The following is an 81,557-nucleotide window of genomic DNA, read 5'->3' on the forward strand; positions in this document are numbered from 1 at the left end:
TCTGCGACTCGGCGCGCGCGAGCTGCACGAACTCGTCGGCAAGCATCAGCGCGCGCTGCGCGTAGCGCTCGATCCGCGCGAGCAGCCCGGGCGCATGATCGGATTCGGCCCGCTGCCGCTCGATCTCGACGAGCGCGAGGATCGACGACTGCGGCGAGCGCATGTCGTGCGACAGCAGATGCAGCGCCTCCTCACGCTGCCGCTCGGCCGCGTGCAGCGCGGTCACGTCGACGAGGCTGGCGATCCAGCCCGTCACGTTGCCCTGCGCGTTCGTGCACGGCGCGTAGCGTAGCAGATGATCGAGCCCGCTCAGGTCGCGAACTTCGACGCCGCGCTCCATCACGTCGTTCTCGTAGTCGCGTGTCGGGTCGAGCGCGGCGGGCCAGTGCGTGCGGATCTCGAGGTCATGCTCGGCATTGCCGTCGACCGTCTTCGTAAACGACAGCTCGCCGAACGCGGCGCGCAGCGGCCGCCCTTCCGGCGCCGGCGCGTTGAGCCGCGCGCAATAGCGCTTCGCCGCGTGGTTCGCGATCAGCACGGTACCCGCGAGATCGGTGACGACGACGGGCTCCGGCATGCTGTCGAGGCTGTCCCAGACGAAGCGCTTCATGTCCTGCACGCGCTGCGCGGCCTGCGCCATCAGCGCCATCTGCCGCTCGAGCACGTCGCCGCCGAATTCGCCGCGCTCGCGCGGCGCCTCGGGCAGCAGATGCGGCTCGTCGGCAAGACGCTGCAGCTCGTGACGCAGGTACGACATCGTCATCTCGAGGCGCCGCCAGTTCCAGATCGGGTAGACCGCGATCAGCCCGAAGATCGCCGGCGCGGGCGACAGCCACAGCCTCGCCTCGTAGAGGAGCGCCGTGCTCGACGCGACCGCGAGCGCCGCGAGGCTCAGCGTGAGGAGCAGCGAGCGCCACGGCGACAGCATCAGGAAGCCGGCGAGCAGCACGACGAGCGGCAGCAGCGACGCGCTGAACACGAGCCAGCCGGACACGGGCGAGATCGCGCGCCCCGTCATCAGCGTATCGAGCACGCTCGCATGGATGTAGACGCCCGGCAGCGGGCCGAACTCGCCCGAGATCGGCGTCGCGAAGCGATCGTAAAGTCCCGACGCGGTCGCGCCGACGATCACGATCTTCCCGCGGAACTGCCCGGGATCCACGCGGCCCGCGAGCACGTCGACGAACGAGATCGCCGGGTAGTTCTGCGACGCGCGGCTGAACGAAATGAAATAGCGGGACTCGCCGTTGTCGTCCCGCGCGATGTCATGCGCGCGCCGCGCGACGGGCGCCGGCTGCGCGAGCTTCAGCTGGCCGTTCTCGAGCGCGTGGAACACGGGCACCATCAGTTGCGGCCAGCGGTGCCGACCGTCGCTCTCGAAGAGCGCGACGCTGCGCACGATCCCGTCCGGGTCGACTTCCAGATTGATGTGGCCCGCGCCCGCGACGTGCTGCGCGAGCACCGGCACGGGCGGATTGACGGTGCGCGTGCCGTCGCCCTCCTCGGGGCTCAGCAGCACGGGCAGGAACGTCGGCACGAGATCGAGCGACTTCGCCAACGCCTTGTCGTCGGCAGACGGCTCGGTGAACAGCACGTCGTAGACGACGGCGGCCGGCTGCGTCTTCGCGAGCGCATCGAGGAATTCCGCATGGACGCTGCGCTGCCACGGCCAGCGGCCGAGCGTGTCGAGGCTGCGGTTGTCGATCTCGACGATCACGATGTTCGGCTCGATCGGCAGCTTGCGCAGCGTCAGCAAGCGGTCGTAGATGATTCGGTCGACGCTCGCCGTCATCCGGCCCGCGACGCCCCCGAGGATCACCGCGATCCCGAGACAGCCGATCGCGATCCACTCGACGAGAAAGCGGCGGCCAAGCAGCCGCCGCCGTTGCGTGCGGTCGAATCTCATCCGCCGCCCATCAACGCGCGATCGTGAACGCGTTGACCGCGCTGGCCTTCTCGTAGAAACGGCCGCCTTCGAAGCGCTCCGCGATCACGGACCAGTAGTAGTCGCCGGGCTTCAGGTTCGATACGGCGATGCGCCCGCCCTGCACGTCGACCTGGTCGACGATCGGGTTGCTCAGATCCTTCGCCCCCGACAGCACGAAGCGAAAGCGCGTCGCGCCGCCCGCGGAGCCGCCGTCCGTCGTCGACCAGCGGAACGCGTACCCGCCGTCGGCGGGCGCCGCGGACGCGTCGATCCCGAAGCGCCGGCGCTCGAACGCGTAGATGCGCGGCTGGCCTTCGAGGCCGTGCGAATCGACGGCCGAGACACGGACGAAATAGGTGCCGTCCGGCACGTCCGTAAACGCGGCGTGCGGCGCATTCACGCGCACTTCCTGGAAGAGATCGTACAGGCCCGCGTCGCGCGCGATCTGCACGTGGTAGTCCTGCGCGCCGCCCAGCGGCACGAGATCGAACGCCACCTGCGGCTCGTCCTGCACCTTCGCCGGATCGGTGAGCTGCGGCGCGCCAAGGAGCGCGATCGGGTTGCCGACCACGCCGTTCGCGCTCGACACGTTGCCGAAGTTCGCATGGACGAGCGTGTCGGTCGTGCGCTTCGCGCCCGGCGCGACGCCGACCGTGCCGTCCAGCACTTCGACCGTCGTCGACGCGCGACCGTCCTTGTCGTAATTCACGCGAAAGCGCGTGCCGCGCACGCCGGCGACGACCGACGGCGAACGGATCTGGAAGCGATCGTCCTTCTTCTTCAGATGGGTGACTTCGCTGTCGACCGAGCCGCGCCGCAGATCGATCACGCGCTCGAGCGTGCCCGTGAGCACCGTACGGCGCAGCGTCGCGAGATCGATCTGGCTGTCGGGCTGCATGCTCAGGTGCGTGCCGTCCGTGAGCTCGAGCGTGACGAACGCGTTCGCGCCCGTGCGCAGGCGGTCGCCTTCCGTCAGCGTCGAGTCGACGGCGACGGGCGTGAACTGCGAGGAGCCGCGCCCCGCGCTCTCGACCGCGCCATGCGCGGCGATCACGCGCACCGACAGCCGCTCCTTGCGCAGCCGCGCCGCGGGGAGCTTCAGCACGATGCCCGGCTGCAGGTGCTTCGGCACCGGCACGTCGTTCAGTTGCGCAACGAACGGCCAGTCGTCCGATCCTTGCAGGTAGCGGGCCGCGACGTCGTACAGCGTGTCGCCGCTGCGCGTCGTGTAATCGACGGTCTGCGCGGCCGGGCGCTTCGCCTGCTGCGCGGCGGCGTGCTGCGCAGCCAGGGCCACTGCCGCGGCGCAACACGCCGTCAGCACGTACTTCGTCACGATGCCGCTTGCGCTCACTCGGCGTCTCCCTGCATCACGCGCTCGAGCCGGTAGCCGTAGCCGTAGATCGGCGCGAGACGGTAGCCGTTCTCCGGACGCAGGCCGAGCTTCGTGCGCAGCATCGAGATGTGCGTGTCCATCGTCCGCGACGGAATGTCGGTGGCCTGCTTCCAGACGAGATCGAGGATGTGCGCGCGCGACAGCGGCCGGTCGAGGTGCTGGAACAGCAGCAGCGCGAGCTCGAACTCCTTCTGCGTGAGGCTCACCGGCTTGTCGCCGACGTACGCCTGCTTCAGGTTCGCATCGAACTTGTAGTTGTCGAACTCGCGGATCGACGACTCCGCGTTGACGGGATACGCGCGGCGCAGCAGCGAGCCGATCCTCGCGCGCAGGATCGGGCCGGACACGGGCTTCACGACGTAGTCGTCGGCGCCCGCGTTCAGGATCTGCGTGATGCCCGCTTCGTCGTCGCGGCTCGTCATGAAGATGATCGGCAGACGATGTTCGACCTGGTTCGCCCGCACCCACTTCAGGACTTCCTCGCCGGACATGTCCGGCACGTTCCAGTCGAGCACCAGCAGATCGAACGTCTCGCGCTGCAGGCGCTTCTTCAGCGCCTTGCCTTCCTTGAACGCATAGCACGTATGGCCTGCGGCCGTCAGCGTCTGACTGACAAAATCCGTTTGGGCCTGATCGTCATCCAGTACAGCAATTCTCATAGCACCCCGCAAAACGAAATCCATTCGGGCTCCCGCGTCCGCCGAGCGGCCATGGGCAAGCCCGCACGAGCCCCGATTCGTAGTAACCCGCCATTATCGGCTGAATGGTGATGATTGTCCGGCGCGCTACGCGCAAACCGGTATTCTATGTGATCGATGCCCCCATATCTCAAAAACGGGGCACGCCTGAGCGGCGTTTTCATGATGGTAGTATGAAAACGTCCTGAGAAATGTGCGTATCGCCGCGTAATTGTGTCAACGGTGATCGAGTCGCACGCCGCGCTGCCAGTTGCTTGCCTGACGAGCGCACCGGGTGCGCTCCGCTAGGCCGGATCGGTTTCGAATGCGTCGCGTGCGATCGCACGCGGTGCGTGTTGCAATGCGTCATGCAGACGGTCGCGCACGTGCTCCCAAGCGGCGCGCGCATAGTCCGGCTGATCGGCCGCCCATGCGTGCGCGAGATCGAACACGCGCTCAACGGTCGCCGCGCAGCGCGTCAAGTCCGGCTGCGGACCGCCGAGCGCTTCGCGCATCCATTCGGCAAGCCAGGGCATCTCGACCGCGCTCGCATCCGCATATGCCTCCAGCGCGGCACGCGCATGGCGGTCATGCTCGGGATCGAGCTCGACGCGCTGCATCGGCCGCATCCGCTCACGCGCCTTGCCGTTCGGCTCGAACGGTATCCGAATCGTTCCCGATCTGAACAGCATGACATTCCCCTATATGCCGCAACGACACGCACGGGGCATGTCCTTCGCGATACGTCCCGTCCGCGTCCGCGGCGCCGCACGGCGTGTTTCTGCAGACGAGATCCGACGGCGCAGTATAAGCAGCGCGCGGCGACAGGTGGTTTAAGGATTGTCAGATGCGACGAGCCGCCTTCGGCCCGGCGACGGCGGCTTGCGGCGCTCGCTCGCCGGCATTCGCTTGCGGCATTCGCGCGGGGAGCGCGCGATGAAAAATGCCGCGTCGGGCACGCCCGCGCGGCATCGGAACGACGCGGCACCGCCGCCTTGCGCGTCAGCGGCGGCGCATCAGGAAAACGAACGTCTTGTCCTGCGTCGTCGACGACTCGACGATCTCGTTGCCCGTCTGCTTTGCGAACGCGGCGAAATCGCGCTGCGAGCCGGGATCGGTGGCGAGCACCTTGAGAATCTGGCCGCTTTCCATGTCGGCCAGCGCTTTCTTTGCGCGCAGGATCGGCAGCGGGCAATTGAGCCCGCGCGCGTCCACTTCCTTGTGAATGAGCATCGGCTTTCGACCTTCGAATGGCGCGCCGTCGCGGCGCTGCCGGAACGCAAGATTCTACCGCATGCGCCCCCAACCGCACCCGCGCACGAGCAAGCGCCGACGCGCGCCGCGCTCGCCGGCACGCGCGCAGCCGGCTGCCCGGCGCGCGCGTCAGAGGGCTACAGTTCCACCGCGCGCCCGGTCTGCAGCGACTCGCGCAGCGCATGGCCGATCCTCGTCGCCTCGAGCGCGTCCGCGAGCGTCGCGCCGCCCGAGCCGCCCTCGCCCCGCACCGCCGCGACGAACGCCTGCGCCTCGATCAGGAACGCCTCCTCGAAGCGATCGAAGAACGTCGGCGTGCAGGCGTTGCGGATGCCTGTCGCGTCGTGGATCTCGACGCGGTTCGCGCGCGGGTTGCGGCCGATCGTGAGCGCCCCGGCGGTGCCGATCACCTCCGAGTGCGTGTCGTTGCCGTGCGCCATCGTGCGCGACGCGTAGAACATCGCGAGCCGGCCGCCCTCGAACTCGCAGATCGCGACGCCGTTGTCGACGTCGCCGCACGCGCGCAGGCCCTCGTGCAGCGCGATCGCGCCCGCCGCGTACACACGCGTCGCGCGCGGCGCGCCGAGCAGCCACCGCGCGACGTCGATGTCGTGCACCGTGCAGTCGAGGAAGATGCCGCCCGAGCTCGGCGCGAAGCGCACGAAGAAGCCCTCCGGATCGTTCCGGTCGCAGGTCTGCGAGCGCACGAGGAACGGCCGGCCGATCGCGCCCGCCGCGACGCGCTCGTATGCGTCGCGGTAGCTCGGATCGAAGCGGCGCATGAAGCCGATCGTCGCGACGAGATGCGGCCGCGCGCGCGCCTCGGCCAGCACCCGCTCGCACTCGGCGAGATCGAGCGACAGCGGCTTCTCGCAGAACACGTGCTTGCCGGCGGCGAGCGCCGCGACGATCTGGTCCGCGTGCAGCGCCGACGGCGTGACGAGCCACAACGCGTCGAGCTCGGGATCGGCGACGAGCGCGTCGAAATGCTCGTAGACGCGCGGCACCTTCAGCGCGTCGCGCGCCCACGCGCATTCGTCCGCGACCGGGCTGCACGCGGCGGCAAGCGCCGCGCCCGCGACGCGGCGCGCGAGGTTCTCCGCATGGCGCCGGCCGAGCCGGCCGAGCCCCGCGATGCCGATCCGCACGGGGGCGGCGCTATCGCTGACTGCCATCGCATCGCGCCTTCAGGCCGCCACTTCGCCGAGCTTCACCGCGCGCCCTTCGCGCCACGACCGCGTCGCCGCCTCGGCGAGCTCGAGCGCCTTCACGCCGTCCGCGACCGTCGTGCGCACCGGCTCGCCGTGCGTCACCGCCGCGAAGAAATGCTCGATCTCGCGCGCGTACGCGGCGCGGTAGCGCTCGAGGAAAAACGCTTCGGGCAGGTCGGTCGACACCGCCCGCGCCGAATAGCCTGTCACCTCGGTCGGCCGCACGTTGCCCGCCTGCAGCATCCCGGCGCTGCCGAGCACTTCGAAGCGCTGGTCGTAGCCATACGCGGCGCGGCGCGTCGTGTTGATCTGGCAGAGCCGGCCGCGCTTCGTGCGGATCGTGACCGCGGTCGAATCGACGTCGCCCGCGTCCGCGATCGCCGGATCGGTGAGGCAACTGCCCGTCGCGTGCAGCGTGTCGGCGTCGTCGCCCAGGATCCAGCGGAAGATGTCGAAGTCGTGGATCAGCATGTCCTTGAAGATCCCGCCCGAGTGCCTGATGTAGTCGACGGGCGGCGCGCCCGGATCGCGGCTCGTCACGACGAGCATCTCCGGCGCGCCGATCTCGCCCGCGTCGATGCGACGCTTCACCGCCTCGAAGGTCGGATCGAAACGCCGCTGGAAGCCGATCATGCAGACGATGCCCGCTTGCGCGACGGCCGCCTCGCACGCGCGCGCCCGCGCGACCGTCAGGTCGACGGGCTTCTCGCAAAACACGTGCTTGCCCGCGCGCGCGGCGCCGGCGATCAGGTCGGCGTGCGTGTCGGTGCTCGAGCAGATCACCGATGCGCCGATCGACGCATCGCCGAGCGCGCCGTCGACGTCGGCGACCTGCGCGCCGTGCTGCTCGGCGAGCGCGGCCGCCGCGTCGCGGTTCACGTCGACCACGTACTTGAGCCGCACGCCGGGCCGGCGCGCGAGATTGCCCGCATGGATGCGGCCGATCCGCCCGGCGCCGAACACGGCGACGTCGATCGTCGGTACTGCGTCAGTCATCGTATCCTCCCGTGTCCTTGGCTTCTTCGACGTTCAATTCCAGCCGGTACGCGAGCGCGATGAAGAGCGCCTGGCACAGGCAGATCGTGCTCGTCAGCGAACGGAACGCGAACGCGCTCCCCTCCTTCACGAGCAAATGGGCGCTCGCGTCGCGCGCGAGCGGCGACAGACGGCCGTCGGTGATGACGAGCGTCTGCGCATGGTTGTGGCGCGCGGCGCGCAGGCAGTACTGCGTCTCCTTGCCGTACGGCGCGAAGCTGATCGCGATCACGACGTCGCCCTTCTTCACGCTGCGGATCTGCTCGCGGTACATGCCGCCGAGCCCCGATACGAGGTGCACGCGCTTCGCCGTATGCTGCAGCGCATACACGATGTAGCTCGCGACCGGAAACGAGCGGCGCACGCCGACCACATAAATGCTTTCGGCCTTCTCGAGCATCGTGACGGCCGCGTCGAACTGGTCGTCGTCGAGGCCCGCCGCGAGCTCGTCGAGCCCCGCGCGCGACGCGTCGATGAACTGCCGCGCCACCGCGCCGCCCGTCATCGGGCCCGATTTGCCGTCGATCAGGCTGCGAATCCGCTGCTGATAGCTCTGCACGGTCGGGTTCTGGCCCGTGTACGCGTCCTTGAACACCGCCTGCAGATCGGAAAACCCGGAAAAGCCGAAGCGCTGCGCAAAGCGCACGACGGCGGACGGATGCACGCCGCAGCGCTCGGCGATGTCGCTCGTGCGGTCCATCATCACGCTCGAGCGGTGCTCGTCGATGTACGACGCGATGTGCTTCAGCTGGCGCGGCAGCGTGTCGTAGGCGTCGGCGATCCGTTGCAGCAGGTCGTCGACGGCGGGCGTCTCCGGTTGTGTCGTGTCGTCCATGTCCGTTGCGGCCGGCGGGCGCCGCGTCGCGCATCGCGCGCGCCGCGGACGAGCATCCGGCTCGTTGTCTTGTCGTGCACCGAGTATAGGCACTCCGGATTCGAAATGGAACAAATTTTCCACAACATTATTAAATAAAATTTTCTTTGCAATCCGAGACGGGTTGACCTAACCTTGCTCGTGAACGCGGCCCGGCCTGCGTTTGCCCGAAAACGACAGACAGAGAAAGGTGGAGACATGAGACTTTGCACTGGCAAGGCCGTCCTGCGCGCGTGCGTCGCCGCGATCGCCGTCGCGGCGGGCGTGGGCGCCGCGGCCCCGGCGGCCCAGGCGGCGGACGCCCGGTTCGCGCTGATCAGCCACGCGCCCGATTCCGATTCGTGGTGGAACACGATCAAGAACGCGATCAAGCAGGCGGACGAGGATTTCAACGTCACGACCGACTACCGCAACCCGCCGAACGGCGACATCGCCGACATGGCGCGCTTGATCGAGCAATCGGCCGCCCGCGACTACGACGGCGTGATCACGACGATCGCCGACTACGACGTGCTGAAGAACGCGCTCAAGAAAGTCGCTGCAAAGAAGATCCCGCTCGTGACGATCAACTCCGGCACCGAGGAACAGAGCGCGCAGCTCGGCGCGATCATGCACGTCGGCCAGCCCGAGTACGTCGCGGGCCACGCGGCGGGCGAGAAGGCGAAGGCGGCGGGCGTGAAGACCTTCGTCTGCGTGAACCACATCGCGACCAACAGCGTGTCGTTCGACCGCTGCCGCGGCTTCGCCGACGCGATCGGCGCCGACTACAAGCGCTCGACGATCGACTCCGGCCAGGACCCGACCGAGATCCAGTCGAAGGTCAGCGCGTACCTGCGCAACCATCCGGACACACAGGCGATCCTGACGCTCGGCCCGGTGCCCGCCGCGGCGACGCTGAAGGCGGTCCGGCAGATGGGCCTGGCGAACAAGCTGTTCTTCGCGACGTTCGATTTCTCGGACGACATCGCGAAGGCGATCCAGAGCGGCGCGATCAAGTTCGCGATCGACCAGCAGCCGTACCTGCAGGGCTACATCCCGGTCGCCGTGCTCGCGATCGCGAAGCAGAACAAGACCGCCGATCCCGCGAAGATCCGCCAGATCCTCGAGGCGAATCCGAAGTTCCAGGCGCGGCTTTCGACTTACGGGCTGCAACCGTCGTACGGGCCGAAGAACATCCGGTCCGGTCCCGGCTTCATCACGAAGGAGAACATCGACAAGGTGCTCAAGTACGCGGGCCAGTACCGCTAACGTCCATCGCATCGATTCGCACGACGCGCGGGCGCTCGCCCGCGCGCTTTACCGGCGACGCGGGCCGAACGCGCCGAGCGCCGGGCATCAAGGAGACATCATGGGTGTAGTCGGCAAGCACATGCCAGCGCATGCGCACGAGAAGCCGCAGCCGGGCGCCGCGTCCGACGAGCGGCTGCGCGGCGAAGCGTGGTTCCAGCGCTTCCTCAACCGTCCCGAGTTCGCCGCGATTTCCGGCGCCGTGCTCGTGTTCGCGGTGTTCGCGTTCGGCGCGGGCGGCTCCGGGATGTTCAATCTCGACGGGATCATGAACTGGTCGCAGGTCGCGGCCTACCTCGGCATCCTCGCGGTCGGCGCGTGCCTGTTGATGGTCGCGGGCGAGTTCGACCTGTCGATCGGCTCGATGATCGGCTTCGCCGGGATGATGGTCGCGATCCCGACCGTCTACTTCCACTGGCCGATCTGGCTCGCGATCCTGTTCGCGTTCGCCGGCTCGATGGCGCTCGGCGCGCTGAACGGCTATCTCGTGATGCGCACGAAGCTGCCGTCGTTCATCGTCACGCTCGCCTTCCTGTTCATCCTGCGCGGGCTCACGCTCGCGCTGTCGATCATGTTCGCCGACCGCACGATCGTGTCGGGCCTGGGCGACTACGCGCACGCCGATCCGATCACGCATGCCCTGTTCCAGGGCGTCGCGTTCCACGACCTGTTCCGCTGGCTCGCACACGTCGGCGTCGGCCAGGTGCTCGACAACGGCGAGCCGCTCGTGCCCGGCGTGCCGAAGGTGCTGCTGTGGTGGTTCGCCGTCACCGCGATCGGCGCGTTCGTGCTCGCGAAGACGCGCTACGGCAACTGGATTCTCGCGTCGGGCGGCGACGCGCACGCGGCGAAGAACGTCGGCGTGCCGGTGCGCCGCGTGAAGATCTCGCTCTTCGTGCTGACCGCGTTCTGCGCGTGCCTGTTCGCCGTGCTGCAAGTGGCCGACATCGGCTCGGCCGCGGCCGACCGCGGGCTGCAGAAGGAATTCGAGGCGATCATCGCCGCGGTGATCGGCGGCACGCTGCTCACGGGCGGCTACGGATCGGTGATCGGCGCGGCGTTCGGCGCGCTCATCTTCGGCGTCGTGCAGATCGGCATCACCTACACGAACATCAGCTCGGACTGGTTCCGCGTGTTTCTCGGCGTGATGCTGCTCGTCGCCGTGCTGTTCAACCACTACGTCCGCCGCCGCGTGTCGCAATCGTAACGGAGCTCAAGCATGTCCACGCCAGCATCCAGCGAGACGATTCTCTCGCTCGAGAACGTCAGCAAGTATTTCGGCAAGGTGATCGCGCTGTCGGGCGTCACGCTGCGCCTGAAGCGCGGCGAAGTGCACTGCCTCCTCGGCGACAACGGCGCCGGCAAGTCGACGCTCATCAAGACGCTCGCGGGCGTTCACCCGCCGTCCGACGGGCAGTACCTGGTCGACGGCAAGCCCGTCCTGTTCGAATCGCCGAAGGACGCGCTCGACCTCGGCATCGCGACCGTCTACCAGGACCTCGCGCTCGTGCCGCTCCTCTCCGTCGCGCGCAACTTCTTCATGGGCCGCGAGCCGCAGAAGAAGCTGTTCGGCTTCGTCAACGTGATGGATCTCGATTCGAGCGCTCGGATCGCCCGCGCGAAGCTCGCCGAGATGGGCATCAACGTGCGCGACGCGCACCAGCCGATCGGCACGATGTCGGGCGGCGAGCGGCAGTGCCTCGCGATCGCGCGCGCGATCCACTTCGGCGCGCGCGTGCTGATCCTCGACGAGCCGACCGCCGCGCTCGGCGTCAAGCAGAGCTTCAACGTGCTGAAGCTGATCCACGCCGCGCGCGCGAAGGGGATCTCGGTGATCTTCATCACGCACAACGTGCATCACGCGTACCCGATCGGCGATTCGTTCACGCTGCTCAACCGCGGCCGCTCGCTCGGCACCTTCACGAAGGAGACGATCGGCAAGAACGAAGTGCTCGACATGATGGCGGGCGGCGCCGAAATGCAGAAGATGATCGCCGAACTCGACGGCGCGACCATTTGATCCAGGACTCGCGATGACTTCCCCTACTCTCTCCTTTGCGCAGCATCGCCCGCTCGACGTGATCTGCATCGGCCGCGTCGCGGTCGATCTCTACGCGCAGCAGATCGGCGCGCGGCTCGAGGACGCGTCGAGCTTCGCGAAGTATCTCGGCGGCTCGTCGGGCAACATCGCGTTCGGCTGCGCGCGGCTCGGCCTCAAATCGGCGATGCTCTCGCGCGTCGGCCACGATCACATGGGCCGCTTCGTGTCCGAGACGCTCGCGCGCGAAGGCTGCGACACGAGCCGCCTGCGCATCGATCCCGAGCGCCTGACCGCGCTCGTGCTGCTCGGCCTGAAAGACCGCGACACGTTCCCGCTCGTCTTCCATCGCGAGAACTGCGCGGACATGGCGCTCGACGAGAACGACTTTGACGAGGCGTTCATCGCGTCGTCGAAGGCGCTCCTCATCACCGGCACGCACTTCTCGACCGAGCAGGTGATGCGCGCGAGCCGGCGCGCGCTCGACTACGCGCGCCGCAACCAGGTGCGCACGGTGCTCGACATCGACTATCGCCCGGTGCTGTGGGGCCTGACCGGCAAGGCCGACGGCGAGACGCGCTTCATCGCGAACGAAGGCGTGACCGCGCACCTGCAGCGCATCCTGCCGCGCTTCGACGTCGTGATCGGCACCGAGGAGGAATTCCGCATCGCGGGCGGCAAGGACGCGCTCCTCGACGCGCTCGCGATGGTGCGCGCGGTGACGAGCGCTGCGCTCGTCGTCAAGCGCGGGCCGCTCGGCTGCTCGATCGTCGACGGCGACGTGCCCGCGACGCTCGACGCGCTGCCGCTCATCGGCGGCGTCGAAGTCGACGTGATGAACGTGCTCGGCGCGGGCGACGCGTTCGCGTCGGGCTTCCTGTCGCAATGGCTGCGCGGCCGCCCGTTCGACGAAGCGGCGCGCGCGGCGAACGCGTGCGGCGCGCTCGTCGTGTCGCGGCACGGCTGCTCGCCCGCGATGCCGACGCCCGGCGAGCTCGCGTATTTCCTCGGCGAGGCGAAGCGCGACCCCATGCGGATGCGCCGCCCCGACCTCGATCCGACGCTCGCGCGGCTGCACCGCGTGACGCCCGCGCGCGCGCCGCGCGACGAAGTGCTCGGCTTCGCGTTCGATCATCGCAACCCGTTCTTCGAGCTCGCGCGGCTGACGGGCGCGAGCGTTGCGCGCGTCGAGAAGCTCAAGCGCCTGTTCGTCGAGGCGGTCGCGCAGACGGAAGCGCAGCTCGGGCTCGCCGGCCGGATCGGCGTGCTGATCGACGACCGCTACGGCCAGGACGCACTCAACGACGCGACGGGCCGCGGCTGGTGGATCGGCCGGCCGGTCGAGCTGCCCGGCTCGCTGCCGCTCGAATTCGATCACGGCCGCTCGATCGGCACGACGCTCGTGTCGTGGCCGCGAGAGCACGTCGCGAAGTGCCTCGTCCAATACCATCCGGACGAGCCCGCCGAGCAGCGGATCGAACAGGAAACGCAGTTGCGCGCGCTGTACGACGCGGTGCAGGCGAGCGGCCACGCGCTGTTGCTCGAAGTGATCCCGCCGCGCCGCGCGGACCTGCCGCAGGCCGCCGACACCGTGTATCGCGCGCTCAAGCGCCTGTACAACATCGGCATCCATCCGGAATGGTGGAAACTCGCGCCGCTCGACGCCGCGCAATGGAAGGCGATTGACGAACTGATCGCCGAGCGCGATCCGTACTGCCGCGGCGTCGTGCTGCTCGGCCTCTCGGCGCCCGTCGACGCGCTCGTCGACGGCTTCAAGGCGGCGGCCGCGTCCGCGACGTGCCGCGGCTTCACGGTCGGCCGCACGATCTTCCACGAGCCGAGCCGCGCGTGGCTCGCGGGCGAGATCGGCGACGCCGAGGTGATCGCCCGCGTGCGGCGGACGTTCGAGACGCTGATCGGCGCATGGCGCGCGGCCCGCGCGAGCGGCGGCGCGCACGGCCGGCGCGCGGCCGCCTAGGAGGCCATGCATGAATCGCCGAGCAATGGACGATGAAACCCTACGAGACCCGAGCGTGAACGACATCATCGACGATCCGGCCGCGAACGCCTCCGGCACGATCCGGCTGACCGCCGCGCAGGCGCTCGTGCGCTATCTGGCCGCGCAGCGCGTCGCGGCCGGCGACGGCGGCAACGGCCATGCCGGCGGCGCCGAGCCCCTCTTCGGCGGCGTGTTCGCGATTTTCGGACACGGCAACGTCGCGGGCCTCGGCGAAGCGCTCTATCAGCACCGCGACACGCTGCCGACCTATCGCGCGCACAACGAGCAGGCGATGGCGCACAGCGCGATCGCGTACGCGAAGGCGCACTTTCGCCGCCGGATGATGGCCGTGACGACGTCGATCGGCCCCGGCGCGACGAACCTCGTCACCGCGGCCGCGCTCGCGCACGTGAACCGGCTGCCGGTGCTGCTCCTGCCGGGCGACGTCTTCGTGTCGCGCGCGCCGGACCCGGTGCTGCAGCAGATCGAGGATTTTCACGACGGCGGGATTTCGGCGAACGACGCGTTCAAGGCCGTGTCGCGCTACTTCGACCGGATCGTGCATCCGGCGCAGCTCCTCACCGCGCTGCCGCGCGCGCTGCGCGTGCTGACCGACGCGGCCCTCTGCGGCCCCGTCACGCTCGCGCTGCCGCAGGACGTGCAGGCGACGGCGTACGACTACCCGGCCGAATTCTTCGCGCCGCGCGTCGTCACGTTCCATGCGCCCGCGCCCGTCGAGGCGGAACTCGAAGCCGCGCTCGCGCAACTGCGCGCGGCGAAGCGGCCGTTCATCGTCGCGGGCGGCGGCGCGCTCTACAGCGAAGGCGGCGCGGCCGCGCTCGCCGCGTTCGCCGAGCGACACGGGATTCCGGTCGGCGAGACGCAAGCGGGCAAGAGCGCGCTGCCGTGGGATCATCCGCTCAACGCGGGCGCCGTCGGCGTCACGGGCTCGCCCGCCGCGAACGCGCTCGCGAACGACGCCGACTGCGTGATCGCGGTCGGCACGCGGCTGCAGGATTTCACAACCGGTTCGAACACGCTGTTCGCGCAGGCGCGCGTCGTCGGCATCAACGCGAACGCATTCGATGCGCTGAAGCACCGCGCGTCGATCGTCGAGGCCGATGCGCGGCTCGCGCTCGACGCACTCGGCGCGCGCCTCGAAGGCTGGCGCGCTCACGCCGCGTGGACCGCGCGCGCGCACGCGCTCGCGGACGATTGGCGCGACGCCGTGACGGCCGTCACGCATGCGCCGCAGCGCGCGGGTGTGCTGCCGTACGATGCCGACGTGATCGGCGCCGTCCAGCGCTCGGCGCCCGGCTCGGCCGCGCGCGACATCGCGGTCTGCGCGGCGGGCACGCTGCCCGCCGAGCTGCACAAGCTGTGGCGCGCGGCGGCGCCGGGCGGCTATCACGTCGAATACGGCTATTCGTGCATGGGCTACGAGATCGCGGGCGGCCTGGGCGCGAAGCTCGCGAAGCCCGATCGCGAAGTGATCGTGATGGTCGGCGACGGCAGCTATCTGATGATGAACAGCGAGATCGCGACGTCGGTGATGCTCGGCGCGAAGCTCATCGTCGTCGTGCTCGACAACCGCGGCTACGGCTGCATCAACCGGCTGCAGCAGGCATGCGGCGGCGCGCCGTTCAACAACCTGTTCGACGATTGCGTGCAAGGCCCGCTCGGCGCGCCGCCGATCGACTTCGCCGCGCACGCGCGCGCGCTCGGCGCGCACGCGGAGCACGTCGCCGACGTCGCCGCGCTCGAAGCGGCGATGGCGCGCGCCCGCGCATCCGATCGCACGTACGTGATCTGCATCGACACCGATCCCGCCCGCACGACGACCGACGGCGGCTGGTGGTGGGAAGTCGCGGTGCCCGAAGTGTCGCCGCGCGACGCGGTGCGCGACGCGCGCGCGAACTACGAGCGGCAGGTCGCCGCCCGCACGGGCGCCGGCTCCGCATCGTCTTGCGCAACCTCTACCCCGGAATCATCGACATGAGCGCATCCGACATCCGTATCGGCGTCAATCCGCTGTCGTGGATGAACGACGACCTGCCGTCGCTCGGCGGCGAGACGCCGCTGTCCGTCGCGCTGGCCGAAGGCCGCGAGATCGGCTATGAAGGCTTCGAGCTCGGCAACAAGTTTCCGCGCGAACCGCAGGCGCTGAAGGCCCTCCTCGCGCAGTACGACCTGTCGCTCGTGTCCGGCTGGTACTCGGGGCGGCTCGCCGCGCGCGGCGTGCAGGAGGAGATCGACGCGGTCGGCCCGCATCTCGAGCTGCTCGCGAAGAACGGCGCGACCGTGATGGTGTACGGCGAAGTCGCGGGCACGATCCAGGGCTCGCCCGCGCCGCTCTACCAGCGCCCGCGCTTCGTCGACGACGCGCAATGGGACGCATACGCCGAGCGCGTCGACGCATTCGCGCGCTACACGCTCTCGCAGGGCGTGCGGCTCGGCTATCACCATCACATGGGCGCGTACGTCGAATCCCCCGCCGACGTCGACCGCCTGATGGCGAGCACCAGCGACGCGGTCGGCCTGCTGTTCGACGCCGGGCACATGGCGTTCGGCGGCGGCGATCCGGTCGCGGCGCTCGCGAAGCACATCGATCGCGTGTGCCACGTCCATTGCAAGGACGTGCGGCCCGCCGTCATCAAGCTCGCGCGCAACCGCAACTGGAGCTTCCTCGACGCGGTGATCGCCGGCGCGTTCACCGTGCCGGGCGACGGTGCGATCGATTTCCCGGCGATCATCGGCATGCTGAAGCGCCACGGCTATCGCGGCTGGCTCGTCGTCGAGGCCGAGCAGGACCCGGCCGTCGCGCCGAGCTACGCGTATGCGCAACAGGGCTACCGGACGCTGCGCGCGCTCGTCGACGCACCGCTTTCGCCCGTCGATCACAAGGAGGCGGCCTAAATGAGTCTGCTCGTCAAGGGCGCGAGCGACGGCACGTCGATCGCGCGCGTCACGCCGGAATCGGCGCACTGGAAACACGTCGGCTTCGCCGCGTATCGATTGAAAGCGGGCGAATCGATCGAGTTCGTCGAGGCCGCGCGGGAGATGTGCATCGTCGTGCTGACGGGCGCCGTCGACGTCGAAGCGGGCGACGGCACGCGCTGGACCGAGCTCGGCTCGCGCGACAGCGTGTTCGACGGCGTCGCGCCGTATGCGCTCTATCTGCCGCCGCAGCGGCGCGTGACCGTGCGCGCGTCGCGCGACGCGGAGCTCGGCGTCGCGAGCGCGCCCGCGACCGGGCGCTATCCGGCGCGGCTCATCAAGCCGTCGCAGATGCGGCGCTCGGTGCGCGGCAGCGGCGCGAACACGCGCTACGTCTGCGACATCCTCCCGCAAACGGAGCCGGCCGAATCGCTGCTCGTCGTCGAGGTGCGCACGCCGTCCGGGCATTCGTCGAGCTACCCGCCGCACAAGCACGATACCGACAACGCGCCCGTCGAAAGCGCGCTCGAAGAGACGTACTACCACCGCGTGCATCCGCCGCAGGGCTTCGTGTTCCAGCGCGTGTACACCGATTCGCGCGACCTCGACGAATCGATGGCCGTGTGCGACCACGACGTCGTGCTCGTGCCGCGCGGCTATCACCCGGTCGTCGTGCCTTACGGGTACGAGTCGTACTACCTGAACGTGATGGCCGGGCCGACCCGTGCGTGGCACTTCAAGAACGATCCCGCGCACGAGTGGATGCTGAGCGGCGGGCGGTGAAATTCGTGCGGCGGCGCGGCGCATACCGCACCGCTTGCCGATAATCCAGGCGATGGAATCGCTGCGCGCGACATCGGTCGATTCGACGCGGGCTGGCGTCCCGAATCCGTTTGACCGGCGCGCCGCCGGACGCCCGATATTGTCGGTCGAAGATGTCCTCGATTCGAAGCCGAACGCCGCAGCGCGTGCGACGCGCGAGCGAGGATGCTCGATGCGACGGCTGCGACGCCGCGACAACCGGTCGGCCGCGCCTCGCGCGACTAGCCGGTCAGGTCTGGCGGATCGCGATCGAACCGTCGAAGCCGTCGTTGCGTTCGGTCGAGTCATAGGTCGAATCATGGGTCGAATCATCGGCCGAATCGTCGGCCGACCGCTCGTGCAATCGCTCGTGCGACGGCGGCGGCACCGGCTCGCCCGGCCGACGCTCAGCCGACGCTGAGCCAACGTGCGACCGTTTGCGCATCGAGCGCATCGGGCGCGCCGTCATGGACGATTCTTCCCCGCCCCATCACCGCGACGCGCGACGCGAGCGCCGGCGCAAGCTGCATCCGCTGCTCGATCACGAGCAGCGCGACGCCTTGCGCCTTTGCGTCGGCAAGACACGCGCGAACCTGCTCGACCGCGAGCGGCGCGAGCCCTTCGGCCGGCTCGTCGACGATCAGCACGCGCGGCGCGCCGATCAACGCGCGCGCGAGCGCGAGCATCTGCTGCTCGCCGCCCGACAGCACGCCCGCCTTCGTTCGCCAGCGCTCGGCGAGCATCGGATAGCGCTCGCGCGCGTCGGCGAGCGCCGCGCGCGCGGCCGAGCGGCGCGCGCCGCGCAAGCCGAGCCGCAGATTGTCCTCGACGCTCAGCAGCGCGAACACGTCGCGGCTCTCGGCGACGTAGCCGACGCGATGCCGCGCGATCGCGAACGGCGGCTCGCCCGCGACGTCGACGCCGTCGATGCGCACCGCACCTGCGACCCGCACCATGCCCATGATCGCCTTCGCGAGCGTCGAGCGGCCCGAGCCGTTGCGGCCGAGCAGCGCGACGGCCTCGCCCGCCGCGATCCGCAGGTCGACGCCGTCGAGCACCGGCAGCGCGCCGTATCCGGCGCGCACGCCGCGCAGTTCGAGCAGCGCGCTCATCGCTCGAACGCCTCGCCGAGATACGCGGCGCGCACCGCCGCGTTCGCGCGGATCGCCGCGGGCGTGCCGGTCGCGACGAGTTCGCCGCGCACGAGGACCGACACGCGATCGGCGAACCCGAACACCGCGTCCATGTCGTGCTCGATCATCAGCACCGTCTTGCCCGCCGTCGCGCGCCGAATCAGTTCGATCGTCCGCCGCGCCTGCTCGCGGCTCATGCCCGCCGTCGGCTCGTCGAACAGAAACACCGATGCGCCGCTCGCGAGCGCGAGGCCGACGTCGAGCGCGCGCTGCTCCGCATAGCTGAGGCTGCCCGCAAGCACGTCGCGGCGCGCGGCGAGGCCGATCGACGCAAGCGCGGCGTCGGCTGCGCGATCGATCGCGGCGGCGCCGGCGAGCCGGTTGCGCCAGCGGCGACGCTGCCCAGGCGCGTGAAGCGCCGCGCAACGCAGGTTGTCATGGACGGTCATCCGCGCGAACACGCTCGTCTGCTGGAAGCTGCGCGCGAGCCCGAGACGCGCGACCGCATGCGGGCCGCGCCGCCCGAGCTCGACGCCGTTCAGCGCGATGCGTCCGCGCGTCGGCGCGAGCGCGCCCGCGATCAGGTCGAAGAGCGTCGATTTGCCCGCGCCGTTCGGGCCGATCAGCGCGTGGCGCTCGCCGTGCCGGATCGTCAGATCGACGCCGACGAGCACCGGCGTCGCGCCGAACGATTTGCCGACGTTCGTCACGCGCAGCGCGGGCGGCGAGGTCGCGGCCCGCACGCTCGCGCGGTCGAGGCTTCCCGCGATGATGCCAGGCTCCGCCGGCGTAACGAACGACGTGGCGTCGTCGGACACGTTCGCGCGATCACGCGCGCTCGCCGAGCTAACCACGTCGCTCGCGTCACGCACATCGGATGCGTCGGCGACATCGACATCCGCCTCATTCGATCGATGTACGCCGCCCCGCCGCCGCGCCGCCTGCGCGAGTCCCGCGCCGATCGCCGCGGCGGCTGCCGCGATGCCCCAACCGAACGGCGCGCCGGCATCGAACCGCCAAAGTCCGATGACCGCGCGCCGCCCTTCGTCCTGCGCGAACCGCAGCGCATACGCGAGCTCGACGACGAACACGATCGCGACGCCCAGCGCGATCGCCGCGCCCGCGCCGAGCAGTTCGCGCCGCCAGTCGACGCGCGCGCCGCCCTGCCGCCGCGCATCGCGCCGCGCGCGCCACCCGCCGCTCACGCCGCCCGGCGCCGCCAGCACGACGGCGACGAACAACACGCCCAGATACAGCAGCCACGCGCGCGACACGCTCGCGACAAACACGCTGAAGAACGTCAGCAGCGCCGCGCCGACGACGGGCCCGAAGAACCCCGTCGCGCCGCCGATCACGGTCGCGAACAGCACGGCGCCCGAGCGCAGCATCCCGACGCTCTCCGACGTTGCGACCTCGACGTCGATCAGCGTGAGCGCGCCCGACACGCCCGCAAAAAACGCCGCCGCGACCGCCATCGCGCAGCGCACGCGGCGCGGATCGGTGCCGAGCGTGGCGACGCGCGCCGGGTTGTCGCGGACCGCGTTCGCGAGCCGCGCGAACGGCGTGCGCGCGAGCGCGCGCATCGCGGCCGCCGCGCCGATGCACCAGAGCGCGATCAGCGCATACGCGTGCATCGGCCGCGCGAAATGCCACGCGCCGAGCGCGGGGCCGCTCGCCCGGTCGATCGACACGCCTCCCGCACCGCCGAACCAGCCGGGCACGCTCCACGCGGCCGCGGCGACGAGTTCGCCAAGCCCGAGCGTGATCATCGCGAACGCGGTGCCCGCGCGCCGCGTCGCGATGAAGCCGAACACCACGCCGAAGCCCGCGCCCGCTACGCCGCCCGCGAGCGGCACGAGCGGCAGCGGCAAGCCATAGCGATTGAACACGTGCGCGGCGGCGAACGCGCCGAGCCCCGCGAACGCCGCGTGCCCGAACGACAGCAGCCCGGTCGTGCCGAGCAGCAGGTTGTACGACAGCGCGAGCACGATCAGCGCGGCCGTCTGCGCGAGATAGCCGAGCATCCAGCCGCGCGGCCACACGAGCGCGGGCACGGCGAGGAGCGCGATCAGCGCGAACCACGGCCACGCGTGCGACAGGCGGCTTCGCACGGTCGCGCTAGACATCGGCTCGCTCGCCGAACAGGCCGCGCGCGCGGCAAGCGAGCACCGCGACGAGCAGCAGATACGGAATCAGCGGCGCGAGCTGCGCGACCGTCAGCGCGCGCCACGCGTCGGGCAGCGCGATGCCGGCCCACTCGGCGGCGGCGCCGAGCGACGCGCTGCTCGCCGTCGCGAACGTCTGCGCACAGCCGACGACGAGCGATGCGGCGAGCGCGCCCGCGAGCGAGCCGAGCCCGCCGATCACGATCACCGCGAACACGACCGAGCCGAGCGTCTCCGCCATTGCGGGCTCGATCACCGCGAGCGGCGCGCCGATCACGCCCGCCAGCGCGGCGAGCGCGGTGCCTGCGGAGAACACGAGCGTCATCACGCGCGGCACGTCGTGGCCGAGCGCCTCGACGGCCGCGCGATGCGTGAGCGCCGCGCGCACGACGAGCCCCGTCTGCGACACGCGCAGCGCCGCCCACGACACGCCGAGCATCGCGACCGACACGGCCATCATGAACACGCGATACCGCGAAAAGGCGGCGCCGTAGATGGTAAACGCGGCGCCGTCGAGCGCGGCCGGCACGGGCGCGGCGAGCGGCGCGAGCCCCCACGCGAGCTTCACGCCTTCGGCGATCAGATACGCGAGCCCGAACGTCAGCAGCAATTCGTCGAGATGGCCGCTCGCCCTCACCCTCACGCGCCGCAGCAGCATGCGCTCGCACAGCGCGCCGAACGCGCCGACGACGAACGGCGCGACGGCGAGCGCGAGCCAGAAATTCGTGTGCGCGGCAATCGCAAAGCCGACGTAGGCGCCCAGCATGTAAAAGCTCGCATGCGCGAAATTCAGCACGCCCAGCATGCTGAAGATCAGCGTGAGCCCCGCGCACAGCATGAACAGCAGCAGCCCGTAGCTCAGGCCGTTCAGCAGATTGATGACGATCGACTGCACCGCGTCAGGCCGCCTCCACGGCGAGCGGCTCGAGCGCGGCGCGCAGCGGTTCAGGCAGCGGCACCGGACGGCGCGTCGCGCGATCGACGTACACGTGCACGAAATGGCCTTGCGCGGCGGCCGACGTCTCGCCGTCCGCGAAGAGGCCGATCGCGTAGCGCACGCTCGACGCGCCGAGCCGCGCGACCCGCAGCCCCGCTTCGACGCGCTGCGGAAACACGAGCGGCGCGAAGTAGTTGCACTGCGTCTCGACGACGAGGCCGATCGTCTCGCCGTGCTCGACGTCGAGCACGCCGCGGCGGATCAGGTATTCGTTGACGACCGTGTCGAAGTAGCTGTAGTAGACGACGTTGTTGACGTGCCCATAGACATCGTTGTCCATCCAGCGCGTCGTGATCGGCAGGAAGTGGCGGTAGGCGCTGCGCGGCAGCGGAACGGGTTTGGCGGCGGACATGTCGGCGCGAGGCGAAAAGGCGGTTGCTCGGTGGTTACTGAATGGTTGCTCGGCGGTTGCTCGGCGGTTGCTCGATGTGGATTGCATGGTCGAATGCCGGCGATGCGTTGCGCGACGAACCGCGCCGCGCCGTCAGAGCGATTCGACGAGCATGCGCCGGTAATCGTCGGCCGACGCGACGCGCGGATTCGTCTTGTGGCAGTGATCGACGAGCGCGCCCTCGATCACGTGATCGAACGCGCTTTCGTCGACGCCCATCTGCCTCAGCCCCGTCGGCAGGCCGAGGCGCGCGGTCATGTCGTGCAGCGCCTGCGGCAGGTCCGCGCCGTCGGGCAGGTTCATCACGCGGCGCATCCGCGCATAGCGGCGCTCGGCGACGACGGTCGGCGCGCGCTCGTTGAAGCGCAGCACGGCGGGCAGCACGACCGCGTTCAGCGTGCCGTGATGCAGCGACGTCCTGCCGTTCACCTTCACGCCGCCCAGCGGATGCGACAGCGAATGCACGCAGCCGAGCCCCTTCTGGAACGCCAGCGCGCCTTGCATCGACGCGCTCATCATCGCGAGACGCGCGGCGCGGTCGCCGCCGTCGTGCGTCGCGCGCGCGATGTGCGCCCATGCGCGTTCGAGGCCGTCAAGCGCGATGCCGTCGGCGGGCGGATTGAACGCCGGCGCGAGGAACGTCTCGATGCAGTGCGCGATCGCGTCCATGCCGGTCGCGGCCGTGAGCCCGGGCGGCAGGCCGAGCGTCAGCGCCGGATCGCAGATCGCCGCCTTCGGCAGCAGATGCCACGAATGAAAGCCGAGCTTGCGGCCGTCTTTCAGGATCAGGATCGCGCCGCGCGCGACCTCGCTGCCCGTGCCCGACGTCGTCGGCACCGCGACGAGCGGCGCGACGGCCGCGGTGATCCTGTCGCTGCCGCCTTCGATCGTCGCATATTGCGTGAGCGGCAGCGGATGCGTCGCCGCGATCGCGACGCCCTTCGCGAGATCGATCGCCGAGCCGCCGCCGACCGCGATGAGCCCGTCGCAACCGTCGTCGCGATAGCGCTGCGCGGCGGCGAGCACGGCCGCCTCGGTCGGATTCGACGGCGTGTCGTCGAATACCGGCAGCGCGCCGAAGCCGAGCGCGTCGAGCGTGCGATCGACGAGCCCCGCCGCCGCGACGCCCTTGTCGGTCACGACGAGCGGGCGCGTGATGCCGCTCCGCGCGCATTCGGCCGAGAGCATCGCGAGCGCGTCGTCGCCGAGATGGATGTGCGTCAGGTAATAGATGTAGGCCACGGGAAGTCTCCTCCGATCGTGCTCGTTCGAATCGTCAGGCGGCGCGCGAACGCGGGGCCGACACGCCGCCCGACGCTGGACAAGCAGCCGCCGTCCGGGCGAACATGCGACGCCGGGCGCGGCGCACGGGTATTTTCACATTGACGAGGAAACATCATGGCAGATCCGCAGCTCATCACGACCGCTTTCGACATTCCGGGCTACCGGATCGAACGCTCGCTCGGCGTCGCGCGCGGCATCGTCGTGCGTTCGCGGTCGATCGTCGGCACGTTCGGCGCATCGATTCAAACGCTGTTCGGCGGCAACATCTCGCTCTACACGTCACTGTGCGAGCGGGCGCGGCAGGATGCTTACGAGCGGATGGTCGAACAGGCGAGGCAGATGGGCGGCAACGCGATCATCGGGATGCGCTACGACGCGACCGAGATCGCATCGGGCGTGACCGAAGTGCTGTGCTACGGCACCGCGGCGCAGGCGGTGCGCGCCGGCTGACGCCGCCGCAGGCGGGCCGCGCCGGCGCGGCCCGCTGCTTCCGTTCCCTACTGACCGGGGAAGTCGACGAATTCGAAGTCTAGGCTGCGTGCGCGCATCCAGTCGGCGAGCGCCTGGCCCGTGCCGGCGCGCCACGGGCGCAGCCTCGGCGGATCGACGAGCCGGTATTCGAGCAGTTCCGGCGAGAGGCGAATCGTCCCGTTCGCGCGGACGTGATACGCGATGATCAATTCGTTCTTGCGGATGAATTCGTAGACGCCGACGAGCTTCACCGATTCGGCGTCGAGCGCCGTCTCCTCGCGCACTTCGCGGGCGATCCCCGCCTCGGGCGTTTCGCCGTGTTCGAGAAAGCCGGTGATGAGCGCGAACACGCCTTCGGGCCACGCGGCGTTGCGCGCGAGGAGGATCTTGCCTTCGTACTCGACGATCGCGGCGACGACGGGGATCGGGTTGTTCCAATGGACGTAGCCGCAGGTTGCGTCGGGGCACGCGCGGCGCGCGCGGCCGCCCTGCTCGGCGGAATCGGCGCGCTCGGCGAGCGCGCGCGCGCAGCGTGGACAGAATTGGTAGTCTGCGGTGGTCATCGTTGGAGAGGTGCGCGATTCTGCTCGGCTTCGTCGGCCTCGACCGAGCCGCGGCCGGCTCGGTGCGGGGAGCTCCCATTCTAGCGACTTTGGGTCGCACCGAGACACCACGCGATCGATGAATGATTCGAATTGCATTGGCCACGCGCCGCGTTCGCCGATTTGGCACGACACGCCTCTCATCCACCCGACATGCCGGTTTTGATTGCCATTCTTATTAAAGCTGGCCTGTATTCGGACCGGCTTTATACAAATGCATTTCATCCGGCAATCGCATCCGTCACGCAATTTCCCGGGCCACCGCGTTTTTTCGTGAGGAACCGCGATTTATCCGATCTTCATTCGACGGCCATCGACAGCGCGCAGCAAACCTTTTGACAGTTCGCCAAGCCGCTTTCTGAAGAATCAAGTGAAGCGTTATTTCAATCGTGTTTCGTGTTTTGCTTCTCGGCAAATACGGCCGCTTCTCGAACCGCCTCAAACGATCTCGATTGTCGGCGATCCGGGCGACGATGTGTTCGGACCGCACGTGGCCGGCAGCCGCATTCCGCCCCACGGGCTTTCAGGATCCGCGCGTCGACTCCCGTTCGTCGCTCCGACGATCCGACTGCGAACCTCACCTCATCTTCACCGAAACAAACCGCCGCTCATTCCCCCGCTGAATCAGCACCGCCACCACCTTCCCCGCCTTCGCCTCCAACGCCGGCACCATGTCCGGCGTCTCGATCAGCGTGTCGTTGAACTCCAGCACGACGTCGCCCGGCTGGATGCCCGCGTTTGCCGCCGGCCCGCGCACCGCGTCGACCACCATGCCGACCGGCAGCCCGGTCGAACGGCGCTCGTCGTCCGTCAGCGGATGCATCGTCAGACCCAGGCGGTCCGCGCCGCCGACTTCGCTCCGACCGACGCTCGCACTCCCCGACGGCGTCCCGGCCGACGTTCCCGTGGCCGCGCCCGGCCCGAGCATCAACGTCATCGGCGCCCGGTTGCGAAGCAGCGTGAGCATCGTGTTCGTCCCGGGCGGCAACGCAGCTACGTCGCCGGCGAGCTCGGCCGAGCGGCCGATCGGCTTGTCGCCGATCCGCACGATCACGTCGCCCGGCTTCAGGCCGATTGCGGCGGCGGGCGATCCCGGCTCGACCGCGTTGACGAGCGCGCCCGCCGACCGCGGCAAACCGAACGCGGCCGCGAGCCCCGGCCCGACATCCTGTACGTCGACGCCCAGCCCGCCCGGCGCCGCCGTGCGCTGCGCCTGTTGCGCCTGTTGCGCCTGTTGCTGCGCTTGCTGCCGCGTTTGTTGTTGTGCCTGCAGCACCTGCGTGCGCACCTTCGCCGCCAGATTGATCGGGATCGCAAAAGTCACGCTCGGATAACGGTCGCCGCCCGCATAGATCTGCACGTCGATGCCGATCACCTCGCCCGCGCGGTTGAATACCGGGCCGCCCGAGTTATCGAGATTGCCGGTTACGTCGGTCTGGAAGAATGCGAAGCTGCCGCCGTCCGGCAGCGTCCGCGATGTCGCGCTGACGATGCCCGTCGTCACCGTGTTCGCCGCGCCGTCGGGCGTGCCGATCGTCAGCACCGGCTCGCCGACGCGCACCCGCGACGAGTCGCCGAGCCTCACCGTCGGCAGCTTCGTCGCATCGACCTGAAGGACGGCGACGTCGCTCTGATCGTCGACCGCCAACACCCGCGCCTTGAACTCGCGTCGATCGATCAGCCGGACCGTCACCTCGGAGGCCTGGCCGACCACGTAGGCGGTGGTCAGGATGAGGCCGTCGGCGCTGACGATGAAACCGGATCCGGCGCCCGCCATCGCGCGCGGCGCGTTGTCCTGTGATGTCGGCGGCTGCGGCACGCCCAGCTTGAAGTACGCGGAGAACGGATCGTCGGGATCGAGGGCCTCGAGACCGGATGCCGACATTTGCGGCTCCGGCGCGGCCACGCTGACGTTCACGACGGCGGGCCCGTATCGCTCGACGAGCGTGGGGAAATCGACCGGCCCTGCCGGACCGATCTGTGCGATTCGCTTCGCCTTCAAAGGCTGCGGCAGGGTGCCTGCCGCGGTCGCCGTCGGCTGCAGGCAAGCATAGCCAGCAAGCACCACCCCGATCGCTACAGCGCGAACCCAGGCGCGGCCAAGTGTTTGACGAGACACAGTGCACCTCCAAGGCAGTCGTTACGCCAGGGGCCCATTGCGCGGCGCGCAAAGGACTAGCAAGCACTGATGAATCGATTATTGCATAGCGGCCGACGGCCGTGAGTCCGTGCTTCCACAAAATCTGCAACGGGCCGCTACTCGCGACGAGCGCTCGTCAGACGCTCGCCGAGCATGCATGAATGCGCGGCGAGCGCGGCGCGAACCTTCGAAAGGAGCCGCGAGTCTGTGCACGCCGGATGACGTGAATCGCGGCGGCGATTTGGCTCGGTCGGCGCTCGCCCGATCGATGCGGAACGCGTGCCGAACGGCAATACGGATTCGCCGTGAACTGGATCCGAATAAGAAAGGGGAAAAGCGGCGGCCAGCGCCGGCGACCGCGCACCCGATGCGGAAAAGAAAATCGGCGGCAGCGCGAGCGAAGCATCGTCTCGCCGGGCGCGGAGCACGACGCGTGCCGGCCGCATCGGCTCGACTCACACGCTCGAAACGCCCGCAACCGCTTCGCCCGGCGCGACCGGTCGAGCGCTCAAGCAACACGGCGGCCGTGTTTCGCCGCACGCGTCGCGTGCAACGCGACGGCCGCGAACCCCGCCGCCCCGACGGCCAACACGGCCGACGCGAGCCACAGCGCCGGCGAAAACGAGCCGGCATGCGCGGCGAGCGGCGCGGCCGCCAGCGGCCCGGCGATCTGGCCGACGCCGTAGGACGCGGTCGCATAGCCCATCAGGCCCGCCGCGCGTTCGCCGCGCAGGCGGCGCGCTTCGCGCATCGCGAACAGCGTGATCGCGGTGAACGGCAAGCCGACGAGCGCGCTGCCGAGCGCAAATCCGGGCGCCGTCGGCCAGACGATGCCGAGCGCGACACCGGCCGCCTGCACCGCGCAGCAGACCGCGAGCAACAGCCGGCTGTCCCAGCGGCTCGGCAGCCTCGCGCCGAGCAGCGCGCCGACGATCAGCGCCGCGCCGAACATCGGCCAGAACAGATCGGGCCACGGCGAGCGCGCGGGCAGCGCGGCGCGGGCGATCACGGGCAGGAACGTCGCCGTGATGATGTAGCCGAAGCCGGGCAGCCCGTAGAGGAGCACGAGCCAGAACGCGTCGCGCCGGGCGGCGGCCGGCGATGCGTTCGGCGTGCTCCCGGTCGATGCCGCAACCGCTTCACGCGGGCGGGCGACGTTCGCGGACGTGAAATTTTTCGCGGATATGGCTGTCGCGGCGTTGGTCGCGTTGGTCGCGTTGGTCGCGTTGGTCGCGTTGGTCGCGTTGGTCGCGTTGGTCGCGTTGGTCGCGTTGGTCGCGTTGGTCGCGTTGGTCGCGTTGGTCGCGTTGGTCGCGCTGGTCGCGCTGGTCGCGCCGGCCAACCCGATCGCGCGCCCCGTCTCGGCCCGGCCGCTCGCATCTGCCGCGCCGGCTCCGTCGCCGCCATTCTCCGTGCCGTTGCAAGAATGTTCGCCGCCCGCGTCGCGCACCGGCTCGCGCGCCGTCATCCCGAACGCGCGCCACACCACCGCCGACAACACCGCCGACGCCGCCGCGAACCCAATCCATCCGAGCGCCGCGCGCTGCCCCGCCAACGCGGAGCCGATCAGCCCGGTCACGACGATCCCGACCCCCGGCCCGGTGAAGATCACGCCGCCCCACGCAAGCGCGCCTCGCTCGGCGACACGCCGCAGCCCCCACTGCGACGCGAACACGAACGTCCATGCGCTGACCGCGCCGCCGACGAAGCGCACGAGCGCCCACACCCAGAACGGGCTCGCGATGCCCATCGCGAGTGTCAGCGCGACCGTCGCCGCGAGCCCGTAGCGCACCATCCGCGCAGGATCGACGGCGATGCGCGCACAGGTCATTGCGCCGACGAAGTAGCCGGCGTAGTTCGCGGATGCGAGCCAGCCGCCGTGCCGGATGTCGAGCTCGCCGCCCGCGAGCATCAGCGGCAGCAGCGGCGTGAATGCGAAGCGCCCGACGCCGAGCGCGACAGCGAGCGCCGCCGCGCACGCGAGCGCCGCATCGCGCGCCGCATGCTCGCCGGACGACACGTAAGGCGGCGCGCCGGCTTCGCCGCGGGAAGAAGAAAGTGAGCTCATCGGATTCAGGGGCGATCGGATTCAGGGGCGAAGCGGCCGACTCGAAGGGTCGGCAGCGTCGCGGCAAAGCCAAAGTCGACTCGATGCTAGCTTGACCAATCATTCTCGAAAAATGAATAATTCAGATTCGATCCATCCCATGGAGAGAATCATGGATCTGGCGGCGCTGGCGATCTTTCGCGCGGTCGTGCGCGAGAACGGCGTGACGCGTGCGGCCGCGAAGCTCAATCGCGTGCAATCGAACGTCACGACCCGCATCAAGCAACTAGAGGAACAGCTCGGCGCACCGCTTTTCGTGCGCGACGGCCGCCGGCTCGTGCTGACGCCCGCCGGCGAGACGCTGTTGCCGTACGCGGAGCGCCTGCTCGCGCTCGCCGACGAGGCGCGCCATGCCGTCCGCGAGAACCGGCCGCGCGGCCGGTTGCGGCTCGGCGCGATGGAGAGCACCGCGGCGAGCCGGCTGCCCGCGCTTCTCGCCCGCTATCACCAGGCGTGGCCCGAAGTCACACTCGAACTCGTCACCGGCACGACCGGCGAGCTGATCCACCGGGTGCGCGAATTCGAGCTCGATGCCGCGCTGGTCGCGACGCCGGCCGGCTCCGAGGCGCTCGGCGAGCCGTTCGAGACCGCGCCCGCATTCACCGAAGAACTCGTGCTGCTGACGCCGCGCGGCCATCCACGCGTGCGCACGCCGCGCGACATACTGCTGCCGACGCTCGTCGCGTTCGAGCGCGGCTGCGCGTATCGCGGCTGCGTCGAGCGCTGGTACGCCGCATACGGGCTGAAGCCCGGGCGCGTGCTCGAGCTCGGCTCGTATCACGCGATCGTCGCGTGCGTCGCGGCGGGCGCGGGCGTCGCGGTCGCACCGCGCTCGGTGCTCGCGGTCCAGCGCGAGCCGGACAGCCTCGGCGTGCACGCGCTCTCGGACTTCGCGCCGATCGACACGATGCTGGTCTGGCGCCAGGGACATTTGTCGGCGGCGCTCGCCGCACTGCGCGATGCGTTGCGAGACGCCGCCGCCGCGGCGAGCGCGACCGACGTCGCGGCAGACGAAGCCGCGAAAGCCTCGCGCCGGCGCACGCGCCGCGGCACGGCGGACGAGACGCTGCCGGCCTGACGAGGTCGACGCACGGGCGCGGCGTGACGCGCCATGGCAAGGCGTGGCGATGCAAAACACTGCCGCCGCGAACATCGTCGCCCCAAAAGAAAACGGTCCAACCGGCGCAAGCCGATTGGACCGTCTCTGTCATTCGATCATCTGGTCTTTGCCGCGGTGATCGCGGACGATAGAGGCGACCGCCCCGGCGACCACCGCAAGCGAGCCGAACATACCGGCCTTCGTGCCGCACGGACGCCGCCACCCACGACACTGTGCGCCGGCCGCGTCACGCACCTCCGCCGCAAAGACAGCGCGCCGAGCCTCGACGCGCCGCCCGGCCGCGCGTTACGGCCGCGTTACAGCCGCGCTTCGACCCAGCCCTTCACGCCCGCCAGCGCCGCCGGCAAGTTCGCCGGCTCGGTGCCGCCCGCCTGCGCCATGTCCGGCCGGCCGCCGCCCTTGCCGCCCACCTGTTGCGCGACGAAGTTGACGAGCTCGCCCGCCTTCACCTTCTTGCTCGCGTCGGCGGTCACGCCGGCGATCAGGCTCACCTTGCCGCCGTCGACCGCCGCGAGCACGATCGCCGCATTCTTCAGCTTGTCCTTCAGCTTGTCGACGGTCTCACGCAACGTCTTCGCGTCCGCGCCGTCGAGCGTCGCCGCGAGCACGTGCACGCCGCCCACTTCGACCGCCTGCAGCGCGAGCTCGTCGCCCTGGCTCGACGCGAGCTTCGATTTCAACGCGGCGAGTTCCTTCTCGAGCGACTTCACCTGGTCCTGCACCTGGCCGATCCGCTGGATCAGCTCGGACGGCTGCGCCTTCAGCGCGGCCGCCGCGGCGTTCACGCGCGCATCGAGCGCCTGCACGTAGCGCACCGCGTTGTCGCCCGTGATCGCCTCGACGCGGCGGATGCCCGCCGCGACGCCGCCTTCCGCGACGATCTTGAAGAGGCCGATGTCGCCCGTGCGATGCACGTGCGTGCCGCCGCACAGCTCGCGCGAAAAGCCGAGATCGAGCACGCGCACTTCGTCGCCGTACTTCTCGCCGAAGAGCGCCATCGCGCCGCCCTTCACCGCTTCGTCGTACGGCATCACGCGCACGATGCCGGGCGCGTTCGCGAGCACCTGCTCGTTGACGATGGCTTCGACGCGGCGGATTTCGTCATCCGTCAGCGGCGCGTTGTGCGCGAAGTCGAAGCGGGTCTTGTCCGCGTCGACGAGCGAACCCTTTTGCTGCACGTGCGAGCCGAGCACGTCGCGCAGCGCCTTGTGCATCAGGTGCGTCGCCGAGTGGTTGCGGGCGGTGCGCGCGCGGCGCTCGGCATCGATTTCCGCGCGGACCACGTCGCCGATCTTGAGCGCGCCCTGCTCGAGCGCGCCGTGGTGGCCGATCACGTCGGCCTGGACCTTCAGCGTGTCGGCGACCGCAAAGCGCGTGACCGCGTTCGCGAGCACGCCCTGGTCGCCGACCTGGCCGCCCGATTCCGCATAGAACGGCGTGTGGTCGAGCACGACGACCGCGCTCCGGCCCGCCTTCACTTCGTTGACTGACGAACCGTCGACGTACAGCGCGACGACCTTCGCGTCGTCGAACGCGATTTCCTCGTAGCCGTGGAACGTCGTCTTCGCGCCCGAGTAGTCGAGGCCCTGCGTCGCCTTGAACTTGCCGGCCGCGCGCGCCTGCTCGCGCTGGCGCGCCATCGCGTCGTCAAACGCCGGCTCGTCGACCGTCACGCCGCGCTCGCGGCACACGTCGGCCGTCAGGTCGAGCGGGAAGCCGTAGGTGTCGTGCAGCTTGAACGCGAGTTCGCCGTCGAGCGTCTTGCCGCCGGTTTTGCCACCTGCGGCGTCGAGCTCGCCGAGCGCGGCCTCGAGGATCGACATCCCGTGCTCGATCGTCTCGAAGAAGCGCTCTTCTTCCTGGCGCAGCACGTCGGTCACGCGCTGCTCGGCTTCCTTCAGCTCCGGATACGCTTCGCCCATTTCCGCGACGAGGTCGGCCACCAGTTTGTGGAAGAACGATTCCTTGCGGCCGAGCTTGTAGCCGTGGCGGATCGCGCGGCGCACGATCCGGCGCAGCACGTAGCCGCGGCCCTCGTTGCCGGGGATCACGCCGTCGACGATCAGGAACGAGCACGCGCGGATGTGATCGGCGATCACCTTCAGCGAGTTGTTCGTCAGGTCGCTGATGCCAGTCTCGCGCGCGGCGGCCTTGATGAGATTCTGGAACAGATCGATCTCGTAGTTGCTGTGCACGTGCTGCAGCACGGCCGCGATCCGCTCGAGGCCCATGCCGGTGTCGACGCAAGGCTTCGGCAGACGCGTCATGTTGCCTTGCGCGTCGCGGTTGAACTGCATGAACACGAGGTTCCAGATCTCGATGTAGCGGTCGCCGTCTTCTTCCGGCGATCCCGGCGGGCCGCCCCACACGTCCGGGCCGTGATCGTAGAAGATTTCCGAGCACGGGCCGCACGGGCCCGTGTCGCCCATCTGCCAGAAGTTGTCCGACGCGTAGCGCGCGCCCTTGTTGTCGCCGATCCGGATGATCCGCTCGGCCGGCACGCCGACTTCCTTCGCCCAGATGTCGTACGCCTCGTCGTCGTCGTGATAGACGGTGACCCAGAGCTTGTCGGCGGGCAGCTGGTAGACGGCCGTCAGCAGTTCCCACGCGTAGTGGATCGCGTCGTGCTTGAAGTAGTCGCCGAACGAGAAGTTGCCGAGCATCTCGAAGAACGTGTGGTGGCGCGCGGTGTAGCCGACGTTCTCGAGGTCGTTGTGCTTGCCGCCCGCGCGCACGCTGCGCTGCGAGGTGGTCGCGCGGGAGTACGGGCGCGTCTCGGCGCCGAGGAACACGTCCTTGAACTGCACCATCCCCGAATTGGTGAAGAGCAGCGTGGGGTCGTTTCCGGGCACGAGGCTCGACGAGCGAACGATCGTGTGGCCCTTCGATTCGAAGAACTTGAGGAATTTCTCGCGGATTTCGGCGGCTTTCATAGCGTGCGGGGACGGTCAGGCCAAAACTGGGTTGAGCGCCGGCCGTTCCGGTGGGCGGACGGCGGCGCGTTTCTGAAACGATCGATTATACGGGATAGATCCCGGCTCGCGGCCGGCGGGCGTTCCGGGCGGACGCGGCGCGGTTTGGGGGAGCGTTCGGCAACGCATTCGGCGGCGCATTCGGGGGATCGTTCGGGGGATCGTTCGGGGGAAGCGTCCGAGGAATACACGAAGAACGTCCGGGCGACAGACTTGTCCGTGGCGCGGCGAACACGGGCGGACTGCGGCGAACGACCGCTCGCGATGTACCCATGCGCCAGCCGATTCACACAGGAAGGAACGCGCCGAAGCCGCGCGGAAACGACGCCCGAGCCGTTCCGGAACCACGACGGAGCCTCTCGGAGCCTATTTGGAGCCTCCTTGGCGCTTCGCTGAAGCCTCGCTGGAGACTCTCGTAGGAGCCTCGTAGGTTGCACGTTAGAGCCTCGTTGGAACCGCACTCGCCCTCCGCCGCGTATCACGCGTCGAGCTCGCCGCATCGCCCGCCATCGCCGCACCCAAGCGCAGCCGAGCCGCCTGCGCTGCCCCGCCTTCGCGACAGCCGTGCACGAATCGCTTTAAGATGCGGCGGGAGACGACCAACCGGCCACGCACCCGCGCGGCCGCGCCACGACCGGCGCGACGCCGCCCGGCGCACGCCGGCCGACAGAGCAGCCAACAGAGGAGACTGATCGAAGATGGGAGCCCTCAGCCATATCCGCGTCCTGGACCTGAGCCGCGTGCTCGCGGGCCCGTGGTGCGCGCAGACGCTCGCCGATCTCGGCGCCGACGTGATCAAGGTCGAGCGCCCGGACGTCGGCGACGACACCCGGCACTGGGGCCCGCCGTACCTGAAGACGCCGGACGGCGCCGACACCCGCGAAGCCGCGTACTACCTCGCCGCGAACCGCAACAAGCGCTCGGTGACGATCGACATCGCGACGCCCGAAGGCCAGCGGATCGTCCGCGAGCTCGCCGCGCAGTGCGACGTCGTGCTCGAGAACTACAAGGTCGGCCAGCTCGCGAAGTACGGGCTCGACCATGCGTCGCTGAAAGCCGTGAAGCCCGACCTCGTCTACTGCTCGGTGACGGGCTTCGGCCAGACGGGCCCGTACGCGCACCGCGCGGGCTACGACTTCATCATCCAGGGGATGGGCGGCTTCATGAGCATCACGGGCGAGCGCGACGGCCTGCCGGGCGGCGGCCCGCAGAAGGCCGGCGTCGCGATCGCCGATCTCGCGACGGGCCTCTATTCGACGATCGCGATCCTCGCCGCGCTCGCGCACCGCGACCGCACGGGCGAAGGCCAGCACATCGACATGGCGCTCCTCGACGTGCAGGTCGCGCTCCTCGCGAACATGAACACGAATTTCCTCGCGAGCGGCAAGCCGCCCGTGCGCTGGGGCAACGCGCATGCGAACATCGTGCCGTACCAGACGTTCGAGACGAGCGACGGGTGGATCATCGTCGCGGTCGGCAACGACGGGCAGTTCCGCAAGTTCGTCGAGGCGGGCGGACGCGCGGCGCTCGCCGACGACGAGCGCTTCGCGACGAACCCGGCGCGCGTGCGCCACCGCGACACGCTCGTGCCGATCATTGCCGAGATGACGAAGACGCGCACGAAGCGCGAATGGCTCGACGCGCTCGAGGCGGTCGGCGTGCCGTGCGGACCGATCAACGACCTCGCCGAGGTGTTCGACGACGAGCAGGTGCGCGCGCGCGGCATGCAGGTCGAACTGCCGCATCCGAGCGGCGCGAACGTGAAGCTCGTGCGCAACCCGATCCGGATGAGCGAGACGCCGCCCGACGCGCGCACTGCGCCGCCTCTCCTCGGCGAGCACACGGACACGGTGCTGCGCGACATGCTCGGCTACGGCGACACGGCGATCGCGGCGCTCCGGGACAAGCGCGTCGTGTGAGCGCGGCTGGCGGGCGCGCGGCGTCGGATCGCGTGCCCGCGTTCTTTCTCGCGAGCGGCCCGTGTGGGCCGCTTCGCTTCTTCGGCTCCACGCCAATTCGAGCTTCCGAACTAGCGAACTTTCGAGACTTCGGAACTTCGGAACTTCGCACTTCGCACTTCGCACTTCGCACTTCGCACTTCGCACTTCGCACTTCGCACTTCGCACTTCGCACTTCGCACTTCGCACTTCGCACTTCGCACTTCGCACTTCGCACTTCGCACTTCGCACTTCGGCACTTCGGCACTTCGGCACTTCGGCACTTCGGCACTTCGGCACTTCGGCACTTCGGCACTCCAGGACCTCGCGACTTCGATCATTCGCCCCTCGCGCGCAGCACGCCGGGCGAGCACGCGACGACATCGCCCCGTCATAACCGAACGGTACAAAGCGGGCTCTCCCGCTTTCTCCGTCGAGGTTCCGCATGTCGTCGCGCCGCAAGTTCCTGCTCTCCACGTCCACCGCCGCCACGCTGCCGCTCGTCAGCGCGGTCCTGAGCGCGTGCAACGACAGCATCGCCGAACCCGCGATCAGCGATGCCGAACTCGCGCGCCAGATGGTCGGCAAGCTGACGGCCGGGCTGAACGACGCGTCGACCGCCGCGACGATCGAGCCGTACCTGATGGACGTCGGCTTCACGTGGGATCTGCCGACGATCGCCGCCGCGCAGATCGACCGCATCGTCGCGTACAGCTTCGGCAACCGCCCGAACGCGGCGAGCGGCAACACGCCGACGAACGGTGCGAACCAGACCGCGCTGCCCGATCCCGGCCCCGTCAACGAGGCGCTCGCGGATGCGATCTTCAGGATCCGTCAATCGAAGTCCGTCAAGGTCTACGCGCAGTGGGAAATCGCGCGCTTTCTCACGTCGAAGTACCAGATGACCGATGTCCATTCGATCGAGCCCGTCGTCGCCGCGGACGGCTCGATCACGTACCTGAGCACCGACGGCGTCGCAGCCGCGATCGCCGCGCTGGAAGGCGGTGGCGCGGCGATGGGCAACGTCGCGGTCGTCGGCCATCGCGATCATGCGAAGCGCTGCATCCAGACGTCACGGGCGCGCGGGATGAAGGCGGCCGCGGTCGCGGAGGTCGCGCTGCCGACGCTGTACGACCCGCAGTCCGGCCAGGCATGGACGCGCCGCCGCGACCTGTACCTCGTCCACGACATGTACGCGCAGCTCGCGGCGCTGCGCGCGAACCTGATCGCGGCCGCCTATCCGAACGGCTGATTCGGCAGCGATCGCACGTTGGACGTTGGACGTTGGACGTTGGACGTTGGACGTTGGACGTTGGACGTTGGACGTTGGACGTTGGACGTTGGACGTTGGACGTTGGACGTTGGACGTTGGACGTTGGACGTTGGCACGAAAACGAGAAAAGGGGAAAGCACGAAAGCGGCACGAATGCTCGATGTACGACATCGACCGTCAACCGCGGCACGAAACGGCAGCGCCACGCCCGCGGACGCCCGGAACGAAGGATCTCAAAGACCGCTCGACGAAGCCGCCGACCGCGAGCCCTCCCGAGCGCGAAGGCCCGACGAAAGCCGGCCCCCAAAACGAAACGGGCGCGCCGATGGCGCGCCCTTTGGCTCGACCGTTGCGGCGAACCTGCGTCAGCATTCCTGCGATCGGAATGACGGGAACGACGGCAACCACGAAAACGGCGAAGCCGACTCGCCGATCCGGCATGCGGCGCCGCCCCCCGGCGGCCGCGTGCGATACCGGCCGTCGGCACGGACGAAACGCCGCGCGTTCGGCCGCCGCGCCGCTTAGCGCACGCCGGCGCCGACGAGGCCGCCGGCCGCCGCGCCCGCGACCGTACCAATCGGGCCGCCCGTGATCAGGTAGCCGAGCGCGCCGCCCGCCGCCGCGCCGATGCCGGCGTTGCGCTGCGTGTGGGTCATCGCGCACGCGCTGAGGCTGGCGAGCACCACGGCGATGACGGTGGTGCGAACGAGAAAGCGGGCCTTCTTCATCATGATGCTGTCTTCGAAAGCGTTGCCGCGCATGGCACGGCGCGGCGGCATGAAACCTAGTGAACGCATCTTATGAAAGCCGAATCCGGCCCGCAAAGCGATTTACCTCCTGTTACAGCGGCAACACATGCGCACAAATGCCGGAAAACGCGTCGCGCCGCCCGCTGCAAGGGGCCGCGCTCCTCACGACGGTCGTCCGTCAGGTAGAATTGACAAGTTCGAGCGACGCAGCACGCGTCCTCTCCCCTTTTCTTCCCTGTCCCGCATGAGCACCGAACGCAACGACGCCACCGCGCCATCCAATTTCATCCGCAACATCATCGACGACGACAACCGCACGAGCAAATGGAGCGGCCGCGTCGAGACGCGCTTTCCGCCCGAGCCGAACGGCTATCTGCACATCGGCCACGCGAAGAGCATCTGCCTGAACTTCAGCGTCGCCCGCGACTACGGCGGCGTGTGCCACCTGCGCTTCGACGACACGAATCCGGAAAAGGAAAGCGTCGAGTACGTGAACTCGATCGTCGACGCGGTGCGCTGGCTCGGCTTCGACTGGCAGAAGGACGGCGTCGACCACCAGTATTTCGCGAGCAACTACTACGACAAGCTCTATGAATTCGCCGAGCTGCTGATCCAGCGCGGCAAGGCGTACGTCGACAGCCAGACCGCCGACGAGATGCGCACGAACCGCGGCTCGCTGACCGAGCCGGGCGCGGCGTCGCCGTTCCGCGACCGCTCGCCCGAGGAGAACCTCGACCTGTTCCGCCGGATGAAGGCGGGCGAGTTCAAGGAAGGCGAGCACGTGCTGCGCGCGAAGATCGACATGAGCTCGCCGAACATGAACATGCGCGACCCGGTGATCTACCGGATCCGCTACGCGCATCACTACCGCACGGGCGATGCGTGGTGCGTGTACCCGATGTACGACTACACGCACTGCATCTCGGACGCGATCGAGAACATCACGCACTCGCTCTGCACGCTCGAGTTCGAGGATCACCGCCCCCTCTACGACTGGGTGCTGAACGAACTCGCGGACGCCGGCGTGTTCACGCGGCCGCTGCCGCAGCAAATCGAATTTTCGCGGCTGAACCTCACGTACGCGATCACGAGCAAGCGCAAGCTGCTGCAGCTCGTGACGGAAGGCCACGTCGACGGCTGGGACGACCCGCGGATGCCGACGATCGTCGGCGTGCGCCGCCGCGGCTTCACGCCCGAAGGCATCCGCCTGTTCTGCGAGCGGATCGGCGTGACGAAGATCGATTCGTGGATCGACATGAGCGTGTTCGAAGGCGCGCTGCGCGACGATCTCGACGACAAGGCGCCGCGCACGGTCGCCGTGCTCGATCCGCTCAAGCTCGTCATCGACAACTACCCGGAAGGCCAGACCGAGGAATGCACGGCGCCCGTGCACCCGCACCATCCGGAGCGCGGCCAGCGCACGTTCCCGATCTCGCGCGAGCTGTGGATCGAGCGCGAGGATTTCAACGAGAATCCGCCGAAGGGCTATTTCCGGCTGTTCCCGGGCAACAAGGTGCGGCTGCGATACGGCTACGTGATCGAATGCACGGGCGCGGACAAGGACGAAAACGGCAACGTGACCGCCGTCCACTGCAACTACTATCCGGACAGCAAGTCAGGCACCGAAGGCGCGAACAACTACAAGGTGAAGGGCAACATCCACTGGGTGAGCGCCCCGCACGCCTGCCCGGCCGAAGTGCGGATCTACGATCGCCTGTTCAAGGAGCCGCATCCGGACGCGGGCGGCCGTAACTTCCTCGAGGCGCTGAATCCGGATTCGAAGAAGGTCGTTCACGCCTATCTCGAGCCGGGCGCGCGCGACGCGACGCCGGAAGCGCGCTATCAGTTCGAGCGCCACGGCTACTTCGTCGCCGACCGCGTCGATTCGAAGCCCGGCCAGCCGGTGTTCAACCGGATCGTCGGCCTGCGCGACAGCTGGGGCAAGCCCGCCTGACGGCGGCTGCGGCGCGCTCGCCGCTTGGTGCCACGCGAAAGGGAAATGCCCGGCCCAGGCCGTAGTGCCGTTTGGTTAAGATCAAAAAGGCCGCTCCGGTATCAATCGAAGCGGCCTTTTTCCTGGGTTCCGCAAGGCCAGGCCACGGCGAACCACGCTTGATTGAATGGCATGACGGCCCAGGCCGGGCATTTTCGTTTGAGCCTCGCGCCGACGTGGCGGCCGCTTCGGCAATCAGCTCCGGCCGCGGCGATTCATGCCGGCTTTCGGTTTCGCATCCGGTCTCGCCCCCGGCCCGGCATCCGCGAACGGCGCGGGACCGCCACCGCGCTTGTCGCGCTTGTCGCGCTTGCCGCGCTCAGCCTGGCAGCGACCGATGCAGATCCGCGAGCGACAACGTCGTCCGGAAAAGCCGCGCAAGGCTGCGGCTCGCGTATGCGTCCACGTCGCCCGGCTCGGTCCAGCGGAACGCGTCCATCTCCGGAATCATCGTCCCGTCGCGGCGGCTCGGAAACATCGACGTGCATTCGCAGCGCGACAGATCCGTCTCGTGCTCGGCCGCGCGCGCGGCGAACAGGTGCAGATCCTTGTCGTGCCGGTACGCGAACAGGCCGAGATCGACGAGCCGCACGGGATCGAGCACGATGCCCGTCTCCTCGACCAGCTCGCGCAGCGCCGCCTGCTGCGCGGTTTCCCCCGGCTCGCCCTGGCCTTTCGGAATGTCCCAGTGTGTCGTGTCGGTTGCATGCGCGAGCAACACGCGGCCGGCGGGATCGAGGAACACCACCCCGCACGACACCGTGCGCGGCCGGCCGCGCGGCTTCATCGCGCTCATCCGCGCGTCACGCCCGCATCAGCGCTTCTGCAACTGCCAGTTGCCGGCCGCGGTCTTGCAATAGAGCGGCTGCAACGTCATCGACTGCCCCTTCGCCTCGATCTCGGTCTTGATCTCGCGGCACGTGCGGCCTTCCTGCTCGGTCGTGCTCGGCGTCAGCTTCGCCGAAAGCTTCGTGCCGCGGCCCTGGTTCAGCCAGTCGACGGTCTCGCCGTCCTTCGCTTCGTCGCGGACCTTCTGCACCGCCTTCGTCAGCGACGCGGTGTCGGCCTTGCTGAAATAGCTGATCGGCGTGTCGTTCAGGAAGCCCAGGTTGTTCTGCGCATGCGCGGCAAACGCGGCCGCCGCGCACACGGCGCCCGCCAGCACGCGCGACAGGATCGAGACACGGGCTCGCATCGTCATGTTGTTCTCCTTTGGAAGCAATCGAATGTCCGGCGCGCGGCTTCGCTCGCGCGCCGGAAGAGCGCTCAAGGATAACTGCAACGAACCGTATTTGAAACCGATCCGGCGGCGCTGCGCCGCTTCGTGAGGGCTTTGCCGCCCGGATTCGGCGGCGAATTCGCGGCAGGCGGCGGGCAAAGCGCGGCGATCGGCCGCGCCGCTGCCCGCCTCCGTCGCGACGCCTTCTCGGCGTTCAGTACTGCAGCCCGAAGCCGCGCGGATAACGCAGCGGCCCCGTCGAGCCATCCGCGTTCAGCGCATGGATCGCGACCGGCAGCCTGCCGACCGGCCGCTCGACGCCCAGCATCGCGTCGACGGCGGCGGGCAGCGACGGGCCGCGCAGCCCGCCTTCGTAGCCGTAGTACGCGTACGTCGCGAGCGTCGCGTCCGCGACGTCGTCGTAGCTGATCACGTCGTATGGCGCGCGCATCGTCACGTGAATCACCGTCTTGCGCCGCGCCTTCGCGTAATCCATCGCGTCGCGCATCTGCTGCGCCTCGCTTCGCACGGCGACGGCCAGCACGCTCTTGCGCGCGCCCATGTCCGCGCCCGCAGCGGCGCCCGCGTTCTCGACGTGATCGAAGATCACCGAGCCTTCTTCCTGCCCGTTCGCGGGCGCCGTCTGCCGCATCAGCGCGGCCGCGGGCGGCGCGACGCGCGCGTTCGGATCGCCGTTGTGCTCGACGGGCGTGACGCCCGTCGACAGCGTGCCGACGATCACGATGTCCGCCGCATCGATCGCCTGCTGCTGCTCGGCCCACGTGATCGCGCTCAGCTTCGCGCCCGTCACGAGCGGATGGCCGAGCTCGGCGAAGCGGCGCCGCATCGCCTCCGCCTGCTCGCCCCACGGCGTCAGGATGAAGATCCGCCGGCCCTGCGCCTGCAGCGGCAGCGTGCCGTTCTCGTTGCGCAGCAGCGTGATCGACTTCTGCGCGATGTCGCGCTCGACCGCGCGATGCGCGGGCCCGCCGATCGACGCGAGCTCGTCGAGCGGCCTGCCGCGGTCCGCCGCGCTGATGCCGTTGCGCAGCTTCGTCAGCACGATCCGGCGCACCGAGCGATCGAACTCGGCGCGATCGATCCGACCGGACTCGACCGCCGCCGCGACGCGATCGACGAGCGCCGTCAGGCGGCCCGCGTCCGCCGCCGTGCGAAACTCGACGGGCATCAGCGCGATGTCGACATCCGCCTGGAACACCTTGACGACCGCATCGTCTTGTTCGAAGAAATCGGCGATGCCCTTCATGTCGAGCGCATCGGTGATCGTCACGCCCCGGTAGCCGAACTCGCCGCGCAGGATGTCGTGCTGGATGCGCCGCGACATCGTCGCGGGCGCGATCATCGGCTCGCCCGTGCGCGTCGTCACGCGCGTGTCGTCGAGCGACGGATACTGGATGTGCGCGGTCATGATCATGTCGGGCGCCTGGCCCGCGTCGATCGCCTGCCGGTACGGCGCGAGATCGATCGCGTATGCGTCGGCGCGCGACTTGATCACGACGGGCAGTCCGTAGTGCGAATCGGTATCGGTATCGCCGTGCCCGGGGAAATGCTTGAACGTGCCGATCACGCGCTCGCTCTTCATCCCCTGCGCCATGCGCCGGCCGAGCTGGCTGATCGTCGCCGGATCGTCGCCGAACGAGCGCACGTTGATGACGGGATTGAGCGGATTGCTGTTGACGTCGACGTCCGGCGCGAAGTTCACGTTGAAGCCGACCGCCGCGATTTCCGCCGCGAGCACGCGGCCCATGTCGTAGGCGAGCTGATCGTTCTTCGTTGCCTCGTAGGCCGCGCCGAGCGCCATGTTGCCGGCGAACGCCGTCGCCTCGACGCGCGGCAGGCGGAACACGTTGCCGCCCTCCTCGTCGATGCCGATCAGCAGGCCGACCGGGCTGTCGGCCGCGGGCGCCGCCTTGATCCCGTCGATCAGCCGGCGCGTCTGCTCGATGCCCGTCAGATTGTTCGAGAACAGGATCACGCCGCCGATGCCGTTCTCGCGCAGCGCGTCGCGCGCGGCGTCGGGGAATTCGGTCATGCCGGCCGTGCAGGTCGGCTGCCCGTCCGGGCACCAGTACCGGAACGCCATCATGATCTTCTGGCCGACCTTCTGCCGGGTCGACATCCGCTCGACGATCGCGTCCGCGCGCGACTCGATCGTCGCATCGTCGTCGCCCGAGCACGCGCCGAGTGCCGCCGTCAACGCCAACGCAACGGGGAAATAAACCAAGCTTTTCTTACGCATCTTCACCGAATCCTTACCGCGTGAATGCCCGCGGCATTTACGCCATTCCATTCGTCATCCGGCATCCCTATCGGCTTTCGGTTCATCGGTACTCCGGAACTTCATGCATATTCATTCACTCTGAATGCGAATTCATGGAATTCATCAAACCAATGATCGATATGCGACTTCTGCCGCGAACATTCTCGCCGATTCAGCAGTGCGCGCAGCATAGCACGGTGCTTTTCGTGCTGCTTTCGGTTTTCGGCGCAACGAGCGCTTTTGCCGATATCAGCCGAATCACGGTCGCGCAATGCGCGAATATGCATGCCGAGCGCGTAATAAGCGATCATTCGCCGGTTCAATGCGAGCGATTGAAAAACGTGTCTTTCGATTACGTGAATTTCGACGGCCAAACGCAAAAAGGCGAAGTCGTCGTGCTCGATGCGCTCGCCGAACGCGTGCAGACGATCTTCGACACGCTATACCGAATGCGCTTCCCGTTGAAGCAGGCGGTGCCGATCGAGCGCTATCGCGGTGACGACGACGCGTCGATGAACGACAACAACACGTCGGCGTTCAACTCGCGACAGAAGACAGGCCGCGACGAGTGGTCGATGCACGCGTACGGCGTCGCGATCGACATCAATCCGCATCAGAACCCGTACGTGTCGTTCGGCGACGACGGCAGCGCGCGCGTGCTGCCGTCGCCGGCCGCGAAGACATCGATGAACCGGCTCGACGAGCGGCCGGACAAGCCGGCGCGCCCGGGCATGGCCGAGCGCGTCGTCGACGTGTTCGCGGACAACGGCTTGCTGCGCTGGGGCGGCTATTGGGACGACCCGATCGACTATCAGCACTTCGAAGTGGGCTCGCGCGCGCTCGTCGCGCGCATGGTCGATGCGCCGCCGGACGATGCGCGCCGCATGTTCGAGCAATATGTCGCGTCTTATGCGGACTGCATTGCGCGCACGCAAGACTTGAGCCATGCGGCAGCGCGCGCCGCGTGCGTCGGCGACGCGCTGCGCGAGTAAAGGACGGCGGCTGCGATGCGCCGCCGCCCGCTTCGCCTTTCTCAGCGATTGCCGCCTGCGGACTTCGCGTGCGGATCGTAGCCGTCGGTGAGCGTGCCGAGGAACGCGATCACGTCCTGGATCTCCGCATCGGTCAGCACGGGCGGATCGCCGCGCTCGCCGCCGACCCGCGCGCGTCGTAAGCGGCGAGCCCCACAGCGACCACAGAGGCCCGAGCACGCGCATTCCTGCGTTCGTCATCTCGCCGTTCGCGGAGCAAGGCTTCGTCGATCACACGCGGTACGACACCGCACCGATCGTGCGCATCATCACGCATCGCTGCCGCGCCTGCAGCCGCGTGGCGACGCGCTCGCCGCGAACGGCGGCAAGCCGATGGGCAACCTGACGAACGCGCTCAACTTCAAGCTCGGGAACTGAACGCCGACGCACGAACATCCGCTCAAGCAAGCAACATCGTTTCGATTGGGCGACCCGGCTGCTTTTTTTCGGCTTCGAGTCTCGTGCGCGCCGCCGCTCTTTTTTCGGACGAGCGCGGCGTATGCCACGACGAACCGGCAACGCGCCGACGCAGGACGCTCACGTCGGCGCGAAGCTTGACGAGCAACATATCGCACGCGTCCGTTCGCGACCCAAGCGGCGCATGGCGTCGAACGCCCCTTCGGGGCGACATTTAGCTGCATGGAATCGTTCGCCGATCGCGCGAAAGACAACGACGCGACGCGTTCAAGGACCTTTTCAAGTTGCCCTCGCCCCGAGTTCGACGCCTCCCCGCGGGTCGGCACGCCTTCCGCGATTTCCGCCAGCCATCGGCTTCGCCCGCCATTCGAGATGCACGTTTCCGTCATCTACTCCATAAATTCGGAGGGCTATTTAAACATATATTAACTAATGTAAATCCGTATTGTTATCGGATCGCCATCAGCCATGAAAATAGAAATCGACGAAACGCGAGTTGGCAATGTACTGGCCGGCTGGAATCATCTAGCGGGGATCGGCCCCATTCAAATTTCAAATGCCCGAGGATCCCGAATACAAACGTGCTCCGGCGAATGGCGCGACGATTACATAATGGGCTGAAGCTCGTGTTTTCTGGGCCATGACAGCCCCGTCATCCGGGAATCCGTCACTCGTGCGATGTCGTGCGGCTTCCTGCAGCAATATGAGACCGAGCGTCATCAACTTCTGAGCGAACGTTTTTGTGCCGCGGTTCCGTGCGCGGAAAAGCTGCGCCTCGTCAATTCCGGCCTAGAAGCCACCATGTATGCGACGCGGATCGCACGCGCCGTCACCGGCAAGCGCTTGATCTTGAAGTTTGAAGGACACTTCCACGGTCTAAACGACACGCTCACCTGGAACATCGACTCGTCCCCGCGAAGCGGAGCGATGCTCGAGAACGGCGAACTCGAACGCGTCGCGGGCACCGTGGGCATTCCTGACGAACTCGGTCAACTGACCGTTCCGCTGCCGTGGAACGATCTGAATGCGGCTCGAAACGCGTTCGAACGTTACTCCTGCGACGTCGCCGGCGTCATCCTGGAGCCGATCGCGCTGAACATCGGCTGCATCAAGCCCGACGACGGTTTCCTTCAAGACCTGCGCGCGCTTGCGACAAAGCACGAAGCGTTGCTGATCTTCGACGAGGTCCTGACCGGCTTTCGATCCAATCTCGGCGGCGCTCAGCAAGAGCTCGGCGTCATTCCCGACATCGCGACATACGGCAAGGCATTCGGTTGCGGCATGCCGATCGCGGGAATCGCGGGCAAGGCCGAATATATGGACGTCATCGCACCGAGAGGCCCCGTGCAGATCAGCGGCACGAATACCGGACGCTATCTGTCGGTCTCCGCCGCGCTGTCGGTTCTCGAATATCTGGCGGACGGGTCCGTTTATCGATATGTCGCGGATTTGGAAAGCCGGCTCAAAAACGGCCTGAGAGAAGTGTTCGACCGGCACGGCATCCCATGCCACATCGACGGATATGGCGGCCGGATCGGCGTTCACATCGGCGCGTCGAAACGTCCGCGCACGATGAGAGACATCGAGCGCACCTATCCCGTAGCGTTTGCGCACGAACTATTCCGCCTATTGTCGACCGAGTACAGGTTATACGGATTTTTAATGCCGTTGAGCTATTGCCCGGAGCCGGTGACGCTTTCCGCTGCGCATACGCCGCAGATGATCGACGACGCGTGCGAACGACTGGATCGCGCGCTCGACAGACTGGAATATCATGCCAACTAAAAAAGAGAGCACCATTCTCGTTCGGCGCCTCGAAGCCGCCGACATCCAGGCGGTTCTCCAATTGGTTTCGCAAATCGACTCGCCGGATGACCTGGCTCAATCCGCGAACCTCCAATTCATCCGCGAATTGGAATGCCCCGGCGACGAAGAAGCGCGGTTCGTCGCCACTCATGAAGGCCGCATCGTAGGAACGATGGGCTGCGGCCCCGGGCCCATCCCTTCGAAGCACGTACTGTGGGCGGATTGGTTGATCGTCGATCGCGACTATCGCCGGCGCACCATCGCGTCGCAGCTCTATGCGGAAATCGAGGCTTTCGCGCTAAGCCTCGAAAAAAACTATTTGTGTCTCGACATCGGCAACATCGATCGCGAGCGTGCCGCCTACGACTTTCATCTGCGTAACGGATTTCAAATAGTCGGACAGATTCCTGATTATTGGGGGAAATTCGAGCATCTCAACATCATGGCGAAATGTCTCATTTCTCAGGATCGATACTGATATGACTGTTCTACAGAGAATCACCGAATTGCAGGGCCTCGCCCGCAGCTATCGGGCGGATGGTCTCGTCGTAGGACTGTGTCACGGCTGTTTCGATATCGTTCATCTCGGGCACATCCACCATCTGCGGCAAGCCAGCACGCTCGTGGATCGCTTGTTCGTATCGATCACCGCCGACGAGTACGTCAATAAGGGACCCAATCGGCCAATATTTCCGGCCCGCGTTCGCGCGGAATTCATCGCGTCGATCCGATATTGCGATCGCGCCATCGTCAATCAGTCGCCGACCGCCGAATCCGTCATTTCGACGCTCCGGCCCGACGTGTTCTTCAAGGGCGCCGACTACCGGTCGAGCACCGACCCGAGAATAAACGCGGAGCGCGCCCTCGTCGAAAACAGCGGCGGTCGCGTGGTCCTGACCAACGACGCGATCATGGATTCTACGTCGCGAATCGCGCATCTCATCCTGTCAGAAAGCGCGTGACCCACCGGAGCGTGGAATGCCGACTCTTCTATTGCTCGATCTCGACGGAACGCTCGTCGACACCCCGCACTACGAAGCCTGGCGCAGCGCCGCGCGCCGCATCGGGGCCGACGAGCTCACCTACCCGGAATATGTCGCGCACATAGCCGGACGGCCGCGCTTGGACGGCGCCGCACGCCTGCTCCTCCTCAAGAAAGGCCGCGCGTCCGCCAATCCGCGCGTCGCGGCCGACAGCGGCGCGCTCGCGGAAATCAAGCAGCGCGAGTTTCTTCGGCTCGCCGCCCATACCCGGCTTTTCGACGACGCGCTGAGATTGCTCGAAAGAGTCGAAGCGGCGAAGCAACGTGTCCTCTTTTACACGGCGTCGCGCAACGCGCCCGGCCTGTTCGACGCCGCGCTGCGCAGGGCGGGCAAAACGCTCGATCCGCGCGCGATCGTGCAGCAGCGGCGGGATCAGGCGAGAGAAGCGCTGTTCCTGCGCCTCATCGGCGAGCATGCGCCGGACGCGGTCACGCTCGTCGACGACGCGCCGCATGCCGTCGATGCGGCTTGCGACCTCGGCATCCGGGCCTGCCAGATCCGCCGTCACGCATTCGAGCCGACGGCGGCCGACCCGCGCGCCACCATTCTTCCGACGCTCGACAGACTCGACGTACCCCTCAACGATTTCGCAAGGACGTAACATGACCGAACCCACATGTGTGCTCGTGACGGGCGGCGCGGGATATATCGGATCGCGGCTGGTGCCGAGACTGCTCGCCGCGGGTCATCGTGTCAGAGTGCTGGACGCGCATTTTTTCTCGAACGGGCTCGAGCGGCTCAGCCATCATCCCGGTCTCGAGGCGATCAAAGGGGACATCCGCGACAAGCGGACCGTCGAACGATCGCTGCGGGGCGTCGCGACGGTGATCCATCTCGCCGCGGTGGCGAACGATCCGAGCTTCAACTCCGATCCGGCGCTGAGCCGCTCCATCAACATCGATTGCCTGCCACATCTCATGAAGAGCGCGAAGCGCCAAGGCTGCCGGCGCTTCATATACGCGTCTTCGGCAAGCGTCTACGGGATCAACGACGAGCCGGTCGTCGACGAACGCCAGCCGTGTGTGCCAATTACCGACTACAACCGGTACAAGGCCGAGGGCGAGAACATCCTCTTCGACCTGACCTCGCCGTCTTTCGAAACGGTCGCGGTCAGAGCGGCGACCGTATGCGGCTGGTCGCCCCGGCAACGCCTGGACCTCACGGTAAACATCCTGACGGCGAGCGCGCTCGCGCGCGGCGAGATCACGGTCTTCGGCGGACGCCAGTACCGGCCCAACGTCCACGTCGGCGATCTCAGCCGGCTCTATACGGCCCTCGTCCGACGCGATTCTCTCGGCACAGTCTGCGGCCGCGCCGTCAATGTCGGATACGAAAACCACACGGTGGCCGACATCGCGGCGCAAGTCAAAGACGTCGTCGACCGCTACTTCTCGGCGGACGTTCCGATCACGGCAACCGCGTCCAACGACGTGCGCTCGTACCGGCTCGACTCGAGCCTCGTGCGGCGGGAACTCGGCTTCGAGTTCGCGTACACCATCCGGGACGCCGTACTGGAAATATGCGATCAATGGCAATCGGGCTGGTTCCAAGACAGCGCCGACGTCCTGAGCGATCCGCGCTACCACAATCTCGTCAACATGCGCGTTTCCGACTGGTCGTTCGCGTCGCCCGCGGGCCGCCCATGCTGATCGTATCCGACGGGAAACGACGCGAGGTCGTGAGCGACCTCGATCCGGCATCCTCCGCGTTCGTCTCGTGCGTGGCGACGCTCGCCAATGCGTTCATCGGCGTGCGTCCGCACGTGCCCGGCGCCTCGGAGCGGACCGAGCGGGTTCAGTTGCTGGCGGGCGACGTCTACGCGCCCGGCGTCGGCGTGTCGCGCGAGATTGCGTCGCTGCCGGCGCCGAGGGTTCTTCGCGTCTACGACGTCGACACCGGCGAGCCTGCGCGCCGTCCGGACGGCGCGGCGGCGACCGTCGCGTTGTCGCTCGACCACGCGTCCGTGACGAGCACCGAGCGTCTGCATGTCGGGGGAGCGACGTTCGAATTGACCGTGCGGCAGTTCATCGACGCGCCGGACCACGCGTCGGTCGCAGCCGTCATCGAGCTGCGCCGGACGGACGCCGGCGACGCCGCGCCGCGGCGATTGCGGCTCGATTACGGCATCGACGCGCTCGCGGTCAACGAGTACCTCGGCACGTCCTCGTGGCTGACGGCCCGACACTACGATCTCGAACGATGCCGTTGCGAAAGCGACCGCTTCAGCGTCACCGCCGCCGTCGCCGGGCAAAGGCTCCGTTACGACGTGCACATCCGGCGCTCGCCGCCGGCCGCCAGCGCGTCCGCCACATGGGAGCATTCGGGACCTCGCTGCACGATATCGACGACTTTCGATTTTTTCGAAGCCGATCGCCATCGAATAGACGCGCACTGGAAACTACGTTCCGATTCCGCGTCCGAGCCAATGCCGCAAACCGCGCCGCCGTTCGATCCCGCGGCCGTCGAAGACGTGCACCGGACACGCTGGACCGGATTCTGGGAAGATCACGGCGTGACGATCGAAGCGCGCGGCGAACCGGTCGAACTCGGAATCCGATATGCCGTTTTCCAGCTCTTGCAGCACGGAATCGCATCGCATCGCCATCCGCGCGGATTCGTGTCACCGGCGCGCGGCTTGACGAGCACTTACCATTCCGGCGCCACGTTCTTCGACACCGAACTGCACAAGTGCGCGTTCTGGATCTGGAACGATCCGCGCATCGCCCGCGCGCTCATCGACTATCGATACCATCGCCTGGAGCAAGCGATCGAGTTCGCGAAATCGACCGGATTCTCCGGCGCTCGTTTCCCGGAGGCTTCGAACGACCGCGGAACCGAAAACGGGCCGCACTACGTGCTGTCGTATCCGGACGCGAAGACGACGCGGGAATGGAGCGTCGACGAAGTGCTGCACATCTCGGCCGACGTCTGCTATGCGCTGCATTGCTACCGGGCAGTCACCGGCGACGACGCCTACATGACTGCGCGCGGCTATCGCATCATCGCCGAATGCGCGAGATTTGCCGCATCCGCGTTCGAGTGGTCGGACTCGAAGCAGGCCTATGTCGTCAATTCGGTGATGGGCCCGGACGAATATCATTACCACGTCGACAATAGCTTTTTCACGAATTATCTGCTTAGATGGTGCATCAGGCTCGCCATCTCGTCGGCCGGACACGAAGCCTTTCCCGACGTGCCGAAAGCCGAGTTGGACGATTGGATCGCGATCAGCGATCGCGTCTTTCTGCCGTGGATGAGCGTCGGGGGCGTTTCCATTCCGGAAGAATTCGAAGGGTACGCGCAACTTCCCGATACGGAGCTCAGAGTCACGAAGAAACGCGGACCGCAATTCATCGACGAGTCGGAGCGAAAATCGGCGGAGGCTTTGCGGAATTTCACGTCCAAGATCGTGAAGCAGGCCGATATCGTGCTCCTCATGTCCTTGTTCCCGGACGACTTCCCGGACGACGTCAAGCGGGCGGCATTCGCATTCTACGAACCTCGCACGGTTCACGAATCGTCGCTCAGCTACGGCCCGCACGCGATGGTCGCCGCGGAGATAGGCAAGACGAGCGACTGCGCCGACTTCATCGCCCGCGCGAGCCGCTACAACTTGGACTTCACGCCGACCACGGACTACGGCAACGGGCTGCACCTGTCCGCCTATGCCGGCGCGTGGCAGGGTCTCGTCCAGGGCCTGGCCGGCTTGCGCATCGAATGCGGCAGGCTTTGTTTTCGACCGCGGTTGCCGCCGCATTGGGATGCGTATCGGTTCGCCATCCACTTTCGAGGGCGCCGGCTGAAAGTCACGGTTCCCGCGGGCGGAACGGTCCGTGTCGAGTGCGACGGGAACGCGCTCGCGACCCAGCGCAGCGCCGACGGACGAGTCTATATTTTTGGAGGAACCGAATGAGCTCACTCGCCGAGCGAGCGTCACCGTATCGCGATGCGTTGCGTTTCTCGTCGTTTCGAAAACTGCTGATCGAACAGGGGCTGTCGATGGCGGGCGACGCCGTCTGCCTGGCGGCGCTTCCCGTCGCGGTCATTCATGCCGGCTTCAGCGGCGAGATATTCGGCTCGATCATGGCCGCCGTCGGAATCGGCACCGTCATCGGCGCCGCAGCCGGCGGCATGCTCGCGGACCGGAAGTCGCCCAAGCGCGTCCTCATCGCAACGGACACGGCAAGAGGAATCGCACAGGTCGCCGCCGCCGCGCTCATCGTGTCGGGCGCGCCGTGGTGGAGCCTCGTGCTCGTCTATCTGGCGTTCGGCATCGGCATCGGCGTGTCGCGCCCGTGCACGCAAGTGCTGCTCGTAAATCTGCTTCCGAAGCACGCGCTCGTCGCCGGCAACGGCGCGATGCACTTTCTCGACAATCTCGTGGCCGTGATCTTTCCGGCCACGCTCGGCGTCGTGGTCATCTTGTGGGACCCGGTATGGGGCGTGCTGATCGACGGCCTCACGTTCTTCGGTGCCGCCTTCTACACCACCCTGTTGCCCGACAAAGGCAAGCTGGAATCCGACGACGAGTTCTCCATTCGCGAAGCGCTGAAAGGCGTCACGGTGATCGCGGGCAACGCCGAGCTATTCTTGGGATTCGCCGCCACGCTCGTCGTCAACGTGCTGTGCTTTCCGATCTTCCTCGTGGTCGCCCCCTATGCAGTCAGCGCCGGCTTCGGCGAAACCATGTGGGGCGTATGCCTCGCCGCGTCGGGACTCGGCGCGTGCATCGGCTCCGTCGTCACGGTGCTCGTCGCAGGCCATCGCCACCTGAAGTTGCTCGGGCTGACTTGCGGGCTGTTCCTCGGCGGCGCGATGGCCTTGCTCGGGATGGGCCAAGCGCCATGGATGGCGGTGCTCGGCGCGACGTTCGTCGGGATCGTCGAAGCGTCGTGGCTTACCGGATGGGCGACCGCCATGCAAACGCACTCGCCCGAAAAGGACCTCGGCAAGGTCGTGGCGGTCGACACCGTCGTGACGAGCGGCGTGCATCCGTTCATCTATCTCGGCGGCGGCCTCGTCGGCGAGGCGCTCGGCTATCCGCAGACGTTGATGATCGCCGCCGTGCTCAGCGCCGTCGGAACCGCCGTCATCGCGCTGATTGCCGTCAGGCGAACATCGGGAGGACACACGCAATGATCCAGTGCAACAATGTCCAGGAGCAGGCGCACGACTTGTCCGGCGTGATCGTCGAGCGCTGGCGCGACGTGCTCGAAGCCGGCGATTTCGTGCTCGGCGAGGAGGTGTCGCGCTTCGAGACGTGGATGTCGCAGCGTTGCGGCGGCGCCTGCGCGATAGCGATGAATTCCGGCACCGACGCGCTGCTGATCGCGCTTCGGGCGCTCGGCGTCGGGCCCGGCCATGAGGTCGTCACGTGCGCAAACACGTTCGTCGCCACGGTCGGCGCGATCGTCGCCGCCGGCGCGCGGCCGATCCTTGCCGACGTGGGCGACGACGAACTCGTCGACATCGACACGATCGTGCCGCTTCTGAGCGCTCGCACCAAGGCCGTCATCCCCGTCCATTTGCGCGGGCGACCCGTCGACATCGCGCCGATCGTCGCTCTGTGCCGCGCGCACGGCGTGGCCGTCGTCGAAGACTGCGCTCAGGCGATCGGCACTACGATCGACGGCCGGCAAGTCGGCACGGCCGGCGATGCCGCGGCCTTTTCGCTGCATCCGCTCAAGACGCTCGGCGGCCTGGGAGACGGCGGCGCGCTCGTCACGACCGATCCGGAAATCGCCGAATACGCGAAAAGCGTGCGCAATCACGGATTGCAGACCCGCGACGAAGCCGTCATGTTCGGGATCAATTCGCGTCTCGATTCACTGCAGGCGGCGGCGCTGAACGTCAAGGTTCGGCAACTGGATTCGTGGCTGGATCGCCGCAAAGCCATTGCCGCGTTCTACGACGAAGCGCTCGCTGGAACCGACACCGGCACGGATCTCGGCGGCGGACGGCCGGGGAACGCGTACTATCACTATGTCGTGAGATCGGGCTATCGGGACAGGCTGCGTCGGCATCTCGACGACCACGGCATTCAAGCGGCCATTCACTATCCGATCCCAATTCATCGGCAACGGGCATGGCTGCGTAGCCAACCGGACGTGTCGCTGCCGAACACCGAACGGCTCGCCCGGGAAATCCTGACGATCCCGTGCCACCACCATCTTTCGGATGGCGACGTCGAGCGGATCGCGACAACGATACGGCGGTTCCGCTAGAACGAACGGCGCCGGACGAACGCCCGGGCGGCTCGACCGGGCGACGGCGCTTTTCGCCGCAGGCGGCCCGCCCGAAACTTGCGGCACATGCCGACGCGTTAACCCGAAAGCCGGCGGCGCGGACCGCGTGCGAACGCAACCGCAACCGGCGGCTCGGCGTATCCGCCGGCGCACGTCGGCAAAACCGCGCGGACATCGCGGCATGCGCACCCGACCCGCATGCCGATGCGTGGCGTAGCGGCAAAGCGGTCCAGCTCACGCTGGCCGAAGTCGACCTGCGGCACCCGCGCTGAGCGCAGCGGCGCGCGCGCAACGCTGCTCTTCTTCGACCCGAACGGCTTCAAGGCCATCAACGACCGCGACGGCCACGCGCAAGGCAACCTCGCGCGAACGACGTTCACGGCGCTCGTCATGTCGTCCCGCGAACCCGGCGGCGATGCGCTCGTGCGTCGGTTGCGCGCCGAGCGCGCGGACTTCGACGCGAATCGTCATCCGACGATCGGCTCGCCGCTCGCTGCAGCAAACCGGCAGACGTACGTGGACAAGCGTCACGCACGCGCCGCATGCGTTGGCGATGCGCTGCGCGAGTGACGCAACGCAGCCGCGGCACGCCGCCCGCTCGTTCCGCGCGTCTCAGCGATTGCCGCCTGCGGACTTCGCGTGCGCATCGTAGCCGTCGGTGAGCGTGCCGAGGAACGCGATCACGTCCTGGATCTCCGCGTCGGTCATCGCGGGCGGATCGCCGCGCTTGCGATCGAACGGCGGCTCGTCGTTCAGGTTCTTCCAATAGCGCTTCGGCAAGTCGTCGAACTTCTGGACGACGCCGTGCTTCACCGGATAGAACTTCTCCGGATGCGTGTCGCGCTCCGCGTAGAAACGCAGCACGTCCTCGAGCGAGTGATAAAGGCCGTTGTGGAAGAACGTCTTCTTCAGCGCGACGTTGCGCAGCGTCGGCGTGCGGAACAATCCGCAGAATTCGTCGCGGCCCTTCAGGTCCTGACGCTCGGGCCCGCATGCGCCGAGATCGTAGAACTTCGGATTCCGATTCACCGCGAGCGCGCGATTGCGCGGCACGCCGATCGCGATCAGGCCGAAATCGCTGAACTGCGGCGGCGTGCCGTCGAGCCCGCGCCGGCTCACGTGGCAACTCGCGCAGTTGCCCTTCTTCTCGTCGTTGAAGACCTGCAGCCCGTGCAGCTCGGCGCGCGTCAGCTGCGCGCGGCCCGCCAGATACGCGTCGTACTTGCTCGAGTACGGATAGAACACGTCGGGCGTCTGCTCGAACGTGCCGAGCGCCTGCAGCACCGCTTCGAACGTCGCGCGATCGTCGTCGAGCACGCGCGCGCCGAACGCGCTGCGAAACGCGTCCGCGTACGGCGCGGCCCGCACCGCGCGCGCGACCTTCGCGGGCGTGCTGTTCATTTCGAACGGCGACGTGAGCGGCACGCGCGCCTGCTCCGCGCCACTGTCGACGCGGCCGTCCCACGTGAGACCGCCCGTCGGGCCGGCGTCGACGCTCTCGTCGCCCTCGTCATCCGACTCGTGATAGTGCTCGCTGAACGCAGGCACTTTCTGCAGGTACTTGAGCGTCGGCGCCGCGCGAAAGCCCTGCTGACGCAGATCGTCGCCGCCGAATTGCGCGGGCAGCGCGTTCGGCGGCCCGAACGCGTGCTGCGGGCTGTGGCACGACGCGCATGCGAGCTTGCCGCTGCCCGACAGCGACGGATCGACGAACAGTTGCCGGCCGAGCGCCGTCATCTGCTTCACCGCTTCGTACACCTGCGCGCGCGTCTGCGGCTGATGGTCGACGACGGCGGGCGTGCTCGCCTGCGAGGCCGGCGTCGCAGCGCGCGTCGCGGCGGGTCCGTCCGCATCGCATGCGGCGACGCCCGCCGCGAGCGCGGCCGCCGCCGCGAGCGCGCGCAGCGCGGGGAAAAACGAACGATTGCGGGGAACGTGTCGCAGCGGGCGGCGCATCATCGATTCGGCGATGTCGAATGGCAAAGGCGCGAGCGTATGTCACGCGAATGACAATTCGATGACAGCAAATCGACAGCTCAACGAAAGCATTACAACATGTTGCTGTCAAACGATCCTTACACAATCCGCGCAACCGGCTGGCAGCCGACATTCACGCGGCGCGCCGCGTCGTGCGGCGCGCTTGGCCGGCCCCTCGATACCCACACACCTCGTGCGACAAGAGAGAAAACGGATGAACAAGCATTGGATTCGCGTGACGCCGATCGCGCTGGCGGCCGCCATCGGCCTCACCGCGTGCGGCGGGGACGACGTCACGTCGCCCGGCCTGTCGGCAGTCAAGAACGTCGTCGTGATCTATGCGGAAAACCGCAGCTTCGACAACCTCTACGGCAACTTCCCGGGCGCGAACGGCCTGCAGAACGTGACGGCCGCGAGTGCGGCGCAAGTCGATCGCGACGGCACGACGCTCGCGACGCTGCCGAAGATCTGGACCGGCCTGACCGCGGCGGGCGTGACGCCCGCGGTGACGGAAGCGATGACGGCGAACCTGCCGAACGCGCCGTTCGCGATCGACGATCCGAACGGCTTCAACACGCCGATGAGCGTGACGACGCGCGATCTCGTTCACCGTTTCTACGAGAACCAGATGCAGATCGACGGCGGCAAGAACGACCGGTTCGCCGCGTGGTCCGACGCGGGCGGCCTCGTGATGGGCCACTACACGGCCGATCCGTCGAAGCTGCCGCTCTGGAAGCTCGCGCAGCAATACACGCTCGCCGACAACTTCTTCATGGGCACGTTCGGCGGCTCGTTCCTGAACCACCAGTACCTGATCTGCGCGTGCGCGCCATACTATGCGAACGCCGACAAGAGCCCGGCGGCGAGCCAGATCTCGGTCGTCAATCCGGACGGCGTCACGCTCACGCTCGCATCGAATTCGCCCGCGTCCGCGCTGTCGGGCCCGCCGAAGTTCGTGAAGTCGGGCGGCCTCACGCCGGATTTCTACGCGGTCAACACGATGCAGCCGCCGTATCAGCCGAGCGGCAACGCGGCCGCGACGGGCGGCGATCCGAACCTCGCCGATCCGTCGAATCCGTCGACGCTGCCGCCGCAAACGCAGCAGAACATCGGCGATCTGCTGACGAACGCCGGCGTCTCGTGGGCATGGTATAGCGGCGCGTGGGGCGCGGCGCTGCAGGCCGCGCAAAGCGGCACGTCGGGCGTGATCTACGGGCCGAACCTGACGGCGCCGAACTTCCAGCCGCACCACCAGCCGTTCAACTACTACGCGAACCAGGCGCCCGGCACCGCGAACCGCGCGCAGCACCTGCTCGACGCCGGCTCGAACGGCGCCGCGCTGATCCAGGCGATCGACGCGGGCAAGCTGCCGCAGGTCACGTTCTACAAGCCGCAAGGCAATTTGAACGAGCACCCGGGCTACACCGACGTCGCGTCGGGCGACCAGCACATCGCCGACGTGATCTCGCACCTGCAGAAGAGCCCGCAGTGGAACAACATGGTCGTCATCGTGACGTACGACGAAAACGGCGGCTTCTGGGATCACGTCGCGCCGCCGAAGGGCGACCGCTGGGGCCCGGGCACGCGCATTCCGGCGTTCGTCATCTCGCCGTTCGCGAAGCAGGGCTTCGTCGATCACACGCAATACGACACCGCGTCGATCCTGCGCTTCATCACGCGCCGCTACGCGCTGCCGCGCCTCGCCGGCCTCAAGCAGCGCGACGACGCGCTCGCCGCGAACGGCCTCAAGCCGATGGGCGACCTGACGAGCGCGCTCACGCTGTCGACGGGCAACTGAGCACGCGATCGATTCGAGACGACGCAACATCGCTTCTTCGGGCGGCTTCGGCCGCCCTTTTTGTTGCGCGCGTGCCGCGCATGCCGTGCGTGTGCGGCGAGCGGCTATGCGGCGCGGCGCGTCGGGGCTTGATTGAACACACGGGTCCGTACCCGCGCGCTTCGTCGCGTGCGCGACATGCGAGCCACGCAGCGCGACTTGCGACGCTCGCCCCGCAGCAATGCGGCATCATCCGCGCCGAACACGTCCGCCCGAAACCCCATGCGATCGCGCACGCCGCCCGCCGCTCACGAACGCACGACCCGGCGCCCGCCTCGTTTAGAATGCACGCTGCTTTTTTGACCGTCCCCTGCATTCCTAGCGAGACAGCCATGATCATCAAACCGCGCGTACGCGGCTTCATCTGCGTCACCACCCACCCCGCCGGCTGTGCGGCGAGCGTCCGCGAGCAGATCGCCCACGTCGCCGGCCGCGGGCCGATCGAGCGCGGTCCGAAGAAGGTGCTCGTGATCGGCGCGTCGACGGGCTACGGGCTCGCCGCGCGCATCGCGGCCGCGTTCGGCGCGGGCGCGGCGACGCTCGGCGTGTTCTTCGAGCGCGCGCCGGGCGACGCAAAGCCCGGCACGGCCGGCTGGTACAACAGCGCCGCGTTCCACGACGAAGCGGCCGCGCGCGGCCTGTATGCGGCGAGCATCAACGGCGACGCGTTCTCCGACGCGATCAAGCTAAAGACGATCGACGCGATCAAGCGCGACCTCGGGCAGGTCGATCTCGTCGTCTACAGCGTCGCCGCGCCGCGCAGGACGCATCCAAAGACGGGCGAGACGTTCCAGTCGACGCTGAAGCCGATCGGCCGCGCGGTGCGCTTGCGCGGGATCGACACCGACAACGAGGCGGTCAAGGAAACACTGCTGCAGCCGGCGACGCCCGACGAGATCGCGGGCACGGTCGCCGTGATGGGCGGCGAGGACTGGCGGATGTGGATCGACGCGCTCGACGCCGCCGGCGTGCTCGCCGATGGCGCGAAGACGACCGCGTTCACGTATCTCGGCGAGAAGGTCACGCACGACATCTACTGGAACGGCTCGATCGGCGAAGCGAAGAAGGACCTCGACGTGACCGTGCTCGCGCTCCGCGACAAGCTCGCGGCGCGCGGCGGCGACGCGCGCGTGTCGGTGCTGAAGGCGGTCGTCACGCAGGCGAGCTCCGCGATTCCGATGATGCCGCTGTACCTGTCGCTGCTCTTCAAGGCGATGAAGGAACGCGGCACGCACGAAGGATGCATCGAGCAGGTCGACGGCCTGTTCCGCGACAGTCTCTACGGCGCCAATCCGCACGTCGACGCCGAAGGCCGGCTGCGCGCGGACGGCCCCGAGCTCGATCCCGCCGTGCAGGAACGCGTGCTCGCGCTGTGGGACCGGGTGACGGACGACAATCTCTACACGCTCACCGATTTCGCCGGCTACAAGACCGAATTCCTGCGCCTCTTCGGCTTTGAGATCGACGGTGTCGACTACGACGCGGATGTCGATCCGAACGTACGGATTCCGAATCTGATCGAGTGATTCGCGAATCGGATGGACAGTCGCAAGCGGCCCCGCCCGTCCCCGCGGAACGACGCCGCACGCCACCGCACGGCACCGCCATCCGCGCGACGGCGCCTGCGCGACGATGACGCGCCGCCTGAACGGAACCGGCGTGCGACCTTCGTCGCGCCGCGCATGGAGCGCGCGCAGGCGGGCGCGGCACGCACTGTTCGAGCAAGCGGCCGCGCTCATCGGCCGTGAGGCCGTCGGTGACGATCCGCGGACCCGGGACCTCGATCCAGTCGAGCCCCGGGCTGTCGCCTTCGACGATCCGCGGGCAGTCCATCCGCCAGATGTCGAGATGCGACGTGCATGTCCACCCGCTCGCTACACGAGCCCGTTCTCCGACGCATACATGAACAGATCGACGTCGGACTTGAGGCCGAGCTTGCCCATCGCGTTGTGCTTGTGCGTGCTGACCGTCTTGATGCTGCGGCCGTAGCGGTTCGCGATGTCGGTCATCGTCATGCCGGTCGCGCACAGGCGCACGACCTCGATCTCGCGCGGGCTCAGTTGCGGCGGCGCGTCCGCCGCGCGCATCGCGAGCCCGCTCGCCGCGCCCGCGTGCGTGCCGACGAACGTCCGCCCCTGGCACACGGCGCCGACCGCGCGCGGCAGCTCGTCGAGGTCGCCGCGCTTGCTCAGCACCGCCAGCGCGCCCGCCTGACGCATCGTCCGCATCAGCACCGGGTTGTCGAGCATCGTCAAGACGATCACGCGGACCGAAGGATGGCCGTTGCGGATCGCGGTCAGCATCGCGAGGCCGTCGGCGGCGGGCGGGTCGGGCATCGCGAAATCGGTGATGACGATGTCGCACGGCGTCGTCTCGAGCAGCGCGAGCAGCCCGGCCGGGTCGTGCGCCTCCCCGACGATCGACACGTCGCCCATGCTCGCCAGCATGTGACGCACGCCCAACAGCACGAGCGGATGGTCGTCCGCGATCAACACTTGAACGCTCATTTACCTTCCTCCTTTTGGATCGCCGCGATCGCGCGATTGCGCCGGATGCGCAACGCAGCGCAGCAGATGGTTCACCATCGCGAGGATTTCGCGGGCCGCGCCGCGGATCGCGCGCGCGTCTGCCGCCCCTAGCAGATGGTGGAATTCGTCGAGCAGCGCATCGACATGCGCGTGGCCGAACAGGCTGTACGTGCCGCGCGCCGTGTGGCCCCACGCGCGCAGCTCGCGTTCTGACAGGCCTTCGCGCAGGTGGCGCGCCAGCGTGTCCCGGTCGCGCTCGAGCGCGCGGCGGCACGCGAGCAGGATCTCCGTGTGCGCCGCGCCGTCGGCGGGCGGCGCGCCGAATCCCGTCAGCAAGCGCGTCTTGTCGATCCGCGACGGATCGAAGCGCAGCGCAGGCGACGGCTCGATCGCATCGACGAGCGCGCGCTCGAGCGCGTCGAGCGTCGTCGGCTTGCCGATGCAGAACGTCATGCCGGCCGCGACGCAGCGCGCGAACTCGCCTTCCGACACGAGCGCCGTCACGCCGACGATAGGCGTCGCGCGCACGCGCGCATCCGGATGCGCGCGGATCGCCGTCGTCAACGCGACGCCGTCCATCCCCGGCATCCTGCAATCGGTGAGCACGACGTCGAATGCGTTCGTCTCGAGCGCGCGCAGCGCTTCGTCGCCGCTGCCGCACAGGTGCGCGCGATGGCCGAGCGCGTCGAGCTGATAACGAATCACCACACGGTTCATCTCCTGATCGTCGACGACGAGCACGCGATACGCGCGCGACTGCGCCCCCTCCGTCGCGCGCGCGCGCGCCGAATCGCGCGCATCGAGCGCGGCGCGCAAGCTCTCGACGAACGCGCGCCAGCCGAGCGGGTTGCTGCTCAGCCGCACGTGCGTTCCGCTGTCGATCCAGCCGGCCGGCTCCGCGGCGTCGGTCACGCCGACCCAGCCGAGCCGCGGCCTCGACGCGTCGACGCGCGCGTCGTCGCACAACACCGCGTCGACGTCCGCCGCGCCGCGCGCGGCGAGCCGCATGCCGGCCGCGCGCGCGTATGCGGTCAGCGTCGCCGCGAGCGCGGCATCGCCGACGTCGATCGACACCACGCGCTCGGCGAGCGCATCCGGCGCATAGCGGCGCGCCACGACCCCGCAGCGAATGCGCGCCGTCGCCGTGGTTCCCCTGCCTTCTTCGCTTGCAAGCGTCACGTCCCCTCCTAGCAATCTCGCGAGCCTGCGCGCAATCGCAAGCCCGAGCCCCGTTCCCGGCTCCGTTCGCCGCGCGCGCACGAACGGCGTGAAGAGCCGCCGCAGTTCGTCTGCGGCGATGCCGATTCCCGTGTCGACGATCGTCGCGACGATCTCGACCGAGCCGTCGACGCCGTCCGCCGCGCGCACACGCACCGACACGCTGCCGCGCTCCGTGTACTTGATGCCGTTGCCGATCAGGTTGACGAGAATCTGCCGCAGCCGGTTGCCGTCCGTCAGCACGGCCGCCGGCACATCGGCGTCGACGTGCAGCCTGACCTGCAAACCCTTGCGATGCGCGTGCGCCGCGAGCATCGCGGTCACGCTGTCGACGAGCTCGCGCACGTCGACGCGCGTCTTCTCGATCGCGAATTGCCCGGCCTCGATGCTCGCGTGATCGAGAATGTCGTTCAGCACGCGCGCGAGCGACTGCCCGGAGTCCTGCACGAGACTCAGCAGCCGCTGTTGCTCAGGCGCGCGCAGCCCTTCCTTCAACAGCTCGACGAGCGCGAGCATGCCGTTGACGGGCGCGCGCAGCTCGTGGCTCACGGTCGCGAGCGAGCCCCGGCTCGCGCGCAGCGCCGCCTGCAAACGCTTCAGGTCGCGGTGCGCCCATCCGTAGCTCACCAGCGCGACGAGCACATTGCTGCCGCCCCACAGCAACGGGTACAGGTGTGACCACTTGCAGGGCGCCGTCGCGACCAGCATGCCGTCCTGCATCCGATTCGAGGCCTGCGACAGCGTCCAGAACGCGAGCGCTGCAGCAGAGATGCACACCAGTATGCGTCGACAGAATTTGCCTCCGCAAAAGCCGTCGCTTTTCATACTTTTATCCCATTTGGAACCTCGCCAGAATACGCATCTCTTCCGTTTCCGGAAAAAACCCGCACCTCCTTTTTCTTGTCGGCGTTCCGTTTATGGGTAGGGTCGTTTATCCCATCGCACGTGCGCTTTCTCCGATTCTTCGATTCGATGGCGCGCAGTCGCGAGCGGCGCCGTCCGCATTTCAACCGGCCCGAAACGAGCGTGGGACGGCCTCTCGCGAATGTCGACGATCAACGCTTGCGCAATGCGATATTCTCGCGCCCGATTTGGCCATTTCGGGTTTTGCGCGTCGTCAAATCCACGCGTCGTTCGAAAACGAAAGAAACTAATCCATCTTGCCTTCTCACCTCCATGTCCCCCGCTCGATTCGAATGTCCGAAACGATTTCCGAAAAGCGCCGGCTCGCGGCTAATAGCGCACGTCGACGACCACGCTGTCCGTGTACGTGCCGACGGCGGGCGTCTGCTGATCCGAATAGATCCGCGCGGTGTACGGGAACTGCTGCGCCGCCTGGCCGTCGGCCGCCGCGCCGCTGCCGGCGCGGTTCGTCGACTGGCCCCACGCCGCGCCGCCGCCCATGCCGAAAATGTCGTACTGCAGGCGGTTCGCGCCGCTCGCCATCTGCCGGCGGCCGCTCGCATGCGGGTTCGCGCCGCTGCTCAGGCCGACCGTGTAGACCATCCCTTTCGTGCAGGTGAGCGACACGCTGCCCGTCACGGGCGCGAAGCCGGCGACCGTCGGCGCGGCGCCGAAGTTCACGTCGGGCGCGGCGATCACGCAATCGTTGGTCACGGTGATCGTCACCGGCACGACCGCCGTGCCCGAGCCCTGGTCGCGGCCGAGACAGATGCCGAGAATGCCGATCCCGCTGCAGTAATTCCAGGTCCATGAGATCGTCAGCGTGTCGGTGTACGTGCCCGCCGCGACGTTGCTGCCCTGGATCGTCCGGAAATATAACGGCAGTGTCTGCGCAGGACCACCGAAGATCCCGAGCAGATTCAGCAGTTGCCCGCTCGCCCAGTTGTAGGTCATGCCGAAGTCGAGCTTGATCGAGTAGTTCTGGTCGGCGAACGTCGAGTACGGCACCGAATCCCCCGTCGAGCCGACAAGCTTGCCGCCGTGCGCCGACGTGATCGTCGCGTCGATCTGGTCGCCGATCACGAAGAGGCCGAGCAGCGCGCCCGAGCAAGACAGGCCGCTGCTCGTCGTCGACGTCGACTGCGGCTGGCTCGCGGCGACGAACGACGTGACCGTGCCGAACGACGCGGGCGCCGCGCTCACGACCGAGCACGACGCGTGCGCGTGCAGCGCCGCGAAGAGACCGGGCGCGAGCGCCGCCGCGGTGCGCGCGAAGAATTTGCAGAATGGCTTCATCGAGAATCCCTGTCGTTATTCGCCGCACGCGAGCGGACCGATGCGGCTCATCTGCGCCGCGTCGACGTCGGCGTCGAACGTCGCGCGGCACGTGCGGCCGTCCGGCGTCGTGACGCGCAGGTGATTGATCGCGGACAATCCTTCGAGATAAGTCTCGCCTTGCCAGCCGACGAGCGCGGTCTGGCCGCTCTCCTCGTGCAGCACGCGCGAGCCGATCCCGAGCGGCCGCCCCGCGGCGTCGACGAGCGCGATTTGCGCCGAGACGACCCGCTGGATCGGAAACGTGACGAGCGCGCCGCCGTGATCGCGCACGGCCACGCGCTTCTCGACGATCGGCACGCGCACGTTGCTCGGCAGATCGAGCGGATCGATCTCGTACTTGCCCGCGTAGTACGACGGCGCCCATGGCACGAGCAGGTGGCCGCCGCCGTCGGTCTTGCCGACGAGCTGATTCTCGTAGCGCACCGGCACGCCCTTGCGGCCTTGCGTGTCGATCAGCACGAACGCGTCGTCGACGCGGTTCGCGGGCAGCATCGCGCCGTCCATCACGACGACCGAACCCTGCACCTCGCCCCAGCGCGCATAGCCGCGTCCCGCGCCATAGCCGTACGCGCCGCCCTGCACCTGGAAGTAGCGGTTGCGCCACGTCGCGTCCGCCTGCTGATAGTGCGAGCCGCCGCCCGCGTATGCGAGATTCCAGCCGAAGCCGCCGTCGCTCGGCACGCTGCGGCTGTATTGCACGCGCTCGCTGACGCCGTTGTTCTCGTCGCGCGCGACCGAGCCCGTCACGACGCCCTTGTCGCCGAGCGGCACGATCAGTTGCACTTGCGCGGCGAGCCCGTGGTCGCCGATCGTCTTGTTGACCGACGCGTAGATCGTCGCGCGCCGGAAGATCGGCCGCGTGTACGACAGGTTCGCGATCCGCGTGCGCGAGCCGTCCGCGCCGCGCACGTCGAAGTAGCCGGCGCCGAGCGTGCCGCCGATCACGCCGAGATTCAGCGCGCCCGTCGCTTGCGTGCTGTTGCGCACGAGCCGATATGTGACGTCGGACGGCAGATCGTAGACCGACAGGTCGCGAAACCCGCCGGTGCGCTGAATGCGCTGCAGCGCCACGCTGAACCGCTGCGATGAATAGCTGTAGCCGAACGCATACTGCTGACCCGACGTGCCCGCGAGGCTGCTTTGCGTCGCCGCGAAGTTGAGCACGCCGAACATGCCGGCGCCGACGTCGAGCCCGAGGCCGCCGAGCGCGAAGCGTTCGCCGCCTTCCGCGTGGCCTTCGATCGTCAGGTAATCGGTGAGACCGTAGCGCGCGGTGCCCGACGCCGCGAGCTTGCCGTAAGAGAACGAGCGGATTCCGTAGTCGCGCCGCATCGCGCCGACCGACAGCGAATAATCGGACAGCCCCTTCTGCAGCAGCGTGTTCGCGACGTAGAACGGTATCGTCGTCGCGACCTGGCGGCCGAGCGCGTCGGTCGTCACGACGGTCGCCTCGCCCGCGCCGTTGATGAACGGCACGTTGTTCAGCGTGAACGGCCCGGGATTGACCTGCCCCGTCGTCGTCCTGCTGCCGTTGATGAACAGATCGACGGCGGTCGGCACCGCGGCTTGGCCCGAGAACTGCGGCAGCGGATACGTGACGATGTCGGGCCGCACCTTGAAGTCGCGCTCGACCGACACGCCGCCCAAGCGCACCGCGCTGCTCCACGACAGCGCGCCCGTGATCACGTCGCCCGCCGTGTACGTGAGCATCCGGTCCTGGTCCGAGTAGCGCCAGGATGTGTCGTAGCGCAGATAGCGGTTGCTCGCGACGCCGCCGCTGCCGCCGTAATCGCGCCGGTAAACGCCCGTGTTCGTGACTGTGCCCCACGTGTCGAAGAGCCGCGCTTCGGTCCACGCGGACGTGTAACTCGTGCCGAGCGTCGGCGAATTCGCGTAGACGTCGTAATTGAACAGAAGCCCGAAGCTCACGGCCGCGGGCGTGCGGTCGTACAGCCGGCGCGAGCCGACCGCCTGCCGCGGCAGCCAGTCGGGCGGCACGGTCAGCTTCAGGCGCTGATCGGTGCTCTCGTATTCCGCCTGCACGCCGTCGAGCCTGGACAGGTCGACGAGCGCGTCCGGATCGGCGTGCGTGCGCACCGACGCCTGCGCGAGGTCGCCTGCACGCGCGTAGTAGACACCCTCGCGATAGCGGATCGGCACGATCCGCCCCGTCGACAGCTCGTTGACGACGAGCTCGAGGTACAGCGTGCCGTGCGTCGCCGCGCCGCCGGCGGGCGGCGGCGCTCGACCGAAGCTGTCCGCGAGCGTCATCGGCTCGCCCGCCCGCGCGTCCCCCGCCGCCGCGAACGCAATTCCCACCGCCCACGCCGCCGCGCGCCGTCGCGGCAGTCTTCTCGTTCCGTGTTCGTTGTACCGCTTCAAGGCATTTCCCCGTCGCGACGTCGTCGCTTGTGTCGTGATGCGGATTACCGGTTCGAAGCGGCGCCGTCCACGTCGATTGCGAGGTCGGCCACGCCGTTGACGGTGGCGACCAGCTTGGAATTGGAATTGACCTTCAGGCCGTCGGGCAGCGCCCAGCGCATCTGCGCGCCGGGCAGCACGTAGCCGAGCAGGCCGCGCGCGAAGTCGGCGCGCGCGCCGTTCGATTCGAATGCCGCGTGCGTGATCCGCGCGTGCACGGGGCCGCGGTTCGATACGACGAGCCACCGCTTGCCGCCGTCGCTCTCGACGTGCCAGTGGAGCGCCGGCCGCCCCGCCGTCGCCGGATCGCGGCGCTTGTCCGGGTTCTCCTTCGTCCACAGGCCGCCGCCGTAGACGAAGAGCGGCACCGAGTAGTGCATCTGGAACTTGACGCCGAGCGACGCCTCGTTCGCCGATTTCTGCGCGTCGTCGTCCGGCTGCGGGATCTCGTCGATCAGCACGCGGTACGCTTCCTCGGTGCCGGGCGCGACGTCCGCGAGGCGCGTCAGCCGGATGAGCTGGCGCTTGCCGGGCGGCACGGTCGCCATCGGCGGGCTGCCCGCGATGCGCGGCTGGTTTTCGTCGTAGACATCCTCGCCGTTCGCTTCGCGCCAGCCGAGCACACGCACCTGCAGCGTCACCGGCCGGCGATCGCGGTTCTCGAGCCACAGCGCCGCCGCGCGCTGGTCGCTCTCGATCACGGGATCGATCGGCCAGATCATCACGGACGCCGCCGCATGCGCGTGCTGCACGGCGAACGACGCCGCGGCCGCCGCGCACAGCAGCGCGCGGCACAGCATGCGGCCGGCACGCGCTGGCGTGCCAGGCGATCTCGATACATTCATGACGGGTTCCTGATTGATTAATAGCTGAGCGTGACCTGCGCGGTGTCCGTATAAGTGCCGGCGGGCGCGTTGCCGCCCGGCAGCGTCAATGCGCCGTAGATCGGCAGCGTGATCGTCCCTGACACGGGCAGCGACACCGCCTGTCCGATCGCGATCGCCTGCGTGCGCCCGGAATCCGAATACAGTTGATAGGCGACGCGTGCGCCGCCGCTCGCCAGATTGCGCTGCGTGTTACCCGCGCTCGCGTTCGCGCCGCCGTCGATCGTCATCTTCAGCGTCCAGCCGGGCGAGCATTCGATCTGCAGCGCGCCGCCGCCGACCGCCGCAGTCGCCTGCCCCGTCGCCACGGCCGGATGCGCGCCGAAGTCGAGCGTGCCGAAGTTCAGGCCGCTCGTCGGCCCGCCGCCCGCGACGCCGCAGCCCGCGACGATCTGCGCGCTGACCGTGAAGGCCTGGGTTCTGGGCAACAACGTGTCGGCCCGGCCGGTAGCCGGCAGCGACGCGACGCACAGCAGAAAAACCACTCGTACTCGTTGTAAGGTCGACATGACGAACGGAAATCTGGGATCGCCTCGCGGCTCGCTTGCGCGCGGGCCGCGAGGCCGGACTGAACGGAATCGACGCGCTCGCTTACCAGCCGAGCGTGACGTTCAGCACGTCGGTGTACGTGCCCGCGGCGAGCGCCGACGAGTTCGTCTTGTTGACGACGCCGAAGAGCGGCAGCGCGAACGCGGAGCCCGGCGTCGGCACCGACACCGATTGCGGCGTGCCGGCGACGTATTGCTGCGAGTGGCCCGCGTCCGCGTAGACTTCGTACGGCACGAAGCTGCCGCCGTTTGCGAGCGCACGCGTGCCCGTGCCGACCGTCGCGCCCTTCGACGCGTTCTGGCCGCCGTCGATCGTCACCTGGATCGACGTGACGTCCGGCGAACACGTGACTTGCGTCGTCGTCGAGCCGCCGCCTTTTGCCGCACTCGCGAGCTGGCCCGTGAAGCCGCTCGGCTGCGTGCCGAAGTCGAGCGTGCCGAAGTTTGTCGCGCTGACCGAGCCGCCGCCCGTATCGACCGCGCAGCCCGTCGTCAGCACGAGTTGCGAGTTGACCGTCCCCGTGAGCGGGCTGGTTTGTGCCTGCGCGCCGGCACAAGCGGACACGCAGGCGACAGCCGCCCAAACTTTCCAGTGAGCCTTCATGTTGTTTCCTTCTGTGTGGTGAAAATGAACTGTTGCTGCTTACCCGCCCGGATCACCAGTCGAGCGTGATCCCGAGCAAATCCTCGTAAGTCCCCGACGGCAGCGCGCGCGCCATGCCGTTGACGACGCCGAAGAGCGGCAGCGTCACGTCGTCCTGCCGCCCGTCGACGAGAAACGACTGCGGCAGAAGCGGCACGTACGGCACGCTGCGCGCCGCGTCGCGGTATACGTTGTACGGAATCCGGCCGACGACGCGCCCGTCCGCGCCGCGCTTGACCAGATAGCGGGTCGACTGGTCGCCGTTGCGACCGCTGTCGATCGACACCAGAAAGCCGCTGATGTCCGGACTGCACACGACGCGCACCGCGCCGTTCGACGTCGCGCGGCCGTCCGCCGTGAGGTAGTCGGACCAGAGCGGTCCCTGCGCGCCGAAATCCAGCTGGCCCGAATCCACGCTTCCGGCAACGCCCGCGACCTCGCATCCGCGGCTGACTTGCAAATTCACCTGCATCGTGCCGGTCAGCTGCCCGGCCGAGACAGTCGCGAAAAACAGCATGAATGCCGCCCCGCTCACCATCTGCACCACACGCTTGCGCATTTCGCTCTCCACACGATCGCCCGTTGATCTCGTTGTTATGTTTCGATGGCCCGATCGCCGCGCGCAGCGGCCCCGTCGCCTCGCGCGCGCCATCGCGCGCCATGCATGACCGACGCTTGCCGCCCGGCCCGTGTCGCGATTGCCGCGAACGAGCACGGGCGAACGGCAACGCATCGCGCACCGCCGCCGCGGCAGGCAAAGTCGGAAATCAGATTCGGTCGACCCGGTTTTTAATTGGTTGAGGTCGACTAGATTGGTCTACTCGATTGCGGTTATCTCAGAATCGCGCCCCGATTCCATCGAAAATATAATTGAATAGATGATGAATGGTCATCGTAATTGTTACTATCGGAAGAATCCGAGTTTCTGAAAATTTGACAATATTTAAAGATTCTTTCTGGCCGTCATAATGATCGTTTGAAACACGATCTGCGCAGCCGCAGCTTGCATCGATACGGCGCTGGCGCCGCGTTGCGCGGTCGAAAGCGGGCAAACGAAACGGAATTCGCGTGACTGAAACAGTCGGATTACGCATTTCGAATGCGTGGCATCGAGAAATGACGTGCGCACGCGAATGAAAAATTTCGATTTGACTCAATTAATCGAGCATTCAATTACGCCATGCCGGCAATATTTATCCTGATTATTGTCTATCGGCGCGCCGCCCATTAATTAAAAAGTGAATTCCAATGCAATGGCGGCGCATAAGAAAATTCGAATATTTCGGCATCCGGATGATTGACGCCGATCGCATGCGACATGCGACATGCAACATGCGACGCAATGGCGTCGCAGGAAGGTCGCGCATGTATTCCGTCGAACGGCCGCGCCGCACGCCTGAGCGTCAGCTCGCCTGGAACTGCGGCAGCAGCTCGGCGAACCGGTCGGCGAGCGTCCGGCGCGAGCGCTTCGGCCAGATCGCCGTCAACGGAAATTCTGGCAGCGCCTGTCCGTCGGCGACCGTACTGAAATCGACGCCCTCGAACGTCAGCGTCCGGATCGACGACGGCAGCAGCGACACGCCGCAGCCCGCCGCGACACAGGCGATCACGGTCAGCGTGCGGTTCGCGTCCTGAACGACCTCGATCGGATGCCCCGCCAGCCGAAACGCGCTGAGAATCGCCGCCCGTATCGACGGCAACTGCTCGTGCGGAAACCAGATAAGCCCGGCGCGCGACAGTTCCCGCAGCGTGATCGTGCCGTCCGGCTGCCGGGGAAACGACTTCGGAATCACGGCAATCAGCGGATCGCGGCGAATCAGCTTTTCGTTGACCGGACCGCCGATCGCGACGGGCGTATGGAGAATCCCGATGTCGATCTCGCCGCGCTCGAGCGCGACGACCTGCTCCGCATTGCTCATCTCGCGCATCACGAGATCGACGCGCGGCGCGGCCGCACGCAGCGCGCATACCGCGGACGGCAGCGTGCCGAACAGCGCGGCCGACACGAATCCGATGCTGAGCCGCCCTGCCCGCTGCGCGCCGATCTCGCTTGCGCGGCGCGCGGCGGCGTCCATCCGCGCGAGGCTCAGGCGAATGTCGTCGACGATCGCTTCGCCCGCCGTCGTCAGCGTCGCACCGCGTCTCGAACGATCGAACAGCTTTACGCCGAGCTCCCGCTCCATTTTCGTCAGCGCATGACTGAGCGCGGGTTGCGCGACGCCCAAGCGGATCGCCGCGTGGGTCAGGCTGCCGGTGTCGGCGATGGCCAGGAAATAACGAAGATGCTTGGATTCCATAATCACGCGGCTCGATGAGTCTCTGCTTCGATCGTCGCGCCGTCGCATCGCCGAAACGACATACAGACTTCGCGAATACACGATTTCATTCTGCCCTTACTCCAAATAGACGAACTCGGTCATCCGATTTACAACACCTCGATTATTCAAACAAACAGAACGAATTGATTGATCGTTTCACAAGAACGCTCAAACCATGCCGAATCGGACATACGACGATGCAATCAAATCCACATAAGCCTTGACGAGCATTCCCACTTGCACGATCGACGACGCCACGGAATCCGTAATCATAATTTTCTTTTATCAATAACGCTTGGATTCGTGATGCATATGTCGTTTACCCCTCGATAAAATATGGCGATATGATGCGGGCTTTTTCCCAATCATTTATAGCGACATCATTCTGGAGAGCGCGAGTGAGCTGGTACAAAGAAATATCGCCCGTGGAAAGACGCACATTCAAAGGATGTTTTTCCGGATGGGCGCTGGACGGCGTCGACACGCAGATGTTCAGCCTCGTCATTCCCGCCTTGCTCACGTCATGGGGCATCGGCAAAGGGCAAGCGGGCTTGATCGGCGGCGCGACGCTCGCCGCGGGCGCGATCGGCGGACTGCTCGCCGGCGCGATCGCCGATCGCTTCGGCCGCGTGCGCGCGCTGCAGATCACCGTGTGCTGGTTCTCGCTGTTCACGTTCCTGAGCGCATTCGCGCAGAACTTCGAGCAATTGCTGGTGCTGAAGGCGCTGCAAGGGCTCGGCTTCGGCGGCGAATGGACCGCGGGCGCGGTGCTGTTGAGCGAAACGGTTCGTGCGCAGCACCGCGGCAAGGCGATGGGGATCGTCCAGAGCGCGTGGGGCTTCGGCTGGGGCGGCGCCGTGCTGCTCTACACGTTGATCTTCTCGTGGCTGCCGCCCGAATGGGCGTGGCGCGTGCTGTTCGCGATCGGCGTGCTGCCCGCCCTCCTCGTGCTGTACATCCGGCGCGCCATTCCTGAGCCGGCGCGCGACGATTCGCACACGGCAGCGGCGGCGGCGCCCGTGCAGTCGACCAAGAGCATCTTCGATCCGTCGGTGCTCAGGATGACGATCGTCGGCGGCCTGATCGGCGTCGGCGCGCACGGCGGCTACCACGCGATCACGACCTGGCTGCCGACTTACCTGAAGACCGAGCGCCACCTGTCCGTGCTCGGCACGGGCGCATATCTCGCCGTGATCATCGTCGCGTTCATCATCGGATGCATGACGAGCGCGTACTTGCAGGACCGCATCGGCCGTCGCCGGAACCTGATGCTGTTCTCCGCCTGCTGCGTCGTGACGGTCAATCTGTACGTGCTGCTGCCGCTCAACAACGTCGCGATGCTGCTGCTCGGCTTCCCGCTCGGCTTCTTCGCGGCCGGCATCCCGGCCACGCTCGGCGCGCTCTTCAACGAACTCTATCCGAGGAACGTGCGCGGACGCGGCGTCGGCTTCTGCTACAACTTCGGGCGCGTCGCGTCGGCGATCTTCCCGGTGCTCGTCGGGCACATGGGCACGTCAATGCCGCTCGGCCTCGCACTCGGCATCGACGCGGGCATCGCTTACGGGCTCGTGTTCGTCGCCGTCTGGTTCCTGCCCGAGACGCGCGCGCGCGATTTCCAGGCGTCGCAGCCCGATTCCCGGATCCGCGAAGCGGCGCTGTAGGAGTCGACCGGCATTTTCAGGCGCCCGTCATTTCGTGGATTTTTCATGGATCAGGCATCGAACGATCCGGCAGTCGAAACGACGGGCCGCACCACCGCCACTCGCGCGCACGACGCGTGCGATCCGCTGATCGACGCGTGGTACGGGGACGGCGTCGCACCGATCGAAGCCGTCGATTCGCACGCGCACGTGTTCTTGCGAAGCCTGCCACGCATTCAGTCCGCGCGGCACTCGCCGGAATACGACGCGACGCTCGAATCGTACGTCGCCCATCTGAGCGCGTGCGGGATCACGCACGCGGTGCTCGTGCAGCCGAGCTTTCTCGGCACCGACAATCACTTCTTCGTCGACATACTCGCGCGCTATCCGCAGCGCTTTCGCGGCGTCGCGGTCGTGAATCCGGGCATCGCCGAAGACGAATTCGCGCGACTCGAAGCAACGGACGTGGTCGGCATCCGCCTGAATCTCGTCGGCGCGTCGATTCCGGATTTCACCTCGCCCCGCTGGCGCGCGCTGCTCGCGCGGGCGAACGCGCTCGGCTGGCATGTCGAAGTGCACCGGGACGCGGCCGACCTCCCCGCGATCATTCCCGCGCTGCTCGACCAGTCTTGCCGCGTCGTCGTCGATCATTTCGGGCGGCCGGCGCCGCATCTCGGCACGCGCGATCCGGGCTTCCGCTTTCTTCTGTCGATCGCCGGCACGGGACAGGTGTGGGTCAAGCTGTCCGCCGCGTATCGCAACATCGATACCGGAGACGGCACCGCATTCGGCACGCGTGCGGCCTGCGAGCTGCTCGGCGCGTTCCCGGCGCATCGTCTCGTCTGGGGCAGCGATTGGCCGCACACGCAGCATCGCGATCGAACCGATTTCCGCACGACGCGCTCGGCGCTCGACGACTGGGTTCCCGACCCGTCGCAACGGCGCATCATTCTCTGCGACTCGGCGCGCGCGCTGTTTCGCTTCGATCGATGACGACTTTGTTCGGGACATCGATGCATCACGTTGTACGCATCCGATGTATGTCAAAAATTTATGAATATCTAAATTCGATCCGCTGGATTGCGTCGACGCCGGCCGTTAGAATTTTGTCATCCAAATGATGATCTTCCGAGTCCCTGTCCGACAGGCTTCGCGCTCGAACGGATGTCGAATCGGCGTGCCATCGCGAGGACATCGGGCATCGTCAATGGATACCGGTTTTTCATCCCCGCAAGCGGGCCAGGCCGACGCTTCGCCTGCTTGCAGCACGCCGCCGCTTGACCGCGAACGGCATCGCGATCGACGCCGAAGCACGGTCGCATTTTTCGTTTCACTTGCCGATCGCCGCGTCGGATTTCGCCTGTTTCCGATCGGCGACCGACTTGTCGTCATTCGTCAATCACACACAACCATGCATTTGCCAGCCAATATGGGACGCGATCGAATCCCGACAGGCAAGGGAGCAATTTTTCGATGGAAACTTACCTCGACCTTCTGGCTGAACGAGAAGCCCTAATGATCAAACTGGACGCCGCCCGCACGGAAGCGCGAAGCACGGCGCTGTCCGAAGTGAAGCGAATTGTCGAGGAATTCGAGTTCACGACGCAGGAGGTGTTCGGACGTGCCGGCGCGTTGCGCCGTCGCGGCAGACTCAAGCCGAAGTACCGCGATCCGAAAACCGGCGCGACGTGGACCGGCCGCGGCCGCCCGCCGTCGTGGATCGCCGGGAAGGATCGCACGGCGTTCGTCGTGTAACGCCGGTTCCGCTCCGCGCCGGACGACAACGTTTGCTTGCGCCATGGGCGCTACGCACAAGCGACAAGAAAGCCCACACCGCTCGTTCGAGCCGTGTGGGCTTTTTCGTTGCCGCTATCCGATAGCGCACGCGAGCGGCCACAGCATTGTTCGCCGTTTTTGTCGGGAATCGGGCGCCGAGACGGGAAACGATCTGCCATCGGTCGATCGCCCGATCCACGGTTATCGAAGCCGAGGCCCGAACGACCGGGCGGCCATGATCGGTCATGTCCGACCGGGGTGCTTCATCGTGCGGATGCACGCGACATTCGCCGGACTATGTCGTGTGTGCAGCGCGGCTGCCGTTTCGCATGGCGCGCCGCCACGACTGAACAACAAACGATCCTGCCATCGAGCCGCCCGCGATGCGCAACGGCATCCGCCTGTCAGAACGCCGGATGACACTCGAACGCGAGTTGTGCGTGCGCTTGCGGCCCGCTGCCGCGGTCGACGGATTCCCGCTTCACGCTCGCTTGCATCCCGCGCTGCGCGCAGTAGCTCGTCGCCTCGTTAACGGCCCGCTCGTGCGCGCCGGCCCACGACAGCAAAATGCCGCGCGAGCTCGAATCGACGGTGTAGACGTCCGGCTTTTCGGTCGCGCTGATGTCGGATGCGCTTGAGCACGCGGCCAGCAGCAGCGCGCTGACCACGATCGATAAGGACGACGATTTGAGAACGCGTAGTTTCAATTTCGAAAGCGGGCTCTTCGAGCAGCCTGGGAACAATGGGACACGCGAAAGTATGCCCGGCTCTTCGCGATAGATCATTGCCCTCACGATTAACAGTCCGTTTCGCTAACGCAAACAATGTGTGTCGCATGCGCGGTACTCCGCCCGCGCTTCCCGGTTGGGCGCCGCGCCGCACGTGGCATCGTCGAGCGACGCATCCGACCCTCCCCCGTCGTCCTCAACGATGCGCGTGTGCCACCGTCCGCCGCGCAGCGGAAGTTCCGCGATGTCGCTGCCCAATATGTGGGAAGGTTCGCATGTCATCACGATGCACTGTGAGCCACGCCCTCCATAGGCATCGCCTATGCCGGACAAAGGAAACGCGTCCTAGCGGATTGTCCGCGGGGCCGCGAAAATAGTCGGATCGGACGGCGCATCGATCATCGAGCGGCACGTCGCGTCGTTGCGATAGCGCCGGCACGGTAGACGTGGCGGGCGATCATTTGCGGATGCTTCGGAAAACGCGCTCCGACGCGCGTCATTTTCGCGACCTTAGGCTTGGCTCGGCGATTTCGTCTGCACCGTTGACGTCGCTCGACTTCGCCATTCGACGTGCGCCCGCGCGCGGTCACGCCGCGCTTCCGCGCAACGCGGCACACGGAAAGCGGCACACGGCGCGCGGCGCGAAGCACGTGCGACGCATCGATCGCGCGGATATCCGCCCGTCGCTGGATCGCGAATCAAACCCGTGCGTCCTGCACTGCCTCGCCGATTGCGCACGCCGCGTGCCGCGCTCCCGATCAGCCGTCACACGGGCGGCTCGGCTCGCGGGCGCAGCGAGATGCCAGCCCACACGCCACTGTCCGCGAGCTCCGCGATCAGCTCGACGATCGTCTCGCGCACCGCGAGCGCCGCCGAGCTCACGGGCGACGTGTTCGACCAGCACAGGCTCGCCGGACGCCGTATCTCCGGCTCGACGATGCGGCGCATCTTCGGGCGGTTCGCCGCATCGCGCAGCGCGAGCGCCGACGCGGGAAGAATCGTGCACGCGGCGCCCGATTGCGCGATCGACAGCAGCGTCGGCAGCGAATCGATGTCGGCGACGATGTTAAGCGGCACCTCCTCGCGTGCGAAGATCCGCTCGAGCAAGAGTCGCAGCCCGTTCGACACGCTCGGTGCGACGAGCGGCACGCCCGCGAGTGCGGCGAACGCGCAGGTTCGGGCGCGCGGCGACACGGCGCCACCCGGCTCGCCGAGCAGGAACAGCGCCTCGTCGAGCACGGGCATCGCGGTGATGCCCGTCGTGTTGGATTCGCGGAACAGGATCGCAAGATCGAGCCGGCCGTTCGCGAGCAGCTCGTTGATGTAGCCGCTCATGCTCTCGAAGAACTGCAGACGAATGCCCGGATAGCGAGCGCGTACGCGCTCGAACACCGGCATCGCGAGCACCGACGCCATCGTCGTCGGAAAACCGACGGCGACCGTCCCCGATTCCGCGCCCGCGCCTTCACGCACCTCCTGCCGCAGCTGATCCATCTGCCGCAGCACGAGCCGCGCGTGACGATACAGCGCCTGCCCCGCCGCCGTCGGCTTCACGCCTTGCGGACTGCGCACGAGCAGCGCGACGCCGAGATCGTCCTCGAGCTTCGCGATCTGCTGGCTCAACGACGGCTGCGCGACGTACAGTTTCTCCGCCGCTTTGCCGAGGCTGCCGTACTCGACGATACTGACGAAATAGCGAAGCTGACGGACGTCCATGGCAAGGCCGGTCGATCGAAAAGCCATAGGATACGCCTATGCCCGGCACATTCAATTGGTATTTCCCGCGCGACGCCGGTTCACCTAAAGTCGTCTCCATCCTATTCCAAGCAGCCCGGCCCGCCCGGCGATGGAGACGACAATGCACGCCACACCCGCGGACCGCCGCGACGACGCGGTCCGGATCGTCACCGACCTCATTTCCCCCGCTCCCGCCGCCGCGCTCGCCGCGACGCTCGAGCGCGACGCGCCCCCGCGCATCGGCGACGCACTGCCGCCGATCTGGCACTGGGCGTACTTCTGGACGGCCGTGCGGCAATCCGGACTCGGCCTCGACGGCCACCCGCGCACGGGCGGCTTCCTGCCCGATCTCGGCCTGTCGCGCCGGATGGCGGCGGGCGGCCGCCTGCGCTTTCTCGCGCCGCTCGCGATCGGCGATACCGCGACGCGTACGTCGCGCGTCGCGTCGCTCGCGCACAAGGACGGACACAGCGGCCGGCTCGCGTTCGTCACGATCGAGCACGTGATCGAGTCGAACGGCGCTCCCGTTATCCACGAAGCGCAGGACATCGTCTATCGCGAGCCCGCCGAACCGGGCGCGCCGCTGCCGCCGCCGAAAGCGCCGCCCGACGGCGCCCAGTGGCAACGCGAAATCGCGCCCACCGAGGCGCTCCTCTTTCGCTATTCGGCGCTCACCTTCAACGGCCATCGCATCCATTACGACCGATCCTATGCGCGGCGGGCGGAAGGCTATCCGGACCTCGTCGTTCACGGCCCGCTGATCGCGACGCTGCTGCTCGATCTCGTGTCGCGCGCCATGCCGGAGGCTGTCGTCGTCGACTACGCATACAAGGCCGTGCGGCCGACGTTCTTCGGCCACGCGTTCACGCTGTGCGGCCGCCGCGCGCCCGACGGCGGCTCGGTCGAACTGTGGGCAAAAGATCACGACGGCTGGCTGACGATGTCCGCCCGCGCGTCGCTTGCCCGATAACTTCAAACGTTGCCCCGAACACTCATGAATCACGTCATCGATCCCTATCAAGACATCCGCGAAGCGCTCCGCGATCTCTGCAGCCAATTCCCCGCCGAGTATTTCCGCAAGGTCGACGAAGCGCGCGGCTACCCCGAAGCGTTCGTCGACGCGCTGACGAAAGCCGGCTGGCTCGCCGCGCTGATCCCGCAGGAATACGGCGGCTCGGGCCTCGGGCTCACCGAAGCGTCGGTCATCATGGAAGAGATCAACCACTCGGGCGGCAATTCCGGCGCATGCCACGGCCAGATGTACAACATGGGCACGCTGCTGCGCCACGGCAGCGCCGAGCAGAAGCAGCGCTATCTGCCGCGCATCGCGTCGGGCGAGCTGCGGCTCCAGTCGATGGGCGTCACCGAGCCGACGACGGGCACCGACACGACGAAGATCAAGACGACGGCCGTACGGCGCGGCGAGCACTACGTCGTGAACGGCCAGAAGGTCTGGATCTCGCGGATTCAGCACTCCGATCTGATGATCCTGCTCGCGCGCACGACGCCGCTGTCGGACGTGAAGAAGAAGAGCGAAGGCATGTCGATCTTTCTCGTCGATCTGCACGACGCGATCGGCAAGGGCATGACGGTCCGCCCGATCCCGAACATGGTGAACCACGAGACCAACGAGCTGTTCTTCGACAACCTCGAGATTCCCGCCGAGAACCTGATCGGAGCAGAAGGTCAGGGCTTCAAGTACATCCTCGACGGGCTGAACGCGGAACGCACGCTGATCGCGGCCGAGTGCATCGGCGACGGCTACTGGTTCATCGACAAGGTGTCGCAGTACGCGAAGGATCGCGTCGTGTTCGGCCGCCCGATCGGCCAGAACCAGGGCGTGCAGTTCCCGATCGCGCGCGCGTACGTGAACATCGAGGCGGCGAGCCTGATGCGCTATCGCGCGTGCGCGCTGTTCGACGCGCACGCGCCCTGCGGCGCGCAGGCGAACATGGCGAAGCTGCTCGCCGCGGATGCGTCGTGGGAAGCCGCGAACGTATGCCTGCAATTTCACGGCGGCTTCGGCTTCGCGTGCGAATACGACGTCGAGCGCAAGTTCCGCGAAACGCGCCTGTACCAGGTCGCGCCGATCTCGACGAACCTGATCCTGTCGCACGTGGCCGAGCACATCCTCGGCCTGCCGCGCTCGTTCTGACGGAGGACCGCCATGCGCCCGCTTACCGGCATCACCGTCGTGACGTTCGAGCATGCGATCGCGGCGCCGTTCTGCACGCGGCAGCTCGCCGATCTCGGCGCGCGCGTGATCAAGATCGAACGCCCCGGCACCGGCGACTTCGCGCGGCAATACGACGAGCGCGTGTCCGGACTCGCGTCGCATTTCGTCTGGACGAACCGCTCGAAGGAAAGCGTGACGCTCGACGTCAAGCAGCCGGAGGCCGTCGACATCGTGCATCAGCTGCTCGCGAACGCGGACGTGCTCGTGCAGAACCTCGCGCCCGGCGCGATGCAGCGGCTCGGCTTCGATTACGCGTCGCTGCGCGATCGCTATCCGCATCTGATCGTCTGCGACATCTCGGGCTATGGGCTCGACGGCCCGTATCGCGACAAGAAAGCGTACGACCTGCTGATCCAGAGCGAATCGGGCTTGCTCAGCATCACGGGCACCGACGAGCATCCGGCGAAGGCCGGCTGCTCGATCGCCGACATCGCAGCAGGCATGTACGGGTACACGAACGTCCTCGCCGCGCTGCTCGAGCGCGAGCGCACCGGGCGCGGGCGGCACATCGATCTGTCGATGCTCGAAAGCATGGTCGAGTGGATGAGCTACCCGCTCTACTACGCGATCGACGACCAGACGCCGCCGCGACGCACCGGCGCATCGCACGCGACGATCTATCCGTATGGTCCGTTTCCGGCGGGCGACGGCAAGACCGTGATGCTCGGCCTGCAGAACGAACGCGAATGGGCGCGCTTTTGCGACGTCGTCGTGCGCCTGCCCGACCTCGCCGCCGACGATCGCTTCTGCACGAACAGCAAGCGTTCGAGCCATCGGGACGCGCTCGCGGACATCATCCGCACGGCCTTTTCGACGCTGACCGCCGACGAGGTGATCGCCCGCCTCGACGAAGCCGGCATCGCGAATGCGCAAGTCAACGACATGCAAGCGATCTGGCAGCACGGCCAGCTCAAGGCGCGGCACCGCTGGACGCACGTCAACACGCCGGCGGGCCCGGTGCCCGCGCTCTATCCGCCCGGGCTCGCGGCACAGGACGAACCCGCGATGGCGCCCGTGCCGGCGCTCGGCCAGCACACGGACGCGATCCTGCGCGAACTCGGCTACGGCGACGACCGCATAGCCGGCTTGCGCGACAGGCGCGTCGTCTAGCGGCGACACATGGCCGGGACCCCGTCCCAGAAGCAGGGCCGGCCGACACGCATCATCCCTATCAGGAGACACGCATGACATCGATCGTCAACGCGGCCGGTCGACTCGACCGCCTGCCCGTTTCACGGTTTCACTGGAATATCCTCGGCCTGATCGCGGCCGGCGCGTTCCTCGACGCGTTCGATCTCTATCTCGCGAACGGCGCCGTCGCCGCGATGGTGAAGACGGGCTTCGCCGATCTGCGCAGCGGCGCGACCTTCGTGTCGGCGACCTTCGTCGGCATGATGATCGGGGCCGGCCTTGCCGGCTACGTCGGCGACCGGCTCGGCCGACGCTATTCGTATCAGCTGAATCTCGCGGTGTTCGGCCTCGCGTCGCTCGCCGCGTGCTTCGTCCCGGACATCCGCTGGCTGATCGGCCTGCGCTTCGTGATGGGCCTCGGGCTCGGCGCGGAGCTCGTCGTCGCGGCCGGCACGCTCGCGGAGTTCGTTCCACCCTCGACACGCGGCAAGTGGGTGTCGCTGCTCGCGATCATCATCAACAGCGGCCTGTTCTTCGCGCTCGCCGTCGGCTATTGGGTCATCCCGAATCTCGGCTGGCGATACATGTTCGCGATCGCCGGATTCGGCGCGCTCGTCGTCTGGCTCCTGCGGCACCGGATGCCCGAATCGCCGCGCTGGCTCGAATCCGTCGGACGGCTCGACGAAGCGGAAAAGACGCTGCGGGACATCGAGCGCGAAGTCGCCGCGCAAGTCGGCGAACTGCCGCCAGTCAAACGCATCGTCGACCTGAACGTCGGCACGGCGCCGTTCAACGCGCTCTTCAAGCCCGACATGCGCAACCGCACGATCGTCGCCGCGATGACCGCGATCGCCGTCAACATCGGCCTGTACGGATTCATTGCATGGCTGCCGACGTTCTTCGTGTCGGAGGGATTGTCGGTCGTGAAGTCGCTCGGCTTCGTGATGCTGATGTCGATCGGCTCGCCCGTCGGCGGTGTGTGCGGCTACCTGATCGCAGACCGGATCGGCCGCGCGAAAGGCATCGTCTACGCGGCAGTCGTCAGCATCGTGCTCGGCTGGATCTACGTGTCGCTGCGCGACGTCGCGGCGATCGTCGTCGTCGGCTTCTGCCTCGTGACGAGCATCTACACGATCACGACGCTCGGCCTGTTCGGCTTCATCCCCGAGCTGTTCCCGACGGCGGTGCGGCTGCGCGGCACCGGCTTGGCGGGCATGACCGGCCGCGCGGCATCGATCGCGACGCCGTATCTCGCGCTGACGCTCTACCAGCACTTCGGCGTGAGCGGCGTGATCGCGATGGTCAGCGTGATCTTCGTCGCGTTGTGCATCGGGATCGGGATGCTGCGGATCGAGACGAGCCGGCATGCGCTCGAGGACATCTCGCCGACGACCGCCGAAGGCGATCGGGATGCCGCGCGCACGGCGGCTCCGTGACGTGTCGCGGGGTGTCGCTGTCGCTTCGAGCGGCGCTTTTTGATTGAACGGCGATCTCCGCGCTTCATCGCACGGGGATCGCGTTTGGCCCGCAGCTTGCGTGATGCGAAACGGGCGTGTGCGAGGATCGATCGAGTCTGCGCTGGTGCAGCGATTGCTTCGGAATGCGCTATTTCCGATCGACGTTTCGATCTTCATCAAGCGTCGGGCGACGCCTGAAATGGACTTGCGTTCGGCCCGTGCATTCGCTCGCTCCCGGCCGCATGCTCTTCATCGTCGCCTGACGAGCGACGAGCCGTGAATGTTGGATGTCGAATGTCGAACAGCCTGGCTACGCCGAGACCGCGCGGCGGATGCATCCGGTCTTCCGCCCGCGAATGACGCAACCGTCACTCGGACGCCCCCGCTCGACGGTACGCCGCGCAAGCGAGCAGCCGCTGCGCCCGCATCATGACCGGGCGATCCACCATCTTCCCGTCGACGGTAATCGCCCCCGCTTCGGTGCGCGACATCGCGTCGACGACGCGCGCCGCCCAATCCAGCTCGCGCTCGCTCGGGCTGTAGCACGCATGCACGGCCGCGACCTGCGCCGGGTGAATGCAGAGCTTCGCGCCGAAGCCGTATTGCTTGCCGTTCAGCGTGTCGGCGGTCAGCCGGTCGACGTCGTGCACGTCGGGCGTCACGCCATCGACGGGCGCGTCGAGCCCCGCGACGCGAGACACGAGCGCCAGTTGCGCACGATGCGGATTCAGCGGATCGCGATCGTCGTCCATCCCCATTTCGGCGATGAAATCGAGCGTGCCGAACATCAAACGCTTCACGCACGGCGCTTTCGCGATATCCATCGCCGACCACATGCCTTGCGCGGTCTCGATGAGCGGAAAGATGGCGACCTTGCGCCGCGCGCGCTCGACCACGGCGACGACATCGTCCGGACGCTCGGCTTTCGGGATCACGATGCCCGCCACCCCGTCGAGCGCAGCGAGCTTCGCATCCTGTTCGAACCAGCGCGTGTCGCGGCCGTTGATCCGCACGAGCACCGGGTGGCTGCGGGACACCCACGCGGCGACGGCTTCGCGCGCCGCGTCCTTCGCGGCCGGCTCGACCGCATCCTCGAGATCGACGATCACCGCATCGGCACCGCTCGACAACGCGCGCTCGAACCGATCCGGCCGGCTACCCGGGACGAACAGATAGGACTGCGGCGCAATCGCGGCGTTGTTCGGCATGTTGGCCTCCTGCTTCAGATGGGTCGATGTCCGGCCGGTTACCGCAACGCGCCGGCGAGTTCCGGCACGAGCGTGAACAGATCGCCGACGAGGCCGTAATCGGCCACGCTGAAGATCGGCGCCTCGGGATCCTTGTTGATCGCGACGATCACCTTCGAATCCTTCATCCCCGCCAGGTGCTGGATCGCGCCCGAAATGCCCACCGCGATGTACAGCT

Annotated in this window: 72 protein-coding genes and 4 pseudogenes (1 of these 76 only partly in view); 34 read left to right on the plus strand and 42 right to left on the minus strand. The window is 67.6% G+C overall.

Features of this window, described 5'->3' with window-relative positions:
- The 8 genes from WS62_RS20340 to WS62_RS20375 form a co-directional block, all read right to left on the minus strand.
- On the minus strand, positions 1-1,906 hold the 5' portion of the coding sequence (locus WS62_RS20340; protein WP_066574478.1) for a CHASE2 domain-containing protein. 488 nt of this gene lie to the left of the window's left edge; the window shows 1,906 of its 2,394 coding nt (coding positions 1-1,906); it begins with the start codon at positions 1,904-1,906; its stop codon lies beyond the left edge, outside the window.
- A gap of 10 nt (positions 1,907-1,916) precedes the next feature.
- Positions 1,917-3,281: a FecR domain-containing protein gene (locus WS62_RS20345; RefSeq protein ID WP_066574480.1), complete on the minus strand. Its 1,365-nt coding sequence runs from the start codon at positions 3,279-3,281 to the stop codon at positions 1,917-1,919.
- Complete coding sequence (locus tag WS62_RS20350) at positions 3,278-3,982, minus strand: response regulator transcription factor (RefSeq protein ID WP_004193573.1); 705 nt, start codon at positions 3,980-3,982, stop codon at positions 3,278-3,280. Before WS62_RS20350 ends, WS62_RS20345 begins: the two co-directional genes overlap by 4 nt.
- 323 nt (positions 3,983-4,305) lie before the next feature.
- Positions 4,306-4,692, minus strand: a complete 387-nt coding sequence (locus tag WS62_RS20355) for a hypothetical protein (protein WP_066489403.1) — start codon at positions 4,690-4,692, stop codon at positions 4,306-4,308.
- 310 nt (positions 4,693-5,002) lie between these two features.
- Positions 5,003-5,233: a sulfurtransferase TusA family protein gene (locus WS62_RS20360; RefSeq protein ID WP_004193727.1), complete on the minus strand. Its 231-nt coding sequence runs from the start codon at positions 5,231-5,233 to the stop codon at positions 5,003-5,005.
- 158 nt (positions 5,234-5,391) lie between these two features.
- Entirely contained in the window at positions 5,392-6,429 is a 1,038-nt protein-coding gene (locus WS62_RS20365) for a Gfo/Idh/MocA family oxidoreductase (RefSeq protein ID WP_066574483.1), read from the minus strand.
- A gap of 12 nt (positions 6,430-6,441) precedes the next feature.
- Positions 6,442-7,461 carry an inositol 2-dehydrogenase gene (gene iolG, locus WS62_RS20370; protein WP_066574488.1) on the minus strand — a complete coding sequence of 340 codons (1,020 nt, stop codon included), beginning with the start codon at positions 7,459-7,461 and terminating at the stop codon, positions 6,442-6,444.
- Positions 7,454-8,335, minus strand: coding sequence for a MurR/RpiR family transcriptional regulator (locus WS62_RS20375; RefSeq protein ID WP_066574490.1), 882 nt, complete (start codon positions 8,333-8,335; stop codon positions 7,454-7,456). Before WS62_RS20375 ends, iolG begins: the two co-directional genes overlap by 8 nt.
- 237 nt (positions 8,336-8,572) lie before the next feature.
- Here WS62_RS20375 and WS62_RS20380 point away from each other — a divergent pair, with 237 nt between their 5' ends.
- The 7 genes from WS62_RS20380 to iolB all read left to right on the plus strand — a co-directional run bounded on the left by WS62_RS20380 (position 8,573) and on the right by iolB (position 17,418).
- Positions 8,573-9,622, plus strand: coding sequence for a sugar ABC transporter substrate-binding protein (locus WS62_RS20380; RefSeq protein WP_066574493.1), 1,050 nt, complete (start codon positions 8,573-8,575; stop codon positions 9,620-9,622).
- A gap of 100 nt (positions 9,623-9,722) precedes the next feature.
- Positions 9,723-10,868: an ABC transporter permease gene (locus WS62_RS20385; protein WP_066574496.1), complete on the plus strand. Its 1,146-nt coding sequence runs from the start codon at positions 9,723-9,725 to the stop codon at positions 10,866-10,868.
- A gap of 12 nt (positions 10,869-10,880) precedes the next feature.
- Positions 10,881-11,681, plus strand: a complete 801-nt coding sequence (locus tag WS62_RS20390; protein WP_066574498.1) for an ATP-binding cassette domain-containing protein — start codon at positions 10,881-10,883, stop codon at positions 11,679-11,681.
- A 13-nt stretch (positions 11,682-11,694) separates the two neighbouring features.
- Positions 11,695-13,677 (plus strand): bifunctional 5-dehydro-2-deoxygluconokinase/5-dehydro-2-deoxyphosphogluconate aldolase, encoded by a 1,983-nt coding sequence (locus tag WS62_RS20395; protein ID WP_066574501.1) that lies wholly within the window; start codon positions 11,695-11,697, stop codon positions 13,675-13,677.
- Between the two features lie 10 nt (positions 13,678-13,687).
- Positions 13,688-15,697 carry a 3D-(3,5/4)-trihydroxycyclohexane-1,2-dione acylhydrolase (decyclizing) gene (gene iolD / locus WS62_RS20400; RefSeq protein WP_066574503.1) on the plus strand — a complete coding sequence of 670 codons (2,010 nt, stop codon included), beginning with the start codon at positions 13,688-13,690 and terminating at the stop codon, positions 15,695-15,697.
- Complete coding sequence (gene iolE / locus WS62_RS20405) at positions 15,694-16,614, plus strand: myo-inosose-2 dehydratase (RefSeq protein WP_066574504.1); 921 nt, start codon at positions 15,694-15,696, stop codon at positions 16,612-16,614. Before iolD ends, iolE begins: the two co-directional genes overlap by 4 nt.
- On the plus strand, positions 16,615-17,418 hold the full coding sequence (gene iolB / locus WS62_RS20410; protein WP_066574506.1) for a 5-deoxy-glucuronate isomerase: 804 nt from the start codon (positions 16,615-16,617) through the stop codon (positions 17,416-17,418). It abuts the gene before it with no gap.
- A 268-nt stretch (positions 17,419-17,686) separates the two neighbouring features.
- Here iolB and WS62_RS37495 read toward each other — a convergent pair whose 3' ends face one another.
- The 6 genes from WS62_RS37495 to WS62_RS20435 all read right to left on the minus strand — a co-directional run bounded on the left by WS62_RS37495 (position 17,687) and on the right by WS62_RS20435 (position 23,364).
- Positions 17,687-17,824, minus strand: coding sequence for a hypothetical protein (locus WS62_RS37495; protein WP_197422881.1), 138 nt, complete (start codon positions 17,822-17,824; stop codon positions 17,687-17,689).
- 19 nt (positions 17,825-17,843) lie between these two features.
- A complete protein-coding gene (locus WS62_RS20415) occupies positions 17,844-18,548 on the minus strand; it encodes an ABC transporter ATP-binding protein (RefSeq protein WP_066574509.1) in 705 nt (234 codons plus the stop codon).
- On the minus strand, positions 18,545-20,695 hold the full coding sequence (locus tag WS62_RS20420; RefSeq protein ID WP_066574512.1) for a branched-chain amino acid ABC transporter ATP-binding protein/permease: 2,151 nt from the start codon (positions 20,693-20,695) through the stop codon (positions 18,545-18,547). The genes WS62_RS20415 and WS62_RS20420 overlap by 4 nt, the downstream gene beginning before the upstream one ends.
- Positions 20,688-21,629 carry a branched-chain amino acid ABC transporter permease gene (locus WS62_RS20425; protein WP_066574515.1) on the minus strand — a complete coding sequence of 314 codons (942 nt, stop codon included), beginning with the start codon at positions 21,627-21,629 and terminating at the stop codon, positions 20,688-20,690. The genes WS62_RS20420 and WS62_RS20425 overlap by 8 nt, the downstream gene beginning before the upstream one ends.
- A gap of 4 nt (positions 21,630-21,633) precedes the next feature.
- Positions 21,634-22,083, minus strand: a complete 450-nt coding sequence (locus WS62_RS20430; protein WP_066574517.1) for an acyl-CoA thioesterase — start codon at positions 22,081-22,083, stop codon at positions 21,634-21,636.
- A 132-nt stretch (positions 22,084-22,215) separates the two neighbouring features.
- Positions 22,216-23,364 (minus strand): iron-containing alcohol dehydrogenase, encoded by a 1,149-nt coding sequence (locus tag WS62_RS20435; protein WP_066574518.1) that lies wholly within the window; start codon positions 23,362-23,364, stop codon positions 22,216-22,218.
- Between the two features lie 156 nt (positions 23,365-23,520).
- On the opposite strand from WS62_RS20435, the gene WS62_RS20440 reads away from it, so the two are divergent.
- Entirely contained in the window at positions 23,521-23,856 is a 336-nt protein-coding gene (locus WS62_RS20440; protein WP_066489359.1) for a YbjQ family protein, read from the plus strand.
- A 47-nt stretch (positions 23,857-23,903) separates the two neighbouring features.
- Here WS62_RS20440 and WS62_RS20445 read toward each other — a convergent pair whose 3' ends face one another.
- Positions 23,904-24,440: an NUDIX domain-containing protein gene (locus WS62_RS20445; RefSeq protein WP_066574521.1), complete on the minus strand. Its 537-nt coding sequence runs from the start codon at positions 24,438-24,440 to the stop codon at positions 23,904-23,906.
- Positions 24,441-24,572: 132 nt separating this feature from the next.
- On the opposite strand from WS62_RS20445, the gene WS62_RS36710 reads away from it, so the two are divergent.
- Entirely contained in the window at positions 24,573-24,818 is a 246-nt protein-coding gene (locus tag WS62_RS36710) for a hypothetical protein (RefSeq protein WP_156441065.1), read from the plus strand.
- A gap of 238 nt (positions 24,819-25,056) precedes the next feature.
- On the opposite strand, the gene WS62_RS20450 is transcribed toward WS62_RS36710, so the two are convergent.
- Both WS62_RS20450 and WS62_RS20460 read right to left on the minus strand, forming a co-directional pair.
- On the minus strand, positions 25,057-26,598 hold the full coding sequence (locus WS62_RS20450; RefSeq protein WP_066574523.1) for a trypsin-like peptidase domain-containing protein: 1,542 nt from the start codon (positions 26,596-26,598) through the stop codon (positions 25,057-25,059).
- 529 nt (positions 26,599-27,127) lie between these two features.
- Complete coding sequence (locus tag WS62_RS20460; protein ID WP_066574528.1) at positions 27,128-28,687, minus strand: YbfB/YjiJ family MFS transporter; 1,560 nt, start codon at positions 28,685-28,687, stop codon at positions 27,128-27,130.
- Positions 28,688-28,838: 151 nt separating this feature from the next.
- Here WS62_RS20460 and WS62_RS20465 point away from each other — a divergent pair, with 151 nt between their 5' ends.
- The gene (locus tag WS62_RS20465) at positions 28,839-29,804 is read left to right on the plus strand and encodes a LysR substrate-binding domain-containing protein (protein ID WP_066574530.1); all 966 of its coding nucleotides are present in this window, start codon (positions 28,839-28,841) and stop codon (positions 29,802-29,804) included.
- A 338-nt stretch (positions 29,805-30,142) separates the two neighbouring features.
- On the opposite strand, the gene alaS is transcribed toward WS62_RS20465, so the two are convergent.
- The gene (gene alaS / locus WS62_RS20470) at positions 30,143-32,779 is read right to left on the minus strand and encodes an alanine--tRNA ligase (RefSeq protein ID WP_066574532.1); all 2,637 of its coding nucleotides are present in this window, start codon (positions 32,777-32,779) and stop codon (positions 30,143-30,145) included.
- Between the two features lie 737 nt (positions 32,780-33,516).
- On the opposite strand from alaS, the gene WS62_RS20475 reads away from it, so the two are divergent.
- Positions 33,517-34,737: a CaiB/BaiF CoA transferase family protein gene (locus WS62_RS20475; protein WP_066574534.1), complete on the plus strand. Its 1,221-nt coding sequence runs from the start codon at positions 33,517-33,519 to the stop codon at positions 34,735-34,737.
- A gap of 463 nt (positions 34,738-35,200) precedes the next feature.
- Positions 35,201-36,007, plus strand: a complete 807-nt coding sequence (locus tag WS62_RS20480; protein ID WP_066574536.1) for a hypothetical protein — start codon at positions 35,201-35,203, stop codon at positions 36,005-36,007.
- Positions 36,008-36,549: 542 nt separating this feature from the next.
- Here the strand turns inward: WS62_RS20480 and WS62_RS20485 are convergent.
- Positions 36,550-36,789: an ornithine acetyltransferase gene (locus WS62_RS20485; RefSeq protein WP_197422885.1), complete on the minus strand. Its 240-nt coding sequence runs from the start codon at positions 36,787-36,789 to the stop codon at positions 36,550-36,552.
- A 232-nt stretch (positions 36,790-37,021) separates the two neighbouring features.
- Between WS62_RS20485 and WS62_RS20490 the strand changes: the two genes are divergently transcribed.
- Positions 37,022-38,731 carry a glutamine--tRNA ligase/YqeY domain fusion protein gene (locus tag WS62_RS20490; protein WP_066574538.1) on the plus strand — a complete coding sequence of 570 codons (1,710 nt, stop codon included), beginning with the start codon at positions 37,022-37,024 and terminating at the stop codon, positions 38,729-38,731.
- Positions 38,732-39,089: 358 nt separating this feature from the next.
- On the opposite strand, the gene WS62_RS20495 is transcribed toward WS62_RS20490, so the two are convergent.
- The 3 genes from WS62_RS20495 to WS62_RS20505 all read right to left on the minus strand — a co-directional run bounded on the left by WS62_RS20495 (position 39,090) and on the right by WS62_RS20505 (position 42,249).
- Positions 39,090-39,566, minus strand: coding sequence for an NUDIX hydrolase (locus WS62_RS20495; protein WP_066574540.1), 477 nt, complete (start codon positions 39,564-39,566; stop codon positions 39,090-39,092).
- A gap of 18 nt (positions 39,567-39,584) precedes the next feature.
- Entirely contained in the window at positions 39,585-39,971 is a 387-nt protein-coding gene (locus tag WS62_RS20500; RefSeq protein WP_066574541.1) for an RT0821/Lpp0805 family surface protein, read from the minus strand.
- A 232-nt stretch (positions 39,972-40,203) separates the two neighbouring features.
- Complete coding sequence (locus WS62_RS20505) at positions 40,204-42,249, minus strand: glycoside hydrolase family 3 protein (protein WP_082721144.1); 2,046 nt, start codon at positions 42,247-42,249, stop codon at positions 40,204-40,206.
- On the opposite strand from WS62_RS20505, the pseudogene WS62_RS38860 reads away from it, so the two are divergent.
- Positions 42,226-42,405: pseudogene (locus tag WS62_RS38860) on the plus strand (hypothetical protein). The gene WS62_RS20505 and the pseudogene WS62_RS38860 sit on opposite strands and share 24 nt — an antisense overlap.
- On the opposite strand, the gene WS62_RS38320 reads toward WS62_RS38860, so the two are convergent.
- Positions 42,351-42,581 carry a hypothetical protein gene (locus WS62_RS38320; protein WP_231748364.1) on the minus strand — a complete coding sequence of 77 codons (231 nt, stop codon included), beginning with the start codon at positions 42,579-42,581 and terminating at the stop codon, positions 42,351-42,353. The pseudogene WS62_RS38860 and the gene WS62_RS38320 sit on opposite strands and share 55 nt — an antisense overlap.
- Here WS62_RS38320 and WS62_RS20510 point away from each other — a divergent pair.
- Positions 42,477-43,262, plus strand: coding sequence for a M15 family metallopeptidase (locus tag WS62_RS20510; protein WP_231748361.1), 786 nt, complete (start codon positions 42,477-42,479; stop codon positions 43,260-43,262). The genes WS62_RS38320 and WS62_RS20510 overlap by 105 nt on opposite strands.
- A 41-nt stretch (positions 43,263-43,303) precedes the next feature.
- On the opposite strand, the pseudogene WS62_RS39055 reads toward WS62_RS20510, so the two are convergent.
- Positions 43,304-43,420, minus strand: a pseudogene (locus WS62_RS39055) (cytochrome-c peroxidase); the annotation flags it as partial.
- A gap of 32 nt (positions 43,421-43,452) precedes the next feature.
- Between WS62_RS39055 and WS62_RS34345 the strand changes: the two are divergent.
- Positions 43,453-43,679 (plus strand): annotated as a pseudogene (locus tag WS62_RS34345) (alkaline phosphatase family protein); the annotation flags it as partial.
- A gap of 22 nt (positions 43,680-43,701) precedes the next feature.
- Here WS62_RS34345 and WS62_RS36720 read toward each other — a convergent pair.
- Entirely contained in the window at positions 43,702-43,869 is a 168-nt protein-coding gene (locus WS62_RS36720) for a hypothetical protein (RefSeq protein WP_156441066.1), read from the minus strand.
- A 482-nt stretch (positions 43,870-44,351) separates the two neighbouring features.
- On the opposite strand from WS62_RS36720, the gene WS62_RS20515 reads away from it, so the two are divergent.
- The 3 genes from WS62_RS20515 to WS62_RS20525 are packed head-to-tail and all read left to right on the plus strand — an operon-like array spanning position 44,352 to position 46,486.
- On the plus strand, positions 44,352-45,503 hold the full coding sequence (locus WS62_RS20515) for an aspartate aminotransferase family protein (protein ID WP_082721133.1): 1,152 nt from the start codon (positions 44,352-44,354) through the stop codon (positions 45,501-45,503).
- Positions 45,493-46,002 carry a GNAT family N-acetyltransferase gene (locus WS62_RS20520; RefSeq protein WP_066574550.1) on the plus strand — a complete coding sequence of 170 codons (510 nt, stop codon included), beginning with the start codon at positions 45,493-45,495 and terminating at the stop codon, positions 46,000-46,002. Before WS62_RS20515 ends, WS62_RS20520 begins: the two co-directional genes overlap by 11 nt.
- Position 46,003: 1 nt before the next feature.
- Complete coding sequence (locus WS62_RS20525; protein ID WP_082721134.1) at positions 46,004-46,486, plus strand: adenylyltransferase/cytidyltransferase family protein; 483 nt, start codon at positions 46,004-46,006, stop codon at positions 46,484-46,486.
- A gap of 28 nt (positions 46,487-46,514) precedes the next feature.
- Here the strand turns inward: WS62_RS20525 and WS62_RS36725 are convergent, their stop codons facing one another.
- Positions 46,515-47,075: a hypothetical protein gene (locus WS62_RS36725; RefSeq protein ID WP_197422882.1), complete on the minus strand. Its 561-nt coding sequence runs from the start codon at positions 47,073-47,075 to the stop codon at positions 46,515-46,517.
- Positions 47,076-47,169: 94 nt separating this feature from the next.
- Here WS62_RS36725 and WS62_RS20535 point away from each other — a divergent pair, with 94 nt between their 5' ends.
- Positions 47,170-48,216, plus strand: coding sequence for an NAD-dependent epimerase/dehydratase family protein (locus tag WS62_RS20535; RefSeq protein WP_066574557.1), 1,047 nt, complete (start codon positions 47,170-47,172; stop codon positions 48,214-48,216).
- 232 nt (positions 48,217-48,448) lie between these two features.
- Here the strand turns inward: WS62_RS20535 and WS62_RS37500 are convergent, their stop codons facing one another.
- Entirely contained in the window at positions 48,449-48,631 is a 183-nt protein-coding gene (locus tag WS62_RS37500) for a hypothetical protein (protein WP_197422883.1), read from the minus strand.
- Positions 48,632-49,079: 448 nt separating this feature from the next.
- Between WS62_RS37500 and WS62_RS20540 the strand changes: the two genes are divergently transcribed.
- The 4 genes from WS62_RS20540 to WS62_RS38325 all read left to right on the plus strand — a co-directional run bounded on the left by WS62_RS20540 (position 49,080) and on the right by WS62_RS38325 (position 53,382).
- Complete coding sequence (locus WS62_RS20540; protein WP_231748362.1) at positions 49,080-50,480, plus strand: glycosyl hydrolase family 65 protein; 1,401 nt, start codon at positions 49,080-49,082, stop codon at positions 50,478-50,480.
- The gene (locus WS62_RS20545; RefSeq protein ID WP_231748363.1) at positions 50,477-51,706 is read left to right on the plus strand and encodes an MFS transporter; all 1,230 of its coding nucleotides are present in this window, start codon (positions 50,477-50,479) and stop codon (positions 51,704-51,706) included. Before WS62_RS20540 ends, WS62_RS20545 begins: the two co-directional genes overlap by 4 nt.
- The gene (locus WS62_RS20550) at positions 51,703-52,791 is read left to right on the plus strand and encodes a DegT/DnrJ/EryC1/StrS family aminotransferase (protein ID WP_066574561.1); all 1,089 of its coding nucleotides are present in this window, start codon (positions 51,703-51,705) and stop codon (positions 52,789-52,791) included. The genes WS62_RS20545 and WS62_RS20550 overlap by 4 nt, the downstream gene beginning before the upstream one ends.
- Before the next feature lie 219 nt (positions 52,792-53,010).
- A complete protein-coding gene (locus WS62_RS38325; RefSeq protein ID WP_066574563.1) occupies positions 53,011-53,382 on the plus strand; it encodes a diguanylate cyclase in 372 nt (123 codons plus the stop codon).
- A gap of 42 nt (positions 53,383-53,424) precedes the next feature.
- Here WS62_RS38325 and WS62_RS20560 read toward each other — a convergent pair whose 3' ends face one another.
- On the minus strand, positions 53,425-54,771 hold the full coding sequence (locus WS62_RS20560) for a cytochrome-c peroxidase (protein WP_066574619.1): 1,347 nt from the start codon (positions 54,769-54,771) through the stop codon (positions 53,425-53,427).
- 232 nt (positions 54,772-55,003) lie between these two features.
- Between WS62_RS20560 and WS62_RS20565 the strand changes: the two genes are divergently transcribed.
- Both WS62_RS20565 and fabV read left to right on the plus strand, forming a co-directional pair.
- Positions 55,004-56,587, plus strand: a complete 1,584-nt coding sequence (locus WS62_RS20565) for an acid phosphatase (protein WP_066574565.1) — start codon at positions 55,004-55,006, stop codon at positions 56,585-56,587.
- Between the two features lie 371 nt (positions 56,588-56,958).
- Complete coding sequence (gene fabV, locus WS62_RS20570) at positions 56,959-58,152, plus strand: enoyl-ACP reductase FabV (protein ID WP_066574567.1); 1,194 nt, start codon at positions 56,959-56,961, stop codon at positions 58,150-58,152.
- Positions 58,153-58,500: 348 nt separating this feature from the next.
- On the opposite strand, the gene WS62_RS20575 is transcribed toward fabV, so the two are convergent.
- The 9 genes and pseudogenes from WS62_RS20575 to WS62_RS39060 all read right to left on the minus strand — a co-directional run.
- On the minus strand, positions 58,501-59,133 hold the full coding sequence (locus tag WS62_RS20575) for a response regulator transcription factor (protein ID WP_066574569.1): 633 nt from the start codon (positions 59,131-59,133) through the stop codon (positions 58,501-58,503).
- Positions 59,134-61,197: an ATP-binding protein gene (locus tag WS62_RS20580; RefSeq protein WP_066574572.1), complete on the minus strand. Its 2,064-nt coding sequence runs from the start codon at positions 61,195-61,197 to the stop codon at positions 59,134-59,136. It lies immediately after the preceding gene.
- 408 nt (positions 61,198-61,605) lie between these two features.
- Positions 61,606-62,571 carry a Csu type fimbrial protein gene (locus WS62_RS20585; protein ID WP_066574574.1) on the minus strand — a complete coding sequence of 322 codons (966 nt, stop codon included), beginning with the start codon at positions 62,569-62,571 and terminating at the stop codon, positions 61,606-61,608.
- 15 nt (positions 62,572-62,586) lie between these two features.
- Positions 62,587-64,995: a fimbria/pilus outer membrane usher protein gene (locus tag WS62_RS20590; RefSeq protein ID WP_066574577.1), complete on the minus strand. Its 2,409-nt coding sequence runs from the start codon at positions 64,993-64,995 to the stop codon at positions 62,587-62,589.
- A 44-nt stretch (positions 64,996-65,039) separates the two neighbouring features.
- Entirely contained in the window at positions 65,040-65,879 is an 840-nt protein-coding gene (locus tag WS62_RS20595) for a fimbrial biogenesis chaperone (protein ID WP_066574580.1), read from the minus strand.
- A 17-nt stretch (positions 65,880-65,896) separates the two neighbouring features.
- Positions 65,897-66,427 (minus strand): Csu type fimbrial protein, encoded by a 531-nt coding sequence (locus WS62_RS20600; RefSeq protein WP_066574583.1) that lies wholly within the window; start codon positions 66,425-66,427, stop codon positions 65,897-65,899.
- Positions 66,428-66,509: 82 nt separating this feature from the next.
- A complete protein-coding gene (locus WS62_RS20605) occupies positions 66,510-67,070 on the minus strand; it encodes a Csu type fimbrial protein (protein WP_066485779.1) in 561 nt (186 codons plus the stop codon).
- Between the two features lie 52 nt (positions 67,071-67,122).
- Positions 67,123-67,668, minus strand: a complete 546-nt coding sequence (locus WS62_RS20610; RefSeq protein WP_066574624.1) for a Csu type fimbrial protein — start codon at positions 67,666-67,668, stop codon at positions 67,123-67,125.
- A pseudogene (locus WS62_RS39060) lies at positions 67,658-67,744 on the minus strand (oxidoreductase); the annotation flags it as partial. The gene WS62_RS20610 and the pseudogene WS62_RS39060, both read right to left, overlap by 11 nt.
- 63 nt (positions 67,745-67,807) lie before the next feature.
- On the opposite strand from WS62_RS39060, the gene WS62_RS38865 reads away from it, so the two are divergent.
- Complete coding sequence (locus WS62_RS38865; RefSeq protein ID WP_082721148.1) at positions 67,808-67,987, plus strand: hypothetical protein; 180 nt, start codon at positions 67,808-67,810, stop codon at positions 67,985-67,987.
- Positions 67,988-68,512: 525 nt separating this feature from the next.
- Here the strand turns inward: WS62_RS38865 and WS62_RS20615 are convergent.
- Positions 68,513-69,406 (minus strand): LysR family transcriptional regulator, encoded by an 894-nt coding sequence (locus tag WS62_RS20615; protein ID WP_066485777.1) that lies wholly within the window; start codon positions 69,404-69,406, stop codon positions 68,513-68,515.
- 446 nt (positions 69,407-69,852) lie between these two features.
- On the opposite strand from WS62_RS20615, the gene WS62_RS20620 reads away from it, so the two are divergent.
- The 3 genes from WS62_RS20620 (at position 69,853) to WS62_RS20630 (ending at position 72,822) form a co-directional block, all read left to right on the plus strand.
- Positions 69,853-71,088: an MFS transporter gene (locus WS62_RS20620; RefSeq protein WP_066574586.1), complete on the plus strand. Its 1,236-nt coding sequence runs from the start codon at positions 69,853-69,855 to the stop codon at positions 71,086-71,088.
- Positions 71,089-71,133: 45 nt separating this feature from the next.
- Positions 71,134-72,060, plus strand: coding sequence for an amidohydrolase family protein (locus WS62_RS20625; RefSeq protein WP_066574589.1), 927 nt, complete (start codon positions 71,134-71,136; stop codon positions 72,058-72,060).
- 480 nt (positions 72,061-72,540) lie between these two features.
- Positions 72,541-72,822 (plus strand): H-NS histone family protein, encoded by a 282-nt coding sequence (locus WS62_RS20630; RefSeq protein ID WP_066485773.1) that lies wholly within the window; start codon positions 72,541-72,543, stop codon positions 72,820-72,822.
- A 425-nt stretch (positions 72,823-73,247) separates the two neighbouring features.
- Here WS62_RS20630 and WS62_RS20635 read toward each other — a convergent pair whose 3' ends face one another.
- Positions 73,248-73,511 carry a hypothetical protein gene (locus tag WS62_RS20635; protein ID WP_066574591.1) on the minus strand — a complete coding sequence of 88 codons (264 nt, stop codon included), beginning with the start codon at positions 73,509-73,511 and terminating at the stop codon, positions 73,248-73,250.
- Between the two features lie 825 nt (positions 73,512-74,336).
- On the minus strand, positions 74,337-75,287 hold the full coding sequence (locus tag WS62_RS20640; RefSeq protein ID WP_066574594.1) for a LysR substrate-binding domain-containing protein: 951 nt from the start codon (positions 75,285-75,287) through the stop codon (positions 74,337-74,339).
- Between the two features lie 142 nt (positions 75,288-75,429).
- Here WS62_RS20640 and WS62_RS20645 point away from each other — a divergent pair, with 142 nt between their 5' ends.
- The 4 genes from WS62_RS20645 to WS62_RS20660 all read left to right on the plus strand — a co-directional run bounded on the left by WS62_RS20645 (position 75,430) and on the right by WS62_RS20660 (position 80,111).
- Positions 75,430-76,278 (plus strand): FAS1-like dehydratase domain-containing protein, encoded by an 849-nt coding sequence (locus tag WS62_RS20645; protein ID WP_066574630.1) that lies wholly within the window; start codon positions 75,430-75,432, stop codon positions 76,276-76,278.
- A gap of 24 nt (positions 76,279-76,302) precedes the next feature.
- The gene (locus WS62_RS20650) at positions 76,303-77,463 is read left to right on the plus strand and encodes an acyl-CoA dehydrogenase family protein (protein WP_066574597.1); all 1,161 of its coding nucleotides are present in this window, start codon (positions 76,303-76,305) and stop codon (positions 77,461-77,463) included.
- A gap of 12 nt (positions 77,464-77,475) precedes the next feature.
- Positions 77,476-78,654, plus strand: a complete 1,179-nt coding sequence (locus WS62_RS20655; protein WP_066574599.1) for a CaiB/BaiF CoA transferase family protein — start codon at positions 77,476-77,478, stop codon at positions 78,652-78,654.
- Between the two features lie 74 nt (positions 78,655-78,728).
- Positions 78,729-80,111: an MFS transporter gene (locus tag WS62_RS20660; protein WP_066574601.1), complete on the plus strand. Its 1,383-nt coding sequence runs from the start codon at positions 78,729-78,731 to the stop codon at positions 80,109-80,111.
- A gap of 389 nt (positions 80,112-80,500) precedes the next feature.
- Here WS62_RS20660 and WS62_RS20665 read toward each other — a convergent pair whose 3' ends face one another.
- The gene (locus WS62_RS20665) at positions 80,501-81,340 is read right to left on the minus strand and encodes an HpcH/HpaI aldolase/citrate lyase family protein (protein ID WP_066574603.1); all 840 of its coding nucleotides are present in this window, start codon (positions 81,338-81,340) and stop codon (positions 80,501-80,503) included.
- A 38-nt stretch (positions 81,341-81,378) separates the two neighbouring features.
- A partial coding sequence (locus WS62_RS20670) for an FAD-binding protein (protein ID WP_197422884.1) occupies positions 81,379-81,557 on the minus strand: 179 nt, incomplete at its 5' end.

This window comes from Burkholderia sp. ABCPW 14, from assembly GCF_001523835.1.
GTDB classification, from domain to species: Bacteria; Pseudomonadota; Gammaproteobacteria; order Burkholderiales; family Burkholderiaceae; genus Burkholderia; species Burkholderia mayonis.

Excerpts from the sequence above, each read along its gene's own strand:
- WS62_RS20350 (WP_004193573.1), bottom strand. The coding sequence starts at position 3,982 with ATGAGAATTGCTGTACTGGATGACGATCAGGCCCAAACGGATTTTGTC.
- WS62_RS20355 (WP_066489403.1), bottom strand. The coding sequence starts at position 4,692 with ATGCTGTTCAGATCGGGAACGATTCGGATACCGTTCGAGCCGAACGGC.
- WS62_RS20360 (WP_004193727.1), bottom strand. The coding sequence starts at position 5,233 with ATGCTCATTCACAAGGAAGTGGACGCGCGCGGGCTCAATTGCCCGCTG.
- WS62_RS20365 (WP_066574483.1), bottom strand. The coding sequence starts at position 6,429 with ATGGCAGTCAGCGATAGCGCCGCCCCCGTGCGGATCGGCATCGCGGGG.
- iolG (WP_066574488.1), bottom strand. The coding sequence starts at position 7,461 with ATGACTGACGCAGTACCGACGATCGACGTCGCCGTGTTCGGCGCCGGG.
- WS62_RS20375 (WP_066574490.1), bottom strand. The coding sequence starts at position 8,335 with ATGGACGACACGACACAACCGGAGACGCCCGCCGTCGACGACCTGCTG.
- WS62_RS20380 (WP_066574493.1), top strand. The coding sequence starts at position 8,573 with ATGAGACTTTGCACTGGCAAGGCCGTCCTGCGCGCGTGCGTCGCCGCG.
- WS62_RS20385 (WP_066574496.1), top strand. The coding sequence starts at position 9,723 with ATGGGTGTAGTCGGCAAGCACATGCCAGCGCATGCGCACGAGAAGCCG.
- WS62_RS20390 (WP_066574498.1), top strand. The coding sequence starts at position 10,881 with ATGTCCACGCCAGCATCCAGCGAGACGATTCTCTCGCTCGAGAACGTC.
- WS62_RS20395 (WP_066574501.1), top strand. The coding sequence starts at position 11,695 with ATGACTTCCCCTACTCTCTCCTTTGCGCAGCATCGCCCGCTCGACGTG.
- iolD (WP_066574503.1), top strand. The coding sequence starts at position 13,688 with ATGAATCGCCGAGCAATGGACGATGAAACCCTACGAGACCCGAGCGTG.
- iolE (WP_066574504.1), top strand. The coding sequence starts at position 15,694 with ATGAGCGCATCCGACATCCGTATCGGCGTCAATCCGCTGTCGTGGATG.
- iolB (WP_066574506.1), top strand. The coding sequence starts at position 16,615 with ATGAGTCTGCTCGTCAAGGGCGCGAGCGACGGCACGTCGATCGCGCGC.
- WS62_RS20415 (WP_066574509.1), bottom strand. The coding sequence starts at position 18,548 with ATGAGCGCGCTGCTCGAACTGCGCGGCGTGCGCGCCGGATACGGCGCG.
- WS62_RS20420 (WP_066574512.1), bottom strand. The coding sequence starts at position 20,695 with ATGTCTAGCGCGACCGTGCGAAGCCGCCTGTCGCACGCGTGGCCGTGG.
- WS62_RS20430 (WP_066574517.1), bottom strand. The coding sequence starts at position 22,083 with ATGTCCGCCGCCAAACCCGTTCCGCTGCCGCGCAGCGCCTACCGCCAC.
- WS62_RS20440 (WP_066489359.1), top strand. The coding sequence starts at position 23,521 with ATGGCAGATCCGCAGCTCATCACGACCGCTTTCGACATTCCGGGCTAC.
- WS62_RS20445 (WP_066574521.1), bottom strand. The coding sequence starts at position 24,440 with ATGACCACCGCAGACTACCAATTCTGTCCACGCTGCGCGCGCGCGCTC.
- WS62_RS20460 (WP_066574528.1), bottom strand. The coding sequence starts at position 28,687 with ATGAGCTCACTTTCTTCTTCCCGCGGCGAAGCCGGCGCGCCGCCTTAC.
- WS62_RS20465 (WP_066574530.1), top strand. The coding sequence starts at position 28,839 with ATGGATCTGGCGGCGCTGGCGATCTTTCGCGCGGTCGTGCGCGAGAAC.
- alaS (WP_066574532.1), bottom strand. The coding sequence starts at position 32,779 with ATGAAAGCCGCCGAAATCCGCGAGAAATTCCTCAAGTTCTTCGAATCG.
- WS62_RS20475 (WP_066574534.1), top strand. The coding sequence starts at position 33,517 with ATGGGAGCCCTCAGCCATATCCGCGTCCTGGACCTGAGCCGCGTGCTC.
- WS62_RS20480 (WP_066574536.1), top strand. The coding sequence starts at position 35,201 with ATGTCGTCGCGCCGCAAGTTCCTGCTCTCCACGTCCACCGCCGCCACG.
- WS62_RS20485 (WP_197422885.1), bottom strand. The coding sequence starts at position 36,789 with ATGCGCGGCAACGCTTTCGAAGACAGCATCATGATGAAGAAGGCCCGC.
- WS62_RS20490 (WP_066574538.1), top strand. The coding sequence starts at position 37,022 with ATGAGCACCGAACGCAACGACGCCACCGCGCCATCCAATTTCATCCGC.
- WS62_RS20495 (WP_066574540.1), bottom strand. The coding sequence starts at position 39,566 with ATGAGCGCGATGAAGCCGCGCGGCCGGCCGCGCACGGTGTCGTGCGGG.
- WS62_RS20500 (WP_066574541.1), bottom strand. The coding sequence starts at position 39,971 with ATGACGATGCGAGCCCGTGTCTCGATCCTGTCGCGCGTGCTGGCGGGC.
- WS62_RS20505 (WP_082721144.1), bottom strand. The coding sequence starts at position 42,249 with ATGCGTAAGAAAAGCTTGGTTTATTTCCCCGTTGCGTTGGCGTTGACG.
- WS62_RS38320 (WP_231748364.1), bottom strand. The coding sequence starts at position 42,581 with ATGATCGCTTATTACGCGCTCGGCATGCATATTCGCGCATTGCGCGAC.
- WS62_RS36720 (WP_156441066.1), bottom strand. The coding sequence starts at position 43,869 with ATGTTGCTCGTCAAGCTTCGCGCCGACGTGAGCGTCCTGCGTCGGCGC.
- WS62_RS20520 (WP_066574550.1), top strand. The coding sequence starts at position 45,493 with ATGCCAACTAAAAAAGAGAGCACCATTCTCGTTCGGCGCCTCGAAGCC.
- WS62_RS20525 (WP_082721134.1), top strand. The coding sequence starts at position 46,004 with ATGACTGTTCTACAGAGAATCACCGAATTGCAGGGCCTCGCCCGCAGC.
- WS62_RS20535 (WP_066574557.1), top strand. The coding sequence starts at position 47,170 with ATGACCGAACCCACATGTGTGCTCGTGACGGGCGGCGCGGGATATATC.
- WS62_RS37500 (WP_197422883.1), bottom strand. The coding sequence starts at position 48,631 with ATGACGGCTGCGACCGACGCGTGGTCCGGCGCGTCGATGAACTGCCGC.
- WS62_RS20545 (WP_231748363.1), top strand. The coding sequence starts at position 50,477 with ATGAGCTCACTCGCCGAGCGAGCGTCACCGTATCGCGATGCGTTGCGT.
- WS62_RS20550 (WP_066574561.1), top strand. The coding sequence starts at position 51,703 with ATGATCCAGTGCAACAATGTCCAGGAGCAGGCGCACGACTTGTCCGGC.
- WS62_RS38325 (WP_066574563.1), top strand. The coding sequence starts at position 53,011 with ATGCCGATGCGTGGCGTAGCGGCAAAGCGGTCCAGCTCACGCTGGCCG.
- WS62_RS20560 (WP_066574619.1), bottom strand. The coding sequence starts at position 54,771 with ATGATGCGCCGCCCGCTGCGACACGTTCCCCGCAATCGTTCGTTTTTC.
- WS62_RS20565 (WP_066574565.1), top strand. The coding sequence starts at position 55,004 with ATGAACAAGCATTGGATTCGCGTGACGCCGATCGCGCTGGCGGCCGCC.
- fabV (WP_066574567.1), top strand. The coding sequence starts at position 56,959 with ATGATCATCAAACCGCGCGTACGCGGCTTCATCTGCGTCACCACCCAC.
- WS62_RS20575 (WP_066574569.1), bottom strand. The coding sequence starts at position 59,133 with ATGAGCGTTCAAGTGTTGATCGCGGACGACCATCCGCTCGTGCTGTTG.
- WS62_RS20580 (WP_066574572.1), bottom strand. The coding sequence starts at position 61,197 with ATGAAAAGCGACGGCTTTTGCGGAGGCAAATTCTGTCGACGCATACTG.
- WS62_RS20585 (WP_066574574.1), bottom strand. The coding sequence starts at position 62,571 with ATGAAGCCATTCTGCAAATTCTTCGCGCGCACCGCGGCGGCGCTCGCG.
- WS62_RS20595 (WP_066574580.1), bottom strand. The coding sequence starts at position 65,879 with ATGAATGTATCGAGATCGCCTGGCACGCCAGCGCGTGCCGGCCGCATG.
- WS62_RS20600 (WP_066574583.1), bottom strand. The coding sequence starts at position 66,427 with ATGTCGACCTTACAACGAGTACGAGTGGTTTTTCTGCTGTGCGTCGCG.
- WS62_RS20605 (WP_066485779.1), bottom strand. The coding sequence starts at position 67,070 with ATGAAGGCTCACTGGAAAGTTTGGGCGGCTGTCGCCTGCGTGTCCGCT.
- WS62_RS20610 (WP_066574624.1), bottom strand. The coding sequence starts at position 67,668 with ATGCGCAAGCGTGTGGTGCAGATGGTGAGCGGGGCGGCATTCATGCTG.
- WS62_RS20615 (WP_066485777.1), bottom strand. The coding sequence starts at position 69,406 with ATGGAATCCAAGCATCTTCGTTATTTCCTGGCCATCGCCGACACCGGC.
- WS62_RS20625 (WP_066574589.1), top strand. The coding sequence starts at position 71,134 with ATGGATCAGGCATCGAACGATCCGGCAGTCGAAACGACGGGCCGCACC.
- WS62_RS20630 (WP_066485773.1), top strand. The coding sequence starts at position 72,541 with ATGGAAACTTACCTCGACCTTCTGGCTGAACGAGAAGCCCTAATGATC.
- WS62_RS20640 (WP_066574594.1), bottom strand. The coding sequence starts at position 75,287 with ATGGACGTCCGTCAGCTTCGCTATTTCGTCAGTATCGTCGAGTACGGC.
- WS62_RS20645 (WP_066574630.1), top strand. The coding sequence starts at position 75,430 with ATGCACGCCACACCCGCGGACCGCCGCGACGACGCGGTCCGGATCGTC.
- WS62_RS20650 (WP_066574597.1), top strand. The coding sequence starts at position 76,303 with ATGAATCACGTCATCGATCCCTATCAAGACATCCGCGAAGCGCTCCGC.
- WS62_RS20655 (WP_066574599.1), top strand. The coding sequence starts at position 77,476 with ATGCGCCCGCTTACCGGCATCACCGTCGTGACGTTCGAGCATGCGATC.
- WS62_RS20660 (WP_066574601.1), top strand. The coding sequence starts at position 78,729 with ATGACATCGATCGTCAACGCGGCCGGTCGACTCGACCGCCTGCCCGTT.
- WS62_RS20665 (WP_066574603.1), bottom strand. The coding sequence starts at position 81,340 with ATGCCGAACAACGCCGCGATTGCGCCGCAGTCCTATCTGTTCGTCCCG.